This window comes from Limimaricola cinnabarinus (assembly GCF_047631075.1).
GTDB classification, from domain to species: Bacteria; Pseudomonadota; Alphaproteobacteria; order Rhodobacterales; family Rhodobacteraceae; genus Limimaricola; species Limimaricola cinnabarinus.
This window is the reverse complement of record NZ_JBLHYX010000007.1, coordinates 1-109,050: the sequence shown is the minus strand read 5'-3', so window position 1 is coordinate 109,050 and position 109,050 is coordinate 1. Positions and strand designations below refer to the sequence as shown.

The 109,050-nt window shown below is 69.0% G+C and carries 109 protein-coding genes, 2 pseudogenes and 1 riboswitch; of the genes and pseudogenes, 46 read left to right on the top strand and 65 right to left on the bottom strand.

The genetic code is table 11. The annotated features are described in order from the left end of the window. Positions 1–227 precede the first annotated feature (227 nt). From scpB to ACJASC_RS07775, 7 genes are all read right to left on the bottom strand, one after another. On the bottom strand, positions 228–854 hold the full coding sequence (gene scpB / locus ACJASC_RS07805) for an SMC-Scp complex subunit ScpB (RefSeq protein WP_415144956.1): 627 nt from the start codon (positions 852–854) through the stop codon (positions 228–230). After that, complete coding sequence (locus ACJASC_RS07800; RefSeq protein WP_415144954.1) at positions 851–1,642, bottom strand: segregation and condensation protein A; 792 nt, start codon at positions 1,640–1,642, stop codon at positions 851–853. Before ACJASC_RS07800 ends, scpB begins: the two co-directional genes overlap by 4 nt. Next, positions 1,642–2,637: a glycoside hydrolase family 3 N-terminal domain-containing protein gene (locus tag ACJASC_RS07795; RefSeq protein ID WP_415144952.1), complete on the bottom strand. Its 996-nt coding sequence runs from the start codon at positions 2,635–2,637 to the stop codon at positions 1,642–1,644. Before ACJASC_RS07795 ends, ACJASC_RS07800 begins: the two co-directional genes overlap by 1 nt. Then, complete coding sequence (locus tag ACJASC_RS07790) at positions 2,634–3,581, bottom strand: SPOR domain-containing protein (protein WP_415144950.1); 948 nt, start codon at positions 3,579–3,581, stop codon at positions 2,634–2,636. The genes ACJASC_RS07795 and ACJASC_RS07790 overlap by 4 nt, the downstream gene beginning before the upstream one ends. A 73-nt stretch (positions 3,582–3,654) precedes the next feature. After that, a complete protein-coding gene (gene argS, locus ACJASC_RS07785) occupies positions 3,655–5,397 on the bottom strand; it encodes an arginine--tRNA ligase (protein ID WP_415144948.1) in 1,743 nt (580 codons plus the stop codon). Between the two features lie 109 nt (positions 5,398–5,506). Next, the gene (locus ACJASC_RS07780; protein WP_415144943.1) at positions 5,507–7,513 is read right to left on the bottom strand and encodes a cation:proton antiporter; all 2,007 of its coding nucleotides are present in this window, start codon (positions 7,511–7,513) and stop codon (positions 5,507–5,509) included. A 1-nt stretch (position 7,514) separates the two neighbouring features. Next, complete coding sequence (locus ACJASC_RS07775; RefSeq protein WP_415145067.1) at positions 7,515–8,699, bottom strand: deoxyguanosinetriphosphate triphosphohydrolase; 1,185 nt, start codon at positions 8,697–8,699, stop codon at positions 7,515–7,517. A gap of 130 nt (positions 8,700–8,829) precedes the next feature. Here ACJASC_RS07775 and ACJASC_RS07770 point away from each other — a divergent pair, with 130 nt between their 5' ends. The 4 genes from ACJASC_RS07770 to ACJASC_RS07755 all read left to right on the top strand — a co-directional run bounded on the left by ACJASC_RS07770 (position 8,830) and on the right by ACJASC_RS07755 (position 13,282). Further along, positions 8,830–9,153, top strand: a complete 324-nt coding sequence (locus tag ACJASC_RS07770; RefSeq protein ID WP_045319720.1) for a HesB/IscA family protein — start codon at positions 8,830–8,832, stop codon at positions 9,151–9,153. 103 nt (positions 9,154–9,256) lie between these two features. Next, positions 9,257–11,662 (top strand): PBP1A family penicillin-binding protein, encoded by a 2,406-nt coding sequence (locus ACJASC_RS07765; RefSeq protein WP_415144941.1) that lies wholly within the window; start codon positions 9,257–9,259, stop codon positions 11,660–11,662. A 64-nt stretch (positions 11,663–11,726) separates the two neighbouring features. Next, positions 11,727–12,509 (top strand): exodeoxyribonuclease III, encoded by a 783-nt coding sequence (gene xth, locus ACJASC_RS07760; protein ID WP_021693018.1) that lies wholly within the window; start codon positions 11,727–11,729, stop codon positions 12,507–12,509. 440 nt (positions 12,510–12,949) lie between these two features. Continuing rightward, positions 12,950–13,282, top strand: coding sequence for a DUF7282 domain-containing protein (locus ACJASC_RS07755; RefSeq protein WP_145973710.1), 333 nt, complete (start codon positions 12,950–12,952; stop codon positions 13,280–13,282). Positions 13,283–13,310: 28 nt separating this feature from the next. On the opposite strand, the gene ACJASC_RS07750 is transcribed toward ACJASC_RS07755, so the two are convergent. Beyond that, the gene (locus ACJASC_RS07750; RefSeq protein ID WP_415144939.1) at positions 13,311–14,510 is read right to left on the bottom strand and encodes an FAD-dependent monooxygenase; all 1,200 of its coding nucleotides are present in this window, start codon (positions 14,508–14,510) and stop codon (positions 13,311–13,313) included. A 7-nt stretch (positions 14,511–14,517) separates the two neighbouring features. Further along, positions 14,518–14,940 (bottom strand): RNA polymerase-binding protein DksA, encoded by a 423-nt coding sequence (gene dksA / locus ACJASC_RS07745; protein WP_021693021.1) that lies wholly within the window; start codon positions 14,938–14,940, stop codon positions 14,518–14,520. 353 nt (positions 14,941–15,293) lie between these two features. Here dksA and ACJASC_RS07740 point away from each other — a divergent pair, with 353 nt between their 5' ends. Continuing rightward, positions 15,294–15,464, top strand: coding sequence for a hypothetical protein (locus ACJASC_RS07740; RefSeq protein ID WP_021693022.1), 171 nt, complete (start codon positions 15,294–15,296; stop codon positions 15,462–15,464). Between the two features lie 34 nt (positions 15,465–15,498). On the opposite strand, the gene ACJASC_RS07735 is transcribed toward ACJASC_RS07740, so the two are convergent. Beyond that, positions 15,499–15,657, bottom strand: coding sequence for a hypothetical protein (locus ACJASC_RS07735; RefSeq protein ID WP_415144936.1), 159 nt, complete (start codon positions 15,655–15,657; stop codon positions 15,499–15,501). A gap of 170 nt (positions 15,658–15,827) precedes the next feature. On the opposite strand from ACJASC_RS07735, the gene ACJASC_RS07730 reads away from it, so the two are divergent. Then, on the top strand, positions 15,828–16,511 hold the full coding sequence (locus ACJASC_RS07730) for a M48 family metallopeptidase (protein WP_045319722.1): 684 nt from the start codon (positions 15,828–15,830) through the stop codon (positions 16,509–16,511). On the opposite strand, the gene ACJASC_RS07725 is transcribed toward ACJASC_RS07730, so the two are convergent. Both ACJASC_RS07725 and ACJASC_RS07720 read right to left on the bottom strand, forming a co-directional pair. Beyond that, positions 16,508–17,056, bottom strand: coding sequence for an RSP_2648 family PIN domain-containing protein (locus ACJASC_RS07725; RefSeq protein ID WP_415144934.1), 549 nt, complete (start codon positions 17,054–17,056; stop codon positions 16,508–16,510). The two genes, ACJASC_RS07730 and ACJASC_RS07725, sit on opposite strands and share 4 nt — an antisense overlap. Continuing rightward, positions 17,053–18,261 (bottom strand): RSP_2647 family RNA methyltransferase, encoded by a 1,209-nt coding sequence (locus ACJASC_RS07720; RefSeq protein WP_415144932.1) that lies wholly within the window; start codon positions 18,259–18,261, stop codon positions 17,053–17,055. Before ACJASC_RS07720 ends, ACJASC_RS07725 begins: the two co-directional genes overlap by 4 nt. Positions 18,262–18,441: 180 nt before the next feature. Here ACJASC_RS07720 and edd point away from each other — a divergent pair, with 180 nt between their 5' ends. Then, entirely contained in the window at positions 18,442–20,244 is a 1,803-nt protein-coding gene (gene edd / locus ACJASC_RS07715; protein ID WP_021695005.1) for a phosphogluconate dehydratase, read from the top strand. On the opposite strand, the gene ACJASC_RS07710 is transcribed toward edd, so the two are convergent. After that, complete coding sequence (locus ACJASC_RS07710) at positions 20,245–20,769, bottom strand: hypothetical protein (RefSeq protein ID WP_415144930.1); 525 nt, start codon at positions 20,767–20,769, stop codon at positions 20,245–20,247. A 182-nt stretch (positions 20,770–20,951) separates the two neighbouring features. Between ACJASC_RS07710 and eda the strand changes: the two genes are divergently transcribed. Continuing rightward, positions 20,952–21,593: a bifunctional 4-hydroxy-2-oxoglutarate aldolase/2-dehydro-3-deoxy-phosphogluconate aldolase gene (gene eda / locus ACJASC_RS07705; RefSeq protein WP_415144928.1), complete on the top strand. Its 642-nt coding sequence runs from the start codon at positions 20,952–20,954 to the stop codon at positions 21,591–21,593. Positions 21,594–21,615: 22 nt separating this feature from the next. Here eda and ACJASC_RS07700 read toward each other — a convergent pair whose 3' ends face one another. Then, a complete protein-coding gene (locus ACJASC_RS07700; RefSeq protein ID WP_415144926.1) occupies positions 21,616–21,882 on the bottom strand; it encodes a hypothetical protein in 267 nt (88 codons plus the stop codon). Next, on the bottom strand, positions 21,879–24,665 hold the full coding sequence (locus ACJASC_RS07695; protein ID WP_415144924.1) for a [protein-PII] uridylyltransferase family protein: 2,787 nt from the start codon (positions 24,663–24,665) through the stop codon (positions 21,879–21,881). The genes ACJASC_RS07700 and ACJASC_RS07695 overlap by 4 nt, the downstream gene beginning before the upstream one ends. 189 nt (positions 24,666–24,854) lie before the next feature. Between ACJASC_RS07695 and ACJASC_RS07690 the strand changes: the two genes are divergently transcribed. From ACJASC_RS07690 to ACJASC_RS07680, 3 genes are all read left to right on the top strand, one after another. Continuing rightward, the gene (locus tag ACJASC_RS07690; protein WP_021695009.1) at positions 24,855–25,328 is read left to right on the top strand and encodes a DUF2852 domain-containing protein; all 474 of its coding nucleotides are present in this window, start codon (positions 24,855–24,857) and stop codon (positions 25,326–25,328) included. Between the two features lie 91 nt (positions 25,329–25,419). Next, a complete protein-coding gene (locus tag ACJASC_RS07685; protein WP_415144922.1) occupies positions 25,420–25,881 on the top strand; it encodes an RDD family protein in 462 nt (153 codons plus the stop codon). A gap of 106 nt (positions 25,882–25,987) precedes the next feature. Continuing rightward, on the top strand, positions 25,988–26,827 hold the full coding sequence (locus ACJASC_RS07680) for an arginyltransferase (RefSeq protein ID WP_415144920.1): 840 nt from the start codon (positions 25,988–25,990) through the stop codon (positions 26,825–26,827). Positions 26,828–26,837: 10 nt separating this feature from the next. On the opposite strand, the gene ACJASC_RS07675 is transcribed toward ACJASC_RS07680, so the two are convergent. Both ACJASC_RS07675 and ACJASC_RS07670 read right to left on the bottom strand, forming a co-directional pair. Next, positions 26,838–28,487, bottom strand: a complete 1,650-nt coding sequence (locus tag ACJASC_RS07675; protein ID WP_415144918.1) for an alpha-amylase family protein — start codon at positions 28,485–28,487, stop codon at positions 26,838–26,840. 114 nt (positions 28,488–28,601) lie between these two features. After that, positions 28,602–30,479, bottom strand: a complete 1,878-nt coding sequence (locus ACJASC_RS07670; RefSeq protein ID WP_415144916.1) for a PhoX family protein — start codon at positions 30,477–30,479, stop codon at positions 28,602–28,604. A gap of 179 nt (positions 30,480–30,658) precedes the next feature. Between ACJASC_RS07670 and ACJASC_RS07665 the strand changes: the two genes are divergently transcribed. The 6 genes from ACJASC_RS07665 (at position 30,659) to ACJASC_RS07640 (ending at position 38,017) form a co-directional block, all read left to right on the top strand. Continuing rightward, complete coding sequence (locus ACJASC_RS07665; protein WP_021695014.1) at positions 30,659–31,606, top strand: YihY/virulence factor BrkB family protein; 948 nt, start codon at positions 30,659–30,661, stop codon at positions 31,604–31,606. A 295-nt stretch (positions 31,607–31,901) separates the two neighbouring features. Next, positions 31,902–33,680 carry an acetolactate synthase 3 large subunit gene (locus ACJASC_RS07660; RefSeq protein ID WP_415144913.1) on the top strand — a complete coding sequence of 593 codons (1,779 nt, stop codon included), beginning with the start codon at positions 31,902–31,904 and terminating at the stop codon, positions 33,678–33,680. Positions 33,681–33,753: 73 nt separating this feature from the next. Continuing rightward, positions 33,754–34,320: an acetolactate synthase small subunit gene (gene ilvN / locus ACJASC_RS07655; protein ID WP_021695016.1), complete on the top strand. Its 567-nt coding sequence runs from the start codon at positions 33,754–33,756 to the stop codon at positions 34,318–34,320. A gap of 98 nt (positions 34,321–34,418) precedes the next feature. Further along, complete coding sequence (locus tag ACJASC_RS07650) at positions 34,419–35,351, top strand: nucleoside hydrolase (RefSeq protein ID WP_415144911.1); 933 nt, start codon at positions 34,419–34,421, stop codon at positions 35,349–35,351. A gap of 99 nt (positions 35,352–35,450) precedes the next feature. Further along, on the top strand, positions 35,451–36,854 hold the full coding sequence (locus ACJASC_RS07645) for a protein adenylyltransferase SelO (RefSeq protein ID WP_415144909.1): 1,404 nt from the start codon (positions 35,451–35,453) through the stop codon (positions 36,852–36,854). A 65-nt stretch (positions 36,855–36,919) separates the two neighbouring features. After that, positions 36,920–38,017, top strand: coding sequence for a sensor histidine kinase (locus ACJASC_RS07640; RefSeq protein WP_021695019.1), 1,098 nt, complete (start codon positions 36,920–36,922; stop codon positions 38,015–38,017). 57 nt (positions 38,018–38,074) lie between these two features. On the opposite strand, the gene ACJASC_RS07635 is transcribed toward ACJASC_RS07640, so the two are convergent. Next, the gene (locus ACJASC_RS07635) at positions 38,075–38,620 is read right to left on the bottom strand and encodes a peptidylprolyl isomerase (RefSeq protein WP_415144907.1); all 546 of its coding nucleotides are present in this window, start codon (positions 38,618–38,620) and stop codon (positions 38,075–38,077) included. Further along, a complete protein-coding gene (locus tag ACJASC_RS07630) occupies positions 38,613–39,119 on the bottom strand; it encodes a peptidylprolyl isomerase (protein ID WP_045320229.1) in 507 nt (168 codons plus the stop codon). The genes ACJASC_RS07635 and ACJASC_RS07630 overlap by 8 nt, the downstream gene beginning before the upstream one ends. Positions 39,120–39,238: 119 nt before the next feature. Between ACJASC_RS07630 and ACJASC_RS07625 the strand changes: the two genes are divergently transcribed. The 7 genes from ACJASC_RS07625 to ACJASC_RS07595 all read left to right on the top strand — a co-directional run bounded on the left by ACJASC_RS07625 (position 39,239) and on the right by ACJASC_RS07595 (position 46,786). After that, positions 39,239–40,429, top strand: a complete 1,191-nt coding sequence (locus ACJASC_RS07625; RefSeq protein WP_415144904.1) for a phosphoglycerate kinase — start codon at positions 39,239–39,241, stop codon at positions 40,427–40,429. Further along, positions 40,426–41,253: an SDR family NAD(P)-dependent oxidoreductase gene (locus ACJASC_RS07620; RefSeq protein ID WP_415144902.1), complete on the top strand. Its 828-nt coding sequence runs from the start codon at positions 40,426–40,428 to the stop codon at positions 41,251–41,253. The genes ACJASC_RS07625 and ACJASC_RS07620 overlap by 4 nt, the downstream gene beginning before the upstream one ends. Before the next feature lie 126 nt (positions 41,254–41,379). Then, entirely contained in the window at positions 41,380–42,309 is a 930-nt protein-coding gene (locus tag ACJASC_RS07615; protein WP_415144900.1) for a class I fructose-bisphosphate aldolase, read from the top strand. Positions 42,310–42,469: 160 nt separating this feature from the next. Beyond that, complete coding sequence (locus ACJASC_RS07610; RefSeq protein ID WP_021695024.1) at positions 42,470–42,763, top strand: FtsB family cell division protein; 294 nt, start codon at positions 42,470–42,472, stop codon at positions 42,761–42,763. 164 nt (positions 42,764–42,927) lie between these two features. Beyond that, complete coding sequence (gene pdhA, locus ACJASC_RS07605; RefSeq protein WP_415144898.1) at positions 42,928–43,974, top strand: pyruvate dehydrogenase (acetyl-transferring) E1 component subunit alpha; 1,047 nt, start codon at positions 42,928–42,930, stop codon at positions 43,972–43,974. 3 nt (positions 43,975–43,977) lie between these two features. Further along, positions 43,978–45,384, top strand: a complete 1,407-nt coding sequence (locus ACJASC_RS07600; RefSeq protein ID WP_415144896.1) for a pyruvate dehydrogenase complex E1 component subunit beta — start codon at positions 43,978–43,980, stop codon at positions 45,382–45,384. A gap of 13 nt (positions 45,385–45,397) precedes the next feature. Further along, positions 45,398–46,786 carry a pyruvate dehydrogenase complex dihydrolipoamide acetyltransferase gene (locus tag ACJASC_RS07595; RefSeq protein ID WP_415144894.1) on the top strand — a complete coding sequence of 463 codons (1,389 nt, stop codon included), beginning with the start codon at positions 45,398–45,400 and terminating at the stop codon, positions 46,784–46,786. Between the two features lie 98 nt (positions 46,787–46,884). On the opposite strand, the gene ACJASC_RS07590 is transcribed toward ACJASC_RS07595, so the two are convergent. From ACJASC_RS07590 to fabF, 22 genes are all read right to left on the bottom strand, one after another. Continuing rightward, positions 46,885–47,316 carry a carboxymuconolactone decarboxylase family protein gene (locus ACJASC_RS07590; protein WP_045320333.1) on the bottom strand — a complete coding sequence of 144 codons (432 nt, stop codon included), beginning with the start codon at positions 47,314–47,316 and terminating at the stop codon, positions 46,885–46,887. A 573-nt stretch (positions 47,317–47,889) separates the two neighbouring features. Then, complete coding sequence (gene cysE, locus ACJASC_RS07585; RefSeq protein ID WP_415144892.1) at positions 47,890–48,696, bottom strand: serine O-acetyltransferase; 807 nt, start codon at positions 48,694–48,696, stop codon at positions 47,890–47,892. A 58-nt stretch (positions 48,697–48,754) separates the two neighbouring features. Next, positions 48,755–49,039 carry a DUF7742 family protein gene (locus tag ACJASC_RS07580; RefSeq protein ID WP_415144890.1) on the bottom strand — a complete coding sequence of 95 codons (285 nt, stop codon included), beginning with the start codon at positions 49,037–49,039 and terminating at the stop codon, positions 48,755–48,757. After that, positions 49,036–52,950: a baseplate multidomain protein megatron gene (locus ACJASC_RS07575; protein ID WP_415144888.1), complete on the bottom strand. Its 3,915-nt coding sequence runs from the start codon at positions 52,948–52,950 to the stop codon at positions 49,036–49,038. Before ACJASC_RS07575 ends, ACJASC_RS07580 begins: the two co-directional genes overlap by 4 nt. Then, positions 52,950–53,387 carry an NlpC/P60 family protein gene (locus ACJASC_RS07570; protein ID WP_415144886.1) on the bottom strand — a complete coding sequence of 146 codons (438 nt, stop codon included), beginning with the start codon at positions 53,385–53,387 and terminating at the stop codon, positions 52,950–52,952. Before ACJASC_RS07570 ends, ACJASC_RS07575 begins: the two co-directional genes overlap by 1 nt. Next, positions 53,384–54,235: a DUF2163 domain-containing protein gene (locus tag ACJASC_RS07565; protein ID WP_415144884.1), complete on the bottom strand. Its 852-nt coding sequence runs from the start codon at positions 54,233–54,235 to the stop codon at positions 53,384–53,386. The genes ACJASC_RS07570 and ACJASC_RS07565 overlap by 4 nt, the downstream gene beginning before the upstream one ends. Next, entirely contained in the window at positions 54,232–54,864 is a 633-nt protein-coding gene (locus ACJASC_RS07560; protein ID WP_415144882.1) for a phage distal tail protein, Rcc01695 family, read from the bottom strand. The genes ACJASC_RS07565 and ACJASC_RS07560 overlap by 4 nt, the downstream gene beginning before the upstream one ends. 10 nt (positions 54,865–54,874) lie before the next feature. Further along, positions 54,875–55,510 (bottom strand): phage tail tape measure protein, encoded by a 636-nt coding sequence (locus tag ACJASC_RS07555; protein WP_415144880.1) that lies wholly within the window; start codon positions 55,508–55,510, stop codon positions 54,875–54,877. Beyond that, positions 55,507–55,695, bottom strand: coding sequence for a rcc01693 family protein (locus tag ACJASC_RS07550; protein WP_021695262.1), 189 nt, complete (start codon positions 55,693–55,695; stop codon positions 55,507–55,509). The genes ACJASC_RS07555 and ACJASC_RS07550 overlap by 4 nt, the downstream gene beginning before the upstream one ends. Then, positions 55,692–56,006 carry a gene transfer agent family protein gene (locus ACJASC_RS07545; protein WP_415144878.1) on the bottom strand — a complete coding sequence of 105 codons (315 nt, stop codon included), beginning with the start codon at positions 56,004–56,006 and terminating at the stop codon, positions 55,692–55,694. The genes ACJASC_RS07550 and ACJASC_RS07545 overlap by 4 nt, the downstream gene beginning before the upstream one ends. After that, positions 56,006–56,419 (bottom strand): phage major tail protein, TP901-1 family, encoded by a 414-nt coding sequence (locus ACJASC_RS07540; protein WP_021695264.1) that lies wholly within the window; start codon positions 56,417–56,419, stop codon positions 56,006–56,008. The genes ACJASC_RS07545 and ACJASC_RS07540 overlap by 1 nt, the downstream gene beginning before the upstream one ends. Before the next feature lie 23 nt (positions 56,420–56,442). Next, entirely contained in the window at positions 56,443–56,853 is a 411-nt protein-coding gene (locus ACJASC_RS07535) for a DUF3168 domain-containing protein (RefSeq protein WP_415144875.1), read from the bottom strand. Beyond that, on the bottom strand, positions 56,850–57,188 hold the full coding sequence (locus tag ACJASC_RS07530) for a head-tail adaptor protein (RefSeq protein ID WP_415144873.1): 339 nt from the start codon (positions 57,186–57,188) through the stop codon (positions 56,850–56,852). The genes ACJASC_RS07535 and ACJASC_RS07530 overlap by 4 nt, the downstream gene beginning before the upstream one ends. Next, entirely contained in the window at positions 57,185–57,784 is a 600-nt protein-coding gene (locus tag ACJASC_RS07525; RefSeq protein ID WP_021695267.1) for a head-tail connector protein, read from the bottom strand. The genes ACJASC_RS07530 and ACJASC_RS07525 overlap by 4 nt, the downstream gene beginning before the upstream one ends. A gap of 64 nt (positions 57,785–57,848) precedes the next feature. Next, positions 57,849–59,000 (bottom strand): phage major capsid protein, encoded by a 1,152-nt coding sequence (locus tag ACJASC_RS07520; RefSeq protein ID WP_415144870.1) that lies wholly within the window; start codon positions 58,998–59,000, stop codon positions 57,849–57,851. After that, entirely contained in the window at positions 58,993–59,541 is a 549-nt protein-coding gene (locus tag ACJASC_RS07515; RefSeq protein WP_415144868.1) for an HK97 family phage prohead protease, read from the bottom strand. Before ACJASC_RS07515 ends, ACJASC_RS07520 begins: the two co-directional genes overlap by 8 nt. An 11-nt stretch (positions 59,542–59,552) precedes the next feature. After that, on the bottom strand, positions 59,553–59,768 hold the full coding sequence (locus ACJASC_RS07510; protein ID WP_021693782.1) for a GTA head formation protein, RCAP_rcc01685 family: 216 nt from the start codon (positions 59,766–59,768) through the stop codon (positions 59,553–59,555). Then, positions 59,761–60,933: a phage portal protein gene (locus ACJASC_RS07505; protein WP_415144866.1), complete on the bottom strand. Its 1,173-nt coding sequence runs from the start codon at positions 60,931–60,933 to the stop codon at positions 59,761–59,763. Before ACJASC_RS07505 ends, ACJASC_RS07510 begins: the two co-directional genes overlap by 8 nt. Before the next feature lie 177 nt (positions 60,934–61,110). Then, complete coding sequence (locus ACJASC_RS07500; protein ID WP_415144864.1) at positions 61,111–62,496, bottom strand: DNA-packaging protein; 1,386 nt, start codon at positions 62,494–62,496, stop codon at positions 61,111–61,113. After that, positions 62,399–62,731 carry a hypothetical protein gene (locus tag ACJASC_RS07495; RefSeq protein ID WP_415144862.1) on the bottom strand — a complete coding sequence of 111 codons (333 nt, stop codon included), beginning with the start codon at positions 62,729–62,731 and terminating at the stop codon, positions 62,399–62,401. Before ACJASC_RS07495 ends, ACJASC_RS07500 begins: the two co-directional genes overlap by 98 nt. Before the next feature lie 183 nt (positions 62,732–62,914). Then, positions 62,915–64,081: an endolytic transglycosylase MltG gene (gene mltG, locus ACJASC_RS07490; protein WP_415144860.1), complete on the bottom strand. Its 1,167-nt coding sequence runs from the start codon at positions 64,079–64,081 to the stop codon at positions 62,915–62,917. Further along, a complete protein-coding gene (gene fabF, locus ACJASC_RS07485; protein WP_415144858.1) occupies positions 64,081–65,349 on the bottom strand; it encodes a beta-ketoacyl-ACP synthase II in 1,269 nt (422 codons plus the stop codon). The genes mltG and fabF overlap by 1 nt, the downstream gene beginning before the upstream one ends. Before the next feature lie 160 nt (positions 65,350–65,509). Between fabF and ACJASC_RS07480 the strand changes: the two genes are divergently transcribed. Further along, positions 65,510–66,304, top strand: a complete 795-nt coding sequence (locus ACJASC_RS07480; RefSeq protein WP_415144856.1) for a PilZ domain-containing protein — start codon at positions 65,510–65,512, stop codon at positions 66,302–66,304. 118 nt (positions 66,305–66,422) lie between these two features. Here ACJASC_RS07480 and ACJASC_RS07475 read toward each other — a convergent pair whose 3' ends face one another. The 4 genes from ACJASC_RS07475 to ACJASC_RS07460 form a co-directional block, all read right to left on the bottom strand. Beyond that, a complete protein-coding gene (locus ACJASC_RS07475) occupies positions 66,423–66,656 on the bottom strand; it encodes an acyl carrier protein (protein WP_017929475.1) in 234 nt (77 codons plus the stop codon). Between the two features lie 192 nt (positions 66,657–66,848). After that, positions 66,849–67,586 (bottom strand): 3-oxoacyl-[acyl-carrier-protein] reductase, encoded by a 738-nt coding sequence (fabG, locus tag ACJASC_RS07470; protein ID WP_415144854.1) that lies wholly within the window; start codon positions 67,584–67,586, stop codon positions 66,849–66,851. Between the two features lie 123 nt (positions 67,587–67,709). Further along, a complete protein-coding gene (gene fabD, locus ACJASC_RS07465; RefSeq protein ID WP_415144852.1) occupies positions 67,710–68,636 on the bottom strand; it encodes an ACP S-malonyltransferase in 927 nt (308 codons plus the stop codon). Positions 68,637–68,754: 118 nt separating this feature from the next. Beyond that, positions 68,755–69,312 (bottom strand): hypothetical protein, encoded by a 558-nt coding sequence (locus ACJASC_RS07460; protein WP_415144850.1) that lies wholly within the window; start codon positions 69,310–69,312, stop codon positions 68,755–68,757. A 253-nt stretch (positions 69,313–69,565) separates the two neighbouring features. Between ACJASC_RS07460 and rpsF the strand changes: the two genes are divergently transcribed. From rpsF to rplI, 3 genes are read left to right on the top strand one after another with little or no spacing between them, the layout of a single operon-like run. Further along, positions 69,566–69,928, top strand: a complete 363-nt coding sequence (rpsF, locus tag ACJASC_RS07455; protein WP_021693791.1) for a 30S ribosomal protein S6 — start codon at positions 69,566–69,568, stop codon at positions 69,926–69,928. Between the two features lie 24 nt (positions 69,929–69,952). Further along, positions 69,953–70,180 (top strand): 30S ribosomal protein S18, encoded by a 228-nt coding sequence (rpsR, locus tag ACJASC_RS07450; protein ID WP_017929480.1) that lies wholly within the window; start codon positions 69,953–69,955, stop codon positions 70,178–70,180. Between the two features lie 11 nt (positions 70,181–70,191). After that, entirely contained in the window at positions 70,192–70,776 is a 585-nt protein-coding gene (gene rplI, locus ACJASC_RS07445; protein WP_415144847.1) for a 50S ribosomal protein L9, read from the top strand. 156 nt (positions 70,777–70,932) lie between these two features. Here the strand turns inward: rplI and ACJASC_RS07440 are convergent, their stop codons facing one another. Beyond that, positions 70,933–71,838 (bottom strand): LysR family transcriptional regulator, encoded by a 906-nt coding sequence (locus tag ACJASC_RS07440; protein WP_415144845.1) that lies wholly within the window; start codon positions 71,836–71,838, stop codon positions 70,933–70,935. 163 nt (positions 71,839–72,001) lie between these two features. After that, positions 72,002–73,078, bottom strand: coding sequence for an alcohol dehydrogenase family protein (locus ACJASC_RS07435; RefSeq protein WP_415144843.1), 1,077 nt, complete (start codon positions 73,076–73,078; stop codon positions 72,002–72,004). Between the two features lie 83 nt (positions 73,079–73,161). On the opposite strand from ACJASC_RS07435, the gene ACJASC_RS07430 reads away from it, so the two are divergent. Further along, positions 73,162–73,671 carry a TetR/AcrR family transcriptional regulator gene (locus ACJASC_RS07430; protein ID WP_415144841.1) on the top strand — a complete coding sequence of 170 codons (510 nt, stop codon included), beginning with the start codon at positions 73,162–73,164 and terminating at the stop codon, positions 73,669–73,671. Between the two features lie 59 nt (positions 73,672–73,730). Here ACJASC_RS07430 and ACJASC_RS07425 read toward each other — a convergent pair whose 3' ends face one another. Then, on the bottom strand, positions 73,731–74,297 hold the full coding sequence (locus tag ACJASC_RS07425) for a sugar O-acetyltransferase (protein WP_415144839.1): 567 nt from the start codon (positions 74,295–74,297) through the stop codon (positions 73,731–73,733). A 169-nt stretch (positions 74,298–74,466) separates the two neighbouring features. On the opposite strand from ACJASC_RS07425, the gene ACJASC_RS07420 reads away from it, so the two are divergent. Continuing rightward, positions 74,467–76,422, top strand: a complete 1,956-nt coding sequence (locus ACJASC_RS07420) for a bifunctional 2',3'-cyclic-nucleotide 2'-phosphodiesterase/3'-nucleotidase (protein ID WP_415144837.1) — start codon at positions 74,467–74,469, stop codon at positions 76,420–76,422. Between the two features lie 42 nt (positions 76,423–76,464). Here the strand turns inward: ACJASC_RS07420 and ACJASC_RS07415 are convergent, their stop codons facing one another. Further along, entirely contained in the window at positions 76,465–77,070 is a 606-nt protein-coding gene (locus tag ACJASC_RS07415) for a Hint domain-containing protein (RefSeq protein WP_415144835.1), read from the bottom strand. Between the two features lie 592 nt (positions 77,071–77,662). Then, a riboswitch (guanidine-I (ykkC/yxkD leader) is annotated at positions 77,663–77,766 on the top strand. Positions 77,767–77,853: 87 nt separating this feature from the next. Here ACJASC_RS07415 and ACJASC_RS07410 point away from each other — a divergent pair. Genes ACJASC_RS07410 through ACJASC_RS07385 form a run of 6 tightly spaced genes read left to right on the top strand, consistent with a single transcriptional unit; the run spans position 77,854 to position 82,357 of the window. Next, positions 77,854–78,915, top strand: coding sequence for a putative urea ABC transporter substrate-binding protein (locus ACJASC_RS07410; RefSeq protein WP_415144833.1), 1,062 nt, complete (start codon positions 77,854–77,856; stop codon positions 78,913–78,915). A 4-nt stretch (positions 78,916–78,919) separates the two neighbouring features. Further along, a complete protein-coding gene (locus ACJASC_RS07405; RefSeq protein ID WP_415144831.1) occupies positions 78,920–79,732 on the top strand; it encodes an ABC transporter permease in 813 nt (270 codons plus the stop codon). Then, positions 79,729–80,496: an ATP-binding cassette domain-containing protein gene (locus ACJASC_RS07400; RefSeq protein WP_415144829.1), complete on the top strand. Its 768-nt coding sequence runs from the start codon at positions 79,729–79,731 to the stop codon at positions 80,494–80,496. Before ACJASC_RS07405 ends, ACJASC_RS07400 begins: the two co-directional genes overlap by 4 nt. Next, the gene (locus ACJASC_RS07395) at positions 80,477–81,721 is read left to right on the top strand and encodes an agmatinase family protein (protein WP_021693804.1); all 1,245 of its coding nucleotides are present in this window, start codon (positions 80,477–80,479) and stop codon (positions 81,719–81,721) included. The genes ACJASC_RS07400 and ACJASC_RS07395 overlap by 20 nt, the downstream gene beginning before the upstream one ends. Further along, positions 81,711–82,184 (top strand): hypothetical protein, encoded by a 474-nt coding sequence (locus ACJASC_RS07390; RefSeq protein ID WP_415144827.1) that lies wholly within the window; start codon positions 81,711–81,713, stop codon positions 82,182–82,184. Before ACJASC_RS07395 ends, ACJASC_RS07390 begins: the two co-directional genes overlap by 11 nt. Continuing rightward, positions 82,181–82,357, top strand: a complete 177-nt coding sequence (locus ACJASC_RS07385; RefSeq protein ID WP_415144825.1) for a hypothetical protein — start codon at positions 82,181–82,183, stop codon at positions 82,355–82,357. The genes ACJASC_RS07390 and ACJASC_RS07385 overlap by 4 nt, the downstream gene beginning before the upstream one ends. A 69-nt stretch (positions 82,358–82,426) precedes the next feature. On the opposite strand, the gene ACJASC_RS07380 is transcribed toward ACJASC_RS07385, so the two are convergent. The 7 genes from ACJASC_RS07380 to ACJASC_RS07350 all read right to left on the bottom strand — a co-directional run bounded on the left by ACJASC_RS07380 (position 82,427) and on the right by ACJASC_RS07350 (position 91,242). Further along, a complete protein-coding gene (locus ACJASC_RS07380) occupies positions 82,427–83,485 on the bottom strand; it encodes an ABC transporter ATP-binding protein (protein ID WP_415144823.1) in 1,059 nt (352 codons plus the stop codon). Further along, on the bottom strand, positions 83,485–84,759 hold the full coding sequence (locus tag ACJASC_RS07375) for an MGH1-like glycoside hydrolase domain-containing protein (protein ID WP_021693808.1): 1,275 nt from the start codon (positions 84,757–84,759) through the stop codon (positions 83,485–83,487). The genes ACJASC_RS07380 and ACJASC_RS07375 overlap by 1 nt, the downstream gene beginning before the upstream one ends. A gap of 5 nt (positions 84,760–84,764) precedes the next feature. Then, positions 84,765–85,973, bottom strand: coding sequence for a carbohydrate ABC transporter permease (locus ACJASC_RS07370; RefSeq protein ID WP_415144820.1), 1,209 nt, complete (start codon positions 85,971–85,973; stop codon positions 84,765–84,767). Continuing rightward, positions 85,970–87,274 carry a carbohydrate ABC transporter permease gene (locus ACJASC_RS07365; protein WP_415144818.1) on the bottom strand — a complete coding sequence of 435 codons (1,305 nt, stop codon included), beginning with the start codon at positions 87,272–87,274 and terminating at the stop codon, positions 85,970–85,972. Before ACJASC_RS07365 ends, ACJASC_RS07370 begins: the two co-directional genes overlap by 4 nt. Before the next feature lie 88 nt (positions 87,275–87,362). Further along, complete coding sequence (locus ACJASC_RS07360; RefSeq protein ID WP_415144816.1) at positions 87,363–88,715, bottom strand: ABC transporter substrate-binding protein; 1,353 nt, start codon at positions 88,713–88,715, stop codon at positions 87,363–87,365. Positions 88,716–88,738: 23 nt separating this feature from the next. Beyond that, positions 88,739–89,845, bottom strand: a complete 1,107-nt coding sequence (locus ACJASC_RS07355) for a LacI family DNA-binding transcriptional regulator (RefSeq protein ID WP_415144814.1) — start codon at positions 89,843–89,845, stop codon at positions 88,739–88,741. 119 nt (positions 89,846–89,964) lie between these two features. Continuing rightward, positions 89,965–91,242 (bottom strand): glycerate kinase type-2 family protein, encoded by a 1,278-nt coding sequence (locus ACJASC_RS07350; protein ID WP_415144812.1) that lies wholly within the window; start codon positions 91,240–91,242, stop codon positions 89,965–89,967. 122 nt (positions 91,243–91,364) lie between these two features. Between ACJASC_RS07350 and ACJASC_RS07345 the strand changes: the two genes are divergently transcribed. Beyond that, positions 91,365–92,399, top strand: a complete 1,035-nt coding sequence (locus ACJASC_RS07345; RefSeq protein ID WP_415144810.1) for a LacI family DNA-binding transcriptional regulator — start codon at positions 91,365–91,367, stop codon at positions 92,397–92,399. After that, positions 92,396–93,634 (top strand): AGE family epimerase/isomerase, encoded by a 1,239-nt coding sequence (locus ACJASC_RS07340; protein ID WP_415144808.1) that lies wholly within the window; start codon positions 92,396–92,398, stop codon positions 93,632–93,634. The genes ACJASC_RS07345 and ACJASC_RS07340 overlap by 4 nt, the downstream gene beginning before the upstream one ends. 300 nt (positions 93,635–93,934) lie before the next feature. On the opposite strand, the gene ACJASC_RS07335 is transcribed toward ACJASC_RS07340, so the two are convergent. Continuing rightward, entirely contained in the window at positions 93,935–94,381 is a 447-nt protein-coding gene (locus tag ACJASC_RS07335; protein ID WP_415144806.1) for a prepilin peptidase, read from the bottom strand. A gap of 300 nt (positions 94,382–94,681) precedes the next feature. On the opposite strand from ACJASC_RS07335, the pseudogene ACJASC_RS07330 reads away from it, so the two are divergent. Both ACJASC_RS07330 and ACJASC_RS07325 read left to right on the top strand, forming a co-directional pair. Continuing rightward, positions 94,682–96,217, top strand: a pseudogene (locus ACJASC_RS07330) (DUF4331 domain-containing protein); the annotation flags it as partial. A gap of 21 nt (positions 96,218–96,238) precedes the next feature. Continuing rightward, positions 96,239–96,442 (top strand): hypothetical protein, encoded by a 204-nt coding sequence (locus ACJASC_RS07325; protein ID WP_021693819.1) that lies wholly within the window; start codon positions 96,239–96,241, stop codon positions 96,440–96,442. A 95-nt stretch (positions 96,443–96,537) separates the two neighbouring features. Here ACJASC_RS07325 and ACJASC_RS07320 read toward each other — a convergent pair whose 3' ends face one another. From ACJASC_RS07320 to ACJASC_RS07310, 3 genes are read right to left on the bottom strand one after another with little or no spacing between them, the layout of a single operon-like run. After that, positions 96,538–97,395 (bottom strand): type II secretion system minor pseudopilin, encoded by an 858-nt coding sequence (locus ACJASC_RS07320; protein ID WP_415144804.1) that lies wholly within the window; start codon positions 97,393–97,395, stop codon positions 96,538–96,540. Beyond that, positions 97,392–97,979 carry a type II secretion system protein GspJ gene (locus ACJASC_RS07315; RefSeq protein ID WP_415144802.1) on the bottom strand — a complete coding sequence of 196 codons (588 nt, stop codon included), beginning with the start codon at positions 97,977–97,979 and terminating at the stop codon, positions 97,392–97,394. The genes ACJASC_RS07320 and ACJASC_RS07315 overlap by 4 nt, the downstream gene beginning before the upstream one ends. Before the next feature lie 34 nt (positions 97,980–98,013). After that, positions 98,014–99,156: a penicillin-binding protein activator gene (locus ACJASC_RS07310; protein ID WP_415144800.1), complete on the bottom strand. Its 1,143-nt coding sequence runs from the start codon at positions 99,154–99,156 to the stop codon at positions 98,014–98,016. A gap of 41 nt (positions 99,157–99,197) precedes the next feature. Between ACJASC_RS07310 and gspN the strand changes: the two genes are divergently transcribed. Then, on the top strand, positions 99,198–99,812 hold the full coding sequence (gspN, locus tag ACJASC_RS07305) for a type II secretion system protein N (protein ID WP_415144798.1): 615 nt from the start codon (positions 99,198–99,200) through the stop codon (positions 99,810–99,812). A gap of 25 nt (positions 99,813–99,837) precedes the next feature. Here the strand turns inward: gspN and ACJASC_RS07300 are convergent, their stop codons facing one another. Genes ACJASC_RS07300 through gspL form a run of 4 tightly spaced genes read right to left on the bottom strand, consistent with a single transcriptional unit; the run spans position 99,838 to position 104,111 of the window. Beyond that, positions 99,838–101,055: a type II secretion system F family protein gene (locus ACJASC_RS07300; RefSeq protein ID WP_415144795.1), complete on the bottom strand. Its 1,218-nt coding sequence runs from the start codon at positions 101,053–101,055 to the stop codon at positions 99,838–99,840. Between the two features lies 1 nt (position 101,056). Continuing rightward, entirely contained in the window at positions 101,057–102,610 is a 1,554-nt protein-coding gene (locus tag ACJASC_RS07295; RefSeq protein WP_415144793.1) for a GspE/PulE family protein, read from the bottom strand. After that, complete coding sequence (gspM, locus tag ACJASC_RS07290) at positions 102,607–103,068, bottom strand: type II secretion system protein GspM (protein WP_415144791.1); 462 nt, start codon at positions 103,066–103,068, stop codon at positions 102,607–102,609. Before gspM ends, ACJASC_RS07295 begins: the two co-directional genes overlap by 4 nt. Beyond that, positions 103,065–104,111 (bottom strand): type II secretion system protein GspL, encoded by a 1,047-nt coding sequence (gspL, locus tag ACJASC_RS07285; RefSeq protein ID WP_021693827.1) that lies wholly within the window; start codon positions 104,109–104,111, stop codon positions 103,065–103,067. Before gspL ends, gspM begins: the two co-directional genes overlap by 4 nt. Positions 104,112–104,331: 220 nt before the next feature. Between gspL and gspG the strand changes: the two genes are divergently transcribed. Genes gspG through gspD form a run of 5 tightly spaced genes read left to right on the top strand, consistent with a single transcriptional unit; the run spans position 104,332 to position 108,537 of the window. Next, positions 104,332–104,841 carry a type II secretion system major pseudopilin GspG gene (gspG, locus tag ACJASC_RS07280; RefSeq protein ID WP_415144788.1) on the top strand — a complete coding sequence of 170 codons (510 nt, stop codon included), beginning with the start codon at positions 104,332–104,334 and terminating at the stop codon, positions 104,839–104,841. Further along, positions 104,838–105,317 (top strand): prepilin-type N-terminal cleavage/methylation domain-containing protein, encoded by a 480-nt coding sequence (locus ACJASC_RS07275; RefSeq protein ID WP_415144786.1) that lies wholly within the window; start codon positions 104,838–104,840, stop codon positions 105,315–105,317. Before gspG ends, ACJASC_RS07275 begins: the two co-directional genes overlap by 4 nt. Beyond that, on the top strand, positions 105,314–105,694 hold the full coding sequence (gspI, locus tag ACJASC_RS07270) for a type II secretion system minor pseudopilin GspI (RefSeq protein ID WP_021693831.1): 381 nt from the start codon (positions 105,314–105,316) through the stop codon (positions 105,692–105,694). Before ACJASC_RS07275 ends, gspI begins: the two co-directional genes overlap by 4 nt. A 9-nt stretch (positions 105,695–105,703) precedes the next feature. Beyond that, positions 105,704–106,603, top strand: a complete 900-nt coding sequence (locus ACJASC_RS07265; protein WP_415144784.1) for a type II secretion system protein N — start codon at positions 105,704–105,706, stop codon at positions 106,601–106,603. Beyond that, entirely contained in the window at positions 106,600–108,537 is a 1,938-nt protein-coding gene (gene gspD, locus ACJASC_RS07260; RefSeq protein WP_415144782.1) for a type II secretion system secretin GspD, read from the top strand. The genes ACJASC_RS07265 and gspD overlap by 4 nt, the downstream gene beginning before the upstream one ends. A 173-nt stretch (positions 108,538–108,710) precedes the next feature. On the opposite strand, the pseudogene ACJASC_RS07255 reads toward gspD, so the two are convergent. Next, a pseudogene (locus ACJASC_RS07255) lies at positions 108,711–108,925 on the bottom strand (IS5/IS1182 family transposase); the annotation flags it as partial. Positions 108,926–109,050 lie beyond the last annotated feature (125 nt).

Here is a 109,050-nt window from a genome sequence, read left to right as displayed (position 1 = left end):
CAACCGCTCGAACCGGCGGATGATACGAATCGCGCTCCGGACCTCGCCGAAATTGCGCGCCGAAAGCTGTCGGGCCGTATCGATGGTCATGGTCATGGTCCCGCTCTGGTCGCCGACGCATTGCGGAACGCAACGTTCATCGGTCTCAGGACAAGATGGGCCAATCTACTTAAAGCATCATTGACGAAGTCTCCGACCGGGGTCGGCCCTGCGCCGTCGGCATGAGATCAGTCTCCGAAAAGACTGTCCTGCGCCTCGCCCTCATCTTCCTGCCCCCCCGCCTGTGGCGGCGGACGATTCTCGAGCAGGCCCGCCGCGCGCAATTCGCGCAACCCCGGCAGGTCGCGGGCGCTCGACAGGCCGAAATGGTCGAGAAAGGCTTCGGTCACGACGAAAGTCACCGGCCGTCCCGGCGTCATCTTGCGCCGGCCGAGCCGGACCCAGCCCATCTCGACGAGCTGGTCGATGGTGCCGCGGCTCACCGATACGCCGCGGATCTCCTCGATCTCGGCGCGGGTGCAGGGCTGATGATAGGCGATGATGGCGAGGGTCTCGGTCGCGGCCCGGCTGAGCTTGCGGGTCTCGACCGTGTGCCGTTCGAGCAGATGCCCCAGATCCGGCGCGGTGCGAAAGGCCCAAGCCTCGCCCACACGGCACAGCTCGATGCCGCGCCCTTGATACAGCGCGCGCAGATCCTCGATCGCGCCGGCCAGATCCGTGCCCTCCGGCAGGCGGCGCGCCATCTCGGCCGTTCCCAGCGGCTCGGCGCTGGCGAACAGCATCGCCTCGATCATCCGGGCGGCCTCGGCGCGCGGCGGCGCGTCGAACTGGGCGGGCTCGGGGCTTTGGGTCATGCGCGGTCCTTCCGGCGGATCTCGATGCGGGAGAAGCTCTCGTTCTGACGGATCTCGATGCGGCCTTCCTTGGCCAGTTCGAGCGAGGCCGCGAAGGTCGCGGCGGTGGCCGAGCGGCGGCGCTTGGGCGCCACGTGCCAGTCCTCGGGCAGATAGGCCGAGATGTCGGCCCAGTCGGCTGCGTCGCCCACGAGGCTGCGCAGCCGGTCGAGCGCCTGCTCCATCGTCATCAGGTCGCGCCGGTCCATCACGAAGGGGCGAAACTCGTCGCGGGTCTTCACGCGGGCATAGGCCTGCATGAGGTCGAGCAGGCTGGCGTGATGCACGGCCGAGCGATGCACGGTCACGGCCTCGGCCGCGCCCCGCGCAAAGACGTCCCGCCCGAGCCGGGGCCGCGCCATCAGCGCCGTGGCCGCCTCGCGCATCGCCTGCAGGCGTTCGAGCTGGAACGCGAGATGGGCGGCGAGGTCCTCGCCCGACGGCTCGTCGCCTTTGGGATCTGGCGGCAGCAGCAGGCGCGACTTGAGAAAGGCCAGCCAGGCCGCCATCACGAGATAATCTGCAGCCAGCTCGATCCGCAGCAGCCGCGCGCGTTCGACGAAGACGAGGTACTGCTCGGCCAGAGCGAGGATCGAGACCTGCCGCAGGTCGACCTTCTGGCTGCGCGACAGCACCAGGAGCAGGTCGAGCGGCCCCTCGAAGCCCTCAACGTCGACGATCAGCGCCTCGGCGTTGCGGCGCTCCTCGACCGTGGCGCGTGCGGCCTCGATGTCCCGCCCGCCATCCATCAGGTGTCCTCGCCGGTGAGCGCGCCCAACTCGTCGCGCAGCGCCTCGATATCGGCAAGCTCTGGCATTCGGCGCTGCGCCAGCGCCGCCTCGGCGCGCCGTGCCGCATCCGGCCCCATCGCGCCGCAGGCCGCGACCACGGCCTCCATCTCGTCGCGCTCGCCGTTGCAGTGCAGCACCACGTCGCAGCCCGCCGCGATGCTGGCGGCCGCGCGCGCGTCGATGTCGCCCGAAAGCGCCTCCATCGACAGATCGTCGGTCATCAAGAGCCCGTCGAAGCCGATCTCCTCGCGGATCATCCGCATCGCGCGCGCCGAGGTGGTCGCGGGCCGGTCGGGATCGACGGCGTCGAGCACGATATGAGCAGTCATGCCCATCGCCATGTCATTGAGCGCCGCGAAGGGCGCGAAATCGCGGTCGCGCAGATCGTCGAGCGGCACCGAGACGCGGGGCAGCGCCTTGTGGCTGTCGACGCTGGCGCGGCCATAGCCGGGGATGTGCTTGAGCACCGGCAGCACGCCGCCCGCCAAAAGCCCCTCGGCGGCGGTGCGGGCCGCCGCGACGACGCCCTCCACCGTGTCGCCATAAAGACGGTTGCGCAGGATGTGATGGGTCTGCGGCTCCACCAGATCGGCCAGCGGCGCGCAGTTCACGTCGATGCCGACCTCGTGCAGATCCGCCGCGATGAGCCTGTGGCGCAGCCATTGCGCACGCAGCGGGTCGGAGGCGCGCCGCATCTGGTCGAGCGCGGGCAGATAGGCGTGCCAGTGCGGCGGCCGCATCCGCTGCACCCGCCCCCCCTCCTGATCGATCAGGATCGGCGCGTCGCGGCCCACCGCGTCCCGCAGATCGCCCGTCAGGCGGCGCAGCTGGTCCGGCGTATCGATGTTGCGCGCGAACAGGATATAGCCCCAAGGGTCGGCGTCGCGGAAGAACGCGGCCTCGTCCGGACCGAGCCGCAGCCCTTCGGGCCCGAGGATCGCGGCGGCGGTCATCGCACCACCACGGGAATGCAGGCGGCGTCCTCGGCGACCAGCGCCGAGCAGAAGCGCCGCGCCTCGGCCAGATCGGCAAAACCGGTGGCGCGCAGCCGGAAGAAGGTGCGTCCGCCGCTCACCGCCTCCTGCACCAGCCGGTCGTGGCCCGACATCAGCTCGCCGAAGCGGCCCGCGAGGCGCGCCCATTCCTGCCCGGCCACCTCGGGGCTCTCGAAGGCGCCGAGTTGCACGAGGCTGGTGCCGGGCGCGATGTCCCCGGTGCTGACCGCCACGGGGGCGATCTGCGGCTCGGGCGCGGGGGCTGCGGCGGCGGCCATGGCGGTGGCGGGGCGCAGCGCGTTGGGGCGCAGCGCCGGGCGCGCGGGCGCGCCTGACCCAGAGGGGGCCAGCGCCGGGTCGGCGGCGGCGATCACAGAAGGGTCGGGTCCGGCGATGGTGCCCGGCGCGGGCGGCTCCACCGCGCCCAGCGGCGCGGCCCCCGCCGCGAGGCTGTCGGCCAGCGCCGCCACGTCGTCGACCGACATCGGCTTGGTCGGGTCGAACGCTGGCGGCACCTGCGCGAGATCCTGGCCCGCGCGCAGCTCGTCCGCCTCGGCGGTGGGCTGCACCAGCAGGTCGTCCTCGGTGAGGCCCGGCGGCTGCGGCGCCAGAACCAGCCGCTCCTCGGGGCCCGCCGCCTCGCCCATCGCGGCGATGTCGTTCACCGCGAGCCCCTTGTGCAGCGCGATCTCGCCGCCCGGCTCTTTGGGGGCGGCGCGCATCGGGCCCTGCATGGCACGCACCACCGGGATGCCCGTGACGTCACGCATCCACAGCTTGTAGCCCCAGACACCGATGCCCAACACGAGGGCCAGCGACACGATGGCCCCCGCATAGCGGAACATCAGCGCCATCCCGGCCGCCAGTCGGCCGGGGCCCTGTGGATCGCTCGGTTGTGCCATTCCCAGCCTCTCTGCCGCCCCTTGTCGCGGGGCCACCTGCCCCGTCATGCCCGCCATGCTTCGAAAGACGCGCTCAGCGCATCTCCTCGACCGGGGTGACGCCAAGGATACCAAGCCCTTCCCCGATCACAACGCCGACCGCGCGGGCGAGCGAAATCTTGCCCTGCGTCGTGGCCGCGTCGCCCTCCTGCACGAAGCGCAGGCCCGGCTCGTCATTGCCGCGGTTCCACAGCGCGTGCAGCGCCGAGGCGAGGTCGTAGAGATAGAAGGCGACGCGGTGCGGCTCGTGGCCCTTGGCGGCGATCTCCACCAGACGCGGCCATTCGGCGAGGGCGCGCATCAGCGAAAGCTCCGCCTCGTGATCGAGCTTCGAAAGATCGGCCTCGGCCAGCGTCGCGTCGTCGACTGCGATGCCCATGGCGTCGGCCTTGCGCAGCACCGAGTTGATGCGCGCATTGGCGTATTGCACGTAGAAGACGGGGTTCTCGCGGCTCTGCTCCAACACCTTGTCGAAGTCGAAATCGAGCGGCGCGTCGTTCTTGCGGGTCAGCATGTGGAACCGCACCGCGTCCGCGCCGACCTGATCGACCAGATCGCGCAGCGTCACGAAGTTGCCGGCGCGCTTCGACATCTTGAACGGCTCGCCGTTCTTCCACAGCTTCACCAGCTGGATCAGCTTGACGTCGAGCGGCACCTTTCCTTCCGAAAGCGCTGAGACGGCGGCCTTCATCCGCTTGACGTAGCCGCCGTGGTCGGCGCCGAACACGTCGATGAGCTGGGTGAAGCCGCGGCTCACCTTGTCGTGGTGATAGGCGATGTCGGGCGCGAAATAGGTCCACGCGCCATCCGACTTCATGATCGGCCGGTCGACGTCGTCGCCATGCGCGGTGGAGCGGAACAGCGTCTGCTCGCGCGGCTCCCAATCCTCGGGCGTCTTGCCCTTGGGCGGCTCAAGCGTGCCGCGATAGATCAGGCCCTTGTCGTCGAGCGTCTTGATCGCGTCCTCGATCCGGCCGGTGCCGTAAAGCGCCTTTTCCGAAAAGAACACGTCCATGGTGACGCCCAGCGCCGCGAGGTCGGTGCGGATCATCTCCATCATCGCCTCGGTGGCGATTTCACGCGCCTCCTCGAGCCAATCTTCCTCGGGGCTGTTGAGCTTGCCCTCGCCCCAGATCTCCTTGAGCTTCTCGCCCACCGGCACGAGGTAGTCGCCCGGATAGAGCCCCTCGCCGATCTCGGGCGTCATGCCGCAGGCTTCGCGGTAACGCTCGAAGGAGGAGCGCGCCAGCACGTCGACCTGCGCGCCGCCGTCATTGACATAGTATTCCTTGGTCACGTCGTGGCCCGCGTAATCCAGCAGCCGCGCCAGCGCGTCGCCGAACACCGCGCCGCGGGCATGGCCCACATGCATCGGCCCCGTGGGGTTGGCCGAGACGTATTCGACATTGACCTTCTCGCCCTGCCCCATGGTCGAGCGGCCGAAGCCCTCCTGGGTCAGCGCGGCCCGCACGATGCCCTGCCACAGCGACGGCGCGAGGCGGAGGTTGATGAAGCCTGGCCCCGCCACCTCGGCGCTCTCGATGCGGTCGTCGGCACCGAGCCGCTCGGCCAGATCCTCGGCGATGTCGCGCGGCTTCTTGCCCGCGGGCTTGGCCAGCACCATCGCGGCGTTGGTCGCCATGTCCCCATGCGCCGCGTCGCGCGGCGGCTCCACCGTCACGGCGCCGGTCTGCATCCCTTGGGGGATCGCACCATCGCGCGCCATCGCATCCAGCGTGTCGAGCACAAGGGCCCGGATATCGGTAAAGAGGTTCATGCGCAGTCCTTTCGGCCAGTCGTGCCGCGAGATCGGCCCGCGACCCTTTACCATGGCGGTGCCGCGCGTCAACGCGCGGCACCGCCCGGACCGGTTCGAATGCGCCCGATCAGGCGGCGCGGGGCGGCTCGCCCTTGGGCTTCTTGCCACCCGTCGACTTCGTGCCGGGCTTCGGCCCCCAAGCCTTTACGCCAAGGGCCTTGACCCCGGCCATGCTGCCGCTCTTGCCGGTGGGGCGACCGCTGCCCTTGCCACCGTTGTTCTTGGCAGCTTGCCTGGCGATCTCGTGGCCCGCGCCGGGATCGGTGCCCTTTTCCTCGCCCGGCGGCAGCATCGAGATGATGCGCACGCCCGGCGCCGCGCGAATGTCGTCATCCTCGCGGATGAACTCGGTCGTGCCCTGCGGGCCGACGCGGGCGACGACCTTGGCATGGGGCCGTTTCTCGCGCCATTCCTCAAGACTGTATTCCTCGGTCAGCCGGGTCACGCGAAAGGTCCAGCCCTCGCGCATCAGCTGCTCGAGCCCGTCATGCGTCTCCTCGGGGCCGAATTCGCGGCCCGTCAGGCTGTTGGAGAGCGCGTGCCGCGCGCTTTCCATCTTCTGCCGGGCGATCTGATAGACGTTGTCGCGCCCGAATTCGGGGCCGAGATCGGTAGCGACCAGCGTGTTGTAGGCATCGTTCTCGGTCGCCGCGACCACCACGTCGTAGCTCACCAGTTCGAGCCAGTGCTCGGCCGATTCCGACAGGATGTCGCCGGAATAGGTCGGGATGCCTTCCGAGCGCGCGGCGCGCAGGTTGTTGTGGTTCGGGTCCGCGATCAGCACCGGCACCTCGACCTTCTTGAGCGCTTCGGCCAACCCACGGGTCCAGCGCGAGCCGCCGATCAGCAGCACGCCCGGCACGCTGGCGCCCGAGAGGCCGAGAAACCGCGCGAAAGGGGCCAGCGTGAAGCCGTGGATCACCACCGTGAAGGCGACCAGCACGAAGGCCAGCGGCGCGATGTCGGCGCCGTCAGGCACCCCCAGCTCGGCCAGCCTTTCGCCGAACAGACCCGCCACCGCGACGAGCACCACGCCGCGCGGGCCGGTCAGCGCCACGAGAAGCTGTTCGCGCCATGGCACACCCGAGCCGAGCAGAGACAGCACCACGGTGAGCGGGCGCACCAGCATCACCACGGCAAAGACGAAGAGCACCGCGCGCCAGTTCAGCGCCGTGAGCGTGTCGAACTCGATCGCTGCGGCGAGCAGGATGAACACGCCCGAGACCAGAAGGATCGTCGCGTGTTCCTTGAAGCGGCGCAGCTCGGCATAGGAGGCGAGATCGGCATTGGCGATGCCGATGCCCATCACCGTGACGGCGAGCAGGCCGCTTTCGTGCAGGATGGTGTCGGACACCGCAAAGACCGCGAGCAGCAGCGAGAACAGCACCGGCACCTTCATGTATTCCGGCACGCGCCCCTTGCGAAAACCCCACGCCACGATCAGCGCGCCGGCGATCCCCAGCAGCAGCGCCACCACGACGCCGAGCACCAGCTCCCACACCGCATGGCCCACCGTGGTCGCGGTGCGCAGCACAAGCACCACCTCGAAGGCGAGAACGGCGGCGAGCGCGCCCAAGGGGTCGTTGACGATGGCCTCCCATTGCAGGAGCGCCGCCGGGCGTCGCGACAGCCGCGCGGTGCGCAGCAACGGCGCGATCACGGTCGGGCCGGTGACGATCATGATGCCGCCGAAGACGGCCGAGCTTTCCCAAGTCATCCCCGCGCCGTAGCGCAGCGCCAGCGTCGAGAAGAGCCAGCCCAGTGGCGCGCCGATGAAGACGAGGCGGCTCACCCCCTGCGCCACGTCGCGCAAGGACCGCACGTTGAGCGTCAGCCCGCCCTCGAACAGGATGATCGCCACCGCGATGGAGATCATCGGGGCCAGCAGTACGCCGATATCGCGCTCCGGATTGAAAATGCCGAAGACCGGCCCGATCAGGAGGCCCGCCACCAGCATCAGCACGATGGCGGGCATGCGCAGCCGCCACGCGATCCATTGCGAACCGACGCCGATGGCCCCCACCAGCGCAAAGGCCATGATCGGGGTCAGCCCGGCGGCGTGTTCTGCCGTCATCTCAATTTCCACTCCAGGCTCCCGCCACGTTCGTTGTCTCAAGTATGTCCGAGCCGGTCAGCCGCGCGTGCTCTTGCAGCGCGAAGCGATCGGTCATCCCGGCAATGTAGTCCGCGACGATCCGTGCCAAGGCGGTTTCGCCCTTTGCCTCCGCAACGTCCTTTCGCCACTGCTTGGGTAAATTCTCGGGATGCGCCATGAAAAGCGGGAACAGGTCGTGGATCACGCCGGTCACCCGTTCGCGCATCACCACCACCTCGGGCGCGCGGTACATGCGGTGAAACAGGAAATGCCGCAACACCTTCAGATCGGCCCAGAGCCCGGGGGTGAAGCGCACCATCATCCGCCCTGCCTCGCGCACCTCCTGCGCCGATTTCGGATCGGCCTCGGCAAGGTTGGCGCGCGCCACGCCGATCACGTCCTCGACGAGCACGCCGAAGAACCGGCGCAGCGCCTCGTGGCGGCGGCGGTAGTAGTTCAGGCCGGGATATTTGCGGTCCACCTCGGCGAAGCAGGCGTCGAGGATCGGCAACTCGGCCAGCTCGTCTGTCGAAAACAGCTCGGCGCGCAGCCCGTCATGCAGGTCGTGATGGCTGTAGGCGATGTCGTCGGCCAATGCGGCCACCTGCGCCTCGGCGCTGGCATGGGTGTGCAGCTCCAGATCGTGGCGCGCGTTGTAATCGGCCAGTGCGTGGGGAATGTCGCCGGTGACGGGGCCGTTATGTTTGGCGATGCCTTCGAGCGTTTCCCAAGTCAGGTTCAACCCGTCGAAATCGGCGTAGTGCCGCTCCAGCGAGGTGACGATGCGGATCGCCTGCGCGTTGTGATCAAAGCCGCCGTAAGGCGCCATCAGCGCGTCGAGCGCGTCCTCGCCGGTATGGCCGAAGGGCGGGTGTCCGAGATCATGCGCCAGCGCCACCGCCTCGGTCAGTTCGGTGTTGAGCCCGAGCACCCCTGAGATGGTGCGCGCGACCTGCGCCACCTCGATCGAATGGGTCAGACGCGTGCGGAAGTAATCGCCCTCATGCTCGATGAAGACCTGCGTCTTGTGCTTGAGGCGGCGAAACGCGCTCGCATGGATGATGCGGTCGCGGTCGCGCTGAAAGGGGGAGCGGAAGGCGCTCTCTTCCTCGGGGTAAAGCCTGCCGCGCGTGTCGCGCGGGTCTGAGGCATAGGGAGCCATCATCATGTCCGCCAGCTTGTCGTCACTATTCACCTTACCTATATGGATCGAGAGGCCGCCCGCACAGGACATTCGCCCGAATGACCGTGTCGGAGCCGGTCAATGACCCTGCCCATGGATAGGTTCCGACATGCTGACGCTGCCCCCCACTGTTACCCCCCGCGCCTGGGACCGCCTTTCGGAAATCGGCGCGACGGCGCAGGGCAAGGCGCTGCGCGTCGCGGTCGAGGGAGGCGGATGCTCGGGCTTCCAGTACGAGATCGCGCTCGACGAGCCCAAGGAGGACGATCTCGTGCTCGAAGGTTCGGGCGAAAAGGTGGTGGTCGACAGCGTGTCGCTGCCGTTCCTCGCCAACGCGGTGATCGATTTCTCCGACGAGCTGATCGGCGCGCGCTTCGTGATCGAGAATCCCAACGCCACAAGCTCCTGCGGCTGCGGCACCAGCTTCTCGATCTGAAGCGCTGCGGCACCAGCTTCTCGATCTGAAGCGCTGCGGCGGCTTGACGCGGCCCTGCGAACCCCTACCCTCCGAGGGCTGACAGGACCGGAATTCCCAGACCATGACCGACGACAAGACGCCCGACCGTCCCGATGAACTTGCAGACGGGGCCGGACGGGATCCTGCCGCCACGCCGTCGCCGCAGGACGGCGATCTCGCGCAAGCGGCGCGCGCCTTCTGGGCGGCTTTGCTGCGGGCGCTGGGGCGTGGCGGGCGCGGTCTGGGACAGGCGGGCACCCGCGCGTTCGGCCAGGGCCGCGTCGCGGCGCAAAGCCTGACGGCGCGGGCCGCGCGCGGCACAAGCGCGGGCCTCGCCGCCGCGCAGGACAGGCTTCGCGCGCACCGCGTCGAAACCGAATCCGATCCCGACATCGCGCAGGCCGAACCGCGCCCGCCCATCACGCAGCGCGCGGTGCAGGGCTGGCGCGACGCCTCGGCCCGCCGCCGCGCCCGGCTCGACGCGCGCAAGCTGCGTCCCGCCGCCACGGTGCGGGCCTCGCGCTGGATCTGGCGCACGGTGTTCGGCCTCGCCTTCCTCCTGCTCCTTGGCATCGTGCTCGCGGGCGGCATTCTCGTCTGGGCGGTGCGCGACCTGCCGCTGGCCGAGATGCTGCCACCGATCGAGGAGCCGACCCTCACCGTGCAGGACGAGGATGGCGACACGCTGTTCACCCGCGGCGCCTACCGCGCGGGCTACGTCGCCATCGACGAGATGCCCGGTTACCTGCCGCAGGCGGTCTCCGCGATCGAGGATCGCCGCTTCTGGGATCACCCCGGCGTCGACATCGAAGGCATCGGGCGCGCGATGTGGCGCAACCTCTCCTCGGGCGGCGTCGTCGAGGGTGGCTCGACCATCACCCAGCAGCTGGTGAAGGTGCTCTATCTCGACCCCGATCGCACCTATAAACGCAAGCTGCAGGAAATGGTCCTCGCGCTGGGGCTGGAGCGTCAGCTCGGCAAGGACCGGATCATGGAGCTCTATCTCAACTCCACCTATCTCGGCTCGGGCGCATGGGGCATGCCCGCCGCGGCGCAGCTCTATTTCGACGTGCCGGTGCAGGAGCTGAGCCTCGCGCAGGCCGCGATCCTCGCCGCGACGATCCGCGCGCCTTCGGTCATCAACCCCGAGGCCGATCTGGAGCGCGCCCGCGAACGCGGGCTGGTGGTGCTGTCGGTGATGCGCGATCTCGAACGGATCGACGAGGCCGCCTACGTGGCCGCGCGGACCGAGATGGCGAGCCTCGAACCCTCGCCGCCCCCGGCTCGCGCGGGCAGTTATTTCGCCGATTGGGTGCTGGGCGAGGCGCAGGAACTGGCGGGAGCGGTCGACGGCCCGCTCACGGTCTCGGCGACGCTCGACATCGCCCTGCAGGCCCGCGCCGAGGAGATCCTCGCATCCGCCATCGCGGGCCGGGGCGCGGAGGCGGGCGCGAGCCAAGGCGCCATCGTCGTCATGACCCCCGACGGGCGGGTGCGCGCTATGGTCGGCGGCACCGATTACGGCACGAGCCAGTTCAACCGCGCCACCGACGCGCTGCGCCAGCCCGGCTCGACCTTCAAACTGCCGGTGTTCCTCGCCGCTCTGGTGATGGGGGCCGACCCCGACACCCGCCTGCCCGACGAGCCGATCGACATCGACGGCTACAAACCCGAGAACTTCAACGGCCAATATGCCGGTGTGGTGACCCTCCGCGAGGCCTTCACCCGCTCGCTCAACGCCGCCACGGTGCGGCTGGCGCAGGAGGTGGGCATCGATCAGGTGATCGAGGTGTCGCGCCAGCTCGGCATCGAGGGCGACCTGACGCCGACGCCCAGTCTCGCGCTGGGCACCTCCGAGGTGTCGCTTCTCGACATGACCGAGGCCTATGCCGCGATCCTCGCGGGGCGCGCGCCGATCAACGCTACCGGCATCGCCAGCCTCAGGCTCGGCGACACCGGCGTGGCGCTGTCGGTCTCGGACGCCGATCCCAACGCCGTCGAGCTCAACCGCACCCGCGACCCGATGGTCTCGATGCTGCGCTCGGTCGTCACCGACGGCACCGGCAAGCGCGCGGCTGTAGACGGCTTTGCCGCCGGCAAGACCGGCACCAGCCAGAACAGCCGCGACGCTTGGTTCATCGGCTTCACTGACAAGCTGGTGGTCGGCGTCTGGGTCGGCAATGACGACAACTCGCCGATGGATGCGGTCACCGGCGGCAGCCTGCCCGCCGAGATCTGGCGTGATGTGGTGCTGGCGGCGGGCGGCTCCGGTGCGCAGCAGGCCCCTTCGGCCGAGAGCCAGACGCCCGTGCGGGTGCGGCGTGGCACCCAAGTGAGCACGACCAATGGCGACCGGCTGCGTCAGGCCGCGGCCCCGGACCAGTCCTCTTGCAACGTGCGCGCCTGCTCGCGCGCCTATCGCTCGTTCCGCGCCTCGGATTGCAGCTTCCAGCCCTATTCCGGCCCGCGCAAGCTGTGCACCCGCTAGGCGGCTTGTCCGCCCGCCCCCGGCTGTTACAAGCCGGGGGCAAGGATGGCCCAGGGAGGCGCGCATGAAACTCGCCACGTTCAACATCAACGGCATCAAGGCGCGGATCGGCGCGCTGTCGGACTGGCTGCAGGACACGCAGCCCGACGTGGCGCTGCTGCAGGAGATCAAGTCCGTCGACGAGGCGTTCCCGCGCCAGCATTTCGAGGACATGGGGTATATCGTCGAGACCCATGGGCAAAAGGGCTTCAACGGCGTCGCGATCCTGTCGCGCCTGCCGCTCGAGGACATCACGCGCGGCCTGCCCGGCGATGATGACGACGAGCAGGCCCGCTATATCGAGGCCACGGTGATCGGCGACACCCGGCCGGTGCGCGTGGGCTGCCTCTATCTGCCCAACGGCAACCCGGTGCCGGGGCCGAAATACGACTACAAGCTTGCCTGGATGGCACGGCTGCGCGACCGGGCGCAGGCGCTTTTGGCGCTTGAGGAGCCCGCGCTGCTCGCCGGCGACTGGAATGTGATCCCGCAGGCCGAGGATGCGGCGCGTCCCGAGGCGTGGCGCGAGGACGCGCTGTTCCTGCCCGAGACCCGCGCCGCGTTCCGCCGGATCGAGACGCTCGGCTTCACCGACGCCTTCCGCGCGCGGGTGCGCGGGCCGGGGCATTATTCCTTCTGGGACTATCAGGCCAATTCATGGGATCGCAACAACGGCATCCGCATCGATCACCTGCTGCTCGCGCCGCAGGCGGCCGACCTTTTGCGCGACGCCTGGATCGACCGCGAGGTACGCGGCCGCGAAAAACCCTCCGACCACGTGCCGGTCTGGATCGACATCGACGCCTGACAGCCACGACATTCATTGGATTTCGGGCGCGCGGTGCAGGCCGCGCGCCCTTTTCATGCGAACCGCAAGGCTGCGTATCCTGGGGTTCCGGGCGACAATCCACCTCGCCGCACAGGTTAGACCGCGCTCACGCACATACTGAACTGTTCAGTTTACAGATGGGACACCCTATCTCCCTCTCATCGCAACGAGACAGACCGGATCACCCAATGCCCTTCACCACGCAGCTTTCTCCGACCGGCCTTCGGGGCCGCGACCCGCAAAGTTGTAGCGAAGTGTAACGGGTCGGGGCACTGCGACGGATCGCGACAATGCCGCGATGGCCGTGCCCCGCCTCCCCGTCCATATGTTTCTTGCAAGACGCGCCGAGCTTGATCGGCCGCCACGATGAACTCCAAGACGCCCCACCTCCCCGGGGCAACATGAACAAGGAAAAGACCATGAAAAACATCATCCTCGCCGCTCTGATCGCCGCCACTGCCGTTCCCGCCGTGGCCGCCACCGACAACCTCGGCGCCCAGCAGGCCGTTGCCAATTCCGGCCATGTCGAGCTCGACCGTGTGATGAGCACCACCGGCGGCTATGTCGAGATCCTCGACGGTTCCAGCATCGAGACCGGCGTTCTGCTCGGCACCGAAGACGTGCGTGCCGGCCTCGAAACCGACGTTCGCGTGCAGCTGAGCCACCGCCCCTACCGCGACAACGTGTTCGCCGTGCTCTACGACGCCGATGGTCAGATCACCGCCACGCGTGAGCTGCGCGTCCAGAACTAAGCGACCCTAGGGGATATTTCCCCCTTCTCTACTCCAGAGAAGAATGGCCCGTCATCCTTGCGATGGCGGGCCAATTTCGTGTCACGTCATGCCCATGGAGCCAGTCCATGCGCGCCGTGAAACGCCTCGGCGCCACGCGGTCGATCGCGCCGAGCGCCAGATGCGCGATGCGGCGCGATACGCCCGAAAAATGATAGTTGCGGGCGTTGGCCTGCGCCGCCGCGATGGCGCGCCTGACCCGCGGGCCGCGCCGCTGCGCATAGAGACCCAGCGCCACATCGAGATCGGGTGCCGCCTCGAGCGCCCGCGCCAGCACCCAGCCATCCTCGATCGCGAGATTGGCACCCTGTGCCAGAAACGGCAGCGTCGGATGCGCGGCGTCGCCCAGCAACGCCAGCCGCCCGACATGCCACCGCTCGGGCACCTCGTGGCGGAACAGGCCCCAAAGCCGCGTCGCCTCGATACGGTCGAACAGGGCGCGCAGTTCGGGCGCGGCGTCGGCGAATACCGCGCGCAGCCGGGCCGGGTCCTCGGCGTGATCCCATCCCTCGGGTGCCCAGCCCGACTGTTCGCGCACCGCCACGAGATTGAGCCGCCCGCCAGGCAGCGGATAGGTCACCACATGCCGTCCCGGCAGCATCCAGATCCGGGCCTCCGGCGCGGCCTCGACCCCGTTCAGGACGGCGCGCCACGCCACTTGGCCCGTGAACCACGCAGCCTCGTCTGTGATCAGCGGACGCAGGACGGAGCGAAGCCCGTCGGCGGCAAGGATCAGCTCGTGGCGCGTCGGCTCGCCGGTCTCGAAAATAAGATCACCGGTCTCGGGCCGTGCCGCCCTCACCGCCTGCCCGGTGACGATCCGCGCGCCCGCGTCCCGCGCCGCGTCGGCCAAAAGCTCGATCAAGGCGGCGCGATGCAGAAATCTGTAAGGGTATGGCCCCCCATCGAGGGCAAATCGCGCGATGCCGCGCCCGGACCACCCGTCGGTCGGTCGCACGGCACGCGCGCGGATCGCCACCTTGTCGAGCGCGGGCCCCAGCCCGAGACGCTCTAACACGGCGGCCCCGTTCGGGGTGATCTGCAGGCCCGCGCCGATTTCGCGCAGCGCGGGCGCGCGCTCGAAGATCTCGACCCGGTGGCCGGCCCGTGCGAGGCACAGCCCAGCGCTCAGGCCGCCGATTCCCGCGCCGGCGATGGCGATCGCCAGCCGGGACGTCGCGGAGGCCACGCCCGGATCAGTCGTCGCGGTGAACGCGCTCGCGGCGCTCGTGACGCTCCTGCGCCTCGAGGCTCATCGTGGCGATGGGGCGCGCATCCAGGCGGCGCAGCGAAATCGGCTCGCCGGTGATCTCGCAATAGCCGTATTCACCCTCGTCGATGCGACGCAGCGCGGCGTCGATCTTGGAAACCAGCTTGCGCTGACGATCCCGCGTGCGAAGCTCGATCGAGCGATCGGTTTCCTCGCTGGCGCGGTCTGCGATGTCGGGAATGTTGCGCGTGGCGTCCTTCATGCCCTCGATGGTGTCGCGGCTGTCGGACAGAAGCTCGTTTTTCCAGGCCAGCAGCTTGCGGCGGAAATATTCGAGCTGACGATCATTCATGAACGGCTCGGTCTCGGCGGGCCGGTAGTCGTCGTTAAGAAATGACTCGGCTTTCATGTGTGCTCCCGGTTAAGGGCCAGCGCCGGGTCCCCAAATCCACCCCGCGGCCGGCGTACCCTCATATGCCGCCCTCCTACTCCCTGCGTCACCTCATGTCACCTTGTTTCTGCGCCGCCGTGTCGCTGCGGCAACGCGGGGGCGACGGCTTTGAAAACAGGCGTTTCGCAACATGCGGCACACGCTAGGATAGTGGGGCCACCCTAGCACGGTTCGCGCGGAAAGTGCACCCACCCTGATGCTCCAGCTGCGCGACGCCGCGCCGCGGCGTCCATCGCTGGACACCTGCCCCCCCTTAACGCTAGTCACGGCCCTGCGGTCGCGCCGATCGCGGCACGCTCGGAGAACACGCGATGATCCTGCCAATTGCCGGTCTCTTCATCGGAGCCATCCTCGGCGCCTATCGCGCCCGTCGTCATGGCGGCGGTGCGGCCGACATGGCGCAATGGGGCGCGGCGCATGCGCTGGCCCTCGGGATCGTTGGATTGTTCGTGCTGTTGCTGCTCAGCCGGATCGCGGGCTGATCTCGCCCGCGCGGCGGGCCGACGAGGGGCGGGCTCAGCCCGCCCTCTCGCCGCCGCGTCGATCGTTGTCGGACCCACGGGACGCCAGCTGTTCGAGCAGCTGGCGCAGCCTGTCGGGCGTCTCCCGTTCGACGGGGAAGGCCCTTTGCAGTGCGGCGTCGCGCACCTGCTTGTCGAATTGATCGAAGTTCATGGTTGCCTCATTCAGTAGGACAACCCCCCTGACACTGTGACAATAGACATACCCCAGATTTGGTTCCCGTCCGGTAAATCACTCTTGACCCAAGCTGTGGCATAGGAGCCGCATGTGACACCCAAGAAACTGTGGTTGTGCGGATATGACCGGGCCACCATATTGCCATGATGCTCAAGCTCTCACCGCTCATTCTCGCCCTGCTCTACGGATTCGCCGTCTATCAGGTGTCGGTCTGGCGCACGCGCCGCGCGCTCGACCGCAAATCGACCGAGCTGGCCGAGCCGCGCCTGCGCGCGGTCTGCGACAAGCTGGCCCGCGCGCTGGAACTGCCGCGCATCAAGGTGCATGTCTACGAGATCGCCCCCGTCAACGGCCTTGCCGCACCGGATGGGCGGATCTTCCTGACGCGCGGCTTTCTGGAACGCTATGCCTCGGGGGCGGTGACCGCCGAGGAGATCGCCAGCGTCGTGGCGCATGAGCTGGGCCACGTGGCGCTGGGGCATTCGCGTCGCCGCATGGTGGATTTCTCGGCGCAGAACGCGCTGCGCACGGCGCTCGCGGCGGTGCTGTCACGGATCATCCCGGGCTTTGGCGGCATGATCGCGGCCGGTCTGGCGCGGCTGGTGGCCGCCCGGATCAGCCGGGTCGACGAATACGAGGCCGACGCCTATGCCTCGGCGCTTATGATCAAGGCGGGCCTTGGCACCGCGCCGCAGAAATCGCTGCTCTCCAAGCTCGACAATCTGGCGGGCGTCGGCGGTGCGACCCCGGCCTGGCTCATGAGCCATCCCAAGACCGAAGCGCGCCTCAAAGCGATCGAGGCCAACGAAGCCAAGTGGCTCAAGGCCTAGCCGCCCGCCTCCACCGCCTTTCCGAACCGGTTCAGCCGCGCTTTGCGCAAGAGCTTGCGCGGGGTCCACGCCTCGCCCGAAAGCCGCGTCGCCTCGGCCACCACCGATGCCACGACCTCGCCCACCGGGCCGGGGCTGGCCTCGTAGAGGCCAAGCAGGAAGTTATCGGGATCGGCGCGTGACAGTCCTTCTTCGGCGAGAAGGTCGCGGGGAAAATCCTTGGCGTTCATTGTGACGATGACGTCGCAATGCCCCGCCACCGCGCTGGCCAGCACGTGGATGTCGTTCGCGTCGGGAAGCCAGAGGCGGCGCTCCAGATCCGGGGCAGCCGCGACCTCCGCGCGCGGGAAGCGCGAGGCCAACACTGCGATCTCGCCGCGCGCGATCGCCTCGCCCTCCGGCCCCAGCCGCGCCGCCGCCCGCGCCCATTCCTCCGAGATCCGCGCGCTCCAGCGCGGCTCGTAAAGACCTTTGGCGGCGCAGCCCAAGAGCAGTTCGCGCATCACCGTCGGGTAAAGGACGCAGGCGTCGAGCAGGACCCTCACAGGCGGAACACGAGCGCCTTGAGATAGCCGCCCTCGGCCAGCTGCGGCAGCACCGGGTGATCGGCACCGGCAAAGCCGGTGTAGCAGATCGCGCCGCGGCGCCCCGCCTTGCCGATGCCGCGCGCGCAGGCGGCCCGGAACTTGGTCAGGTCGGCGGCATGGCTGCACGAGCAGAGCACCAGATAACCGCCCTCCTCGACCAGAGACGCCGCCAGCCGCGCGATCCGCTCATAGGCGCGCAACCCCGGCTCGAGCGCGGATTTCGACGGCGCGAAGGCGGGCGGGTCGCAGACCACCACCTCGAAGCGGCGGCCTTCCTTTTCGAGCGCGGTCAGCGTGTCGAAGGCGTCGCCCTGCCGCGTCTCGAACCGCTCGGAGAGCCCCGAGGCCTCGGCCCCCGCCCGCGCCAGATCGAGCGCCGGGGCCGAGCCGTCGACCGCGAGAGCCGAGGCCGCGCCCTGCGCCAGCGCCGCGAGGCCGAAGCCGCCGACATGGCTGAACACGTCGAGCACGCGGGCGTCCTTCGACAGCGAGGCGGCAAAGGCGTGGTTCGGGCGCTGGTCGTAGAACAGCCCCGTCTTCTGACCGCCCATCAGGTCGGCCATGTAGGTGGCACCGTTCATCGGCACCGGCAGCGGCCCCTCGGGCGCGTCGCCGCGCAGCATCCGCAGCTCCTCGCCAAGCCCCTCCAGCCCCCGCGCCCGGCCCGAGCCGTTGAACACGACGCGGCGGATGCCGGTCGCGGCCAGAAGCGCGTCGGCGATGGTCTCGGCCCCGGCATCGGCCCAAGCGGCGTTGGGCTGCAGCACGGCGATGTCGCCAAAGCGGTCGATCACCACCCCGGGCAGCCCGTCGGCCTCGGCATGCACCAGCCGGTAGAACGGCTGATCATAAAGCGCCTCGCGGTGGCGCAGCGCAGCGGCGAGCCTCATGGCAATCCAGTCGCCGTCGATCACGGCCTCCGGGTCGCGGTCGAGCACGCGCGCCGCGATCTTGGAGCCGGGGTTGACCGTGATGACGGCCATGGGCCGCCGCTCGGCATCCTCGAGGATCGCGAGGGCGCCGGGAGCGAGCGCCTTGGTGCGGCGGTCGAGGACCATCTCGTTGGCGAAGACCCAAGGAAAGCCGTGGCGGATCGCGCGGGCATCGGCCTTGGGCATCAGCCGGACGGTGGGATAGGGCGGGAGGTGCGGGAACGGTGTCATGCGCCCTCCTACCCTGCCCCGCGCGCCACGAAAAGCCGCGACGCACGAAACCCTGCCCCGGATCGGCGGGTTCTGACGCAGGGGCGCGTTTTGCGGCCCCGCCCCCGGCGTGGTGGTTGTTAGCGCTAACGATCCATGGTAACGCCGGGCCGACCCCGATCTTTCGACAGGAGCTGCCAGATGGCCCTCAACCGCACGCTCGAAGCCGTCACCGACCGCATCCGCGCCCGCAGCGAGGGCCCGCGTCGGATTTATCTCGACCGCATGAACGCCGCCGCCGCCGAAGGCCCGCGCCGCGCGCATCTGACCTGCGGCAACCAGGCCCATGCCTATGCCGCGACCGGCGAAGACAAGGACGCGCTCGCCACCGGCCGCGCCCCCAATATCGGCATCATCACCGCCTATAACGATATGCTCTCGGCGCATCAGCCGTTCGAGACCTATCCCGCGCTGATCCGCGAGGCGGCGCGCGCCGCGGGCGCCACGGCGCAGGTCGCGGGAGGGGTTCCGGCGATGTGCGACGGCGTCACCCAAGGCCAGACCGGAATGGAGCTGTCGCTGTTCTCGCGCGACGTGATCGCGCTCTCGGCCGCCGTTGGCCTGTCGCACAACGTGTTCGACGCCTCGGTCTATCTGGGCGTCTGCGACAAGATCGTGCCGGGCCTCGTGATGGCCGCCGCGACCTTCGGCTATATCCCGGCGGTGTTCCTGCCCGCGGGCCCGATGACCTCCGGCCTGCCCAATGACGAAAAGGCCCGCGTGCGCCAGCAATTCGCCAGCGGCGAGGTCGGCCGCGACGCGCTGATGGCCGCCGAGATGGCCTCCTATCACGGGCCGGGCACCTGCACCTTCTACGGCACCGCCAACTCCAACCAGATGCTGATGGAGTTCATGGGTTTGCATCTGCCGGGGGCGAGCTTCGTCAACCCGAACACGCCGCTGCGCGATGCACTCACGGTGGCCGGCACCGAACGCGCCGCACAGATCACAGCTCTCGGCAACGAATTCACCCCCACCTCCGACGTGCTCGACGAGCGCGCCTTCGTGAACGGCATGGTCGGCCTGATGGCGACGGGCGGCTCGACCAACCTTGTGCTGCACCTGCCCGCCATGGCGCGCGCGGCGGGGGTGATCCTCGACCTCGAGGATTTCGCGGAGCTGTCGGCGGTCACGCCGCTGATGGCCAAGGTCTATCCCAACGGTCTGGCCGACGTGAACCACTTCCACGCCGCCGGCGGCCTCGGCTACATGATCGGCGAGCTTCTGAACGCCGGGCTGCTGCATCCCGACACCCGCACCGTCGCGGGCGAAGGTCTCGAGCTTTATACCCAGGAGCCGAAGCTGGCCGAGGGCCGCGTCACCTATGCGCCCGGCACGCGCGAGACGCTCAACGACAAGATCCTGCGCCCGGCCTCGGACCCGTTCCAGAAGACCGGCGGTCTGCGCCAGCTTTCGGGCAATATCGGCCGTGCCGTGATCAAGACTTCGGCCGTAGCGCCCGAGCGCCACGTGATCGAGGCCAAGGCGCGGGTGTTCCACGATCAGGAATCGGTCAAGACCGCGTTCCGCAACGACGAGTTCAAGGACGACACCATCGTCATCGTCCGCTACCAGGGGCCGAAATCGAACGGCATGCCCGAGCTGCACAACCTGACGCCGACGCTCGCGGTGCTGCAGGACCGGGGCCTCAAGGTCGCGCTGGTCACCGATGGCCGCATGTCGGGCGCCTCGGGCAAGGTGCCGGCGGCGATCCACGTCACGCCCGAGGCCGCCGATGGCGGCACCATCGCGCTGGTGCAGGACGGCGATCTGGTGCGGCTCGACGCGACCGCGGGCACGCTCGAGGTGCTGACCAGCTTGGAGGGCCGCGAGCCTGCTCCCGCCGATCTGTCGGGCAACGGCAACGGCGTGGGCCGCGAACTGTTCGAGGTGTTCCGCCAGAATGTCGGCGGCGGGGCCTACGGCGCGGCCGTGGTCGTCTGATCACTCGGCGGTCGCGTGGAACTGCCCCGCCAGGACATGCGGCTGATCGGTGAAGGGCGCGGTGAGGATCGTGCCCGTCACCGGCCCGGCCAGCGCCCGGCCCCCGGCGCCGCGCAGCGGGCTGTCGATGGCGATGTCGAGGCGACGGGTCTCGCCCGCGAGCGGCAGCTCCGCGCCGAAGCCCGCCTCGACGGCGCCGCCACGTCGGCCGCCATCCTGCGTCAGGACCAAGCGGCCATTGCCAGGCACCAGCGGCAGCGCGTCGATGGCGACCGCCGCGCCCAGGAACTCCCCGGTGATGTCGTGAAGCCGCCCCTCGACGGGCTGCGTCGTGCTGCCGGGGGCAAAGTCGAGACCGAGCGTCAGCCCGCCCTCGATCCGCCCGGTGGGCGTCACGTCCGCCTGCCGGATATCGGCGACAAAGCCACCTTCGTAGCTGGCGCTGCCGCTTTGCGGCACGCTGCTGGAGGCAGGGCGCGCGGTGAGTACCCCGAAGGCCGCGCGGTCGAAATACGTCGGCGGCAAGGCCGCCTCCTGCCCGCCGCCGCCGCATCCGGCAAGACCGATGGCACAGGCAAGGACCCTTGAACCGCCATGCGCCATTGCCTTCCTCCTCCAGCCCCCTCAGGTTGGGCCAGAAGTCTTAACCACACGTTAACGGCGACTGATCCGTTACGTTTTCTTCTCAAAGTCGACAGGATCTCAACATGACCCCCGAACACGCCTCCGAACTGACCGCCAAGGTCTGCGCCCTCGCCCCCGTCATTCCGGTGCTGGTGGTCGAGGATGCGGCCCATGCCGCGGATCTCGCGCGCGCGCTGGTCAAGGGCGGGCTGCCCGCGCTCGAAGTGACGCTGCGCACCCCCTCGGCGCTCGACGTCATCCGCGAGATGGCGCGCGTCGAGGGCGGCGTCGTCGGCGCCGGCACGCTGCTCACCCCCAAGGATGTCGAGGCCGCCAAGGAGGCGGGCGCCACCTTCGGCGTCTGCCCCGGCGCCACCGACCGCATCCTCGACGCGTGCGAGGCCAACGACCTGCCGCTGCTGCCCGCCGCGGCGACCACCTCCGAGGTGCTGCGCCTGTATGAGCGCGGCTATACCGTGCAGAAGTTCTTTCCGGCCGAGGTCAATGGCGGCGTGCCCGCGCTCAAGGCGATCGGCGCGCCGATCCCGCAGGTGAAGTTCTGCCCCACCGGCGGCGTCAGCCTTCAGAACGCGCCCGACTACCTCGCGCTGCCCAACACGCTGTGCGTGGGCGGCAGCTGGGTCGCGCCGGGCGCGATGGTCAAGTCGGGCGATTGGGACGGGATCACCCGCCTCGCCGCCGAAGCCGCGCGTCTCACGCGCTGAGGCCGCCCGCGCGTGGCGGGTCTCAGCCCGCCACGCGCCCCGCGCGCCCGCCGCGCCGCCGCGCCGCCATGCCCGTCTTCAGACCCTCGGTCAGCACCTGCGTCATCGGATGCCCCTCGGGCATCGTGGCGTGCCGCTCCAGAAGCCGCCGGATCGCCTTGGCGCTCTGGGTGCCGTCGGGCAGCGACAGCGCCCAGTCGAGAAAGATCGAGCGGCATTCGCCGAGGCTGATGCCGTCGATCCTATAGGCCTCTCGCACCAGACCCTTGGGGTCGATCTCGTCGCTCATCGCGCCTCTCCCGGCTCCACGCCCCGCAGGGCCTTCGCGATCACCCCCTCTGCCCGTGCCGCCGCCGCGTCAAGGGCCCGCCGCAGATCGTCGAGGGTCTCGCAACCGCCCTCGCGCAGCAGGAGCCGCGCGCCGCCCTCGGCCGGCGTCTCGGGCAGCGGCCCGCCCCCCGTCAGGAGCCGCGCCACGCATTGCACCCGGCGCATCAGGTCCGCCGTCTCGCTCAGCACCGCTGCGCCCTCCTCGTCGATCAGCCCCGCCGCCTGCCCGCCCGCGATCTGCGCGGGCACCTCGCGGGTAGGCGATCCCGCGCGCAGCGCGAGGCTCTGGGCGAACAGTTCGACATCCTGCAACCGCCCCGGCCCGTCGCGCAGGTTCCAGCCGCCCGAGGCGGGCCGCGCCTCGGACAATCGCGCGCGCATCGCCGCGAGATCGGCGGGCACCGTGTCGCCCGCCGCCTTCTGCGCGATCAACGCGCGCCGGAACGCCTCGATCTCCTCGCCCAGACCGGGCTCACCGGCGATCGCCCGCGCCCGGGTGAGCGCGAGATGCTCCCATGTCCACGCCTCGTCCTGCTGATAGGCGCGAAAGGCGGGCAGCGCGGTCGCCACCGGCCCCTGCCGCCCCGAGGGGCGCAGCCGCATGTCGACCTCGTAGAGCCGCCCGTCGGGCATCGGTGCCGTGAGCGCGGTGATCAGCCCTTGGGTAAAGCGCGCGTACCATGTGCGCGCGGGCAAGGGGCGACGCCCGTCCGAGGCCTCGACCCCGTCCGCGTCGTAGATCACGATGAGGTCGAGATCCGAGGAGGAGCTCAGCCGTCCCGCGCCGAGCGAGCCCATCGCCAGCACCGACAGCCCGCGACCGGGGGGCGGGCCGTGGCGGCGCGCCATGTCGTCGATCACCACCGGCACCAGCGCCGCGACCACGGCCTCGGCCAGCTCGGCGTATTCCTGACCCGCCTTCCCGGCGTCGATCAGCCCGCGCAGGTGATGCACGCCGATCCTGAAATGGATTTCCTTGGCCCAGACCCGCGCCGCCCCGAGCCGCGCCTCGTGGTCGGGCTGGCGCGCCAGACGGTCGGAGAGGTCCGAGCGCAGCGCCTCGACGCCGGGCCAGTCGGCGAAGAAGCCGCCGCCGATCACCGCGTCGAGCACGCCCGAATTGCGCGACAGGTACTGCGCGAGACCCGGCGCGATGGCGCAGATATCCACCAGAAGCCGGGTGAGCTGCGGGTTGGCCTCGAACAGCGAGAACAGCTGAACCCCCGCCGGAAGCCCCGCGAGAAACGCGTCGAACTGCGCCAGCGCCTCTTCGGGGCGCGCGGCCTCGGACAGGGTCTTGAGGATTTCGGGGCGCAGCCTGTCGAAGATCTCGACCGCCCGGTCCGAGCGCAGCGCCGGATAGCCGGGCCAGCGCGCCGTCACCTCCCGGCCGAAATCGGGGGCGTCGGTCGCGGCATGTCCGGGGGCGAAGAAATCCTCGGTGAGCGCGTGGACCTGCTCCAGCCGCTCGGTCAGATCGGACTTCAGATCATCGAGATCGCGATCCATGAAGGCCGCGAGCCGCACGAAGCCTTCCTCCGACGAGGGCAGCATATGCGTCTGCTGGTCGCCGATCATCTGCACCCGGTGCTCGACCTCGCGATGCGCGCGGTAATGACGGGTCAGCTCCCCGGCCACATCCGTCTCGATCCAGCCCGCCTGCGCCAGCCGGTCGAGCCCCTCGACGGTGCCGCGCACCCGCAGGCTCGCGTCGCGACCGCCGGAGATGAGCTGACGGGTCTGGGTGAAGAACTCGATCTCGCGGATGCCGCCACGGCCGAGCTTCATGTCGTGGCCCGGCAGGCTCAGCGCGCCGCCAAGCCCCTTGTGATCGCGGATCTTGAGCCGCATGTCATGCGCGTCGCGGATCGCGTGGAAATCGAGATGCCGGCGCCAGACGAAGGGGCGCAGCGTCTCGACAAAGCCCGCCCCGGCGGCGAGATCGCCCGCGCAGGGCCGCGCCTTGATCCAGGCCGCGCGCTCCCATGTGCGCCCGACGCTCTCGTAATACTGCTCGGCCGCGGCCATCGACAGGCAGACCGGCGTGACGGCGGCGTCGGGGCGCAGCCGCAGATCGGTGCGAAACACATAGCCCTCGCCGGTGATGTCGCCGATCAGCCCGGCGAGCTTGCGGGTGACCCGCACGAGAACGGCGCGCGCCTCGTGCTGGTCGATGCCCTCGTAGCGGCTTTCGTCATAGAGACAGATGAGGTCGATATCGGACGAATAGTTCAGCTCGAACGCGCCCATCTTGCCCATCGCGAAGAGCACCATGCCCGCGCCGCTCTCGATGTCGGCCTCGCCCATGCCCGGCAGCTTGCCACGCGCGATCTCGGGTGCGATCAGCGTCTCGAGCCCGGCCTGCAGCGCGGCGTCGGCAAGCCGGGTGAGGCTGCCCGTCACCTCCTCGAGCGGCCAGGCCCCGCCCAGATCGGCCAGCGCCGCGATCAGCGCCACGCGCCGCTTGGCCTGCCGCAGCCGCGGGCCGAGCGCCGCGATGTCGTGGCCCCTGAGATCCGCAAGCTCGGCCGCGACGGCCGCTTCGGGATCGGCGCAGGCCCCTTCGAGCCAATCGCGCTCGCGGCCGATGAGACCGGCGAGATAGGGGCTGCACCCGGCGGTGCCGCCGATCAGTTCGGCGGTCGCGGGATCGGCCCAGCCGCAGAAGTCGCGGGCTTCGGCGGCCTTGTCGGCATCGAGGGGGCGCGGGGTGCGGCGCAGGCGCGAGGCGATATCGGTCATGACCGAACCGTGGCGCGGCGCGCGAGGAGCGTCAATCGCCGCCGGACGGGCTTTGGCCGGAAAAATGTTAAACCCGTTCACATGACCCCTTGAAGCCGCGCCCCGGCTTTCCCATCTGCTGTAATGTGAAAGGCATTCACATAACCCACCGGCCCGACAGACGGGCCCCTTCCGCGAAGGAGTTCCTCGATGTCCACGACCGATATGTCCCTGTCCCACCGTTTCGAGCGGTCGGGGATCAAGGAGTGGTTCGGCCGCGCCGAAGCATGGCTCGACGCGCGCGGCCGCCCGGCCTGGATCGCCGCGATGGTGCTAGGCTTCATCTTCGTCTGGCCGCTCGGCCTCGCCATTCTCGCCTACATGATCTGGAGCAAACGCATGTTCAGCAAATCCTGCCGCAACCGATCCGCCCGCGTCTCGCCCTTCGCGACGATGCGCTCCTCGGGCAACACCGCCTTCGACGCCTACAAGACCGAGACCCTGCGTCGGCTCGAAGACGAACAGCGCGCCTTCGAGAGCTTCCTCGAGCGGCTGCGCGAGGCCAAGGACAAGGCCGAGTTCGACCAGTTCATGGATGACCGCGCCGCCAAGGCCCGCGCGACCGGCGCCACGGACGACGACAACGGCAGCGATGGCGCCAATGGCGACAAGGACGCGGCCTGATCCCGTCCGACACCGCACGCATCACCTGCGCGGCCCCCGGCGGGGGCCGTCACGCTTGCGCCCCACCCGCCCTGCATGAGAGGATCGCGACATGACCGCCGCTCCGACATTCGCCGCCCGCCTGCGCGGCCTGCCAGACCCCGAGACCAGCCCCGCCTGCTATGAGGGGGTCGCGTTCAAGCGCGCCGTCGCGTGGCTCGTCGATGTCACCGTGATCGCGGTGATCTGCGCGCTTCTGGTGCCGCTGACCGCCTTCGTGGGGCTGTTCTTCTTTCCGGTGATGATGATGGTGGTTGGGTTCTTCTACCGCGTCGCCACCATCGCCTCGGGCTCGGCCACGTGGGGCATGCGCCTCATGGCGATCGAGCTGCGCGACGGCGACGACCGACCGCTCGACACCACGCAGGCCTTCCTGCACACCGCCGGCTACGCGGTTTCGATGATGATGTTTCCGCTGCAACTCGTCTCCATGGCGATGATGCTGCTGACCCCGCACGGGCAGGGCCTGACCGACAGCGTCCTCGCCACCACGGCGCTGCGCCGCCGCCGCTGAGGGTCTCGGTCCGGGCGGTTGCTACGCCACGACCTTTCGCAGGGGTCTTGGCAGCCGCCCGGTCGAGCGCTAGCTTTCCTCGGATCACGAGCCCGAGTGGACAGCCATGCGCCATACACTGCCCTTCGCGCCGCAATTCTATGTGACGGCCCCCCAGCCCTGCCCGTATCTCGCGGACAGGATGGAACGGAAATTATTCACCGCCCTGCAGGGCGATCAGGCCGAGCGGCTCAACGACTCGCTTTCCAAGCAGGGATTCCGGCGCAGCCAGAACGTGCTCTACCGCCCTTCCTGCGCCGAATGCACCGCCTGCCTCTCGGCCCGGATCGACGTGAACCGCTTTGCCCCCTCGCGCAGCCAGAGCCGCGTGCTGAAACGCAACCGCGACCTCGCGCGGCGCGCCACCTCGCCTTGGGCGACCGAGGAGCAGTACGCGCTGTTTCGCGACTACCTCGACAGCCGCCACGCGGCGGGCGGCATGGCCGACATGGACATGTTCGAATTCGCCGCCATGGTCGAGGAGACGCCGGTGCGCTCGCGCCTCGTCGAATACACCGACCCGAACGAGACGCATGACGCGCGCCACGGCCTGCGCGCGGTCTGCCTGACCGACATCCTCGATGACGGGCTGTCGATGGTCTATTCCTTCTTCGACCCGGCCGAGGACCGCCGCTCGCTCGGCACCCACGTGATCCTCGACCATGTGCGCATCGCCCAGGAGATGGGCCTGCCTTACGTCTACTTGGGCTACTGGGTCCCCGGCAGCCCCAAGATGGATTACAAGGCGCGCTTCGCGGCGCTGGAGCTCTATCGTGCCGGCCGCTGGCAGCCGATGGGCGACCGCGACGATTACGCCGCCGAGACGCATCCGCTCTCAGTCGCGCCGATCTCCGAGCAGGTGGCGCGCATCAGCCTGCCCGATACGCGCCCCGTCAGCACCGGTTGACTGCGAGGCGTCAGGCCCGCTCCCCGTCGATCCGGAACCAGCGGTAGCCATAGCCCGGCAACACGATCTCGTCGCCCGGCGCGAGAGGCTTGGCCGTCGCCTGATCGGGCCCGCCGAGAAGCGCCACCAGATGGCTCGCCCCCTCGACATCGGGCGCGCAGGTCACCTCGTCATCCGACAGGTTGTGCAGCGTCAGCACCCGCGCGCCGCGCCATGACGACACCAGCCCCAGCACCGCCTCGGGCAGGCCCTCGATCACCTGTGTCTCGCCCCAGCCGATCTCGGGACAGGCGCGGCGGCAGCGGACAAGCTGCTGCACGCGGGTGAGCAGGCTGTCCGGGCGGCCGCGCTGCGCCGCGACGCTGGTTTCGTGAAACCCGAGCGGACCGTCCTCGACCACCGGGCGCACCGGCTCCGCCTTGCCGCGCGTGAATCCCCCCTGCGGCTCGTCGGCCCATTGCATCGGCGTGCGCACGGCATTGCGCTCCGAAAGCGACAGATCCTCGCCTTGCCCGATCTCGTCGCCATACCACATCACCGGCGTGCCGGGCAGCGCGAACAAAAGCGACTGCGCCAGCGCCACCCGGTCGGTGTCGCCCAGCATCGGCGCGAGACGGCGGCGCAGCCCCCGGTCGTAAAGCTGCATGTCCTTGTCGGGGCCGAAGGCGTCGAACACCTCCCCTCGCTCGTCATCCGACAGCTTGTCGAGCGACAGCTCGTCATGGTTGCGCAGGAAGGTCGCCCATTGCGCCTGATCGGGCGCGTCGTCGGGCCGCGAGGCCAGCGCTTGGGCGATCGGCGCCGCCTGCGACCGGGCCAGCGCGAGAAACAGCGCTTGGTTCAGCGGGAAGTCGAGGATCAGGTGCATCCGTTCGTCGGCGCCGAACTCGCGACCGCCGAAATAGTCGGGCGCCTTCTCGCGCGGGATGTTGGCCTCGGCCAGCATGATGGCCCCTGCGCGCCGCCATGACAGGAAATCGCGCATCTCCGACAGCAGCAGCAGCGGGTCGCGGTCGGGCTCCTCGTCGAGGCCCTTGTACTCGATCAGGAACGGCACCGCGTCGATCCGGAACCCCCAGACCCCCAGTTCGAGCCAGTAGCCCATGATCTTGAGGATCTCCTCGCGCACCGCCGGATTGGCGATGTTGAAATCGGCCTGATGCGCATAGAAGCGGTGCATGTACCACGCGCCCGCCTGCTCGTCCCAGGTCCAGACTGCCTCCTGCACGCCGGGAAAGATGATGCCCTCGGTGATGTCCTCGGGCTTGTCCTTCGACCAGACGAACCAGTCGCGATAGGGGCTGTCGGGGTCGGATCGGGCCGATTGGAACCAAGGGTGATCGATCGAGCAGTGGTTCACCACCAGATCGACGATCACCTTGAGCCCGCGATCGGCGGCAGCGCGCGCAAAGCTCACGAAGTCGCCCGCATTGCCCGATCGCGGATCGATGCCGTAGAAATCGGTGATGTCATAGCCGTTGTCGCGGTTCGGCGTCGGATAAAACGGGTTGAGCCAGACCGCCGTGGCGCCCAACCCCTCGATATGATCGAGCCGGTCGGTCAGCCCCCTGAAATCGCCGACGCCATCGCCATTGGCATCCATGAAGGTCTCGACGTCGAGACAGTAGATCACGGCGTTCTTGTACCACAGGTCAATCATCGCGGGCTCCCTTTCCACGCCAGTTAGGCCGCGCGTCCGGCATGGCGAGACCGCGCGCCAAAAGGGCGGCCCGGATCGCTCCGGGCCGCCCCTTCAGGCCGATCGGCGGATCGATCAGCCGATCACGGCGCCGTCGGTGCGGCGGATCGCGACGATCGAGGAGCGCGGCAGCGCCTCCGGATCGGGGAAGTTCATCGGGTGCTGGATGCCCACGAACATGGTCTTCTTGTCCGACGAGAAGGTCGCGCCGGTGACCTCCGAGCCGCCCGGCCCGGTCATGAAGCGCGCGATCTCGCCGGTCTCGGGGTCGCCCACCAGCATCTGGTTGTTGCCCATGCCGGCAAAGTCGCCCTCGTTGCTGTCATCGCCGTCGGTCTGGATCCAGAGCATGCCCTGGCTGTCGAATTTCATCCCGTCGGGCGAGTTGAACATGTTGCCCGGCGTGACGTTGTCCGAGCCCGCATAGGCGCCGTCCTGCACCTCCGGGTTGCCCGCCATCACATAGAGATCCCAAGCGAAGCCTTCGGCGGCGTGATCCTCGCCTTCCGGCCGCCAGCGCACGATCTGGCCGTAATTGTTCTCGGGGCGCGGGTTCGGGCCGGTGGCCGGGGTCTCGTCGCCGCCCGCATTGGCCTTCACCGCGCGGTTCTTGTTGTTGGTGAGCGCGCAGTAGGCTTCGACCCGGAGCGGGTTCACCGCGACCCATTCGGGGCGGTCCATGGTGGTGGCCCCCACCGCCGAGGCGGCCTGACGGGTGTGGATGTGGATCATCGCGCGGTCCATGCCGGTGGCCTCGGGCGTCAGCGCCAGCCATTCGCCGCTGCCGTCCTCGTTGAACTTCGCCACATAGAGCTGACCCGCATCGAGCAGACCCGAGGTGTCGCCGCCCTCGACATAGGCGTCGTCCGAGACATAGCGGTAGAGGAACTCGCCACGCTCATCATCGCCCAGATAGACCACGACGCGGTTGTCGGCGGCGAGGGTGACTTCGGCGTTCTCGTGCTTGAAGCGGCCCAGCGCGGTGCGCTTCACCGGGGTCGAGGACGCGTCGGAGGGGTCGATCTCGACCACGTAGCCCGCGCGGTTCGGCTCGTTCGGGGTTTTCGAGATATCGAAGCGCGGGTCGAACTTCTCGTAATCATAGCCCGATTCCAGCTCGATCCCGTAGCGGTCGAAGCCCTCGGGGCGTTTGAGCGCGGCATCGGTCGAGCCGAAGTAGCCGTTGAAGTTCTCTTCGCAGGTCAGGTAGGTGCCCCACGGCGTGCGACCGGCGCCGCAATTGTTGAAGGTGCCCAGAGCCTCGGTGCCCGAGGGATCGGCCTCGGTCTTCAGCAGGTCGTGACCGGCGGCGGGCCCGGTAAGGCGCATCGGCGTGTTGTGGGTGATGCGGCGGTTATAGGGGCTGTCGACCACGATCTCCCAGCCATTCTCGCCTTCGGCCACCTCGAACACGGCCACGCCCTGCGCGTCTTGAATCTTGCGCACATCGGCCTCGGAAACCGGCGCGCCCTCGTCGTTCTGCGGCAGGTTGATGTCGAGATTGGCGTATTCGTGGTTCACCGCGATCACCTCGCGGCCGTCGATCGAAAACAGCTCCATGCCGTCGGTGTTCTCGCCGAAGGCGCGGGCCTGCCCCTCGACCGTGGTGCCGGTCTGCGGGTCGAAGGCGGGCGCGTCGGAGAACAGCGGATCGCCCCAACTCGCCACGGTCTTCCACTCATAGCCTTCGGGGACGTGGACGCTGAAATCGGTCTGCGCGGCTATCGGGGTGAAGGCGAAGCGCGAGGCGTCCTGGGCCAGCGCGGTGGAGCCCTTGAGCATGCCCGAGCCCATCACGGCGGCACCCGAGCCGAAAGCCACGAGACCCGACAAAAAGCCACGACGCGACACGGCGGCCTCGACCACGCGGTCGAAATCGGTGGTCTCGGGGGTCGGGCGGCGCAGCTCGTCGAGTTCGTCCCAGCTGATCTTGTTGATGTTGAAACGCTTCATGGCTTGTCCCTTTCCTCGGGGCGTCCCGGCCCCCTTCGCGGCCCTGCTAGACCGCCCGCGTGAATGCGACGCGACGGTTTTGTAAGAGTTTTGTCACAGCTGCCGATCGACGGGGTTCCGGGGGAACGAGGGCCGCGTTTTCACGTTGACGTGTCCAAGGACATCAGCGGAGGCCCCCGATGGCGCATGCGAAACCCTCAAACGCCCATCCCGGCGACATCAACAAGCCCGGCTGGTTCGCCACGCTCAAACGCGTCTATTCCGAGATCGGCGACGATCATGTCAGCCTGATCGCGGCGGGCGTGGCCTTCTACGGGCTGCTGGCGATCTTTCCGGGCATCGTCGCGGCCATGGCCATCGCGGGGCTGTTCTTCGACCCTTCGGCGGTGGTCGATCAACTGCAATCGCTCTCGGCCTTCCTGCCGCAGGATGCCGCCGACATCGTGCTGGGTCAGGCCAAGGAGGTCGCGGGCTCCGAGGAGGGCGGGCTCGGCCTTGCCGCGATCTTCGGCGTCCTCGTCGCGATCTACTCGGCCTCCAAGGGCGTGCAATCGCTGGTCGAAGGGCTCAACGTCGCCTTCGAGGCCGAGGAAAGCCGCGGCCTCGTCTCCTATTACCTGCAGGTGCTCGCGCTGACGCTGGGCATGATCGCGGGCTTTTTGCTGATCGTCGCCGTCGCCGCCGGACTGCCGCTGGTGCTCGGCGTGCTTCCGCTTGGCAACTCGACCGAGATGCTGATCAACCTCGTGCGCTGGCCCGTGCTCCTCATCCTCGTGGCGCTGGGCCTCGCCATCCTCTACCGCTATGGCCCCGACCGGGCCGAGCGTAAGTGGCGCTGGATCACGCCGGGCGCCGGTCTGGCCTGCCTCTTGTGGCTCGTGGGCTCGCTCGGCTTTGCGTACTACGTGCGCACCTTCGGCGGCTACAACGAGACCTTCGGCGCGCTGGGCGGCGTGATCGTGCTGCTGATGTGGCTGTGGCTTTCGGCCTTCATCGTGCTCATGGGGGCCGAGTTCGACAGCGAGATGGAGCGTCAGGCCAAGCATGATCCGCAGCCCGAGGACGCCAAGAACGACCCTTTGATGGACGACGCCAAGGCCGAGGCCGGCGGTCCGCCCGCCAGCTAGGCTTTGCGTATCGACCGCGCCGCGCCCCGTTGGTGATAATAAAGTTACCCGGAACGACAAAGGTGCGACATTTTCTCCGCCGAATGCGGTTGACGCCCCCGCCCGCCCGTGCATATCTGCGCGGGCGGAATGCAAAGGACCGGGGAAGATGGATCTCCTTCTTGTAAACGGTGGAGTGGGGCGCGTGGGCCGGTAACGGCAAGGACCATGACGGTCGACCATGCGCCCCCGGATCACCGGGGGCTTTTTTGTGCGCGCGGCGCGACAGATAGACAGACAGACAGGATACGGCACGATGACAGGGCAGACGCAAACGCCGCCGACCGGCGGGCAGATGACGGGCGCGAAGATGGTCGTGCAGGCGCTCAGGGATCAGGGCGTCGACACGGTGTTCGGCTATCCCGGCGGCGCGGTGCTGCCGATCTATGACGAGCTGTTCCAGCAAAACGACATCCGCCACGTGCTGGTGCGCCACGAACAGGGCGCGATCCACGCCGCCGAAGGCTATGCCCGCTCCACCGGCAAGCCCGGCGTCGCCATCGTCACCTCCGGCCCCGGCGCCACCAACGCCGTCACCGGCCTGACCGACGCGCTGCTCGACTCGATCCCGATCGTCGTGCTGTCGGGTCAGGTCCCGACCTTCATGATCGGCTCGGACGCGTTCCAAGAGGCCGACACCGTCGGCATCACCCGCCCCTGCACCAAGCACAACTGGCTGGTGAAGGAGACCGACGCGCTCGGACAGACCCTGCACGAGGCGTTCCACGTCGCCACCGCAGGCCGCCCCGGCCCGGTGCTCGTCGACATCCCCAAGGACGTGCAGTTCGCCACCGGTGCCTATGGCGGCAAGGAAACCCGCTCGACCCGCTACAACCCGCCCGTGAAGGGCGATGCGGCGGCGATCGCGGCGCTGGCGCAGGCGATGGAGACCGCCAAGCGCCCGGTGTTCTACACCGGCGGCGGCGTCATCAACTCCGGCCCCGAGGCCTCGAAGCTGCTGCGCGATCTGGTCGCGGCGACCGGCTTTCCGATCACCTCGACGCTGATGGGCCTCGGCGCCTACCCCGCCTCCGGCGAGCAGTGGCTCGGCATGCTCGGGATGCACGGCCTTTATGAAGCCAACATGGCGATGCATGGCTGCGACCTGATGATCTGCATCGGCGCGCGCTTCGACGACCGGATCACCGGCCGCATCGACGCCTTCTCCCCGAACTCGATCCGCGCCCATATCGACATCGACCCCTCCTCGCTCAACAAGGTGATCCGCACCGACATCCCGATCATCGGCGATGTGGCGAGCGTCCTGGGCGACCTGATGGAGGCGTGGTCGGCGCGGGGCCGCAAGACCGACCGCGAGGCGCTGTCGCAATGGCAGGCGCAGATCGGCGAATGGCGGGCCAAGGACTGCCTGTCGTTCCGCAACTCGGAGACGGTCATCAAGCCGCAATACGCACTGCAGCGGCTCGAGGCGCTGACCAAGGATCGCGACCGCTACATCACCACCGAGGTGGGCCAGCACCAGATGTGGGCGGCGCAGTATCTCGGCTTCGAGGCCCCGAACCGCTGGATGACCTCCGGGGGCTTGGGCACCATGGGCTACGGCTTTCCCGCCTCGATCGGCGTGCAGATGGCGCATCCGGGCAGCCTCGTGATCAACGTCGCGGGTGAGGCGTCTTGGCTGATGAACATGCAGGAGATGGGCACCGCGGCGCAGTACCGCCTGCCGGTCAAGCAGTTCATCCTCAACAACGAGCGTCTGGGCATGGTGCGCCAGTGGCAGGAGCTGCTGCATGGCGAGCGCTATTCGCAGAGCTGGTCCGAGGCCCTGCCCGATTTCGTCAAGCTGGCCGAAGCCTTCGGCGCCAAGGGCATCCGCTGCTCGGACCCCGCACAGCTCGACGACGCGATCATGGAGATGCTGGATTACGACGGCCCGGTGATCTTCGACTGCCTCGTGGAAAAGCACGAGAACTGCTTCCCGATGATCCCGAGCGGCAAGGCGCATAACGAGATGCTGATGGGCGAGGTCTCGACCGCCCACGCGATCGAGGCCGGCGGCGCGGTGCTGGTGTGACCGGATCGCACAGCAGAGATCCGCAGGACATTTCGACATGTCTCGACCCCCGGCCCGAAGAAAGGACGACCCGATGCTGAACATCAAGGAAGGCTCGACCAGCCACTCCGCCTACAACCTGCGCTCCACCTTCTCCGACGTGGAGGAGCGCCACACGCTGGCGGTGATCGTCGAGAACGAGCCCGGCGTTCTGGCCCGCGTGATCGGTCTCTTTTCGGGACGCGGCTACAACATCGAAAGTCTCACCGTGGCCGAGATCGACCACACCGGGCACATGTCGCGCATCACCCTCGTCACCTCCGGCACGCCGCAGGTGATCGAGCAGATCAAGGCGCAGCTGGGCCGCATCATCCCCGTGCACGAGGTCCACGACCTCACCGTCGAAGGCCCGACGGTCGAGCGCGAACTGGCCCTCTTCAAGGTGCGCGGCGAGGGCGACGCGCGGGTCGAGGCGCTGCGGCTCGCGGACATCTTCCGCGCCAACGTGGTCGACTCGACGCTCGAAAGCTTCGTCTTCGAGATCACCGGCACCCCGGACAAGATCGACGCCTTCGCCGAGCTGATGCGCCCGCTGGGCCTGACCGAGCTTGCGCGCACCGGCGTCGCCGCCCTGTCGCGCGGCCCCGAAGCGCGGATCTGACACCGGCTAGGAGACGCTGACGACAGGCTGACGCCGCGCGAGGCTTGCCCCCGCGCGGCGTTCCTGCCTTCCTGTGCCCCTGACAAGGAGGGCCGGACATGGGCGCGCAGAAGATCATCATCGACACCGATCCCGGTCAGGACGACGCCGTCGCCATCCTCTTGGCGCTGGCCTCGCCCGAACTCGAGGTGCTGGGCCTCACCGCCGTCGCCGGCAACGTGCCGCTCGACCTCACGCAGCGCAACGCGCGCCAGGTGGTCGAGCTTGCGGGCCGCGATACGCCGGTCTTCGCGGGCTGCGACCGGCCTTTGAAGCGCCCCCTCGTCACCGCCGAGCATGTGCATGGCAAGACCGGTCTCGACGGCATCGCCCTGCCCGAGCCTGCCCTGCCGCTGCAGGAGGGCCACGGCGTCGATTTCATCATCGACACGCTGCGCCGCGAGCCCGAGAACACCGTCACGCTTTGCCCGCTCGGCCCGCTCACCAACATCGCCACGGCGTTCGAACGCGCACCCGACATCGTGGACCGGGTGCAGCGCATCGTGCTGATGGGCGGCGGCTTCTTCGAGGGCGGCAACATCACGCCTGCGGCCGAGTTCAACATCTATGTCGATCCCGAGGCCGCGAAGATCGTCTTCGATTGCGGGCGGCCGATCACCGTGCTGCCGCTCGACGCGACGCACAAGGCGCTCACCTCGAAGGGCTGGATCGCCGAGATGCGCGCCATGGGTCGGATCGGCGAGGTGGTGGCGAGCTGGACCGATTTCTTCGAGCGCTTCGACACCGAGAAATACGGCTCCGAAGGCGCGCCGCTGCACGATCCTTGCGTCATCGCGTGGCTGCTGCGCCCCGACCTGTTCTCGGGTCGCGAGATCAACGTCGAGATCGAAACCGGCTCCGAGCTGACGCTCGGCATGACCGTGGCCGACTGGTGGGGCGTCACCGACCGTCCCGCCAACGCGCTCTTCCTCGGGGATGTCGACCGTGACGGGTTCTTTTCGCTGCTGAGCGAGCGGATCGGACGGCTCTGACCGGCGGGCAGCGCGTATTTTCGGAACGAAGTGGCCGAGGGGACGCAATATCGTTAACCGGCCGCTTGGCTTGAACGCGCGATGGCATAGATGCAGGGCATGACCCTGCAGATCCCCTTCGACAACTCCTATGCCCGCCTGCCTGAGCGTCTGTTCACCCGGCAGGCGCCCGTCCCCGTCGCGGCCCCCGGCTGGATCGCCTTCAACGCGGGCCTCGCGCGCGAGATGGGCCTCGACCCCGATGCCTTGCAGACCGACGAGGGCCTGCAGGTCTTTGCGGGCAACGCGCTGCCGGAAGGCTCCACGCCGATCGCGCAGCTCTATGCCGGGCACCAGTTCGGCGGCTGGAACCCGCAGCTCGGCGACGGGCGGCAGGTGCTTCTGGGCGAGGTGGTGGATCCGCAGGGGATGCGGCACGACGTCGCGCTCAAGGGGTCGGGCCGTACGCCCTACTCGCGCATGGGTGATGGCCGGGCCTGGCTCGGCCCGGTGATCCGCGAATACATCATGAGCGAGGCGATGCATGCCCTTGGCGTGCCGACGACCCGCGCGCTTGCCGCCGTCAGCACCGGTGAGGAGGTGATCCGCGAGACCGCCCTGCCCGGTGCCATCCTGACCCGTGTGGCACAAAGCCATATCCGCGTCGGCACCTTTCAGGTTCTGGCCGCGCGCGGCGATCAAGACGGGCTGCGCGCGCTGGCCGATCACACGATGGCGCGGCATTATCCCACCGCCGGGTCGGTGCCCGAACTGCTGGCGCAGATGGTGGCGCGTCAGGCCGAACTGATCGCGCAATGGATGAGCATCGGCTTCATCCACGGCGTGATGAACACCGACAACTGCTCGGTCGCGGGCGAGACCATCGATTACGGCCCCTGCGCCTTCATGGACAACTACCACCCGGGCCGCGTGTTTTCCTCGATCGACGCGCATGGGCGCTATGCCTACGGCGCGCAGCCGCAGGTCGCGCTTTGGAACATCGCGCAGTTCGCCACCGCCCTCGTGCCGCTGATGCCCGATCAGCAGCGCGCGGTCGACGACTTCACCGCGATCATCAACCGCTTTGCCGATCTCTACCAATCGGCGTGGCTGACCCGGTTCGGGGCCAAGCTCGGCTTTGCCGATCCGCGCCCCGAGGATCGCGGCCTGATCGAGGCGCTGCTCACGGCCATGACCGAAGGCGGGGTGGATTTCACCAACGGGTTCCGGGCCTTGGCCGAGGACACGCCGGAGCGTGGCGGCGCAGGTCCCGACTGGATCGCCGCGTGGCGCGCGCGCGGCCCGGACCTTGAGATTGCGGCGGCGGCAAACCCCGTGGTGGTGCCCCGGCTGCACCGCATCGAGGCGGCGATCGCCGCCGCCGTGGCGGGCAATTTCGCGCCGATGCACGAGATGTTCGCCGTCGTCACCCGGCCGTACGATCCCGAACCTAGCCTAATGGACGGGTACATCATGCCGCCGGAAGGTCACGAAAAAGTCGACAAAACCTTCTGCGGCACTTAGAAACGTCAGAACCGTTCGACCTTCCCCACAAGAGCGGCCCGCCGGGCCGAGTTGAGAGTGTGCCTGTGAGAGATGTCATCGACGACACGACCGAAGGTCGGTCCGAAGCGATCCGCTCGCTCGGCATCATGGACAGCGAGGACGAGGCGGATTTCGACGAGATCACCGCCTATGCCGCCGAAATCTGCGATGCGCCGATCTCTTTGGTCACGCTGGTCAACACCGACCGCCAATGGGCGAAATCGGCCTTCGGCACCGAGCAGCGCGATTACAGCATGGATCAGTCGATCTGCGCGCATGGGTTGTCGGGGCCCGATTTCCTCGAGATCGAGGACACGGCCCTCGACCCGCGCACCCGCGACAACCCGCTGGTCACCGGCCCCGACGCGATCCGCTATTACGGCGGCGCGATCCTCAAGCTCGGCGACGCCCTGCCGATCGGGGCGCTGTGCATCCTCGACCGCAAACCACGCCGCCTGCCGGACGGGACCAAGCGCCTCCTGATGATCCTCGCGCGGCAGGTGGTGCGGCGCATGGAATTGCGCCGTGCGCTCATCGCGCAGGAAACGCTGGCCAACGAGGTCGATCACCGGGTCAAGAATTCGCTGCAGATGGTCACCGCCCTCGTGCGGATTCAAAAATCGCAGGCGCGCAGCGAGGAGACGCGCGAGGCGCTCTCCGAAACCATCGCGCGCCTCTCGGCGATCGCCCTGCTGCATGCCGAATTGCACAAGGTTTCGGCCCGCAACGAAATCGCGCTGCACCAGTTCCTGCCCGATGTGATCCGCCATCTCGACGTGACCCTGCCGGCCAACGTGGTGATCTCGCACCGCATGATCCCGATGCTGGTGCGCTCCGAGGTCGCGACCTCGCTGGCGCTTCTGGTGAACGAGGCGATCACCAACGCCGCCAAGCATGCCTTTCCGGACGGTCGCGCGGGCCGGATCACGGTGGCGCTGGGGCTGAGCGGAACCGAAGGGCGGCTCTCGGTCGTCGATGACGGCGTCGGCAGTGACAGGCTCACCGCCGACCGCGCCGATGGCAGCGGTCTCGGACGGCAGATCATCGACGCCTCTGTCGCGCGCATCAATGGCGAGATCCACCGCAACAGCGGCCCCGACGGCACCACGATCGAGGTGCAGTTCCCCGCGCCACGGCTCTAGCCCGGCGCGGCAGGGACGGGCCCCGGCCCGGGGACACCCGGGCCGGGACGCGGCGCGTCACTCGGTGACGCGCACCTCGCTCATCACGTCGGGCGCGCCGACCACGGCGCCGTTGGGCCCCTCGCCGCGCTTGATCGCGTCGAGCACGTCGAGACCTTCGGTCACCTGCCCCACGACCGTGTACTGGCCATTGAGGAAGTCGCCCGGCGCGAACATGATGAAGAACTGGCTGTTGGCCGAATTCGGATCCTGGCTGCGCGCCATGCCGACGGTGCCGCGCTCGAACGGAATGTCCGAGAACTCCGCGTCGAGATCGTCGCGCTCCGAGCCGCCCATGCCGGCCATCGAGACGTCGCCGCCCTCGCGGCCGAACTCCACGTCGCCCGTCTGCGCCATGAAGCCGTCGATCACGCGGTGGAACACCACGCCGTCATAGGCCCCCTCGCGCGCCAGCGCGGTGATCTGCTCGACATGGCCGGGCGCCACATCCTCGAGAAGGTCGATCCGGATCGTGCCGCTGGACTGGCCCGCGACGTCGATCTCGAGGCCGGCGGCGGCGGCGGGGCTGGCGACGAACGCCAGCAGAGCTGCAAGCTTATGCATCTGCGGCCACCTTGACGCTGATCATCCGGTCGGGGTTTGCCGGCGGCTCGCCCTTGGTGATGGCGTCGACATGCTCCATCCCCTCGATCACGCGGCCATAGACGGTGTATTGGCCGTTGAGGAAATGGTTGTCCTTGAAGTTGATGAAGAACTGGCTGTTGGCCGAGTTCGGGTTGGCCGACCGCGCGGCGCCCAGCGTGCCGCGGTCATGCGGCAGCTTCGAGAACTCGGCCGGAAGGTCGGGCTTGTCCGAGCCGCCGGTGCCGGCGCGGCGCGGGTTGTAGTCCTTTTCCATGTTGGCGTGCTCCACATCGCCGGTCTGCGCCATGAAGCCGTCGATCACGCGGTGGAAGGCCACGTTGTCATAGGCGCCGGCGCGGGCCAGCTCCTTCATGCGCTCGGCGTGCTTGGGCGCCACGTCGGCCAGAAGCTCGATCACCACCGCGCCGTCCTTCAGCTCGATGATGATGGTGTTCTCGGGGTCCTTGATCTCGGCCATTGCCGATCCTCCTTCTGCTTTGTTCCCGACATAAGGCCAGCTTGCGCGTAAGCCAATGGCTTGAGCGCCGCGTCCCCGGGCGCTACCTATCTGCCAACTCGAAACGGAAAGGACGGCTCATGGGCTGGAAGACGATCGACGAGATGGATCTCGCGGGCAAGCGGGTCCTGGTGCGGGTGGACGTGAACGTGCCTATCGAAGCGGGCCGCGTCACCGACGCGACCCGCATCGAGCGCATCGTGCCCACCGTCGATGACATCGCGAACAAGGGCGGGCGGGTGATCCTGCTGGCGCATTTCGACCGGCCCAAGGGCAAGGTCGTCCCGGAAATGTCGCTCAAGCAGATCGTGCCGGCGCTCGAAGAGAAGCTCGGCCGCAAGGTCGCCTTCGCCGAGGATTGCGTGGGCGACACGGCGCAGGCCGCCGTCGACGCGCTGGGCGATGGTGAGGTGCTGCTCCTCGAGAACACCCGCTTCCACGCGGGCGAGGAAAAGAACGACCCCGATTTCGCCCAGAGCCTCGCGCATCTGGGTGACGCCTATGTGAACGACGCCTTCTCGGCGGCGCACCGCGCGCATGCCTCGACCGAGGCGCTGGCCCGGCTCCTGCCCGCCTGCGCCGGTCGGCTGATGGCCGAGGAGCTGTCGGCGCTCAACAAGGCGCTGGGCAACCCCGAGCGGCCCGTCGTCGCCGTGGTCGGCGGCGCCAAGGTCTCGACCAAGCTCGACCTGTTGTCGAACCTCGTCGAAAAGGTCGACACGCTGGTGATCGGCGGCGGCATGGCCAACACCTTCCTCGCGGCCCAAGGGCTCGATGTCGGCAAATCGCTATGCGAACACGACCTCGCCGACACCGCGCGCGAGATCGCCCAGAAGGCCGCCGACAAGGGCTGCACCATCCTGCTGCCGCGCGACGTCGTCGTGGCGCGCGAATTCAAGGCCGGCGCCGAGAGCGAGATCGTGATGGCCGAGAACACGCCCTCGGACGCGATGATCCTCGATGCCGGTCCCGACAGCGTGGCCCATGTCGAGATGGCGCTCGAAAACGCCAGGACGCTGGTCTGGAACGGCCCTCTCGGCGCCTTCGAGATCGAGCCGTTCGACCGCGGCACCATGACGGCGGCGAAAAAGGCCGCCGAGCTGACGCGGGCGGGCAAGCTCGTCTCGGTCGCGGGCGGTGGCGACACCGTGGCCGCGCTCAACGCCGCCGGGGTGTCGGGCGACTTCACCTATGTCTCGACGGCGGGCGGGGCGTTTTTGGAATGGATGGAAGGCAAGGTGCTTCCGGGCGTGAAGGCGCTGGGCGCATGAGCGGCAACACGCAGATCCGCAAGGGCCATGGCGACCTCGTCCCGCAAAGCCGCGGCTGGACCCTGATCACCGGGGCCTCCTCCGGGCTTGGCGCGGAGTTCGCCCGCATCGCCGCGCGCGGCGGCCGCCGCCTGATCCTCTCGGCGCGCTCCGAGGACAAGCTCGAGGCGCTCGCCGCCGAGCTGAGCGGGCGCGTCGAGGTCGTCGTGATCCCCGCCGATCTCTCCCGCCCCGGCGCGGCCGAACGGCTGTGGCGCGAGGCGTCCGAGGGCCGCCGCATCGAGATCCTCGTCAACAATGCGGGCCTCGGGCTGCAGCGCCGCTTCGGCGATGGCGGCACCGATGAGGTCGAGACCCTCGTCGCGGTCAACGTCTCGGCGGCGACGATCCTGATGCAGGCGGCCGTGGCGCATATGCGCCGCGAGGGTGCGGGCCACATCATGAACGTGGCCTCGGTCGCGGCCTTCATCCCCGGTCCCGGCATGGCAGTCTATCACGCGACCAAGGCCTATCTGCTGTCGCTGTCGGACGCGGTGTCGAGCGAGCTTTCGGCAGAAGAGAGCGACGTCACCGTCACGGCGCTGTGCCCCGGGCCGGTCGATACCGGCTTCTTCGAGGCCGCTGGCATGGAGGCGAGCGGCCCCTCGGGCCCGATGCGCCCGGCCCGCGCCCGTGACGTGGCGCAGGCCGGCTGGGAGGCGATGCTGGCGGGCCGCAAGACCGTGGTGCCCGGCGGCATGACCCGGATCGCAGCCCTCGCCGGGCGGGTTCTGCCGCGCGGTCTGACCGCGCGGATCGCGGGCCGGGCCTACGGCCGGGCCTGATCCCAAATCCCCGAACGAACACGGGGGCTTGGTGGCGCTAACAGTGCCGCCCGGTGGCGCTAACAGGATTGTGAGCCACCGGGCGGCGGCCTAACGTTTGCCGCAACCGCAAACGAAAGGCTTCCCATGCAGACCACCGACACCATCCGCGACATCCTTCGCAACTACGAGGGCGAGACCCCCGGCGTGAAGGCGAACCTCGCCCGGATGCTGATGGCGGGCCGTCTGGGCGGCACCGGCAAGATGATCATCCTGCCCGTGGACCAGGGCTTCGAGCACGGCCCCGCCCGCAGCTTCGCGCCCAACCCCGAAGGCTACGACCCGCATTACCACTACCAGCTTGCCATCGACGCGGGCCTCAACGCCTATGCCGCGCCCTTGGGGATGATCGAGGCGGGCGCCGACACCTTCGCGGGCCAGATCCCGACCATCCTGAAATGCAACAGCGCCAACTCGCTGATGTCGGGCACCGCCGGCAAGAACCAGGCCGTGACGGCCTCGGTGGACGACGCGCTGCGGCTGGGCTGCTCGGCCATCGGTTTCACCATCTACCCCGCCTCGGACTGCGCGATCGACATGTTCGAAGAGATCGTCGAGATGCGCAAGGAAGCCGCCGCCAAGGGCGTGGCGACCGTGATCTGGTCCTACCCGCGTGGCGAGGCGCTCGACAAGGACGGCGAGACGGCGATCGACATCGCGGCCTATGCGGCGCAGATCGCGGCGCTGATCGGCGCGCATGTCATCAAGATCAAGCTTTCGACCGACCACCTGTCGCTGCCCGAGGCCAAGAAGGTCTACGAGGCCGAAGGCATCGACGTCTCGACTCAGGCCGCACGCGTGAAGCACTGCGTGCAGTCGGCCTTTGCCGGACGCCGGATCATGGTGTTTTCGGGCGGCGCCAAGAAAGGCGCGGATTCGGTCTATGACGACGCCCGCGCGATCCGCGACGGCGGCGGCAACGGCTCGATCATCGGTCGCAACTCGTTCCAGCGCCCGCGCGAAGAGGCGCTCGAGATGCTTGGCAAGCTGCAGGACATCTATCTCGGCAAGGGTTGATCGCGAAAAGGCGCGGCGGGATCGCCCAAAGCGGCATTCGGGCCACGCCGATCGGCAATAAGTCGCAGGGGCGGTGAAAACACGGTGTTTTCACCGCCCCTTTCGTGTCATTCTATCCACAGCCGCCCGGTTCAAGAGGTGGCATACGAGGCACGGCAGAATGAAACGCACCCCTTCTTTGGGCCCCGCCCTCTATCTGATCGGCATGCTGCTGATCGGTCTCTACTTCACCTTTGCCGCCGTTCAGGGCGATTACGGCGTGTTCCGCCGTGCAGAGGTCGAAGCCGAGGCGCGGGGCCTGGAGAAGGAACTCGCCTCCCTGCGCACCGACGTGGCGCGGATGGAGAATCTCACCCGTCGCCTGTCGGACAAATATCTCGATCTCGACCTGCTCGATGCCCGCGCGCGCGAAGTGCTCGGCATGATCCGCGCGGACGAAATCGTCATCCGCTGACCTTGGGTCAGCCTCACCCGCCTTGTTTTGCTGCGCCGCGCCGATTTTTCGTGCGCGGCGCTCGTCATTTCGCCCATCGGCAGATTGCCCTGTTGCATCCCGCGCAAGTTCTGTAAGTGATAGTTCAAGGCTAAACTATCCGTCACAGCGCGAAGGGAGACGCCATGGCGACCCGGAAGACCTCCGACACAGGCCCCGCCAAGGGTTCCAATCCTGCCCCCAAGGGCTCCAACATTCCAGCGGACGAGCTCAAGCATTACTACCGCGAGATGCTGCTGATCCGGCGTTTCGAGGAGAAGGCCGGCCAGCTCTACGGCATGGGCCTGATCGGTGGTTTCTGCCACCTCTATATCGGCCAGGAGGCCGTGGTGGTCGGGCTCGAAGCGGCGGCGGAAGAGGGCGACAAGCGCGTCACCTCCTACCGCGACCACGGCCACATGCTGGCCTGCGGCATGGACCCCAAGGGCGTGATGGCCGAGCTCACGGGCCGCGAGGGCGGCTACTCCAAGGGCAAGGGCGGGAGCATGCACATGTTCTCGAAGGAAAAGCATTTCTACGGCGGCCACGGCATCGTCGGCGCGCAGGTGCCGATCGGCGCCGGTCTCGCCTTCGCGGACAAGTATCTCGACAACAAGCGCGTGACCTTCGCCTATTTCGGCGACGGCGCGGCGAACCAGGGCCAGGTCTACGAGACCTACAACATGGCGCAGCTGTGGGAGCTTCCGGTCGTCTTCGTGATCGAGAACAACCAGTACGCGATGGGCACCAGCGTGCAGCGCTCGACCAAGTCGCCGTCGCTGTGGGAGCGCGGCGCCGCCTACGGCATCAAGGGCGAGGAAGTCGACGGCATGGACGTGCTGGCGGTCAAGGAGGCCGGTGAGCGCGCCGTGGCGCACTGCCGCGAGGGCAAGGGCCCCTACATCCTCGAGATCAAGACCTACCGCTACCGCGGCCACTCGATGTCCGACCCCGCGAAGTACCGCTCGCGCGAGGAGGTGCAGAAGATGCGCGAGGAGCGCGACCCGATCGAGCAGATCCGGCAGGTGCTCTTGAGCGGCCAGCACGCGACCGAGGACGACCTCAAGGCGATCGACAAGGAGATCAAGGAGATCGTCAACGAGTCCGCCGAGTTCTCCAAGGAGAGCCCCGAGCCCGCGCTCGAGGAACTCTGGACCGACATCTACGCTGACGAAGCCCCGCAGGAGGCCTGATCCATGGCGACCGAAATTCTGATGCCCGCCCTCTCCCCGACCATGGAGGAAGGCACGCTCGCCAAGTGGCTCGTGAAGGAGGGTGACACCGTCTCCTCCGGCGACATCCTGGCCGAGATCGAGACCGACAAGGCCACGATGGAGTTCGAGGCCGTCGACGAAGGCACCATCGGCAAGATCCTGATCGCCGAAGGCACCGAGGGCGTGAAGGTGAACACCCCGATCGCCGTACTGCTCGAAGAGGGCGAGGACGCCTCCGCCGCCGAGAGCGCCGGCGGCAACACCGGCTCCGAGGCCAAGACCGAGGTCAAGGAAGAGACCAAGGCCGACGCCAAGGACATCGTCCCCGCCGACACCCCCGCCGCCGCCTCGCCTGCCGCCGCGGCACCGAAACCGCCGCGCACGCCTGATTGGCCCGAGGGCACCGAGACCAAGACCACCACGGTCCGCGAAGCGCTGCGCGACGCGATGGCCGAGGAAATGCGCCGCGAAGCCAACGTCTTCCTGATGGGCGAGGAAGTCGGCGAGTATCAGGGCGCCTACAAGATCTCCCAAGGTCTCCTTGACGAGTTCGGCCCCAAGCGCGTCGTCGACACGCCGATCACCGAGCACGGCTTTGCCGGCATCGCGGTCGGCGCGGCCTTTGGCGGCCTGCGCCCGATCGTCGAGTTCATGACCTTCAACTTCGCCATGCAGGCGATGGACCAGATCATCAACTCGGCGGCCAAGACGCTCTACATGTCGGGCGGCCAGATGGGCGCCCCGATGGTGTTCCGCGGCCCCAACGGTGCTGCCGCCCGCGTCGGCGCGCAGCACAGCCAGGACTACGCCGCGTGGTTCATGCAGGTGCCCGGCCTCAAGGTCGTCATGCCCTACTCCGCCGCCGACGCGAAGGGCCTGATGAAATCCGCGATCCGCGACCCGAACCCGGTGATCTTCCTCGAGAACGAGATCCTCTATGGCCGCTCCTTCGAGGTGCCGGTGCTGGAGGACTTCACCATCCCGCTGGGCAAGGCCAAGATCGCCCGCGAGGGCACGGACGTGACCATCGTGTCGTTCGGCATCGGCATGACCTATGCGCTCGCGGCGGCCGAAAAGCTGGCCGAGGACGGCATCGAGGCCGAGGTGATCGACCTGCGCACGATCCGGCCCATGGACACCGACGCGATTCTCGAGAGCGTGAAGAAGACCAACCGCTGCGTCACCGTCGAGGAAGGCTGGCCGCAGGGCTCGGTCGGCAACTACATCTCCTCGGTGATCATGCAGGAGGCGTTCGACCATCTCGACGCGCCGGTCATCAACTGCACGGGCAAGGACGTGCCGATGCCCTACGCGGCGAACCTCGAAAAGCACGCGCTGCTGACGACCGACGAGGTCGTCGAGGCGGTGCGCAAAGTGACCTACAAGTAACGGAGCGCGAGACATGCCAACGGAAATCCTGATGCCCGCGCTGTCGCCGACCATGGAGGAAGGCACGCTCGCGAAATGGCTGGTCAAGGAGGGTGACACCGTCTCCTCCGGCGACCTTCTGGCCGAGATCGAGACCGACAAGGCGACGATGGAGTTCGAGGCCGTCGACGAGGGCGTCGTGGGCAAGATCCTGATCGCCGAGGGCACGGAAGGGGTGAAGGTCAACACCCCCATCGCCGTGCTGCTCGAGGATGGCGAGAGCGCCGACGACATCGACGCCTCGACCGAACCCAAGCAGGGCGATGCCGACAGCCATGCCGAACCCGCCACACCCAAGGCCGAAACCTCGCCCGCCAAGGGCTATGGCGACGATGCCGGTGCCGCGCAGCAGGCCAAGGGCGGCGACGCCGCTCCGGCCTCCTCGGGCGGCTCCGGTGCCTCCGGCGACCGCGTCTTCGCCTCGCCGCTGGCGCGGCGGATCGCGGCCGACAAGGGCCTTGACCTGAGCCAGATCCAGGGCTCCGGCCCCAACGGCCGGATCGTCAAGGCCGATGTCGAGAGCGCCAAGCCCGGCCAGAAGCCCGCCGCTGCCGCCTCGTCCACCGAGAAGGCCGCGCAGGAGCCGAAAGCCGAGACCGGCAAATCCCCGATCGCCGAGCCCGCCGCCCCCGGCGCGCAGGCCGAACAGATCCGCAAGATGTATGCCGATCGCGACTACGAGGAGGTCAAGCTCGACGGGATGCGCCGCACCATCGCGGCCCGTCTCACCGAGGCCAAGCAGACCATCCCGCATTTCTACCTGCGCCGCGACATCAAGCTCGACGCGCTGCTGAAATTCCGCTCCCAGCTGAACAAGCAGCTCGAAGCCCGCGGCGTGAAGCTTTCGGTCAACGACTTCATCATCAAGGCCTCGGCCTTGGCGCTGCAGGCGGTGCCCGACGCCAACGCCGTCTGGGCCGGTGACCGGGTCTTGAAGCTCAAGCCATCGGACGTGGCCGTCGCCGTCGCCATCGAGGGTGGTCTCTTCACGCCCGTACTGCGCGACGCCGAAAGCCGCTCGCTGTCCTCGCTCTCGGCCCAGATGAAGGATCTGGCCAAGCGCGCGCGCGACAAGAAGCTGGCCCCGCACGAGTATCAGGGCGGCAGCTTCGCGATCTCCAACTTGGGCATGTTCGGCATCGACAATTTCGATGCCGTCATCAACCCGCCGCATGGCGCGATCCTCGCGGTCGGTGCCGGCGTGAAAAAGCCGGTGGTGAATGCCGAAGGCGAGGTCGAGGTGGCCACGGTGATGTCGGTGACGCTCTCGGTCGACCACCGGGTGATCGACGGCGCGATGGGCGCCGAGCTGCTCAAGCAGATCGCCGACGCGCTCGAAAACCCGATGGTGATGCTGGCCTGACGGCCCCATCCCAATGCCATCGACAAAGGGCCGCGCTCCATGAGCGCGGCCCTTTTCGTCGCGTGTAAGAGACAGCCTCAAGCCTGCCCCGGTCTGCCCTAGTTGGTCGGCGGCATGATCTCGTCATGCTCGGCCTTGAACGCCGCGAGGTCGTAATCCATGCCATTGAGCATGGTGCTCCACATGCGGACATTGGCGGCGATCGCCACCGCCTCGCGCAGTTCGCCCTCCGTCGCACCTGCGCTCATTGCGTTCTTCTTGTGAGCATAGACGCAGTAATCGCAGGGGATCTGCGCGGCGACCGCGAGCGCAACCAGTTCGCGCGTCTTGGGATCGAGCGCCGCCTCCTCGCTTTGCAGCGCGCCATAGAGCGCCATTGCCTCGTCGAAGGCGTGTTCGGGATAGATGCTGCTGAAGAACTCCGGCGGCCCCTGGTCACCCGCCGTCTCCGCCATCTCGTTTCCGGTTTCCTGCGCCGAAGCCATCCCTCCGGCACATGCGATCGCGACAGCCATCATCATGCGTGTCATGGATCTTCTCCCATGAGGATCAAGATACGTGGAATTGAGCCAGTCGCCGCGAAACTTCCCGGCGAAAGCCGAAAATTTGCCGTGTCTCGGAGTTCGACGATATCACGAAACCGGAGCCGTTTCACTCGAAACCGTCGCGGCGCGCCTTGCCGGGGTAAGCGCAGCCCTGTTCCTGACCCTGCAAATCGGCGATAGCGCGCAACCATGACGCGTGTCAGGATGCATCAAAGCCACCTCGCAGCCATGGAGCCGTCATGGGGAATTGGTTAATTGCTCTACTGCGCGGCATCGCGGCAGTCGTCATGCTGATTGTCATCCAACGGCTCGAAGAAGACAGCGAATGGGGATGGCCCGCATTGTATATAGGCATACCCGTCGCCTTTACTTTGGCCGAGTTCCTGCTGAGACGTCTTTTCCGCTACTGGAAATCACATCGGTCGTGACCGATGCGCCCGGCCCTTCATAGGCTCCGCATGTTTGACTAGAGCGGGGCGCGGCGATCGCGCCAGCCCCGAAGGCAATCGCCTTCAGGTTGCCAAGCGTCCCCACGATCCATACCACCGCCCCGGCGTGTCACTCGCCCCGAAACGTCTGGTCCATCGACACCGAGGGCTGCGCGCAGCCCGCCTCGCCGACGATGCGCGCGGGCACCCCCGCCACGGTCTTGCAGGCCGGAATGTCCATCAGCACGACCGATCCCGCCGCGATGCGGGTGCAGTCGCCGATACGGATGTTGCCGAGCACCTTCGCCCCTGCCCCGATCAGCACGCCGTTGCCGATCTTGGGATGGCGGTCCTGCTCTTCCTTGCCGGTGCCGCCAAGCGTCACGGAATGCAGCATCGACACGTTGTCGCCCACCACCGCCGTCTCGCCGATCACCACGGAATGCGCGTGGTCGATCATCACGCCGCGGCCGATCTTGGCCGCCGGATGGATGTCGACGCCAAAGGTCTCGGACACGCGCATCTGCACGAAATAGGCCAGATCGAGCCGACCCTGCATCCAGAGCCAATGACCGAGCCGGTAGGCCTGAATCGCCTGATAGCCCTTGAAGTAGAACAGCGGCTGCAGGAACCGGTGGCAGGCCGGGTCGCGCTCATAGGTGGCGACGAGGTCGGCGCGGGCCGAGACGACGAGCTCGGGCTCGGCGCCATAGGCCCCGTCGACGATCTCGCGCAGGATCTGCGCGGGCATCTCGTCCGAGGCGAGTTTGAGCGACAGCCGGTAGGCCAGCGCGCAGGCGAAACTCTTGTGATGCAGCACGCCCGAATGGATCAGCCCGCCCATCAGCGGCTCGGCGGCGACAGCCTCCTCGGCTTCGCTGCGAATACGGCTCCAGACCGGGTCGATCTCGGCCAGCTGCGCTTGTGGTATCGCCATCGCCATGGCCTCCTGATGCCGCGTCCTGTCTAGCCCAGATAGGGCCCCGTCGCCAAGATCAAAGCCCCCGGCCTGCGTCAAGGGCATCGAGCACCTGCCGCAGCGCCGCGCGCGCCTCGCGGCCCAGCGATGGCGGCAGCGGCCGCGCGGGGTGGCGCAGCGCCGCCGACATCAGCGATCCGTCGCCCCAGAGCGGATGCGCCCGGCCCCGCCGCTTGCGCCACGCATCGGCGGCGCGGGCCTCGGTGACGATGGCGGCGGCAAGGCGCGGCCGCGCAGCGGGCGGCACCGCGAGCAGCGCGGCCACGGCCCGGTCGAGACAGCCCGGCAGGATCGGCCTCATGGCTGCACGGTGAGCGAGGCGAAGGGCCCCGGCCCGAAGGCGTCCGAGATCTGCGCCACCTGCACCACCAGCGGCCCCGTCGCCCCGTCGGCGCCCCGCGCGGCGGCGGTGTAGCGGTAGGACGGCGCGCCGAGCTCCACCTCGCGCAGCACCGTGCCGCCGTCGAGAACGCGTAGCAGGTAGGCCTCTCGCGCCTCATCGAGCGGCACATCCCGCCCGGCCCAGGCATCGGCGCCGCTGCGCGCCCGCCGCACCCACGAGATCTCCAGATCGCCCCCCGTTTCGCCCCCCGTCTCACGCGCCGCGAGATGCGCGGGCGCATAGGGTCTCAACCCGATCCCCGCAAAGGCGCGGGCCTCGTGCCGCCAGCTCGGATCGCCCACCTGCCGCCGCGCCGGGCCATAGCGGTAATGCCGCTCCAGCCCGCGCGCCGCCTGCGGCAGGCCGATCTGCCGCGGCACCCCGTCGAGCAGTACCAGCCGGCTGCCCACCGGCCAGGCGTCGGGCATCACCGCATCGGTCCCCGCCTGCCCCCTGAGACGGCCCGTCAGGTCATACACCCCCGGCGCCACCGGCTCGGCCCGCAGGAATTGCAGCACCTCCCAATGATCGCTTGTCCCGTCGCCGATCGCCACGAGGTTGGCCCCCGACAGCACCGCCGCCTCGCCCGCGCTCGTCAGCCGCCCCTGCACCAGCCGCACCCGAAGCGCCGGGCCGTGATCCCACAGGCCGGACGGCGCGGCAGCGAGCGGGGTCAGCGTCGTGCCGATGGTCGCGGCGAGGGGCTGCACGTGGTCGAGCCGGTGATCGGCATCCTCGACGCCGCGCACCAGCGCCACCGCGCCGGGCCATGGATCGGCGGTGGCGGCGAAATGCGGCGCGTGCGGGATCTCGTCGCCCGCGAGCAGCGGCAGGTCGAGAAACACCCCCTCGACCGGCACCGGCGGCACGTAAGCCCCCGGCAGATGCGGCTCGTCCTCGGCGGGCTGCGGCAGATAGAGGTCCGGCGTGCAGCGCACCGCCTCCACTTGCGCATGGGTGGTGCGCTCGATGCGGTCGATGCGCCAGCCGCCGCAGCCTTCGCCCGCGATCTCGACCACGTCGCCCGCGCCCAAGGGATGCGCCGAAGGCGGCAGCGCGAAGGCGGCGCTCTCGCGCGACAGCCGCATTTCGGCGAGCCAGCGCGCCGCGATCCCCTGCGCCTCGGCACGGGTGAGCGCCATCGGCAGTTCGGACGCCTCGACATGGCGCGCGTCGCCCCCCGGCACCGCCGCCTCGACGCTGGCCACGGCCCCCGTGCCCGCCGCATCGACATAGCCGAGCCGCACCCGGCCCGGCAGCGCCGCGTCCCCCTCGCGCGCGACCTCGAAGGCGGGCGTGTCGGCGCGGTCGCGCACCAGCCCGCCGGGGTTGATCACCGCATCCGTGCGCCCGTCGCGCGTGCGAAACACCAATGACCCGTCGCGCTCCACCGCGTCGAAGCCATGCGCCAGCATCAAGGGTTGCAGCAGCGCCCGCGCGCTTTGCGTACCGTTGGCGACATAGCCCCGCACGAGGCCCCAGAGCCGCGAGGTGTCGATCTCGGTCACGCCCGCCCCGGCGCAGATCTCGGCCACCACCGAGGCGAGGTCGCGATGCGCGGTGCGCCCGGTGATCCAGTGCCCCCGCGCCCAGTTCGCGCCATCGCTCCAGACCTCGGACAGGCCCGGAAACCACGGATAGGGCCTGAGGTCCCACGCCCAGACCAGCATCCGATCCGTGTCGAGCATCGGCGCCCCGTAGACCTCCGAGACCGGGTTGGCCTGCGGATCGGCAAAGTGGCGGTGCATGGCCCGCAGATACTGCATCTGGATCAGCTCGTCGCGATGCCCGCGCGAATGATGGGGCAGCGAGGATTCCGAGGATTTCGGATCGAGGAACTTGTTGGGCTGGTTGGTGCCGCGATCGACGGCGGCGCAGCCCAGCTCGGTAAAGCGGATCGGCTTCGACCCCGGCTGCCACGCGGTGGGCGCGTCCTGCCGCACCCCGTCGATCCGCTCGTGATGCGCATTGCCCCACCAGCCTCTGAGATCCTTGTAGCGCCAAACCCAGGGCTCTCCGTCGCCATCGGTGATCGGCGTGCGGATCTGCGCCGCGCGCGCCTCGGGCGAATGGTAGAACCAGTCATACCCCTCGCCGCCCGCGACATTGCCGGTGAGGTAATCGAGATCGTAGATCGAGCGGTGGTCGGCGGCGTCGAGATGGTCCCAGCCGTCGCGCCAGTCCGAGAGCGGCATGTAATTGTCGATGCCGATGAAATCGATCTCAGGGTCGGCCCAGAGCGGATCGAGGTGAAACCGCTTGGTCGCCCCGCCCGGCTGGTGGCCGTGATACTCGGTCCAGTCGGCGGCGTAGGAGAGCTTCACATCCGGCCCGAGGATGCCCCGCACCTCCGACGCCAGATCGCGCAGCGCCGCCACGGCGGGATAGCTGTCGTTCGCGCCGCGGATCGTGGTGAGGCCGACAAGTTCCGAGCCGATGCAGAACGCCTCGACCCCGCCCGCCATCGCGCAGAGATGCGCCTGATGCAGCACGAAGCGGCGCAGGCCCCAATCCTCGGGGCCGCCGTAAACCGGGCCGTCGGGCGTGATGGTGAACTGATCCGCCCGCGCCGCGCCGAAGAAGGCCGCGACCTCGGCCTCGGCGGCCGCCATGCGGTCGGTGGTGCCGGGCCGGTCCGGGGCCAGCGCGGTGGTGATCCGCCCGCGCCACGGCAAAGGCGCCTGCTCGGCCCCGCCCCACGGGTCGGGCAGGCCGTTGCCGCCAAGCTGATCCATCAGGATGAACGGGTAATAGGTCACCTCCAGCCCGCGCGCCGCCATCGCGCGGATCGCCTCGATCACCGCGCGGTCCGAGGGCGTTCCGCCATAGACCGGGCGGCCTTCGACGCGCGGCACCGGCAGCGCGCTGTCGCGGGTCAGCCCCGAGACGCGCCACGCCATCTCCTCGCCCTCGGCCTCGTCCTGTTCGACCTTGGGGCGGATGCGGCACTGCCCGGCCCGAAGGTCGTCACCGAACCACGACACCACGAGAGAGGCGGCGCCACAGCGGGGCAGCTCCTCGACCAGATCGTCGAGGGCGGCGTCGGCGTCGCTCGGCCCGCTCGGCCCGTGCAGATTGGCGGGCAGGCGTTCGCCGAACCCCGCCCCGACATGCACCGGCGTCGTCGCCAGAGCGTATTCCCCGGTGCCGGGGATCACCGCCACGCCGCGCACCAGCTGCGCGATGTCCTCGGCCCGCGCGGGGTCGGCGACATCCGAAGGGCGCAGCACCTCGAAGGAGAACTGCGGCACCCGGTTGCCGAAGCGCGAAAGATCGAGATCCTCGATCACCACATAGGCCAACCCGCGATAGGCGGGGGCCAGACCGATCCCGAGGGCGGCCTCGATCGCGGGGTCGGGTAGCTGGTCCTCGCGCCCCTCATAGAACCGCCAGGTGATCTCGTCGCGGCCAAGCTCGACCCCGTCGGCCCAGATCCGTGCCACCCGCGTCACCGGCCCCTCGCACAGCCCGACGGCGAGGCTCACCGCGTAGGAGAACTCGACCACTTCGGGTTTCGGCGCGCCCTTGCCGCCGCCGGTGCCGGCGCGCCGCTCCTCGAACTCGGAGGCCCAGATCACCTGCCCGCCGATCCGCATCCGGCCCCAGAGCCGGGCGATCGGCTCGCCCTCGCCCGCCCCGGTGAGGCGAAACCGCTCGACCCGGCCGGTTTCGACCGGGTCGGCCCCGCCGCCCAGAAGCCGCGCGTCGATGCCGCGGCCCAGCGCCGCCCCCGCGGCCCGGCCCAGCACCGCGCCAGAGAGGCCCAGCACGCTGCCCCCGATTGAGCCGCCAATCGCCATCCCGGCGGCTCCGAACACGATGGTCGCCATCAGCCGATCCTTTCCGTCAGTGCGAAACACGCGGCGATGCGCCGCCGCCACGGGGGGGTGAGGCGGCTTTCGACCACCCCGTGCCCCTCATAGGCATGGATGAAGCTCGGGCCGCCCGTGCCATCCGCGCCATCGGCCAGAAGCCCCAGATGCCGCGCCGGACGCCCCGCGCGCAGCCGAAACAGCAACAGATCGCCGGGCCGCGCTTCGGCGCAGGCGATCTCGTGCAGGTGCCGCGCCGCCGCGTCGCGCAGGATCTCGTCACCGCGCGCCTCCATGCGCGGATAGGCGGGCACCGGCTCCGGCTCGTCCCCTTCGAGCGCCGCCCAGACGCCCCGCACGAGGCCGAGGCAGTCGCAGCCTGCGCCGCGCCGCGCCGCCCCGTGCAGATAGGGCGTGCCGATCCAGCCGCGCGCCACCTCGACGATGCGGCTCATGCGCCCCCCGATCGCGGCACCGCCATCAGCCAGTCGGTCCCCGGCAGATGCGCAAACCCGCGAAAGTTCAGGAAGTTGTCGAATTTGAGCCGGCAGGTCTCGGCCCGCTTGTCGCAGCCCGCGACGAGCCGCAGCATCGTGCCGGGGGGCAGGTCGGCGCAGATCGGCTGCCACAGCTCGACGAGGCGCGCGCCATCCGCGAGCCGGTCCTCGCGGATCGGCGCCGAGAGCCCCGCGCCGGGGCCGTCGATCACCTCGGCCCGGCCTTGCGCGAACCAGCCCGCCTCGGGGCCCTCGGGCCAGTCGAAGCGCAGCGTCCCGCCCTCGGCCCGCGCCAGAGGCCAAGTTTCGGCAAAGCCCGGCCGCGACGTGTCGAAGCCGCAGCGCGCATCGCCGAAGGCCGCGTCGCAGCGTTTTTGATAGACCCGACCACCGGGTCGGTTGAGCAGGTCCGACAGGCCCCGCATCTCGGCCCGGAACAGCGTGCCGTCGCGGCGGATCTCGCCCAAGCGGCCCCGGAATTCGAGCGCGCGCCGGGCGGGATCGGCCCAGTTCACCCGCCAGATCCGCAGCTCCGCCCCGTCGAGGCGGCCTTGGGCGATCTCGGCCTCGGTGATGCCCGCATCCGAGATCGCGCCCAGCGCCTCGGAGGTGTCGGCGGCGAGCCCCGCGCCCTGCACCAGCGCGCTGGCGCTCATCCCGGTTTCGGGGCGGAAATCGATGCCGTCGAAGGACAGCGCCCGGTCGTGATCGGTAAAGCCGCGCAGGAGCCCATCGGCGCGCCGCAGGGCCCAGGCGCGGCACAGCGTGGTGACGCCGCCCGCGAGGTGATCGTCAAAGCCGCTCATGCCCGGATCTCCACCACCGGGATCTCGGGCAGCGTGCCCGCCTCGAAGCTCGCCACCGAGCCGATCAGCGTTTCGGTGTCGAAGCGCGCGGGCACGTCGAATTCAAACCCCGCCGTGACGATCGCGCCGATGGGCGGCGCCACGCCGAGCCGCACGAGGCCGGTGGCGTGGTCGATCTCGACGCCCGCGCCCTCGAGCACCGGGTCGCCGTCCACCGCGACCCGAACGCTGCCCGCGACGGGCCGGGTGATCGGGCGCAGATAGGCCGCCGCGCCGGTGCCATAGCGCTTGACGAGGCGGAACGCCGTGGTGGCGTCGTCGCCGGTGCCGATCTGCTGGTCGAGCTCCTCGATGGGGCGCGAGGCCGGGGCCGAGCGCCAGTCGAGCCAGTCCTTCCAGCGAAACCCGTGAAGCGGGCCGCGCCGCGCCTCGAAGAAGGCCAGCACCGCCTCGATGTCATCGAGCCCGCGCAGGCCCAGACCTGCGTCATAGCGCCGCCGCGCGTCGGCCCAGGGGCTGTTGCGCTCCTCGAAGCCATTGGCGAGGGTGACGATCTCGCAGCGCCGCTCCGGCCCGCCGGAGGCGCCGAAGCTCAGCGCCACGGGAAATCTCACGTCGTGGAATGCCATGATGTCCTCCTCACCTGTCGCGGCGGCCACGGTCGACGGCGCGCGCGATCTGCGCCGCCACCTGCCCGCGCGACCGCCGGAACCCTTCGACGTCCGGGGTGGTGATGTTGACCGTCACCCGCGCCCCGCCACCGCCGCCCGCCGCGACGCCGAGCCGCCCGTCGGCCCCGCGCTGCAACGGCAGGATCGCCTCGGGCCCCGCCTCGCCCATCAGCCCCGCGCCGCCGCGCATCGGAAAGGCCACCGGCCCCGAGACCACGCCGCCGCGCGCGAACGGCGTCACCCGCCCGCCCGAGAACGCCCCGCCCTGCGCGAAGGGCATCAGCCCCGAGACGAGACCGGTCACACCTTGGGCCAGCGCGCCGCCGATCCCGTCGGCCACCGGGCGCATCGCGTTGTCGTAGACCGTGCCCGACATCGCCCCCGCCAGCCCCTTGAGCGCGCCGCCCACGGATTTGCCGTCGAACAGCACGCCGTCGATGGCGCGGCGCACACCGCTGGAAAAGCCGCGCTCGAGCCTGCCCAGATCGCGGGTCGTCTCGCTCAGCCCCGCGCGCATCCGGTCCAGCTCCTGCGAGAAGGCCGCGGCCACGCCACCCGCCTCCTCCATCGCGCGTTCCAGCGCCTCGAACTCGTCCTCGGTCATGATCTCTCCTCGTCAGGATATCGGCGGCACAGCTCGATCAGCCGGTCGCGCCGCATCGGCTCGGGCCCCGCGGGCCCCAGCATCAGCCGCAGCTCGGCGGGGGTCAGCGCCCAGAACTCGGCCGGTCGCAGCCCCAGCCCGCAGATGCCCGCGCGCATCATCGCCGCGAAGTCGAGCCGTCTCATGCCGCCTCACCGAAGGCGCGCGCCACCAAAAGCGCGGCGAGACGCGCCGCCTCGACCGGTCCGCCCTCGATCTCGGCGGCCACGAGATCGGCGGCCCGGCCCGGCCAGCCGCCACCCCGAAGCCCCGCGACGATCAGCGCCAGCACGTCGCGCGCCGAGACGCGGCCCCCTTCGAGCCGGGCCAGAAGCGCCTCGATGCTGTCGCAGCCCAAAGCCTCCTCCAGTTCGGCCAGCGCGCCGAGCGTCAGTTTCATGACCCGCCGCCTCTCGTCGAGGATCACCGCCACCTCGCCGGCGCGCGGATTGGCCATCAGAGCGCCGCCTCGAAGCGCACCGGCCCCGCCGAGACCAGCGCGATCTCGAAGCTCGCCTCGCCGTCATGGCTCCCTGCGTAATCGATCGAGGCGATCTGGAACGCGCCGGTCATGGTGCCGAAATCGGGGATCACCACCTGAAACTCGGGCGTCTCGCCGTCGAAGAAGATCTGCCGCGCGCGGGCGTCGGTGGTCGCGTCGCGAAACACGCCCGAGCCCGAGATGGCGGCGGTGCGCACGCCCGCACCCCCCAGCACCTCGCGCCAGCCATCGCTGCCCAGATGGGTCACGTCGACGCTCTGGGCATTGAGCGTGAGCCGCGTCGCGCGCAGCCCCGCCATGGTCTCGAACAGCCCGTCGCCGGTCATGTCGATCTTGAGCAGGAGATCCCTGCCGTTCTGAGCCGCCATTGCCTGGCCCTCCTCTGGTTGTGTCAGCCGTCTTCGCTGCGCGCGCGAAAGACCATGTCGATCCGCCTCGCGTCGCCGCTTCCGGTGCGGCGCGCCCGCGCCCGCAGGAACCACAGCCCCACGAGCCGACCGCGCGCGAGCGGCGGCATCGGCCCCGCCAGCGCGTCGGACACCGCCGCCGCCGCCTCCTTGGCGGCGCGGAACCCCGCCGCGTCGCTCACCACGCTCACGGTGAGGTCGTGCTCGGCCGCCGCCATCGTCTTGTCGGAGCGGTCGCGCACCTTCTCGGCCCCGAGTGTGGCATAGAGCGGTGGCAGCGGACCCGCGGGCAGCGCGTCGTAGATCGCCTCTCCCACGAGGTCGGTCAGAGGGGCATGCGCGACGAGGCGGGCGAAGATCGCCGCCTGAAGCGCCGCAGACGTCGCATAGCTCATCGCGCCACCTCCTCCTCGGCCTCGCAGACGAGGTACCGCCCCCCGGGGTCGAGTTCGCGCACGGCGCGGATCGCATAGACCCGCGCGCCCTCGCGAAAGCGCTGTTCCGGCGCGGGCCGCATCGTCGATCCCGGCGGCGCCGCGCGCAGGGTGATGCGCAGGCGCACAAGGCTCAGCGCCGCGCCCATGCCGTCGAGATCGCGCCCCGAGCGGGCCTCGATGCGCGCCCAGAGCGTGCCCAGCACACTCCAGCCGCGCAGGTAGCCGCCCGCGCCGTCGGGGGCGCGCGACGGCGCCTCGAGTTGCAGCGCGCGGTTCAGACGCACCGGCTTCATGCGCCGCGCCCCGCGCCGAGCCGGAGCGGCCGGAACCGTTCGGTCAGCGCCGTGACGCCGAATGGCATGCAGCCCGGCCCGAGGCCGGTGTCGTGGCGGTATTCGTGGTAATGGGCGGCCAGCATCAGCACCGCCTGCGCCAGATCGGCGGGAATGTCGGACCAGCCCGGCCCGAACCCCGCCTCGAAGCCGATCCGCGCTACACCGCCCGAAGGGATCTCGGGGAACGCCACCGACAGAGGCTCCAGATAGGGTCTCTGGTCGTCCGTCACCGCGCGCCAGCCGCCCCGCGCCTGCGGCGTCACCACGCCCTGCGCGTCCTCCATGTCGAAGCCCGTGACGGCGCGCAGAGGCGCGACCGGCAGCGGCTGGCGGCACGCGTCGCGCCAGCGGGTCAGCTCGAGCGCGAAGCCGCGCGCGAGCAGCACCTTGCCGGTGCGGGCCTCGATCGCCGCGATGGCGGCGCGCAGGAACCCGGCGAGGCCCGTGTCCTGCAGCCCGGTCTCGGCAAAGCCGGTGCCCAGCCGCAGATGCGCGCGAAGCCCCTCGACCGGCAGCGATGTCTCGGGCACGACGCCCGTTTCGATCAGTCTCATCACCCGTCCTTTCGACGTCACGGCAACAGCGCCGGGCCACCCGGCAGGGCGGCCCGGCCCGGCATCAGGCGATGCCGAACTTCAGAAGCTTGATCGCCGCGAAGTCGCTCACCGCGCCGCCGACACGCTTGGTCGCGTAGAAAAGGACATGCGGCTTGGCCGAGAAGGGATCGCGCAGCACCCGCAGGTCGGGACGCTCGGCGATGGTGTAGCCCGCCTCGAAATTGCCGAAGGCCAGCGCGCAGGCGTCGCTTGCGATGTCGGGCATGTCCTCGGCGATCAGCACCGGGTAACCCAGGAGCCGCGCCGGTTCGCCCGCCGAGAGGCCGTCGGACCACAAGAACCGGCCATCGGCGTCCTTGAGCTTGCGCAGGGCGCCCGCGGTGCGCGAGTTCATCACGAAGCTCGCCCCCGCGCGGTAGGGCGCGCCGAGACGGTAGACCAGATCGATCACCGCGTCGGCGGGATTGGTCGCATCGAAACCGCCATCGGTGCCGGTCGCGACATAGCCCAGGCTGCCCCAGCTCCAGCTGTCATCATCCGCCCGCGGGTAGCTCAGGATGCCGGCCGGTTTGTCGATGCCGTCGCCCGACACGAAGGCCGCGGCCTCCGAGCGCGCGAAGGTGTCGGCGATGCGCCCCGCGAGCCAGCCCTCGATGTCGAAGGCGCTGTCGTCCAGGAGCCGCTGGCTCGCCTTGGGCAGCGCCGACAACTCGTGCAGCGGGATGCTGATCCGGTCGATCTGCGGCGTGCCGGTCTCGGTCCGGGACGCCGTCTCGCCCGACCAGCCGGCGCCGGGCTCGCCATGGTCGATCAGCACGTCGTAGGAGCCCGCATCGACCGCCACCACGGAGGCGATGGCGCGCAGCGAGGCGGTCGCGCCCAGCACGCCGCGCACGCGCTCGGCGGTCTGCGGATCGACGAGATAGCCGCCATCGGCAGCGACGGTCGTGCTCATCGCCTTGCCTTCGAGGTCGAGGCCGCGCAGCCCGTCATCCTCGCCCGTGCGCAGATAGGCGCCGAAGGCGGTGCGGTGCGGCTGGCTTTCGGCCTTGGCTTCGAGAGCGGGGCGCGCGGCGAGCGCGGTCTTGCGGTCCAGTCTGGTCATCCGGTCGTCCTGTGCCTTGAGTTTCGTGCGGATCTCGGCCGAAAAGCGGCCAAGCTCGTCCATCAGCCCGCCGATCTCGCGGCCAAGCTCGTTGTCGTCGTCACGCATCGCGTTCTCCCCCTTCGCCCCTGAGCAGGCAGCGCGCCGCCCGCACCTTTGCCGCCAGCGCGTCCTCGTGCTTGGCGCTCACCCGCGCCTCGCGCAGCATCGGGAAGGTCACCAGCGACACCTCCCAAAGCTCCAGCTCGTCGAGCCTGCGGCCCGCGCCGTCCTTCCTCGCGCGTCGGGTGCGGTAGCCGATCGACAGCCCGTCGATCGCTCCGGCGGCGACCAGCGCCGCCGCCTCGCGGCCCTGCGCCACCTCCGTGAGGATGCGGCCCTTGACCCAGAGGCCGGTGCCGTCCTCGCGCACCTCGTCCCAGACGCCGATGGGCCGTGCGGGATCGTGCTGCCACAGCATCCGCACCCGCCCGCCCGCGCCCATCAGACGCTTGAGCGAGGCGGCGTAGGCCCCGGGCTCCACCACGTCGCCGCCCTGATCGGGCCTGCCGAAGAGCGAGGCGTAGCCCGAGATCACCGCGCCCTCCCCGATCTCCAATGGCCCGGCGCCCTCTGTGCCGCCCGCGCAGAACTTGCGTTCCAGCTCCATCATCCTCTCCCTCACAGCCCCACGATCTGTTGCGCCGCCTGCGCGCCGATGGCCGCCACGACGCCGTAGACGGCGAGCCAGAGCCTGCGCTCCAGCCGCTCCATCACCGCTTCGATCCGCTCCAGCGTCGCGGCCACCTGCGCGAATTGCAGCGCCACCAGCCGCTCATGCGCCTCGATCCTGAGGCCCGGCGCGCAGGCGAAGCGGTGCTCGCGCAGATCATCCATCGGAGCCGACCTCGTGCGCCGGAAGGCCCAGCAGCGCGCGCTTTTCCGCATCGGTCAGGAACAGCGCCTCGGAGACGCGCCGCCACTGCCCGTCGCGCTCGGCGGCCAAGGCGGGCACCTGATCGAGATCGACGCGAAGCTCGAACCGCGCGTCGGAGACATCCGACAGCCATTCGGCCAGCGCACCTGCGATCCGCGACATCAAGGGCAGCACGGTCAGGCGGTAGAAGGCGCGGTTCGCCTCCTGGTAATTGGCGTAGGTGGCGTCGCCCGGTATCCCGAGGATCATCGGCGGCACCCCGAAGGCCACCGCGATCTCGCGCGCCGCCGCCTCCTTGGTCTTCTGGAACTCCATGTCCGAGGGCGAAAAGCCCATCGGCTTCCAGTCGAGCCCGCCTTCGAGCAGCATCGGGCGTCCGGCGTTGCGTGCGCCCTGATGCTGGCTCTCCATCTCCTCGACCAGCCGGTCGTATTGATCGGGCGTCAGCCCCGCCTGCCCGTCGGCGCCGCGATAGACGATCGCGCCCGAGGGACGCGCGGCGTTGTCGAGAAGCGCCTTGGACCAGGCCGAGGCGGCGTTGTGCACGTCGATCGCCGTGGCGGCGGCCGAAAGCGCCGAGAGGCCGTAATGGTCGTCCTGCGGGTGAAAGCTCTTGATATGGCAGATCGGGGAGACGGCCTCGCCCACGGCAAAACGGTGCTTGCGGCCGCCCACGGCATAGTCATAGGCCACCGGCCAGCCATCGGGCCCCGGCACCAGCGACACCCGGTCCGAGCGCAGCACATGAAGCTCGAACGGCAAGCCGCCGTCGCCCACCGCCTCGACATAGCCATTGCCGGTCAGAAGGATCTGACCCACCAGCGCCTCGATCAGCTCGGCCCGGCCCTGTCCGGGGTTGGGCCGCGCCAGAAGCGCCAATGCGGGGTGTTCGTCATAGCGGCGTCCGCGATCCTGCAGCATCAGAGGCAGCGCCGCCGCCGCCTCTGAGATGAGCCGCACCGCGCGGAACCCCACCGGGTTGCCGACAAAGCCCGCGCGGGTGAGCGAGACCGTGTCCCGCGCGCTCCACGCCGGTCGTCCCGCGCCGGGCCAGGCGAGGCAGCGCCCCGCCGCCGAGGCCTTGGCCTCGGGTGCCCCCTTGTCGCGCTTGAAGAACTCGAACATCGCCGCCCCCCGCTGGTCGTCACTGCGTCTTGGCGAGGAGAATGACAGCGCCGGGTTGGGAAACCGGGAACGGGGCGCGCGGTGGTCGGGGGGCTGCGCAACACCCCGGCGTCGGAGGGGGCCGCCGCCCCCGCCGCTGCGCGGCCCCCCGCGAGTATTTGCAGAGTGAAGTGCGGCCTAGAGCGTCCTGAACCGGGGCCTGCGCCACGCCTGCGCGGGCGCGATCAACAGCTCGTGCAGGGCCCAGACGAGGGCGTCCGCGCGGTCGGGCGAGCCCGAGCCCAGAAAACCGCGCGCCGTCATCTGCGCCATCTGATCCTCGAGCGCGCCGAGGCCGCGCAAATGGTGCACGCGCCCCTGCTCGTAGAGGGCTGCCACCGGCTCGGCCCGAAGCCCCTTGGACCGCCCGGCATGCAGCGCCTTGAACGGCACCATGGGATCGACCTGCCGCACCACCGTTTCGACCAGCGCGCCGCCCTGGTTCACCTCGGCGACCATGCGCTCGGCCCCGTGCCGGACCATCGCGGCGCAGGCCGCCCGCGCCCAGTCGAGCGGCGAGGCCGCCTCGACCGTCGCGTCCTCGATCACATAGGCCCGCCAGTCCTGCGGCGGGCCCGTCATCACCGCCCCCGCCACCACGATGCCGCAGGCGTCCGAGGCGGCGTGGCCGCTCACCGACGGGTCGACCGCGACGACGATCCGGTCGAGATCGGGCGCGCTGTCGGTCAGGCAGGCCGCGAGCATTTCGGCGGTCCAGAGCGCGCCTTCGGCATCGGCCAGCAGCACGCCCTCGAGCTCCTGGCGCCCCTGCCGCGTGCCGGCGTAGCGGCGCTGCATCTCGTCGAGGAACCCGCGCGCGAGATTGGCGGCATTGGCCTGCGTGGCCGCGTGGGTGACCACCGTGCTGTCGGCGGCCAGCAGGTCGCGCAGCACCGGCGCGTTGCGCGGCGTCGTCGTCACGCAGGCGCGCGGATCGCCCAGGCGCAGCCCGAATTGCAGCATGTCCCACGCCTCGGCCCCGCGCTTCCACTTGGCCAGCTCGTCGGCCCATGCCGCGTCGAATTGCGGCCCGCGCAGCGCCTCGTAATCATGCGCCGAGAAGATCTGCGCCACGGCGCCGTTGGACCATGTCAGCATCCGCCGCGTCGCGCTCCAGACCGGTCTGCGGTCGGGCGGCGAACAGGCCATGATGCCGCTTTCGCCGAACACCATGACCTCGCGCGCCTGATCGAGCGTCTCGCCCACCAAGGCCACCCGCCGCGCCCGGCCCGTGTCACCGGGGCGCGCGCCCTCGACCTGCGCGCGCACCCATTCGGCCCCGGCGCGGGTCTTGCCCGCGCCGCGCCCGCCGAGGATCACCCATGTGCGCCAGTCGCCCTCGGGCGCGAGCTGATGCGGCAGCGCCCAGAGGTCGAAGAGCCATGGCAGCGCCGCCAGCTCCGCCGCGTCCAGACCATCGAGGAACTCAGCCCTCGCGGCAGCAGGCGCGCAGGCGATCCAGCCGGCAACCGATCCGCCGCCGCGCGTCGTCGATGTCGATCTCTCCGGCCACGAGACCGCCATCCTGTCGCTTGAGCCAGTCATTGAACTTCCTCTCCACTTCGAACGCCCCCTTAAGTGCGCTCTCCAGGTCGTTGATCTTCTTTTGCAATTCCTTCGGCTCCGCGGCCTCATCGCGGACATCTTCCAGAAGATCCGCCAAGGTGGAGCGCACCGAAGACAACAGCCCCCAAGCGTCCCGCCATTCCTTGCGCCGCGCCGCATCGTCCGGCGCCGAGGCGCTGGTCGTTTCATCCATGCTCATGCCTGCCTGTTGTTGTCGCAGCCGGAGAGCGGACACGAAAAAGGCGGCCCCGGATTGCTCCGGTGCCGCCTTGCCAAACTCTCTCAGCCTGCCTTTGACTTTACGTCAGACCGTCCCGAAAGTCAATGATGCAGATCTTAGGAATACCGCGCAAGCGCCCGTTCCGTTTACAAAAAATCAATTCTGGGCCGCTGCGCGCTCGGCCTCGATCTTGCGCCATACGGCGACGTTGCTGTTATGCTCGGCCAGTGTCTCGGCAAAGGCATGGCCGCCCGTGCCGTCGGCCACGAAGAACACGTAGTCAGTCGTCGCCGGGTTCAGCGCCGCCTCGATCGCCGCGCGGCCGGGGTTGGCGATGGGTGTCGGCGGCAGGCCGTTGATGACATAGGTGTTCCATGGCGTCTCGGCGCGCAGCTCGCTCTGGCGCAGACCGCGGCCCAGCACGCCCTCGCCCTCGGTAATGCCATAGATCACCGTCGGGTCGGTCTGAAGTCGCATGCCTTGGCGCAGGCGGTTGACGAAGACGCTCGCCACCTGTGGGCGCTCGGCGCCGACACCGGTTTCCTTCTCGACGATAGAGGCGAGGATCAGCGCCTCCTCGGGAGTCTCGAGCGGGAGATCGCCGGCCCGGTTCTCCCAAGCCTCGGCGAGGATCGCGGCCTGCGCCGCGGCCATCCGGTCGAGCACCGCCCCGACCTGCGTGCCCGGCGCGATCTCGTAACTGTCGGGCGCAAGGCTGCCCTCGGCCGGGATCTCCTCGACATCGCCCTCGAGCGTGTCGAGCGCGTTGAGCGCGTTGACCACCTGCCACGAGGTCACGCCCTCGGCCATGGAGATACGATAGCGCGTGTCGGCGCGCTCGCGCATGGACTGGTATTCGGCCGGGATCTCGACGCCCTCGGCGGTGGGGTCGAACTCGGCCAGCTCGGTATAGTTCGAGGTGGCGGGATCAAGCTCGCGCACCTCGGCCAGCACCGCGTTGACGCCGATCTTGTAGAGGATCTCGGTGCCGCAGGTCGAAGCGCCGCCGCGCGTCACGATGTCGACGATGCGCGACATCGAGGACCGCTCGGGGATCAGGTGGCTGCCGGCCTTGAGCTGCCCGGCCTTCTCGGAATATTCGGCCCCGATGCGGAACACCGAAGCCGAGCCGATCGCGCCCTGTTCTTCGAGCCGGGCGCTGACGCTGCGCATGTTGGTGCCCGGCTCGACCCGCAGGCAGATCGCCGCCTCGAGCGGCCCCTCGTCCGAATACGCGTTGACCCCCCAGGCGATGACGCCCGCCGCCCCCGCGAGGCCGACGATCAGGAAGGTGATGGTGTTCGAGGCGAGGTGACGCCACATCAGGAGGCGACCTTTCCGAAGAGCACGCTCGCATTGGTGCCGCCAAAGCCGAAGCTGTTGGACAGCGCGATGTCGATCTTGCGCTCGCGCTTGGCGTTGGGGGCGAGATCGACGGTGGTTTCGACCGCGAGATCGTCGAGGTTGATCGTCGGCGGCGCGACCTGATCGCGGATCGCGAGGATGCAGAAGATCGCCTCGATCGCGCCCGCCGCCCCGAGGAGGTGGCCGGTCATCGACTTGGTCGAGGACATGGTGACGTTCGACACCGCCTCGCCCATCAGCCGCTCCACCGCGCCGAGCTCGATCGTGTCGGCCATGGTCGAGGTGCCATGCGCGTTGATGTAGTCGATCCGGGCGGGATCGATGCCCGCATCCTTGATCGCCATGCGCATCGCCCGCTCGCCGCCTTCGCCGCCCTCGGCGGGGGCGGTGATGTGGTAGGCGTCGCCCGACAGGCCGTAGCCCAGCACCTCGGCATAGATCTTGGCGCCGCGGGCCTTGGCGTGCTCGTACTCCTCGAGCACGACGATGCCCGCGCCCTCGCCCATGACGAAGCCGTCGCGGTCGGCGTCATAGGGGCGACTCGCCGCCTGCGGGTTGTCGCGCCGCTTGGTCGAGAGCGCCTTGCAGGCGTTGAAGCCCGCGATGCCGATTTCGGAGATCGCAGCCTCGGCGCCGCCCGCGACCATCACGTCGGCCGAGCCGTATTTGATGAGACGCGCCGCGTCGCCGATGGCGTGCGCGCCGGTCGAGCAGGCAGTGACGACCGAATGGTTCGGCCCCTTGAAGCCGTAGCGGATCGAGACCTGACCCGAGATGAGGTTGATCAGCGCGCCGGGAATGAAGAAGGGCGAGACGCGGCGCGGGCCCTTGTCGCGGATGAGCAGCGCCGTCTCGGCGATCGAGTTCAGACCGCCGATGCCCGAACCGATCATCACGCCGGTGCGCTCGCGCTCGTCCTCGGTCTGCGGGGTCCAGCCGCTGTCCTCGACCGCCTGCTGCGCCGCCGCGATGCCGAACAGGATGAAGTCGTCGACCTTCCGCTGGTCCTTGGGCTCCATGTATTCATCGGGATCGAAGCGGATCGCCGGATCGACGCCCTCGCCCTGCGGCACCTCGCAGGCATAATTCGTGGCAAGGTGGGTCGCGTCGAAGCGGGTGATGGTGCCTGCCCCGGATTTTCCGGCCAGGATCGCGTCCCAGCTCGGCTCGACCTTGTCGGCCAGCGGCGTCACAAGCCCCAGCCCCGTCACGACAACTCGCCGCATCTGACCATCCTCTTCGCAATAACTCGCGCCCTGATACCGCAGGGCTTCGCGCGGGAGCAAGAGCACGGGGGCCCCGAATCGCCGGTTGGTGCCATACCGGGCGAGTTAACGCGGATTTCAGCTTCGTCGGAGCATAGCTGGAGAGGTAAGGAGATCCGCCATGCGCCTGTGGTTTGTGCCGATGTTGATCGTGATGACCGGGCCGCTGCGGGCCGATCCGGCCTGCGAAGCGGTGGAGACGCTCGGGCGTCTCGCGACCTCGGTCATGGCGGCCGATATCGGCGGGGCTGAGCGCGAGTTGCGCCGCATCAAGAGCGACGGCGTGATGTGGGACCTGTCGGGCCATCCGCTTGCCATCCATCGTCGCGACATCGGGGCGTCCCTCTCGCTTGCCACCAGGGCGGTGGAGACGGCGCGGATGCGGGGCCGCGCCGGGGCGGCGGCCGTGCTTTCGACCGAGGACGCGCGCGCGACCACGGGACGGTTGGCCACGCTGGTGGCGCGGCATGCCTGCGGGCCGGTCGTGACGTCCGGGGCGCGTGGCGATGTCCGGATGGGGGCACTGGCCGGGATCAGCCTGTCCCGGATCGCCGGGGTCGGGGCCGGTGTGATGGGGGCCTGCACGGTGCTGATGCTGGCCGCGCATGTCATCGGCGTCAGGCGGGGCCGGAACCGGCGACGCGTGCCGCGTCACGCGGTGGACCTGCCCGCCCGGCTTCGCAGCGGCACCGCCGAGACCGGGACGCGCCTCATCGACATCAGCCGCCATGGCGCGAAGCTACGCCTCGGGCCCGAGTTCGAGCCCGCGGGTCTCAAGGGGGTGACGATCGTGCTGGGCGACCGGCGCATCGGCGCCACGGTGCAATGGCGCGACCGGCATCATGTCGGGGTGCAATTCCTGAAATCGCTGCCCGACGAGGTCGTGACGCCGATCCTGACCATGTCCGAGACCTGAGCGAGGCGCGGCCCCCTCCGGCTGTGGCGGTTCACGGCGCGAGAATGGGGCCCAAACGAAAACGGCACCCCGAAGGGTGCCGTCTCCTGCCAGGGCCCGAGGGCCGAGGCGATGTCGGTTACTGCGCTTCCTTGATGAAGCGGACCGCGTCGCCGAAAGTCTGGATGGTCTCGGCGGCGTCGTCGGGAATCTCGATCCCGAACTCTTCCTCGAAGGCCATGACCAGCTCGACGGTGTCGAGGCTGTCGGCACCCAGATCGTCGATGAACGAGGCGTTCTCGACGACCTTGTCCTCTTCGACACCCAGATGCTCAACAACGATCTTGCGCACGCGGTCGGCGACGTCGCTCATAACAATTCCTCACGTCTTTCCGGCCCCTTCGGGCCTTTTTGTCTTGCCCCTAGGGGCATTCTCATGCCCGAGCGGGCCGCTCACCGACAGGGGCCGAAACGGGCCTCCGCCGGAAAATCTCGTCGTCCTTTAGCAGAGTTTCGAGGCCGCGCAAACGCTTTGTGGCACGGCGCGGGCCCTTGAAATTCCGGCTCAGAGCATCGCCATGCCGCCATTGACGTGCAGCGTGGCGCCGGTGACATAGCCCGCCTCGGGGCTTGCCAGATAGAGAACCGCCGCGGCGATCTCGTCGGCCTCGCCCATGCGACCGGCGGGGATCTGGTTCAGGATGCCCGACTTCTGATCGTCGTTGAGCTTGTCGGTCATCGCCGTGGCGATGAAGCCCGGCGCCACGCAGTTCACGGTGATGCCGCGGCTCGCCACTTCGTAGGCGATGGATTTCGACATGCCGACCATGCCTGCCTTGGCAGCGGCGTAGTTGGCCTGACCGGGGTTGCCGGTCGAGCCGACGATCGAGGAGATGTTGATGATCCGGCCCCAGCGCGCCTTCATCATCGGGCGCACCACGCCCTTGCACAGCCGCATCGTCGAGGTGAGGTTCACCTCGAGCACCTGCGCCCAATCCTCTTCGGACATGCGCATGAACAGGTTGTCGCGGGTGATCCCGGCGTTGTTGACGAGAATATCGAGCCCGCCCATCGCCTCGATCGCCTGTTTGGGCAGGGCGTTGACGGCCTCGGCATCGCCGAGGTTGCATGGCAGCACATGGGCGCGGTCGCCCAAGGCAGTCGCCAGATCCTCGAGCGGCGCGGTGCGCGTGCCCGACAGGCCCACCGTGGCCCCCGCGCCATGCAGGGCGGTGGCGATGGCGCCGCCGATGCCGCCAGAGGCCCCGGTCACGAGGGCGCATTTTCCGGTCAGATCGAACATGTGTGGTCTCCTGAGACTTCGCTTTGTCACGGGTCTAGCAGCAAGGCCGGACCCGGACCACATCCCGCGCGCCAGGGATCGGGCGCGGGGTATCCGTATTTGAGAGTGAAGCGACCCCGGCGCTCAGCCCTTGGCCGCCGCCACGTCCTCCGGCGTGCCGATGGCACGGGTCTCGGCCCCCTTGGCGATGCGGCGGATCATGCCCGACAGCGCCTTGCCCGCGCCGATCTCCCAAAATTCGGTCACGCCCTCGCGGGCCATGAACTCCACGCTTTCGCGCCAGCGCACCGCGCCGGTCACCTGATCGACCAGCAGCGAGCGGATCAGCGCCGGGTCGCAGACCGCCTCGGCGCGCACATTGGCGACCAGCGGCACGGCGGGCTCGCGGATATCGACGCCTTCCAGCGCCTCGGCCATCGCACGGGCGGCGGGCGCCATCAGGGCGCAGTGAAACGGTGCGCTGACCGGCAGCAGGATCGCGCGCTTGGCGCCCTTGGCCTTGGCGATGTCGAGTGCACGCTCGACCGCGGCGCGGCTGCCCGAGATCACCACTTGGGAGGGATCGTTGTCGTTGGCGGCCTGACAGGTTTCGCCCTGCGCGGCCTCTTCGGCCACCTCGCGCGCCGCGGCGAGGTCGAGACCCAGAAGGGCCGCCATCGCGCCCTCGCCCACCGGAACGGCGGCCTGCATCGCCTCGCCGCGCAAGCGCAGGAGCCGCGCGGTGTCGTCGAGCCGCAGCGTGCCCGCGGCGCAGAGCGCCGAGTATTCGCCCAAGGAATGGCCCGCGACGAAGCCCGCGTCCGAGACGGTGATGCCTTCGGATTTCAGCGCCGCCATCGCGGCGATCGAGGTCGCCATAAGGGCGGGCTGCGCGTTGCGGGTGAGGGTCAGGGTCTCGATGTTGCCCTCGAAGATCAGCGCGCTGAGCTTCTCGTTCAAGGCCGCGTCGACCTCGCCGAACACCTCGCGCGCCGATGGATAGGCCTCGGCCAGCGCGCGGCCCATGCCGATGGTCTGCGACCCCTGCCCCGGAAAAACGAATGCGCGCATGGCCCTGCTCCCTTGTGATGCGGTGCGTCGGCCCCTCGCATAACGGCTCGGCCCGGGCACGACAAGAAAGCGTCGGATCTCGCGGGCGGGCGTGCCGACGGGCGGGCGCTCAGATGCGTCAGGCGCAGGCCCGGCGGCGGAACAGCGGCACGCCGGGACGGGCCGGCAGGCCCAGATCGCATTCGATGCGCCGCGCCAGCGCCGACATCGCGTGCAGTTCGCCCTGCGCCACCCGCACCGACAGGTTCTCGCCCGACAGGCGCAGCTCGGCCCGCAGCCGCATCCGCCGCGCGTCGCAATGGTCGCGGATCTCGGTGGCGCGGAATTCGTCGAAGCGCCAGGTCGCGACCTGTTCGATCCGCCCGTTCGGACGGCGCAGCACCTGTCGCAGCAACCGGTCCTCGGTGTCGAAATGCAGCTCGCTGCGGCTGCCGCGCCCGGCATAGCAGATCAGCCCGCCGCCGAGGATCACCGCCATGACCAGCCGCGCCAAAAGCGAGCCGTCGAGCGGCGCGCCCAAGGGCGAAAGCCAGATCGCCCCCGCCGCCGCGGTGGCGCCGAGCGCGAAGGCCCAGACCGCAAAGAGCGCCGTCACCGCGAGCCTGCGGCAGCGGCGGCCGCATCCCAGCACCAGGGGGGCGGCATCGAGACGGGGGTTCGGGGCGGTTGCGCTCACGAAAGGCTCTCCGGACCTATGCTATCGGACAGGTCGATCCTTGGGTGCGATCGGGGCGCGAATATGTCGCGATGCGGGCGCGGGCGGGTCGATGTCGCGGTTTTCGCAGCCCCGCTTGCGCCGACCCGCATGATCTGTATAAGGCCGCATCCTTCCGCGCTTTCGCATGAACCGCGCAGACTCTCGTGAACGGGGAGCGGAAGGTCACGGCCCCGTTCTATGAAATGCGCTCGGAAACCGAACTGGAGTTCACATGCCGCTTTACGAGCATGTCTTCATCGCGCGTCAGGACCTGTCCAACGCGCAGGCCGAAAGCCTTGTCGAGCACTTCTCGACCGTCCTCGCCGACAATGGCGGCAAGGTGCTCGAGAACGAGTACTGGGGCGTCAAGACGATGGCCTACAAGATCAACAAGAACCGCAAGGGCCACTATGCCTTCCTGCGCTCGGACGCCCCGTCGCCCGCCGTGCAGGAAATGGAGCGCCTGATGCGCCTGCATGACGACGTGATGCGCGTCCTGACCATCAAGGTCGACGCCCACGAAGAGGGCCCCTCGGTCCAGATGCAGAAGCGCGAAGAGCGCAGCGAGCGTGGCGAACGCCGCGAGCGTCGCTGATCGCCCTCAGGAAAGGATAGCATAATGGCCACCAAACCGTTTTTCCGCCGCCGCAAGACCGACCCGTTCGAGGGCGAGAACGCGCCGAAGATCGACTACAAGGACACGCGTCTGCTGCAGCGCTACATTTCCGAGCGCGGCAAGATCGTACCCTCGCGCATCACCGCCGTCGGCTCCAAGAACCAGCGCAAGCTCGCCCAGGCGATCAAGCGCGCGCGGTTCCTGGCGCTGCTGCCCTACGCCGTGAAATAAGGAGACCGGACATGGACGTGATCCTCCTGCAACGTGTGGCCAAGCTTGGCCAGATGGGCGAAATCGTGAAGGTCAAGGACGGCTACGCCCGTAACTTCCTTCTGCCCCAGGGCAAGGCGCTCCGCGCGAACGAGGCCAACAAGGCCCGTTTCGAGGACCAGAAGGCCCAGCTCGAGACCCAGAACCTCGAGTCCAAGAAAGAAGCCGAAGCGATGGCCGGGAAGCTCGACGGACAGCAGTTCGTCGTGATCCGCTCGGCCTCGGACGGCGGCGCGCTCTACGGCTCGGTCACCACCCGTGACATCGCCGAATCCGCCACCGCCGAAGGCTTCACCGTCGACCGCAAGCAGGTCGTGCTGCGCGGCCCGATCAAGGATCTCGGCATCCACGACGTCTCCGTCGTGCTGCACCCCGAGGTCGAGGCGACGATCGAGATCAACGTCGCCCGTTCGAACGAGGAAGCCGAGCTTCAGGCGTCGGGCAAGTCGATCCAGGACCTCGCCGCGGAAGAAGAAGCCGCAGCCGAGTTCGAGATCCAGGGCCTGTTCGACGACATCGGCGGCGCCGCCAATGACGAGGACGGCGACGACAACTGAGCCTCGGGCTCGACTGTCATGCCTGATCAGGGCCGCGTCCCCGGATGCGGCCCTTTTTCGTGGCTGTCAGCTGTATTCTCATCGATGCGAGCTTCGGACGGCTTTGCCGGGTGAGGGAGGCCCCGCCCGACACGCCGGGCGGGCAAGCCCGGAGGCCTACCCCCTCCAGCCCGTGCGATCGGCCAAATGACGGATCAGGAAATCCATGAAGATCCGCGTCTTGGGGGTCAGCACGTTGGTTCGCGGATAGACCAGCCAGAGCACCGAGCGGTCGTTCATCTTCCACTCCGGCAGAACCCGGACCAGCCGACCCCCCGCGATTTCGTGCGCGACGTTCCAAAGGGAGTTCATCGACACTCCGGCGCCTGCGAGGGTCGCCTCGCGCTGCGCGTCGCCATCATCGACGATGGTGCGGCAGATCATACGCGCGGGGTCCAGTCGCGCCGTATCTCCTGCGGCGTTCACCAGCTCGCGCGGCTCGAGGTTGCTCCACGCGATGAGCCGGTGGCCATCAAGCTCGGATGGGCTGCCCGGGGTGCCCTGCGCGTCGAGATAGGCCGGTGACGCGCACAGGACGCGGGCATCATCGGCGAGCTTGCGCCCCTTCAGGCTGCTGTCGCTCAGCGGTCCGCTGCGCAAAGCGAGATCGAAGCTCCCCTCGATCGCGTCGAAGCGCGTGTCCGACAGGCGCAGGTCGAGGGTCAGGTCGGGATAGGCCTCATAGAACAGCGGCAGCAGCGGCATGATGTGCAGCTGCGCGAAGCTGCTCGGTGCGGCGAAGCGCAGCGTGCCCTTTGGCCCCGCCTCGGTCCCCCCGAGCGCCGCCCGGCCCGCATCGGCCTGTGCGAGGATCTCGCGCGCGTAGGGCAGGAAATCCGAGCCCTCCAGCGACAGCGACACCTTGCGGGTGGTGCGGCGCAGAAGCTCGACGCCAAGCTCCTGCTCCAGCTTGGCGAGGCGCGCGCTTGCCACGGCGGGGGCGAGGCCCAACTCGCGCCCCGCGGCGGAGATGTTGAGCCGTTCGGCCGCCATCACGAAGAGACGCAGGTTGTCGGTGTCCATGAGCACGCTTGGTTGCGAAAGGTGAGCGCGCATTGCGAGAGGTTTTCGAGGGGTTTGCAAGGGATATGTCCGGCTCTCGCGACGGAAGACGCCGCCGGGCATTTCGGTGCCGGACGGCGTCGGGATCGCCGGGGCCGCCCTTGAAGGCGGGGCCCCTAGAGTCTCAGGCTCCGTCGGAAATCTCGATCCCGATCTTGCCCATGTGCGATTTGCCCAAGAACGCCTCCTGCGCCGCGCGCAGCTCGTGCAGCGGGTGGGTCTGCGAGACCACGGGCCGGATTTCGCCCGCCTCGATGTAGCGCACGAGATCGGCGAAGACGCGCGGGTCCTGCCGCGTACTGCCGATCAGCGTCAGGTCCTTGAGATAGAGGGTCCGCAGATCGAGCTCGACGATCGGCCCGGCGATGGCCCCCGAGGTCACGTAGCGGCCCCCGATCGCCAGCGCGTCGAGCAGCCCCGGCCAGCGCGGACCGCCCACCAGATCGAGCACCACGTCGAAGGCGCTTTCGGGAAACGCGTCGTCGCGGCCGAGCGTGGCATCGGCCCCGAGCGCCGTCAGCGCGTCCCTCTTGGCCGGGCTGGTCATCGCCGTGACATGCGCGCCGCGCCGCTTGGCAAGCTGCACCGCCGCCGAGCCGACGCCGCCCGAGGCCCCGGTGATCAGCACCCGCTCCGCGCCGAGGCCCGCGCGCTGGATCATTCCCTCGGCCGTCGAGAAGGCGCAGGGAAAGGTGGCAAGCTCCACATCCGAAAGCGGGCTGTCGATCCGCACCGCGTTCTCGGCGCCGATGGTGGTGTATTCCGCGAAACCGCCATCACGCTCCGAGCCGAAGGTCACGAGCGCGTCCGCGTCGCCGCCCTCGGGCCGGTACATCGGGCGCACCAGAACCCGCTCGCCCTCGCGCGTGGGGTCCACCCCCTCGCCCGTCGCCACGATCCTGCCGCAGCAATCGGCGCCCTGAATGCGCGGAAAGCTCAGCGCGCCGGACCACGCGCCATCGGCGTCAGAGGCCCCGTCATAGCCCTCGGCCGCGGCCGACCCCGTGTCGCCGCGCACCGACTTGGAATACCAGCCCGTGCGGGTGTTGACGTCGGTGTTGTTCACCGCCGCGGCGCCGACCCGGATCAGCACCTCTCCCGCGCCCGGTCGGGGCACCGGCACATCCTCTCGCCATTCTAGCCTGTCGAGCGCGCCATGGCCCGTCAGGACGACCGCCTTCATCGTGTCGGGGAGTTTCATCGCCGATTTCCTCGCATGTAGAATGGTTGCTCTACTTGCGTAGGTAGAGGGATCGCTCTACATCGTCAAGCATGACGGAGATGATGACCAAGATCGCCGAAGGGCTCGAATGCGCCTTCGCCAGCCGCGGCTTTGCCGAGCCGAGCGTCGAGGACCTTCGCGACGCCGCCGGGGTGAGCTTGCGCACGCTCTACAAATACGCGCCCTCGCGCGCCGACATGGTGCTGGCCGCGCTCGAACATCGGCACAGGCGATACCTTGCCCATGTCTTCGACGATCTGCCGCAGGAGTCCGGGGCGTCGCTCGATGCCATCGTGACCCGCGTGGGGAGATGGATGGAGACCGAGGCGGCGCATGGCTGCCTGTTCCACGCCGCCGTCGCGGCCGAACCGGGCAGCGCGCGGCTGCGCGCACTGCTTGAGCGTCACAAGGCCGAAGTCGCGGCCCGCGCCGGTGCGGCGACCGGGCTTCGCGGATCCGAGACCGCGCTTCTGGTGATCCTCGAAGGGCTGACGCAGACATGGTCGCTGCGCGGCGACGACGCGGTCAAGGCGGCGAGGCGTCTGGCCCATGCGCTACGGGCCACGTCCTAGCCGGGAGAGGTGCTGGCGGTGGTGCCGGTCTGCCGCGCGCCGATCAGCGACAGCTCCACTCAAGCGTCGTCCGCGGATCGTTTCAACACCCGCGCGGGGTTGCCGCCGACCGTCGTTCCCGCCGCCACGTCGCGCGTCACCACCGCGCCCGCGCCGATGATCGCGTCATCGCCCACCGTGACGCCCGGCATCAACAGCGCCCCGCCGCCGATCCAGACATTCGCACCGATGCGGATGGGCTGCCCGAACTCCAGCCCGTCGCGCCGCGCCTCGGCCCCCCTCGGGTGGTCCGGCGTCAGGATCTGCACCCCCGGACCGATCTGCGTGAGATCGCCGATCGCGATCTCGACCACGTCCAGCAGCACGCAGTTGAAGTTCACGAACACGCCCGCCCCGAGCCGGATGTTCATGCCGTAGTCGCAATGGAACGGCGGCCGGATCACCGCGCCCTCGCCCACCTCGGCCATGATCTCGGCGAGCTTGACGTGCCGCTCGGCCGTCGGCGCCACCGACATGGCGTTGTACTCGGCCATCCAGCGCTTGGCCCGCCACGCCAGCGCCTGAAGCTCCGGATCGCCCGCGCGGTAAAGCTCGCCCGCGAGCATCTTGTCCTTTTCGGATCGCATCCCGTCCTCCCCGTTGCGCGGCCAGAACAGCACCCTGTCCCGCGCGCGTCCAGCGGCTTTCCGTCGCGGCAGGGGGCGAAAAGTCATTCCACCGTGACACGAAGCGGCTAACCTCGCGGCCATGCGACAAGGGGGGCGTCCGATCCCCGACATCTTCAGGGAGACGATCATGACATTGATCCTGAACCGCCGCGGTTTTCTTGCCGGAGGCTCGGCCATGCTGGCACTGCACCCGTTTTCCGTGAGAGCCCAAGGCGGACAGGCGCATCTGCGCATCATGGAAACCACGGACATCCACGTCCACGTCTATCCGTACGACTATTACGCCGACAAGGAGATCGACACCGTCGGCCTCGCCCGCACCGCCTCGCTGATCGAGGACATCCGCGCCGAGGCCACCAATTCGGTGCTGTTCGACAATGGCGATTTCCTGCAGGGCAACCCGATGGGCGATTACATCGCCTATGAGCGCGGCATGCCCGAAGGCGCGATGCACCCGGTGATCGAGGCGATGAACACGCTTGGCTTCGATGCCTCGACGCTGGGCAATCACGAGTTCAACTACGGGCTGGAGTTCCTGATGAACTCGGTCTCGGGCGCGGCCTTCCCAATCGTCTCGGCCAACGTGGTGACGAAGATGGGCGCCACCCCGGCCGAGGACGAGACCCTCGTGCCGCCCTATGTGATCCTCGACCGCGAGGTCACCGACGGCGCGGGCGAGACGCATGCCATCCGCATCGGCGTCATCGGTTTCGTGCCGCCGCAGATCATGAACTGGGATCGCAAGCATCTCGAAGGCAAGGTCGAGGCGCGCGACATCGTGCGCGCGGCGCAGGCCCATGTGCCCCGGATCCGCGAGGAAGGCGCCGACATCGTGATCGCGCTGTCGCATAGCGGCATTGGCGCGGTAGAGCACGAGGAAGGCATGGAGAACGCCGCCATCCCGCTCGCGGGGGTCGAGGGGATCGACGTGATCCTGACCGGGCACAGCCACCTCGTCTTTCCGGGCCCCGATTACGAGGGGCGCGAGGGCGTCGATGTCGCGGCGGGCACCATCAACGGCAAGCCCGGCGTCATGGCGGGCTTCTGGGGCAGCCATATGGGGCTGATCGACCTGATGCTCGAGCGCGACGGCGATGGCTGGCGCGTCGGCGAGGCGCAGGTCGAGGCGCGCCCGATCTACGAGCGCGGCGAGGACCGCGCGATCACCGCACTGGTCGAGAGCGAAGAGGCGGTGCTGGAGTCGGTCGCGCAGGAGCATCAGGAGACGCTCGACTACGTGCGCCGCGCCGTGGGCAAGACCGACGCGCCGCTGCACAGCTACTTCGCGCTGGTGGCCGACGACCCCTCGGTGCAGATCGTCTCGAACGCCCAGACATGGTATATCGAGCAGATGCTCGCGGGGACCGAGCATGAGGGGCTGCCGATCCTCTCTGCGGCGGCGCCCTTCAAGGCGGGCGGCCGCGGCGGGCCGGAATACTATACCGACGTGCCGACCGGCGACGTGGCGATCAAGAACGTAGCCGACCTCTATCTCTATCCCAACACGGTGCGCGCGGTGCGCGTGACCGGGGCGCAGGTCAAGGACTGGCTCGAGCGTTCGGCGGGGATGTTCAACCGGATCGAACCCGGCCGCGAGGATCAGGTCCTTCTGAACGACGAATTCCCCTCCTACAATTTCGACGTGATCGACGGGGTGAGCTACCGCATCGACCTCGGCATGCCCGCCAGGTTCGACCGCGACGGCAACGTCGTCTCGGACGGGGGCCGGATCAAGGATCTGACCTTCGAGGGCCAGCCGATCGACCCCGAACAGGAGTTCATCATCGCCACCAACAACTACCGCGCCACCGGCGGCGGGTCGTTCCCCGGTGCCGACGGCTCCACGGTGGTGTTCGAGGGGCCCGATACCAACCGCGACGTAATCGTGCGCTATATCGTCGAGCAGGGCACGATCAGCCCCTCGGCGGACGCCAATTGGAGCTTCGTGCCGATGGACGGGACCACGGTGCTGTTCGACACCGGCCCGCGCGCGGCGGAGTATCTCAACGACGTGAAGGGCGTACAGGTCGCGCCCGCGGGCGACGGGCCCGACGGCTTCGCCCGCTTCGTGATCCGGCTCTGAAAAGAACGGCGCGGCGCGGGATCGCCCGCGCCGCGTCCCCGATCAGGCGAAGAGCGCCCGCGCCTCGTGTTCGCGCAGCGTCGGGCGGGCCGCGGGGCCCCAGCTGTCGGGCATGCTCCGCAGCCCCGGACAGGCGTCGAGCAGCCGGGCGCGCGACGGCCCGTCGAGGCCGATGATGCCGCGCAGACCGGGCAGGAAGCTTTCGGTCTCGGCGCCTTCGGCGGTGACGATCTCGTGGGCGTCGAAAAGCAGGTGCACATAGGTGACCTCGCCGCCCTCCTCGATCGTCACGTCGCGCCCGTCGACGAGGTGGCGCGCGGCGACCAGCACTTCGTTTTCGCCGAACAGGAGTTGGGCGCGGTAACCCTCGAACAGCACCCGGTGCCGCGGCGAGACCAGCAGGTCGCGCTCAAGTCCGTGCAGCACGCCGGGACGCAGCCGGATCGGGGCGCAGGCGCCCGTGGCCGCGGTGCGGCGGCTGCCCGTCCAGCGCAATGGTTGCGGTCCGTGATCGCGCGTCAGCACCAGGTCGCCCAAGACCAGATCCTCCACCCGGCGCGGCCCGAAAGGTGTGGCGATGCGGGTGCCGGCGACAAAACAGATCACCTGCTCGGTCTGGCTGAAGCGCGCGCCCGTGACGTTGTCCATCGACGCAGATGCCGGTTTCCCACCTGCCCCATCGGTCGTGCCGGATGCCTCGGGCCCGGCGGTCGACCGATCCTGCATGCCGTCGCCCGCGCCCCCGGACGAGGCGCTGTCGCTGCGCGCGCCCTTCATGGTGTCGCTCTCTCGCGGTCGCGGCGAAACCGGCGAGGATGTTGCCCCTGCCGATGATCGACGCGGCCATGGTATCGCTCTTGCAGGCCGGAAAAGAGAAAGCTCGACATATGCGCCCCCGCCGCGGATCTCGGAGAGACAAGACCGCGACATTGCGGGCTTGATGTGACCAAATCGGGCCAAAGAAGAGCCCGGTGCATCCACCGCATGGTGTCGCATGGTGTTACCCGGCGATCCGGGTCCATTTCGCGCCACGAGAGTGGACCATCCGGACCAGACCCCCGCGACACGTGGCATCGGCATCCGGATCGCCGGGCATCGTTCTCACCCCGGTCGCACAACCGGTGCCTTATTCGACGGCGATGGCGGCCCTTTAGCGATGAAATAGGGGGCAGATGCCGGTTTTGCGCGCGGGCGTGCTGCCGCCGCGTTGCGCGGCGCGCACCGACGCGGCAGCCTGATCCTGCAGGGTGCTTAGGGTTCCGCCTCACGGAGGGTCTGGTCCGAGAAGCGCCGCCGCGGTGGCAAATTCCACCCGGTACACGGCGGGACAAAATCCCGGGAGACTACTGCACAGGTCCGCCCGTGCCGTCTCTTCCGTCCCGCCAGCGGCCGACCTGTTTCTTGCCTCCGGGGACGCAGCAGGAGACCGACATGTTCAAGGCCACCGTTTTCGCGACCCTCGTCGCCAGCACGGCCCTCGCCACGCAGGCGACGGCGCAGCAGAAGGATACGTTCCGCGTCGCGTGGTCGATCTATGTCGGCTGGATGCCATGGGGCTATCTCGAAGAGAGCGGCATCATGGACGAATGGGCCGAAAAATACGGCATCGACGTCGAGATCGTGCAGATCAACGACTATGTCGAGAGCATCAACCAATACACCGCCGGCGCCTTCGACGGGGTCAGCGTCACCAACATGGACGCGCTGTCGATCCCGGCGGGCGGCGGCGTCGACACCACCGCCCTGATCGTTGGCGATTACTCGAACGGCAACGATGCGCTGATCGTGAAGGGCGATCTGGGCATCGCCGATCTGGCGGACAAGCCGGTGAACCTCGTCGAGCTGTCGGTCTCGCATTACCTCTTGGCGCGCGCGCTCGACGGCGCGGGGCTGTCGGAGGCCGATCTGAGCGGTGTGGTCAACACCTCCGACGCCGACATGATCGCGGCCTTCTCGGCGCCCGAGGTCGAGGCGGTGGTGACGTGGAACCCGCTGGTCTCGTCGATCCTCGAGGACCCGCAGGCGAAGGCCGTCTTCACCAGCGCCGACATCCCCGGCGAGATCATCGACCTGATGGTCGTGAACACCGACACGCTGGCGGCGAACCCCGATTTCGGCAAGGCGCTCGTCGGGGCGTGGTACGAGGTCATGGCGCTCATCGCCGACAAAGGCCCCGAGGGTGTGGCCGCGCGCGAGGCGATGGCCGAGGCGTCGGGCACCGATCTGGCGGGCTTCGAGGCACAGCTCGCCTCGACCGAGATGTTCACCGATCCCGCCGCCGCCGTGGCCTTCGCCTCTGACCCCGCCCTGCCGGACACCATGACCGGCGTGGCCGAGTTCCTCTACGACAAGGGCATCCTCGGCACCGGCGCGCCCAGCGCGGATTTCGTGGGCATCGAGTACCCCTCGGGCGATGTGGTCGGAAACCCGGACAACGTGACGCTGCGCTTCGACGCCAGCTACATGGCGATGGCCGCCGAGGGCGCGCTTTGATCCGATGCGGGTGATCAATCGACATCCCGGACCGGCGCTGCGGCTGGCGCTGGCGCTGGCGCCCTTCGCGCTGGTGCTCGCGGCCTATGCCGTGGCCTCGGACCTGCGGCTCGCGGCCAACCCTGCCGACAAGCTGCTGCCAGCGCCGTCCACGATCCTCGACACGGCGGCGGGGCTCTTTACCGAAGGCGACCGCCGCACCGGGCGCATCCTGCTGTGGCACGACACGTGGTCGAGCCTGCTGCGGCTCATCTCCGGCGTCGGCATCGCCACCGCCATCGGTCTTGCCACGGGCCTTTGCATCGGCCTCGTGCCGCATCTGCGGGCGGGGCTCGCGGGCTTCGTCGGCGTCGCCTCGATGGTGCCGCCGCTGGCGCTCCTGCCGATCCTGTTCATCGTCTTCGGTCTGGGAGAGCTGTCGAAGGTCATGCTGATCGTGATCGGCATCACCCCGGTGCTGATCCGCGACCTGAGCCAGCGCGTGCTCGACATCCCGCGCGAACAGATCGTCAAGGCGCAGACGCTCGGCGCCTCGTCCATGGTGATCGCGCTGCGGGTGGCGCTGCCGCAGATCCTGCCGCGCGTGATCGGTGCCGTGCGCCTCGGCCTCGGCCCGGCATGGCTGTTTCTCATCGCCGCCGAGGCGATCGCCGCCGATCAGGGCCTCGGCTACCGGATCTTTCTGGTGCGGCGCTATCTCGCGATGGACGTGATCCTGACCTATGTCGCGTGGATCACGCTGCTGGCTTTCGTGATGGATTGGGGCCTGCGCGCACTGTCGCGCCGCGCTTTCCCGTGGATGGAGGCCGGGCTATGAGCTTTGTCACCGCGCATGACATCTTCCACGCCTACGGACACCGCCCGATCCTCGAACGGGTCAACCTGTCGGTGGCGGAGGGCGAGTTCATCTCGATCGTCGGCGCCTCGGGCTGCGGCAAGTCGACCTTCCTGCGGCTGCTCCTGGCCGAGGAGCGGCCCGACCGGGGCGTCATCTCGATCGACGGCGCGCCCCCCGCGCGCGAGCCGGACCGGGCGCGCGGCGTGGTGTTCCAGCGCTACTCCGTGTTCCCGCATCTGACGCTGGAGGGCAATCTCGTCGCCGCCCAGGGGCTCGGCACCCGCTGGGGCCGGCTGCACGGCGCGGCGCGGCGCGCGGCGCGCGAGCGGGCCCGCGCGACGCTGGAGCGGATCGGTCTGGTGCATGCGGCTGCGGCCTACCCCTCGACGCTGTCGGGCGGCATGCAGCAGCGCCTTGCCATCGCGCAGGCGCTCACCGCGCGGCCGCGCATCCTGCTGCTCGACGAGCCCTTCGGCGCGCTCGATCCCGGCACCCGGGTCGCGATGCACGACTTCCTGCAGGAGATGCGCGCCGAGACTGGCATGACCGTCTTCATGGTCACCCACGACATCCAGGAGGGCTTCAAGCTCGGCGACCGGGTCGTCGTCTTCGACAAGCCCCGCTGGGACCCGCAGTTCCCCGACGCCTACGGGGCGACCATCACCTACGACTTCGATGCCCGCCATGGCGGCATCCCGTTCCAGACCCTCAAGGAGGATACACGTGTTCTGCAATCCGCATGACCTGTCCCGGTCGCACCACCCCGCCGACCGGTCCCTGCCGAAGGCGCGCGGCCATCACCCGGACCTGACCCGGCTTCAGGGCTGGCAGGCGATGCGCGGCGAGGCCAAGCTGCCCAACCGCCGCGCCGAGGAAGAGCGCGCCTGGGCGCTGCGCATGGGTCTCACCGGGGCCGACAGCATCGAGGACAAGTCGATCCCGACCTTCGCGCGCGGGGAGCTGCCGCATTACGCGGGCATCAACACCTTCCTCAAGGCGCCCTACACCGAGGACGTGCTGGAGGTCGGCAATTACGACGCCACCGTGCTTGGCATTCCCTTCGACGGCGGCACCACCTACCGCGCCGGCACCCGCTTCGGACCGCAGGGCGTGCGCAAGATCTCGGCGCTCTACACGCCCTACAACTACGAACTCGCCGTCGACCTGCGCGAGCAGATGACGCTGTGCGACGCGGGCGACGTGTTCACCATCCCCGCCAACATCGAGAAGAGCTTCGACCAGATCAGCCGCGCGGTGAGCCATGTGGCTTCCTCGGGGAGCCTGCCGATCATGATCGGCGGCGACCATTCGATCGGCTTTCCCTGTCTGCGCGGCATTGCGCAATGCACCTCCAAGAAGATCGGCATCATCCATTTCGACCGCCACGCCGACATCCAGGAAAAGGATCTCGACGAGCGGATGCACACCACGCCGTGGTTCCACGCCACCAACATGCCCAACGTCTCGGCCAAGAACCTCGTGCAGATCGGCATCGGCGGCTGGCAGGTCCCGCGCGAGGCGGTGCAGGTCGCGCGCGAGCGCGAGACCAACATCATCACCATGTCCGATTTCGAGCGGATGGGCGTCGACAAGACCGTAGAGATGGCGCTGGAGCTGGCCTGGGACGGGGTGGACATGGTGTACCTCTCCTTCGACATCGACAGCATCGATTGCGGCTTCGTGCCGGGCACCGGCTGGCCCGAGCCGGGCGGCTTCCTGCCGCGCGAGGCGCTGGCGCTGGTCTCCAAGGTCGCCGCGGCGGGGATCTGCGGCATGGAGCTGGTCGAGGTCTCGCCACCCTACGACACTTCGGACATCACCGCATTGATGGGCACGCGGGTAATTGTCGACGTGCTGGGCTCGATGGTGTCGGCGGGCACACTGGGCGCGCACAAGCGGCACATGGACAAGCCGGTGCAGATCCCGCATGGCGAGTTCAGCGGCAAGAGGTGGTCCAATGCCTCATGATCACGCGCATGATCATGCCCATGGGCATGATCACCACCACCACGATCACCCGCATCCCGGCCCCGGCCACAACCATGCCCATGGCGGCGAGGCGTTCCACAGCCATCTCGCGCCCGAGGACACGGCAGCGGATCTGCAGGTGCTGGCGACCCAGTTCATCGACGGCTTCGTGCAGGCCCGCGACAAGGCCGCTTACCTGCGGCTCGCGGGCGTGCCCTTCGAGCGTCCGGGCGCGGGCGGCAGCACCGCTCTCAAGCTCGTGGACGTGGAGCTCAGGACCGAATGGCAGGTCGGCACCGCCGCGCCCTCCTTCGGCAGCGCCGAGCTGAGTTACCTGCCCTTTCCCGGCCCCATGGTGACCGAACGCACCAACATGTCGCTGGTCTATGTGTCGATGCGCGAAAAGAGCCTGCTCGACATCCGCGACTTTCTTTCCGATCGCAAACAGGAGTTCGACCGATGAAATACCTGATCCCCGCAGGCGCGCTGGCCGCTCTGGTCGCGGCACTGCCCGCGCAGGCCCATACCGGCGGGGCCGCGCCGCATCTGAACCCCCACGGGTTCGAGACCGTGCTGGCGGCCATGGCGCTCTGCGCGCTGGCGGCCGTCATGGCGTTTCGCCGCAAGGGCGCCTGAGACAGACGACATCGGCCACCGCCCCGGAGGCGGTGGCCGATCGTGCAACGGACCCGCCGGAAGGCGGCGTCAGCCGGCCCCGACGCTCTGTTCGTCGCGGTCGAAGAAGTGCATCCGCGACGGCTCGAAGCCGAGGCCGACACGGTCGCCCGGCTGAAGATCGGTGCCGCCGATGACCCGCACCGTCACCTTGCCCAAGGCACCGCCGCAATCGACGATCACGTTGGTATCGGCGCCGAGATATTCGAGAAGGTCCACGGTGCCGTCGCAGGCGCCCTGCCCCTCGGGCAGCATCTCGATATGCTCGGGCCGGATGCCGAGAGTGACCGCCTCGTCCGCGCCTGCGAAGACGCCGCCGCGCCCGCCTTCGAGCTGCCATTCGCCGCGCCCGGTGCGGCAGGGCAGCACGTTCATCTTGGGGCTGCCGATGAACTGCGCCACGAAGAGGTTGGCGGGATGCTCGTAGAGCTCCTTGGGCGTGCCCACCTGCGCGATCTTCCCGGCCGAGAGGACGACGATCCGGTCGGCCAGCGTCATCGCCTCGATCTGGTCGTGGGTGACGTAGATCATGGTCGATTTCAGCGTCTGGTGCAGCTTGGCGATCTCGTAGCGCATCTCGACGCGCAGCGAGGCGTCGAGGTTCGACAGCGGTTCGTCGAAGAGAAACGCCGTCGGCTCACGCACGATCGAGCGGCCGATGGCGACGCGCTGGCGCTGCCCGCCCGACAGGTCGCGCGGCCTGCGGTCGAGATATTCCTCGAGCCTGAGCGCGCGGGCGGCTTCGGCCACCTGACGCTGCCGCTCGGCAGGCTTGACCCCGGCGGCCTTGAGCGAAAAGCCCATGTTCTCGGCCACCGACATATGCGGGTAGAGCGCGTAGGACTGGAACACCATGGCGAGGCCGCGCTTGGAGGGCGGCTCGGCGGTGGCGTCACGGTCGCCGACCATGATTTGCCCGCGCGAAGTGCCCTCGAGGCCCGCGATCATCCGCAAAAGCGTGGACTTGCCGCAGCCCGAGGGGCCGACGAAGATCACGAACTCGCCCTCCTCGATGGCGAGATCCACCCCCTTGATGACCTGCACCTCGCCGAACCACTTCTCGACGCCCTTGAGCTCGATGGATGCCATCACGCACCTCCCTTCGCATCGCCGGCCGCGCCCGCCCAAGTGAGCCAGATCGCCGCCGTCCAGGTAAAGGCATCGCCGCCGCAGGGCGTGCCGTCGATCGGATCGAAATACTCGAAGAAGCCATGCGCCTCGATCAGCTCCGCCGTCTCGCGGCGCAGACGTTCGGCTGCGGCATGGCGGCCCCGGTCGGTGAGGCCGATCGCCATCAGCGCGTTGACCACGGGCCATGACGGGCCACGCCAGTAGCGGCGCGGGTCGAACTCCTCCGAGGCCGGGTCGGCCGAGGGAAAGCCGTAGCGCACCGCGTCCCACAGCTCGGTCATCCGCGCGTCGAGCTCCGGGCTCTCGACATTCGCCAGATAGGCGAGGAAGGCGGCCGAGCCGATCCGGCCCGAAAAGCGCCCCGTCTTGAGGTCGCGCGCATCAAAGCCGCGGGTCTCGGCGTTCCAGATCGAGGGCACGGCGGCGCGCAGATCGGCGGCCCAGCCCTCGACCTCGCTCACGTCGTGGCCCAGCGCGCGGCCCAATGCTGCGAGGTCGTCATGCGCGCGCAGCAGGATGAAGGTGATGCCCGGATCGGCCATCAGGAAAGGGCCGTTCGCGACGATCTCGGACTGGTCCCAGCCGCAGTCGCGGCCGAACTGCACCATGGCGATGTAGCGGTCGTAATCCGCCTTGCCGGGGCGCATCGAAGCATCGACATGGCCGGTGTCGCGGCGGGTGTATTCGCCGACATTCGAGCCATCCACATTGGCCATGCCGATGTCCCAGTCGGGGCAGTTGTCGCGCCCCGATTCCCACGGGTGGGTGATCGCCACCACCCCCGAGCCGCAGCGTTGGTCGCGCCACCAGCGGTGCCAGGCGAGCATCCGAGGATATAGCGCCGCAAGGCGGTCGCGGCCCGCCTCCGCATCCATCTCGAAGATGAGGCGCGCCATGGTGGCGGCGACGGGCGGCTGGCTGATGCCGGAGGTTTCGGGCGACTGGCCCGTGCCCCAGACGTCGGGACCGGGGAAGTAGCCCGGATCGGGCTTGTGAAAGATGATGTGCGGCACCATGCCGTCCGCCCACTGGGCCGAGAACAGCGTGTCGAGTTCGGTCCACGCCCGATCGAGGTCGAAGGTGGCAAAGCCCCATGCGGCGAAGGCGCTGTCCCAGTTCCACTGGTAGGGGTAGAGCCCGTCGGTCGGCACCGTGTAGCCGCCGCGGTCGTTGCCCGTGAGGATCGCGCGGGCCTGTTCGTCCAGCGCGGGCGAAATGCGGGGATTGGTCATGGAAGTCATCCTTTGACGGAGCCTGCGGTGAGGCCTTTGGTCATGAAGCGTTCGAGCCCGAGGAACAGCGCCATGATCGGCACGGTGGCGATCACGGAGCCCGCCATCAGGTGCTGGCGCGGGATCTCGGAGGAGTTGAGCGCGGCGATGCCGCGGGTGAGCGTGAACTTCGACGGGTCGTCGAGCAGCATGAAGGCCAGCAGGAACTCGTTCCACGCGATCATGAAGACGTAGAGCGACACGCTCGCCAGCGCCGGCATCGAGAGCGGCAGGGTGATCTGCCAGATCACCTTGAGACGGCTCAGACCGTCCATCAGCCCGGCCTCCTCGATCTCGGCCGGAAGCCCGCGGAAATAGCCCTGCAGCATGTAGAGCGCGACCGGGATCGTGGTGACCGGGTAGATCATGACGATGCCGAAGATCGAGTTCCGCAAGCCCAGCATCGAGAAGGCGATGTAGATCGGCAGCGCCAGCACGATCATCGGCACCATGTAGATGAGCAGGATCGAGCGCGAGATCGCGGCGCGGCCCGCAAAGCGCAGCCGCGCCACCGCATAGGCGCCCGGCACCGCGAACAGCAGCGTGATGAACACGGTCAGCACCGAGACCAGGAAGGAGGTCCAGAGATAGCTGCCGAAGTTGAACTGGCCGAACAGCTCGGAATAGCTGCGAAACAGGTCCCAGCCCTTGGATAGGTCGATCGAGAAATCGAGCGGGTTCTGGATCAGCTCGGACTGGTTCTTCAGCGACGTCATCACCATCACGTAGAAGGGAATGGCGACGATCGCGGTGAAGAAGATGTAGCCGAAACCGGTGAGAAAGCGGATCACCGAAGCCTCGAACTCGTGCCGGGTCAGCGCGCCGCTGTGGCAGCCCGCCATCATCGCCGCGATCGGCCAGCCGGTGGCGGCGCCCATGACGCCGCCCGCCAGAAGCGCGGTCGTGGCCGCGATGTCCGGCCCGGTGACGACCGGCGCGAGGGGGGTAAGCGACATCAGCGCCCCCAGACCGAGGCCCACCGGCCCCGCCAGACGCGGCCAGAGGACGGCGAGCGCGCCCAGGCCCGCACCCAGAAGCCCCGCGCCGATGCCGCCCGGGCGAAACGCGCCACCTGTGGCAAAGGAGAAGACGACGGCGGTGGTGGTGGCGATGACGAGCGCCCACAGAAGGCCCAAGATCGGCCCCGCGACGTATCCGTGACGAAAGATGCTCATAGCCCCTCCTCCTGGCTGATGAAGCGGAAGAACAGGAAGCTGAACACCAGAAGGCAGGCGAAGATCACCACGGCCACGGCCGCGCCAGCGCCGATGTTGGAGACGGCGAAGGCCTGTTCATAGACGTTGACGGTGAGGGTGCGGGTGCCGGCGTTGCCGCCGGTGAGCAGGAAGATGTCGTCGAACTTGTTGAAGGTCCAGATGAAGCGCAGCAAGAACAGCACCGACAGGATGCCCAGAAGCTGCGGCATCGAGAGATACCAGAACTGCTGGAACGGGCTCGCGCCATCCATGTCGGCGGCCTCGTACATGTCGGTGTCGATCGACTGCATCCGCGCCAGGATGAACAGGAACGACAGCGGGAAGTAGCGCCAGACCTCGAACAGGATCACCATGATAAGCGCGAGCGGCCTCTGTCCGAAGAAATTGATCGCCTCGTCGGTCACGCCCATCTGGATCAGCAGCGCGTTGGCCGAGCCCGAGAACGGGTCGAACAGGATGATCCACGTGAAGGCCACGGCGATGACGGGGGCCACATAGGGAAAGAGGTAAAGCCCGCGCAGCACGCCCTGCCCCCGGAACGACTTGTCCAGAAGCAGCGCGGCGAACAGCCCGAAGAGCAGCGCGCCGATCGTGCCGAAGACGGTATAGACCAGCGTCACCCAGAGCACGCCCCAGAACTCGGCCCCGTCGAAGATGCGGGCGAAGTTCTCGAAGGTGAAGCTGCCCGAGGTCAGCACGTTGGAGGCGCGGCCCGTCAGGCCCGGCGGGCTCTCGGGCAGCTCCATCCCGGCATCGGCGAAGGCCTGACCGATGATGACGGGGATCTCGATGGTCTCGCGGTGGCCGCCTTCGAAATCGCCGAGGTCGCAGGTCATCTCGCGGCCGTCGAGCACGCAGCGCGGGTCGAGATCGCCGATCTCCAGCCCTTCGGGCAGCGTGTCGGTCAGCAGCACGCCCGAGATCACCTGGTCCTGGCTCGAATTGCGCAGCCGGTAGCGCAGGGTGGCCGCGTCGCCCACGGCCTCCGGGCGGCCGCGCAGATCCTCGCTGACCACCGGCACCGGCGGGCGCAGATCGGCGAGGCCCACGGGCTTCACGCTGATCCAGAAGATCGCGAGCAGCGGCAGCACCACGACGAGCGTGACGGCGGTGACGGTCGGCAACAGCAGGCCCCAGGCCAGCCGCGCCTCGCGGCGCTCCAGTGGATTGCGGCCCTTGGGCGGTGTTGGCGCGGGTCGGCTCGTTTCGGCGCTCTGGCCGAGCGGTGCCGACCCACTTCGTGGGGTCTGGGCGGTCATGGTCCGGTCCTCGCGGATGGCGGATGAAAATGAAGGTATGGGGGGCGGCCCCTCGCGGGGAGGGACGCGAGAGGCCGCCCGGCCGCGATCACTGGATCGCGGCCAGCTCGTCGTTCATGGCCTGAACGGCGGCGGGGGCGTCGATCTGCCCGTCGATGTACTGGCGCACCACGCGGTTGATGGCCTGGCTGTTGATCATCTTGGAGGCCAGCGCGAGCTGTCCGTCCTCGACGCCCCAGCGCTGGGCCACGTCGAGCCCGCCGACGATCTCGTCGATCATCGCCTGATCGTAGAGCTCGGACATCGGTTTCTTGCGGTCCACGCCCATCGGCAGCTTGGCCCATTCCTCCGAAAACTCGGAGGGGTTCTCGGCGGTGCCGCGCCGCACCGGGAACTTGCCCTCGGGCGCGATCGACAGCGTCTTGGTGTAGCCCTCGTTCATCGAGAACTCGACGAACTCCATCGCCGCGTCGGTCGAGGCGTCGTTGGTGATCCCGAAATAGCGGATGTCGGCCCAGGCCGCGCCCTCGGGGTTGGACGGACCCGAGAAGTTGGTGACGATCCCGGTCTTGGAGGCCAGCTCGGGCGAGGTCGGATCGTCGTTGATGGTGGGCGGGTTGCTGTCGCGCAGGCCGGCGAGCTCGTCGAGGATGAAGGGCGACCAGATGATCATCGCCGCATCGCCCGAGAAGTAGAGCGAGCGCGACTGGTCCCAGTAGAGCTCACCCGGCGGCGAGGCTTCGGCGATCGCCTTGTAGAACTCCAGCACCTCGGTGGTCGCCGCCTCGTCAAGCGGCTGCGCGCCGTCGGGGCCGACCGGCGAGACGCCGTTGGCGAGGAAGACGTGCTCGAGCACCTGGCTCATGAAGTTCTCATCGACCTTGGTGGCGGCGACGAAGCCGTACATCTCGGGCGGGTTGTGCAGCGCATCGATCGCCGCGCGCACCGCGTCGAAGGAGGTCGGCGCCTCAAGCCCGGCCTCATCGAACAGGTCCTTGCGATAGATGATCATCTGGGTCCAGCCATCGACCGGCACGCTGGCATAGCCGCCGCCTTCGAGCTCGGCCATGGCGAGCGCGCCGGGGGCAAAGCTGTCCCCGCCGAGATTCTCGATCACGTCGGTCGCCGCATCGATGTCGAGAATGCCCGCATCGACCCAAGGCAGGGCGTATTGCAGCGTGTGGTAGATCACGTCGGGCAGATCACCCGCCGCGTAGGCGGCGGTGGCGCGGGTGCCCAGATCGCTCTCGGTGACGGGGATCACCTCGACCGTGTGGCCCGAGGCCGCCTCGAACTCGGCCGCCAGCTCCTGCTGCGCGGCAAGGCGCTCGGGCTGCTCCTCGGTGGTCCAGAAGCGCAGGCTTTCGGCTTGGGCACCTCCTGCGGTGAGCGCGATCAGCGCGGCACCGGTCAGCAGTCGGGTCTTGCGGGTCGTGGTCATGGTTTCTCCTCCCATGGTGAAAATCATGTCGTTTCTTGCCGGAGGCGCCGTGCCAGCGCCTCGGGTTCCAGCCGCGGCGGCCCGGCCGATCCGCGGTCGTCGAAGATCGCGGGCGCCGTTTCGCGCAGTTCTTCGGGCGCCGCTCCCCGGATGCGCGCAATCAGCATCTCGGCAAGCCGCTGGCCCGCCGCGCGGGTGTCGACCTTGAACGACGACAGCGGCGGATCGGCATAGGCCCCGTCGGGCACGCCGTCATAGCTGATGACCGACAGGTCGCGCCCCACCGCGAGGCCGAGATCGGCGCAGACCCGGTAGAGCCCGAGCGCCGCGTGATCGACCGCGAAGACCACCGCCGTCGGCGGCGCATCGAGCGCCAGCAGCGCCCGGGTCTCGCGCGCGCCATCCTCGGTGCGCAGCGCGTTGCCGCGGATCAGCGCGGGGTCTTCCTCGAGCCCGGCGGCGGCGAGCCCGGCGCGGTAGCCCGCGAGCCGCAGCCGGCTGTAATTGTAGCGCGCCCCGCCGTTCACGAAGGCGATCCGGCGATGACCGAGCCGCGCCAGATGCACGACCGCGTCGCGCATCGCGTCTTCGCCGAGAATGTCGAACCAGGCGCAGCCCTCGGGCTTGGCAGTGCGGCCGAACATCACGAAGGGGACGTCATGCGTCCGGAGCAGCGTCACGCGCGCGTCGTCGGACAAGGTGCGCGGCAGGATGAAGCCGTCGGCTTTCCGGTCCTCGACCAGTTGCGCCATGGTGCGGACGGTGCGCGCCTCGCTGTCGGCGGTCGCCACGGTGAGGGTCCAGCCCTCGGCGCTGGCCGCGACCGAGATCCCGGCGAGAAAATCGGCGAGAAACGGGCGTTGCGAGTCGTGATCGTCGATCTGCACCACCAGCCCGAGCGCGCGCACCCGCCCCGTGCGGATCGCCTGTGCGTGGCTCAGGGGCCGATAGCCCATCGTCTCGGCGCCTCGGCGCACCCTGAGCCGGGTGCTTTCGGAGATGTCGGGATAGCCATTCAGCGCCCGGCTGACCGTGCTCTTGCTCAGCCCGAGAGCCTCGGAAAGCTGGGTGATGGTCACCCGCCCCGAAAGCGTGTCGGCCGGTCCGCGATCTTGAACGGTCTGGATCACTTCGAATCTCCCTTGAGTCGAAGTTCAGTTCCGAAACCGGTTTCGGCAATTGGTATTTCGTTAACGCGACCGATATTCGTCGCTGCACCGCCGCATGAAGGGCGGCGGTGCGACGGCGATCAGACCGGCGGCAGCACCAGCAGCGCCCGGAAGTCGTTGACGTTGGTCAGGGTCGGGCCGGTCACGATCTGACCGCCGATCCGGCCGAAATAGCCATGCGCGTCGTTGTCGCGCAGCGCCTGCTCGGCCGTGTCGAGGGGCGTCGCGGGCCCGGCATAGGCGCCCGCTACCTCGTCCGCCCCGTCCACACCGTCGGTGTCGCAGGCCAGCAGGTGGATGCGCGGATCGCCCGCAAGCTCGATCGCCGCGGCAAGGACGAACTCGGCATTCGGGCCGCCGCGCCCCTGCCCGCGCCGGGTCACGGTACATTCGCCCCCTGACAACAGCAGCACCGGCGCCGCCTCCGGCGCGAGGCCCTCGGCAATCTCTCGCGCCGCCCGCGCCTGCGTCACCGCCAGATCGCGCGCCTCGCCTTCGAGCGCGTCGCCCAGCATCCGCACCTCGCAGCCCGCCGCGCGGGCGATCTCGGCGGCGGCCTCGAGCGACTGCGCCGGGGCGGCGACGATGCGGGTCTCGGAGCGGGCGAGGCGCGGATCGCCCGGGGCCACGCGGTCGGGCCCATGCTCTCCCTGTCGTTCCAGCGCGGCGCGCGCCGCCTCGGGCACGTCGATGGACCAACGCTCGATGATCTCGAGCGCCTGCTCGGGCGTGCTGGTATCGCCCACGGTCGGGCCGGAGGCGATCTCGGACGGGTCGTCGCCGGGCACGTCCGAGATGATGAGGTTTAAAAGCCGCGCCGGGGCGCAGGCCGCGCCGAGCCGTCCGCCCTTTACGCGGCTCAACTGCTTGCGCACCACGTTCATCGCCGAGATCGGCGCGCCGGAGGCCAAAAGGGCCGCGTTCACCGCCCTCTTGTCCTCGAGCGTCAGCCCCTCGATCGGCGCGCAGAGGAGCGCCGAGCCGCCCCCGGAGATCAGCGCCAGCACGTGATCCTCGGGCTTCAGCCCCGACAGCAGGTCAAGAAGCCGCGCCGTCGCCTCGAGCCCGGCCTGGTCGGGCACGGGGTGCGCCGCCTCGACGATCTCGATGCCCTGGCAGGGCCGCGCATAGCCATAGCGCGTCAGCACCAGCCCCTCGCAGAGGCCATAGACCGCCTCGACCGCCTCGGCCATGCGGGCGCTGGCCTTGCCTGCGCCTATCACCACGAGCCGCCCCTCCGGGCGCGGCGGCAGATACGCGGCGACGACCTGCATCGGGTCGGCGCGCGCCACGGCGGCGGCGAAGAGCGTTTCGAGAAAGCCGCGCGGGTCCTGCGACGGGGGGGAAACGGGCTGCATCGGGGGTCTCCTTGCAGGCAGATCGGGCCAAGGCAATGGCACGGTGAAGGGGCGTTGCGCCCCTCTGATATATCGTTATATTAAAGCCATTGAAAGACCGCATGGCAGGCTGATCGCGATCCGTGGCCCATAGACCCAAACTCAGCACCGTCGCCGCGGCGGCCGGCGTTTCGCCCGCGACGGTCAGTCAGGTGCTGCGTGGCACGGGCCGCATTTCGGAAGAGACCCGCGCCCGGGTTCTCGAAGCGGCGCGCGCGGTGAACTACCTGCCCGATGGCCGCGCGGCGGCGATGCGCTCGGGCGAGAACCGCGAGATCGGCCTCGTGCTGCACCACCTCGCCAACCCGTTCAACGCGGAGCTGGTCAGCGGCGTCAGTGACCGGCTTGAGCGCGACGGCTACCTCGTCTCGGTGCTGGATTCGCGCGATGACGCCGAACGGCAGGGCCGCAATCTGCGCGCCTTGATCGCCAACATGCGCGGCGGGCTGATCTGGGTCCCGGCCAGCGGCACCGATGCCGCGACGCTCGACCTTCTCGCGGCGCAGCGCCTGCCGGTCGTCACCTTCCTGCACCGGGTGTCACCGGATCTCGACCATGTCGAGCTGAACAACGCGCGGGCGCTGCGCGACGCGGTGGCGCATCTGGCCGATCTCGGCCATCGCCGCATCGCCTTTCTGGGGGGCACCGCGCCGCGCGCGCCGCGCACGGACCGGATCGCGGGCTATCTCGCGGCCGTGGCCGAACGCGGCCTCGGCGCGCCGCTGGTCTGGCCTTGCGAGGACAGCAGGCGCGGCGGGCGCGACGCGATCCTGTCGCTGCGCGCCGCGCATCCCGATATCGGCGCGGTGGTGTGCAATGGCGACATGGTGGCACTCGGCGCCTGTCTCGGCCTCGCGAGCCGCGGCGAGCGGGCGGGCCGCGAGGTGTCGATCATCGGCTTCGACGACGTGGCCGAGGCGGCGCTGGCGACACCGGCGCTGACCACGCTTTCGGTCATGCCCTACGATCTCGGGCGGCGCCTGGCCGAGCGCCTGCTCGCCCGCATGTCCGACCCCGCCGCCGCCCCGACGACGCTGCGCATCGACGCCACGCTGGTGCCGCGCGACACGACCGCCCCTCCCTCGCCCCGCCGACCCATCAGGAGCAGACGAACATGACCACCCGCTGGACCACCCTGCCCGACCATCGCCGCTGGCTCGCACGCGAGGCCGACGACCTGCTGCGCCTGTTCGAGGCCGAAAGCGTCGATCCGGAAGGCGGTTTCTTCGTTCTCGACGCCGGCGGGCACGCCTTGCGCGACGCGCCTTTGCGCGAGATCCACGCCACCGCGCGCATGGTGCATTGCTTTGCCATAGCGGCGCTCGGGGGCCGCCCCGGCGCGATGGCGATCGTCGATCACGGAATGCGCTTCCTGTGGGAGCGGCACCGCCAGCCCGGCGGCGGCTATGCCTGGGGCGTGACCGCCACCGACGTGCCCGATCCGCGGCTGACCGGCTATGGCCATGCCTTCGTTCTTCTCGCCGCCGCCAGCGCCGAGATGGCCGGTCACCCGCAGGCGCGGCGCATGATCGATGACGTGACGCCGCTGATCCGCGAGCGGTTCTGGGAAGAGGCGCATGGCGCGATCCGCGAGGGCTTCGACGCCGACTGGCGCGAGACCGAGGCCTATCGCGGCCAGAACTGCAACATGCACCTGACCGAGGCGTTGATGGCGGCCTTCGAGGCCACCGGCGACGAAACGCATCTGGCGATGGCCGAGCGCATCGCAGAGCTGATCGTCAACCGCCGCGCGCGCGAGAACGGCTGGCGTCTGGCCGAGCATTTCCATGCCGACTGGAGCGTCGATCGCGACTATGACGGCGACCCGATGTTCCGCCCCGCCGGGCTGACGCCCGGCCATTCTCTCGAATGGGCGCGGCTTCTGGTGCAGCTTTACGAGACCGGAAGCCGCAGGCTCGGCTGGGCCCCGGAGGCGGCACGCGCCCTGTTCGAGCGCGCCGTTTCCGACGGGTGGGACGCGCAGAAGGGCGGGCTCTATTACACCTTGGGTTGGGACGACCGTCCCGCCATCGCCGAGCGTTACTGGTGGCCGGTCTGCGAGGGGATCGGCGCGGCGCATGCGCTGTCGGAACTCGACGGCGATCCGCGTTTCGAGGCATGGTACCGCCGGTTCTGGGACTTTGCCGCACGGCACCTGATCGACCGCGATGCGGGTGGCTGGCACCCGCAGATCGACGCCGATGGCCGCCCGTCGTCGGACCCGTTTCACGGCAAGCCCGACATCTATCACGCGCTTCAGGCCTGCCTGATCCCACTGGGCCCGCTCAACGGAAGCCTTGCCGCATTGGCGCGCGACGCGCAGCACGCAGGCGCGGACCCGTCGCCCGGCTGACGCCGTCCGGGCACCACGTCATAGCGGTATCGCCGCACCGTGGATGGCCCCGGCGCGGCGATCCGCATTCTCCCCGAGGGATACCGGCAGAACGATTGCGATCCGGGGGCTTGGATGCGGGGCATCACCACGGCAGTGCCTGCATCACCGCCGACGCCGTGGTGCGGCTAAGGATTGCGCCGAAGGTATCGCGCTTCGTCAAGACCAATGGCGAAGGCCCCGGCATCTCGGCACGAGCGGGGCCCTGATGACCCCCCCCTCTCTTCTGCCATCAACCAAGCAGGATGGGGGCCGAGAGTTTCACCGCAGTCCCGATTGCCATAGCCAGTAAAGCCAGAAAGCGCCCGCCAGCCATGGACCGAACGCGATGCGCCGTCCGGCCACGGCACCTTGTCCAAGCTCCATCAGCAAGGCGCCGAAGGACGCGACAAGCACGACGGTCGGCAGCGCCGTCCAGCCGAGCCATGCCCCTGCCCCGGCAAGCAGCTTGGCATCGCCCTGCCCGAGACCTTCGATCCCCCTCCAGCGCCAGAACGCTTCGCCGATCACCCAGAAGACACCAAAGCCCAAGCAGGCGCCGACGATCCGCGCCGTAGGCCATCCGCCCAGTTCCAGCGCCCCTTGGATGAGCCCGGCTGCGATCAACGGGAGAGTGATCACATCCGGAAGCCGCCGCTGCCGGATATCGATCAGGCACAGCAGCAAAAGTCCGCCGCCAAGAGCCAAGGTGAGCCATATCTCGCTCATGCCGTCTCGATCATGGCTGTGTCGTTTTTATCGTTGAGAACCATAGAGGTTGGGAATGCAATGCAAAAAAGTTTTTGTGATGCCGAAACTTCTATCCCTCGGGCTAAGTGTCTGTGACGTCGGGTCGCAGATTGGAACAACGATTGCGAATACCGGCGGAAAACAGACCGTTCAACCGCGCGGTGGACGGGTCATGGGAGTGTATGAGCTATGCTGATTAAACCAACGACCGTCAAAACAGGGGCCATGACGGCGATCGCCCTTCTCGCGGCCTCGTCCGCCTAGGCGTCGTCCCACCGCGAAGCCCCCGCGATCACCGAGACGCCCAAGATCGACGGCACCGACTTCTACATGTTCCGCAGCTATGAGCCGGGCCGTGAGGACTACGTGACGCTGATCGCCAACTATCAGCCCATACAAGCCCCCTATGGCGGTCCGAACTACTTCACGATGGACCCCGACGCGATCTACGAGATCCATGTCGACAACGACGGCGATGCGATCGAGGACATTACCTTCCAGTTCGATTTCGACAACGATCTAACCAACGACGGCAAGGGCATCACCCTGGACATCGGTGGGCAGGACGTGGCGATCCCGCTGCGTCAGGCCGGACAGATCACCGCCAAGGACCCCTTCGGCGCACTCAACGAGAACGAACGCTATACTCTCAGGATGATCAAGGGCGATCGCCGCAGCGGCGAGCGATCGGATCTTAGCAACCCCCGCACCGGCAAGCGTTTTGTTAAGCCCGTCGACAATATCGGCAACAAGACTCTTCCCGACTACGAGAACTACGCCGATCGGTTCATCTACGACGATGTTGCCCTGCCCGGCTGCGAAGGCGATGCACGTGTCTTCGTAGGCCAGCGCGCCGAGGCCTTCGCCGTCAATCTCGGTGAGGTCTTCGACCTTGTGAACCTCGTGCCGGTCCAGGGCGCGCCGAGCGGTGACTGGCAGCAATACAACACCGCCAACCCCTTCCCCGGCGGAATTACTCAAGATCGTGCCAATGACGACCTGATCGGTCAGGCCAACGTCACCTCGATCGCCATCGAGGTGCCCATCTCCTGCCTCACCGAGGGCGACGACCCTGTGATCGGCGCTTGGACCACCGCCAGCCTGCCGCAGGGACAGGTCGAGGACCCCTCACCCAGCTACGAGCAGGACAGCAAGTTCGGCGGTGCTTGGGTGCAGCAGTCGCGTCTTTCGGCGCCGCTGGTGAACGAGGTCGTCATCGGTCTGCCCGACAAGAACCTGTTCAACGCCGCCGAGCCGACCCAGGACGGGGCGCTGGCCACCTACGTGACCAACCCGACCCTTCCCGCCCTGCTCGATCTGCTGTTCCGCGACGCCGTCGGTGCCGACGACAACATCGCGCCGTCGAACTTCCCGCGCAACGACCTCGTCGCGGCGTTCCTGACCGGTTTCCCGGGCTTCAACGCCTCGTCCAACCCCGACGCCGTGCCGTCCGAGATGATGCGACTGAACACCGCGGTGCCCGCCACCCCGATTCAGCAGCAGCACACCTTCGGCGTCGTGGCCGAGGATCTCGCCGGCTTCCCGAACGGTCGTCGTCCGGGTGACGACACCGTCGATATCGCGCTGCGGGTCGTCATGGGCGCGCTGTGCTACGACGTGCCGCTCGGCGCCGAACTCGGTGTCGATGGGGCCGAGGAAGACACCTCCAGCGATTTCGTGAATCTCGGTCTGTGCCAGCCCTCCGACGCACCGGTGGGCAATCAGCCCTTCACCGACGGCGCGCCGCTCAAGGCGACCGAATTCATGAACGCGTTCCCCTATCTGAACACGCCGCTCCCCGGCGCACGCTCCTAAGGGGCCGAAAGGAGATACGCCATGAAAACCAGACTGAGCCTCATCGGCCTGTCATCGCTGGTCCTGCTTGTCGCGGCCTGTGACGATTCCAACGGCACGCGCGGTATCGGATCGCTGGGACTGGGCTTCCTCGAGGTGTTCAACCAGGATCGCAATGCCGAGCCGATCGACATCACGGATCTCGAGCTTGCGATGACCCCGTCCATCGAGCCGTTCAATCCCTGATCGTTCGATAGAAAAATCAAGAGCAGGCGCGGCCCCGAAAGGGCCGCGCCTGTCGCATTTTCGAGGACTTGGGCGCCGGTTCCCGTTCGAAAGACCTAAGGGTCGGGCGTTGGGATCCCGCCGCTTTCCGGCCCGAACCGCCGGGAGATCACCACCACCTCGCGCGTGCCCATGCCGCGCCGCCGCTGAAGCCTGCTTTCGAGATGGACCTCCATGCCGTCGACCTCGGCCCTCACGGTGACGTCGAAGAGGTCCGACACCAGCCCCACCCCGGCTCCGATCAGCCCCAGGGCCGCGACGTCGCCGCTCTCCACCCACCCACCATTGCGCTCGCGCAGCGCCACGAGCCGGCGCGCCGCCGTCCGGCTCTGGAGCACCGCTCCGATCACCTGCGCGTCGGCGGTGTTTAGGTTGATCTTTCCCGGCACCGGCAGCACATCGGCCACGGGACGCAGACGCTCAATCGCCACGGCGTCGAGACCGGGGATCTGCTCAAGTGACGCCGCCGGGCCGCGGTCGCGCAGGAAGGTCAGGATGCGCGGCCCGGTTTCGGGCGGCAGCTCAAGTTCATCGATCAGCCGCGACAGGACCTGCACCTGCGCGATCCCCCCCGCCGCCAACCCGTTCAGGTCGAGCCGCGCATGCGCGTCGCGGATCTCGACCGAGAAGCGGCCCGTCTCAAGCTCCACCTCCTGCTGCGACGCCAGCGCCCATGCTTCGGCATAGTGGTCGGTCTCGGGGCCCGCCTCCATGTCGCGCCGCAGCGCCACCAGAACCGATGTCTCGGCCCCGAGCGCCAGCGCCTCGGCCTGCGCGGTGGCCGAGACCCGGCGCGCGCGGTCGAGCAGGCTGTCCTGCGAGGTCAGCATCAGGACGACGAGGGAGGAGGCGATGGCCAGCGTGACCAGCACGTTGACGAGGATCACGCCATCTTCGGTGTCGCGTGCCCTCATGGCTCGACCGGACGCACGGTTTCGGCAAGACGCCGCACGTTGAGCGTTTCGCGGCCCAACGGTCCGCCGGGGGCGATGTCGAAGCGCAGCTCCACCCCCCGTGGCAAGGCGGCACCATCCTCGGGGGGCCACGCCTCGTGCCACTGTCCCCCGCCGTCGAGAACACGAAGGACCACCCCGTCCACGGGCGACACCAGCGCCTGCGTCACCCGGACACCGCCATCGGGGCCCAGCGCGCGGCGACGCAGCACACCCGCCTCGCCCGTCCAGTCGAGCGCGCCGTGCTCCGGCCCGGTCAACATCAGACGCCCCTCTTCGAGGCGCAGGTCAGCGGCCCGGCCCTGCGCCACGTCGCGGCCAAACAGGATCAGGGTCCGGTCGATCTGCGCCACCGCCTCGAGCCGACCCTCGGTGCGCTCGCGCGTGCGGATCACCGTGTCGAGCACGGCGAAGGAGGCAAGCCCCACCAGCGCAAAGAGCGCCAGCGCCACCAGCATCTCGATCAGGGTGAACCCAGCCTGCCCGTCTCGCGCCTGCCCCTCCTGTACCTGCCCCTCCTGCGCCCGGCCGCAGAGGGGGGTCATTCCCGACGGGTCCGGCACCGGGACGCGGTGCGCCTCATACCGAGGGCGCACCGATCAACGTCGTGGCCCCATCGGCCACGTTGAGAACCGCGAGACCACGCTCGACAAGGCCCGAAGGCAGGATCTTGTAGGGTCCGAGCACGCCGCTGAAGCCCGCCGGGCGCTGGAGCCCCTCGGCGCTCTGCTGCCCGAGCCGCCCCAGCAGCCGGGCCATCTCGATCGCGTCGAAAGCCAGCCCGGCGACGATCCCGGCCTCGGTCTCGACCCGCTCTTCCAACGCGATGGCAAAGGCCTCGAAGCCGATCGGATCGGGGGCCGCGAACCACGCCCCCTGCAGCGCCGGAATCCGCTGCGGCGTGATCGCCGCCCATTGGTCGGAGCCGAGGATCTGCACCCCTGCCGCGCTGATCGCCGCCGCCTGCGCCTCGAACCCGCCGCGCACGCTTGGCAGGTAGACGGCGTCGGGCAGTTGCCCCCCCGACGCGGCGCTCAGCCGGGCGGCAAGGCCCTCGGCGCTGTCGGTGACGACCGGCTCGGACAGGGCGATGCCATATCCCTGCGCCGCCGCCTGCGCCGCCGCGACGGATCTGGTGCCGAACTCTCCCGGCGGGGCGACGACGGCGATGCGCCGCAGGCCGCGCGCCGCGGCGAAACCCATCACCGATTTGGCCGACTGCAACGGCGTGACACCATAGACGTAGAGATTGCCGCCGGCGATGGCGCTGTCGTTGGAAAAGGAGACCACTGGCACCTTGCGGCCCACCGCCTGCGCCACGGCCCGGCTCTGTCCCGAGAACAGAGGCCCCAGAATCATCGCGGCCCCGGCTTCGACCGCTTGGCGCGCCGCATCGACGGCGCTCTGCTCGGTGGTGCCGGCGTCGCGCAGGTCGATCTCGGCTCCGGGACCGCCGACCGCGCCGCCGAGGCTTGCGGCTTCGCGCATGATCTGGCCTATACTCGCCTGCGGGCCGGAGAGCGGCGCGAGCAGGGCCGCGCGCCCCACCGTCCCGGGCGGCGCCACTGTGGCTTCACCACCAGCCCCGCCAGCGCCGCAACCCGCCACACCCAAAAGGGCCGATGATGCAGCTAGACGCCCCAGAAACCCACGACGCGACAACCCCGAAGGACCGCGCCCGGCGCTGGCTGAAGGGGATTGGAACAGGGGTTGCCCTGGCATGTCTCACGGCCCTCGTATTTGGCGCGACACTGGTTATGACGATGCCCGCATCGGTCGTGCGGACCCTAGTTGTCCTGCCCTCCCAAGTCGAGACGCTATCGGGCAGCCTGAGCCGTGGCCGGGCCGGACTTCTGGGCGGATACACGCTTGATTGGACATGGTCTCCGGGCGATCTGCTCACCGGGCGGATCGCCGCCGGGGTCGAACTTCAGGGTCCCGATACGCGTCTCGAAGGCCGGATCGAGGCGACGCCTTTCGCGGTCTCCGCCCACGACCTGCGCGGGCGCGCGGGGGCCGGGTTGTTGGCGCTGTTTCCACGCCTCGCGGTCGAAAGCTGCAGCCCGCGCGCGGTGGTCGCCATCGACAGCCTCTCGGCCGGACGTCGCGCCTTTGCCGCGCAGGGCGCGATCGAGACGTCGCAGGGCGTCTGCCTCGACCGGAACGGCACGGAAATCCCGGTGCCCGCCATGGTCATGGGCCTTTCGACCCAAGGCGCGGACGCCAATGCGGTGCTGAGCGATGACACGGGCACCACGCTGGCCCGCCTTGCCGTCACCGGCGAGCGCATGCTGCGTGTGACCGTGGAGCCGCAGGGCGCCGCCCTCGTGCCCGGCATGCCGAGTTCGGCTCCGACCTCGCTTGCCATGCCGTTCTGAGAAGGCCGGCCGGGGTCGGGCCGCCTCAGCCCACGAGGCTGTTGAGATTGACGATCGGCAAGAGGATCGACAGCACCAGCAGCATCACGATCCCCCCCATGATCAGCAGGACCGCAGGCTCGACCAGCGCCACGAGGGCGGCGACCAGCGCGTTGAGATCGCGCGACTGGTCCTCGGCGGCGCGGGTCAGGGTCTGACCCAGCACGCCGCCTGCCTCTCCGCTGGCGACCATGGCGATCATCATGGGCGGAAACACCCCCGCCTCGGTCAGGGCGGCCGACAGCGCGACCCCCTCGCGGACCCGGGTGGAGACAATCTCCACCCGTTTGCGGACATACAGGTTGGGCACGGTTTGTGCCGCCGCCCCCAGCGCCTCGATCAGCGGCACCCGGCTTACCGTGAGGGTGGCCAGCGTGCCCGCGAACTGCGCCGCGTTGGATTTGAGCGCGAAGCGCCGGGTAACCGGCGCGGTGGCGAGCAGGCGATGCCAGCGCATCCGCACCGCGGGCCGCCGGAGCGCCAGCGCGGCCCCCGCCGCCATGCCCGCGATCGCGGCGCCCATGACGAGGCCCCAGTCATTGATGAGATCGCTTAGCCCGATCAGGGTCCGGGTAAGAAGCGGCAACTCTGCCCCGCGCGAGGTGAAGACGCGCACGATGTCGGGCACCACGAAGGTCAGAAGCGCCACGATCACCGCCAGAGAGACCAGCGCGAGGATCGCGGGATACAGCAGCGCGAGCTGTACCGTCTGGCGGTTCTTGGCGCGGGTTTCGACGAATCCCGACAGATGCTCCATCACCTGTCCCAGTTGGCCTGAACTTTCGCCCGCCGCAACCGAGGCGCGATAGAAATCCCCGAAGACCTGCGGGTAATCTCCCAGCGCGGCGGCAAAGCTGCGGCCATCGAGGACGGCGGCCCGCAGGTTCAGCAGCAGCGACGAGGCGCGCGTCGAGCCCGCCTGCGCCGCCACGGTGCGCAGCGCGTCCTCGACCCGGATGCCCGATCCGATGAGCGTGGCGAGCTGGCGCGTCACGAGGGTCAGCGTGCGCAGCCCGATGCCACCGCGCCCCTGCCGTGCGGCCCCCGCCCCCGGCGCCCGCCGCGCCGCCGTCGGCTCGACCGAGACCGGCAACAACTTTTGCGCGCGCAGCGCCTGCCGCGCGGCGGCCGAACTCGACGCCTCGACGATGCCCTTGGCGCTGCGGCCCTTCGCATCGACGGCACGGTAGGCGAAGGCCGCCATGTCAGGCGATCTCCGGCAGCGTCGTGTCCTCACGGACCGCCCGCGCGACCTCCTCGACCGTGGTCAGCCCGTCGCGCAGCTTTTCGACACCGTCCTGAAGCAGCCCCGGGCCGCGCTTGCGCGCCGCCGCCGTGAGCTGCGCCTCGGAGGCGCCTTCATGCACCAGCCGCTCGAGCGCGCCGTCGATCTCGATGATCTCGTAGATCGGCAGCCGCCCGCGATAGCCGCTGCCGTGACATTGTGAGCATCCCGTCCCGCGCGACACCGGTGCGCCCGCTGGCAAAAGTCCGTTGAGCAGCCCGCTCTCGGTGTCGGTCAGCGCGTGCGGCGTGGCGCAATCGGGACAGATCCGCCGCACCAGCCGCTGCGCTACCAGCCCGCGCAGCATCGGTGCCAGAAGAAACCGCTCGACCCCCATCTCGACGAGGCGCGACACCGCGCCGATGGCGGTGTTGGTGTGCAGCGTCGAGAGCACGAGATGGCCGGTCATCGCGGATTCCACCGCGATCTGCGCCGTCTCGCGGTCGCGGATCTCGCCGATCATGATGACGTCCGGGTCCTGTCGCAGGATCGCGCGAAGCCCGCGCGCAAAGCTCAGCTCGGTGCGGGCGTTGACCTGCATCTGCCCGACGCCGTCCATCGTGTATTCGATCGGGTCCTCGACCGTCATGATGTTGCGCTGCCGATCGTTGAGCAGATCGAGAGCGGCATAGAGCGAGGTCGTCTTGCCCGAACCGGTGGGCCCGGTGACAAGGACCAGCCCGTCGGGGCGGCCCAGCACCCTCTTGAACGTCTCGAGATCGCGCGGCGACAGACCGAGGTGATCGAGCCCGAGCAGCGTCTGGCCCCGGTCGAGAAGACGCAGCACGACCCTTTCGCCGAATTGCGAGGGAATGGTCGAGACCCGCACGTCGAGATCGTAGCCGCCGACCCGCAGCGAAACCCGCCCGTCCTGCGGCATCCGCTTTTCCGCGATGTCGAGCTTGCCCATCACCTTGATCCGGCTCACCAGAAGCGAGGCCAGCGCCCGCTTGGGAGAGATCACCTCGCGCAGCACACCGTCGATGCGGAACCGCACCACCAGGCGGCGCTCCTCGGTTTCGATATGCACATCCGACGCGCCCTCCTTCACCGCCTCGAGCAGCAGCGCGTTGATCAGCCGCACCACGGGGGCGTCGTCCTTCTGGTCGAGCAGGTCGTCCACCGAGGCGGCGCTGTCGGCCAGCAGGGCAAGGTCGCCATCGGCATCCGCTGCAACCTGCGCCGCCTCGGACGAGCTGTCGCGGTAGATGCGGCCAAGTTCCTCCTCGAAGGCCTTCGCGTCGATCTCCTCGAAGGCGACGAGACGGCCCGCCACGCGCTGCGCCTCGATCATCGCCTCAAGGTTCGCCTCGGGGCGGTGACGGCAGACCGGCCGTCCTTCGGCGTCGCGCATCAGGATCACACCGCCCGCATTGGCAAAGCCGTAGCTGAGCCGAGGCAGCGCGGCCTCCGCCGTGCCATCCGCCTTGCCGGTCGCGACCTCGGCGCCCGGTCCCGTCATCGCCTCGGTCATTTCATCTCCTCCAGCGTCAGGCGCAGTGACACCACGCCCGGTTCGATCCGCCGCTCGGCCTCGATCGCGGCGATGCCCACCGCCTCGTCGGTTTCGAGATCCGAAATCCACAGGAGCACCGTGTCGAAGGCCGCCTCGTCGATGGTGACCCGCAAGAGCCCGCCATCCGGTTCGAGCCGCCGCAGCAGCAGCCCCGCGGCCTCGGCGCTTCGGGTGACCCGCGCGGCAAGCGGTGCGCGGTCTTGCGACAATTCGGGGCGCTGGGTCCCGGGTCGGGCCGCGGCGGCCCGTGCGCTGGCCTCGACCAGCCGGTAATCAGCGATTCGCTCCGTGAGCGCGCGGCGATGGTCCTGCAAGGGCAGCCAGACATACCAGATCAGCGCCAGCACCGCCACGACCGGCAGGACCCCGAGCACCAGAAGCCGCTCTCGCGGGTTGAGCCTCGACAGAGCGCTCACTTCGCCGCCTCCCTTTGGATGCGCATCTCGACCTCGGCCATGCCGTCGCCCGCATTTGCGGCCCCGCTGGTCACGCCGAACCCGCCCGCCTGCAAAACCCGCTGCACACGTTGCAGATCCTCCAGCCCCGGCGCCTGCACCTGCACGATCAGCGCCCCGTCGGCCTTGCCCCATGACATCCGCCGGAACGACGCCGTCTCATCCGCCGCGTTCAAGGTCTCGGACACCTCCGACAAAAGCGGCAGCAGGTCGCCGCGCTCGGGCCGGGCGACGCTCGGGGCGAGCCGTGCGAGGATCGGTGCCGGATCGGCCGGGATGACGGCGCCGGGAAGAACCTGCTCCAGCGCGGTTTCGGCGGCCCGCCGTTCGGCCTGCGCGATCCGGCTCAGTGCCACGGCATCGGCCCCCGCCAGCCCGACTTGCAAGAATAGCCCCAGCGCCACGATGCCCGCGGCCACGACGCTCCGGCGGCGCAGGGCCTGTGCCGCCTCGCCGCGGGCACGATTCGAGAAGCTGAAGGCCAGATCGGCGGAGTCCGGCGGCGGCGGGGTCTGCGACAGGTCGGTCGCGGGCAGGCCCGAGGGCAGCGCCGCGCCGAGGCTGGTCAGAGACGGCTGGCCGCCGCGCCGCCAGACCAGCGCCAGCATCTCGGTCGCCACCGCGAAGCCGGTCCCGTCCGAGACCCGCACCACGCAGCGCGCGCCGTCGCGCCACACCGCCCAGCCCGGGCCGTCCGCCGCCGCATCGGGGCGCGGGATGGCCAGAAAGTCGGGCAGGATCGCCGCCCCCTCCGGTGCCGTCGCCTCGGCGGCGGCAAGGGTGGCGCGGTCGATCACCAACGCCAGCGCCTCGGCCTTGGGCGCGCCTGCCAACGGCCCTGGCAACACCACCAGCGCCTCGATCGGCGTGGCAAGCCGCTCCTCGACCGCGAAGGTGAGCAGGGCCCGGCGCTGCCGGGCCGGCGCGTCGGGAAGATCCACGCGCAGGGCGGTCACGGCTTCCGATCCGATCAGCACCGGAGCGGGCCGGCGCGCCTTGGCCATGGCCGCCGCGCAACGTTCGAACAGGGGAGCGGAAGGCGGGCCGGAGCGGGGAAACGGCGTCACGGGCGTCGAAAGGCCGTCGGACAACGCCTCGCGCCTCGGCTCAGGAGCCGCTTTTTCCTCTGGAACCACCTGATTTCTCACGAGCTTTTGCCTTTTCCAAGACCTCGCCGCTGGTGTAGTCTTACTATATGTACGTCCCCCAAGAGGCAAAGGTTTCATGATCCGCCAGCTCTTTATCGGAGCCAGGGCGCGCCGCGCGCGCCGCAGGCCCGAAACCCGGTCTCCCGCGACCCGATCACCTGACGCCGGTGTAACCCTCATCGAGATGATGGTGGTGCTGGTGATCATCGCCCTCGTCGCCGCGATGATCGTGCCCAACGTGATCGGCCGCCCCGACGAGGCGCGGGTTGCCGTGGCCCGGACCGACATCCGCGCCATCGGCTCGGCGCTCGAACTCTACCGGCTCGACAACCGCACCTATCCGACCAGCTCGCAGGGGCTCGACGCCCTTGTCAAAGAACCCGTCGCGCCGCCGCAGCCGCCCAACTGGGCCGCGGGCGGCTATCTCGGCGCGGTGCCGGTCGACCCTTGGGGCAACGCCTATACCTACCGCTCGCCCGGCGACACTGGCGGCTTCGATCTGATCTCGCTCGGGGCGGATGCGCAGCCCGGCGGCGACGGCGCGAATGCCGACATCATCCACGGACAGGCGATGGTCGAGAATTGACCGCTCCCGCCGTGTTCCGCGACGGCGCTGCCGGTCTGACGCTGGTCGAAGTGCTGGTGGTGCTGGTGCTGATCGCCACGGTTGCGGGCGCGGTCGGGCTCAACCTCGGGCCGGGGCGTGGCGAGGCAACGCTCGATTCGGAGCTGGCGCTGCTGCGCGCCCGGATGGAGCGCGCCTCGGACGAGGCGCTTCTGGCCGGGACGCCGGTGGCCTTTGCCTGGAGCGGGACCGGCTACCGGTTTCTGGGCTGGACCGCGGCGGGTTGGGCCCCCCACAGGGTCGAGATCCTCGGCACCCCTCACGAGCTTCCCGATGCGGTCCGGCTGCGCCAGGAGGACGCGCGCGAAGGCGTGTTCGTGGTCACGGCGCAGCTCCTGCCCGCCCAAGGGACGCCGCTGGTGCTGAGCGTCGGCGAAGGCGGGGCCGAGCGGTTGGTCTGGGACGGGGCTTCGGCGCGTCGCGAGCCTGCGCCATGAGCGGTCGCGACCCGCAGGCGGGGTTCTCGATGATCGAGGCGCTGATCGCGATGGCCGTGCTCGCGGTGGGGGCGGTATCGCTTCTCGGGGCGACCGAAGGGCACAGCGCCCGAATCGGCGACCTGACCGACCGCACCGTCGCGCGCTGGGTCGCCGAGGAGCGGCTGACAGCATGGCGGCTCGGCCTGCCCGAGATCGACGAGACCCATACCCGCGCAGAGGTCGAGATGTTCGGCCGGGCGTGGCGCGTGACGGTGGAGGCCACGCCCACGACGGATGCTGCGCTAGACCGGCTCGAGATCCGTGTCGCCCCGGCAGAGGCGGATGGCGCGAATGTGAGGCTGACGGGCTATATTGATACGGCGCGCGACGGATAGACTGACAGGATGGGCGTTTCTCTGACACATTTTCCATTGCCGGTGCGGTCGCTCGCGACGCTCGCGGTGCTGCTGGGGACCGCAGTGACCGCGCCGCCGGTGCTGTGGCATTTGGCGGGGTATTCCGAGGCCCTGCCCGCCCGCGCCGCCCCGACGGCACCTGCTCCGGACGCTTCTGAGATCGCTCCCGCCGATCTCGGCCCGATTCTCGCGCTTGGGCCGTTCGGCAACATCTCGGCGCCGCCACCCGAGCCCACCGGCCCTGTTGGCGAGACAACGCTCGATCTGGTGTTGCACGGCGTGGTGGTGCGTGACGATCCGGCCCGGTCGATCGCCTTCATCGGCACGAACGGCACCAATGAAGGTTACCGCCCGGGTGAAGACGTGGCCGGTGCCGCCACGCTGATCGAGGTCGCATCGAGCCATGTGGTGCTCGATGTCGGAGGCGAATTGCAGACGCTGTCCTTTCCCGGAACCGAGGGGCCCGCGGATGCGCCGCCCGAGCAGGATCTTGCGGGGCTCGGACGATTGCAGGCCCTCGTGGCGTCGCAGACCGCCGGGGCCGAAACGGCGGATGCCCCCGAGGACGATCAGGACAGCGGGCCCGAGACGCCTCAGGACTACATCGACATGTGGCGCGAACGCATCAGACAGAATCCCGCGGAGGTTCTCGACAGCATTGGGCTGATCCCGACCGACGAGGGCTATAGGATAGCGGATGACCACGACAGCGGCGTTGGCCGCGCGGGCCTGCTGGCAGGGGATCTAGTGACACGCGTGAATGGACAGACCGTCGGAGACGTCGACAGCGATCGACGCCTTTATGACGAGGTCGCGGCCTCGGGCCTCGCGCAGATCGAGATCGAGCGCGATGGACGTCTCATCAGCATGTCGTTCCCGCTTCGATGAGTATCTTTTCCTTGCGATCGTTTCTGAGTCTCGCCTTGTGTCTGCCGGTGGCGTTGCCGGCACAGGCGCAGGACACCTTCGTCATCAACCTGCGCGGCGCCGAGATCTCGGTGCTGGCCGAGCAGGTCTCCGAGATCACGGGACGGACGCTCGTGCTCGACCCGAACCTCTCCGGCGATGTCAGCGTCGTCTCGGCCGAGCCTCTCGACGAGGATGGCGTCTGGGCCCTGTTCCAGTCGATCCTGCAGGTGCGTGGCTTCGTCGCCGTGCAATCGGGTACGGCGTGGCAGGTGGTGCCCGAAGCGCGGGCGCGCACGATCAGCGGCTCGACCACCAACGCCGACGCGGGCAGCCAGGACTTCGTGACGACGATGCTGCGTCTCGACCGCCTGCCATCGGCCGAAGCGGTGCGCGTGCTGGCGCCGCTCGTGGCGGACTCCGGGTATATCGAGGCGATCGCGGATCCCAACGCCGTGCTAATCACCGACACCCGCGCCAATGTGGACCGCATCTCCGCCATTGCCCGCGCCTTCGACAGCGACGAGAACGTCCGCGCCGAGGTGATCCGTTTCGCCAATGCCGATGCGGTCGCCGTCGGCGCCGCGATCGTCGAAGTGCTGGGCGAGGCGGGCACCGGCGCGCGTTTGTCGGTCAACGCCTCGACCAACCAGCTTCTGGTGCGCGGCAGCCCCGATGACATCCAGGAGATCCGCGACCTCGCCCGCTCCATGGACGTGGCGCAGCGGCAAAGCCCGCAGGTGGCGATCTCGACCCAGGTGTTTCGCATGCAGTTCGGCGATGCCGCCGTGGTGGCCGAGATCCTTCGCGGCACCCTCGGCGACGCGGTCGAGTTGAGCAATCCCGTCGCTGCCGATCAGGGCGCGGCCGTCGCAGGCGAGGATGGAGAAGGCTTCGTGGCGCTCGACCGCGCCGCGCCCGCCGCCTCCATCTCGGTCGCGATCCAAGCCTCGATCGAGACCAATTCGGTCATTGTCCGCGGCACCGCGGCCCAACTGGCCGAGGCCGGCCGTCTGATCCATGCGCTCGACGTGCGCCGCCCGCAGGTGATGATCGAAGCCGCGATCGTCGAGGTTTCGGGTGATGTGGCGGAACGGCTCGGCGTGCAACTCGGCTTCGGCGACGCCGCGCCGCCGGGCCGCATCGCCGCCACCTCTTTCGGTAATGGCGGCGTATCGCTGCAAGGCGTGCTCGCCGCCCTCGGGGCCACCAGCTCGGTGGCGCTGTCCACCGGTCTGACCGTCGGGGCCGGAAACAATGATTTCGGCGCGCTGGTGCAGGCATTGGCGCAATCGAGCCGGGCCCGGCTTCTGTCCACCCCGAGCGTCACCACGCTCGACAATGAACCCGCGACCATCGTGGTCGCTCAGAACGTGCCGTTCCGCACCGGCAGCTTTGCCACCGACGGCAATACCGCCACCCCCTTCACCACGATCGAGCGCCGCGACGTGGGCATCACGATGAACGTCGTGCCGCGCATCACCGCCGGCAATGTGGTGCAGCTGATGATCGAACAGGAAGTGTCGAGCCTCATGAGCGCCAATGTCGAAGGGGCCGCCGACCTGATCACCAATCGCCGCGTGATCAACACCACGGTTCTCGCTGACGATCGCGGGACGGTGGTCCTAGGCGGGCTGATCACCGACGACCGCCAATCGCAGGACAACAAGGTACCGGGCTTGGGCGATGTTCCCGTGATCGGCAACCTGTTCAAATCGCGCAATGCGCAGAAGACCACGCGTACCTTGTTCGTGTTCCTACGCCCGACGATCCTCCGCGATCGCGGCGACATCCGCGAAGCGGCCGAGCAACGCTATGACAAACTGCAGGCCGCAGATGTCACGCCCCTGCCTCGACCCTTATTGACTCAACGTGAAGTGCGTCAATTGCCGCTCGAGATCGAAGGTCTGTATTGAGGGCGGAGATCGGCTGATCTGGGCTGCTGCCCCGGTCCCTCGACAAAATCTGGTGCTTTCTAAGCTACTCTCGGCTCCTGCTGAAGGGATTGAGTAATGGGGCCTCCTTGCCAGTAGACGGCGATGTTGCGCAAATCAGCCTCGGGCATGACTGCCCCCTTTCCCGCCTTTCTTCAGCGGACGGCCTTGATCTCGGCCCGCCCGAGGGCTGAGAAGCGGTTCATGATGGCGATGCGGATCTGGATTTCGGCGGTTTGGCGGTCCGGGTCTCGTGGCATGATCCTCTCGCCGAAGAGCTTCAAGCAGTTCATCCGGGCCTCGACCCGACTTCGGACGTGATAGCCGAACCATGTCTTCCAAAGCGTCCCCGGCCGAAGCGACGGGTGGCCGGTGACCTGCTCCCCGCCGGTCCCTCGGTCATAACGAGAGTTTGCGGGTTTGAGATTGGTAGTTGGACTGGTCGTTTCGGGCAAGCGCGCCTGGCGTGGAGCCTTCAAATTGCTCAAGCGCCCG

What these genes read in the sequence shown, in the direction of transcription:
- cysE (WP_415144892.1), bottom strand. Translation starts at nt 48,696, where the DNA reads ATGGCGATACCACAAGCGCAGCTGGCCGAGATCGACCCGGTCTGGAGC.
- ACJASC_RS07625 (WP_415144904.1), top strand. Translation starts at nt 39,239, where the DNA reads ATGGGCTGGAAGACGATCGACGAGATGGATCTCGCGGGCAAGCGGGTC.
- eda (WP_415144928.1), top strand. Translation starts at nt 20,952, where the DNA reads ATGACCCCCGAACACGCCTCCGAACTGACCGCCAAGGTCTGCGCCCTC.
- rplI (WP_415144847.1), top strand. Translation starts at nt 70,192, where the DNA reads ATGGACGTGATCCTCCTGCAACGTGTGGCCAAGCTTGGCCAGATGGGC.
- ACJASC_RS07615 (WP_415144900.1), top strand. Translation starts at nt 41,380, where the DNA reads ATGCAGACCACCGACACCATCCGCGACATCCTTCGCAACTACGAGGGC.
- ACJASC_RS07800 (WP_415144954.1), bottom strand. Translation starts at nt 1,642, where the DNA reads ATGGATGGCGGGCGGGACATCGAGGCCGCACGCGCCACGGTCGAGGAG.
- ACJASC_RS07365 (WP_415144818.1), bottom strand. Translation starts at nt 87,274, where the DNA reads ATGACCGCCCAGACCCCACGAAGTGGGTCGGCACCGCTCGGCCAGAGC.
- ACJASC_RS07410 (WP_415144833.1), top strand. Translation starts at nt 77,854, where the DNA reads ATGTTCAAGGCCACCGTTTTCGCGACCCTCGTCGCCAGCACGGCCCTC.
- ACJASC_RS07375 (WP_021693808.1), bottom strand. Translation starts at nt 84,759, where the DNA reads ATGACCAATCCCCGCATTTCGCCCGCGCTGGACGAACAGGCCCGCGCG.
- ACJASC_RS07350 (WP_415144812.1), bottom strand. Translation starts at nt 91,242, where the DNA reads ATGCAGCCCGTTTCCCCCCCGTCGCAGGACCCGCGCGGCTTTCTCGAA.
- ACJASC_RS07580 (WP_415144890.1), bottom strand. Translation starts at nt 49,039, where the DNA reads ATGAGGCCGATCCTGCCGGGCTGTCTCGACCGGGCCGTGGCCGCGCTG.
- ACJASC_RS07560 (WP_415144882.1), bottom strand. Translation starts at nt 54,864, where the DNA reads ATGGCATTCCACGACGTGAGATTTCCCGTGGCGCTGAGCTTCGGCGCC.
- ACJASC_RS07425 (WP_415144839.1), bottom strand. Translation starts at nt 74,297, where the DNA reads ATGCGATCCGAAAAGGACAAGATGCTCGCGGGCGAGCTTTACCGCGCG.
- ACJASC_RS07480 (WP_415144856.1), top strand. Translation starts at nt 65,510, where the DNA reads ATGCGCCTGTGGTTTGTGCCGATGTTGATCGTGATGACCGGGCCGCTG.
- ACJASC_RS07670 (WP_415144916.1), bottom strand. Translation starts at nt 30,479, where the DNA reads ATGAAGCGTTTCAACATCAACAAGATCAGCTGGGACGAACTCGACGAG.
- ACJASC_RS07535 (WP_415144875.1), bottom strand. Translation starts at nt 56,853, where the DNA reads ATGAGCTATGCGACGTCTGCGGCGCTTCAGGCGGCGATCTTCGCCCGC.
- ACJASC_RS07295 (WP_415144793.1), bottom strand. Translation starts at nt 102,610, where the DNA reads ATGACCGAGGCGATGACGGGACCGGGCGCCGAGGTCGCGACCGGCAAG.
- gspI (WP_021693831.1), top strand. Translation starts at nt 105,314, where the DNA reads ATGAGCGGTCGCGACCCGCAGGCGGGGTTCTCGATGATCGAGGCGCTG.
- ACJASC_RS07545 (WP_415144878.1), bottom strand. Translation starts at nt 56,006, where the DNA reads ATGGCCAATCCGCGCGCCGGCGAGGTGGCGGTGATCCTCGACGAGAGG.
- ACJASC_RS07555 (WP_415144880.1), bottom strand. Translation starts at nt 55,510, where the DNA reads ATGACCGAGGACGAGTTCGAGGCGCTGGAACGCGCGATGGAGGAGGCG.
- ACJASC_RS07565 (WP_415144884.1), bottom strand. Translation starts at nt 54,235, where the DNA reads ATGAGCGGCTTTGACGATCACCTCGCGGGCGGCGTCACCACGCTGTGC.
- ACJASC_RS07500 (WP_415144864.1), bottom strand. Translation starts at nt 62,496, where the DNA reads ATGGCGGTCTCGTGGCCGGAGAGATCGACATCGACGACGCGCGGCGGC.
- edd (WP_021695005.1), top strand. Translation starts at nt 18,442, where the DNA reads ATGGCCCTCAACCGCACGCTCGAAGCCGTCACCGACCGCATCCGCGCC.
- ACJASC_RS07420 (WP_415144837.1), top strand. Translation starts at nt 74,467, where the DNA reads ATGACATTGATCCTGAACCGCCGCGGTTTTCTTGCCGGAGGCTCGGCC.
- ACJASC_RS07520 (WP_415144870.1), bottom strand. Translation starts at nt 59,000, where the DNA reads ATGCGTGACGACGACAACGAGCTTGGCCGCGAGATCGGCGGGCTGATG.
- ACJASC_RS07415 (WP_415144835.1), bottom strand. Translation starts at nt 77,070, where the DNA reads ATGGACAACGTCACGGGCGCGCGCTTCAGCCAGACCGAGCAGGTGATC.
- ACJASC_RS07370 (WP_415144820.1), bottom strand. Translation starts at nt 85,973, where the DNA reads ATGAGCATCTTTCGTCACGGATACGTCGCGGGGCCGATCTTGGGCCTT.
- fabF (WP_415144858.1), bottom strand. Translation starts at nt 65,349, where the DNA reads ATGCGGCGAGTTGTCGTGACGGGGCTGGGGCTTGTGACGCCGCTGGCC.
- ACJASC_RS07540 (WP_021695264.1), bottom strand. Translation starts at nt 56,419, where the DNA reads ATGGCGGCTCAGAACGGCAGGGATCTCCTGCTCAAGATCGACATGACC.
- ACJASC_RS07360 (WP_415144816.1), bottom strand. Translation starts at nt 88,715, where the DNA reads ATGACCACGACCCGCAAGACCCGACTGCTGACCGGTGCCGCGCTGATC.
- ACJASC_RS07390 (WP_415144827.1), top strand. Translation starts at nt 81,711, where the DNA reads ATGCCTCATGATCACGCGCATGATCATGCCCATGGGCATGATCACCAC.
- ACJASC_RS07635 (WP_415144907.1), bottom strand. Translation starts at nt 38,620, where the DNA reads ATGCATAAGCTTGCAGCTCTGCTGGCGTTCGTCGCCAGCCCCGCCGCC.
- ACJASC_RS07325 (WP_021693819.1), top strand. Translation starts at nt 96,239, where the DNA reads ATGAAAACCAGACTGAGCCTCATCGGCCTGTCATCGCTGGTCCTGCTT.
- ACJASC_RS07680 (WP_415144920.1), top strand. Translation starts at nt 25,988, where the DNA reads ATGCGCCATACACTGCCCTTCGCGCCGCAATTCTATGTGACGGCCCCC.
- ACJASC_RS07730 (WP_045319722.1), top strand. Translation starts at nt 15,828, where the DNA reads ATGCTCAAGCTCTCACCGCTCATTCTCGCCCTGCTCTACGGATTCGCC.
- ACJASC_RS07505 (WP_415144866.1), bottom strand. Translation starts at nt 60,933, where the DNA reads ATGTTCGAGTTCTTCAAGCGCGACAAGGGGGCACCCGAGGCCAAGGCC.
- ACJASC_RS07335 (WP_415144806.1), bottom strand. Translation starts at nt 94,381, where the DNA reads ATGAGCGAGATATGGCTCACCTTGGCTCTTGGCGGCGGACTTTTGCTG.
- rpsF (WP_021693791.1), top strand. Translation starts at nt 69,566, where the DNA reads ATGCCGCTTTACGAGCATGTCTTCATCGCGCGTCAGGACCTGTCCAAC.
- fabG (WP_415144854.1), bottom strand. Translation starts at nt 67,586, where the DNA reads ATGTTCGATCTGACCGGAAAATGCGCCCTCGTGACCGGGGCCTCTGGC.
- ACJASC_RS07620 (WP_415144902.1), top strand. Translation starts at nt 40,426, where the DNA reads ATGAGCGGCAACACGCAGATCCGCAAGGGCCATGGCGACCTCGTCCCG.
- gspG (WP_415144788.1), top strand. Translation starts at nt 104,332, where the DNA reads ATGATCCGCCAGCTCTTTATCGGAGCCAGGGCGCGCCGCGCGCGCCGC.
- ACJASC_RS07525 (WP_021695267.1), bottom strand. Translation starts at nt 57,784, where the DNA reads ATGAGACTGATCGAAACGGGCGTCGTGCCCGAGACATCGCTGCCGGTC.
- mltG (WP_415144860.1), bottom strand. Translation starts at nt 64,081, where the DNA reads ATGTGGCGTCACCTCGCCTCGAACACCATCACCTTCCTGATCGTCGGC.
- pdhA (WP_415144898.1), top strand. Translation starts at nt 42,928, where the DNA reads ATGGCGACCCGGAAGACCTCCGACACAGGCCCCGCCAAGGGTTCCAAT.
- ACJASC_RS07765 (WP_415144941.1), top strand. Translation starts at nt 9,257, where the DNA reads ATGACCGACGACAAGACGCCCGACCGTCCCGATGAACTTGCAGACGGG.
- ACJASC_RS07600 (WP_415144896.1), top strand. Translation starts at nt 43,978, where the DNA reads ATGGCGACCGAAATTCTGATGCCCGCCCTCTCCCCGACCATGGAGGAA.
- ACJASC_RS07775 (WP_415145067.1), bottom strand. Translation starts at nt 8,699, where the DNA reads ATGATGGCTCCCTATGCCTCAGACCCGCGCGACACGCGCGGCAGGCTT.
- ACJASC_RS07405 (WP_415144831.1), top strand. Translation starts at nt 78,920, where the DNA reads ATGCGGGTGATCAATCGACATCCCGGACCGGCGCTGCGGCTGGCGCTG.
- scpB (WP_415144956.1), bottom strand. Translation starts at nt 854, where the DNA reads ATGACCCAAAGCCCCGAGCCCGCCCAGTTCGACGCGCCGCCGCGCGCC.
- ACJASC_RS07385 (WP_415144825.1), top strand. Translation starts at nt 82,181, where the DNA reads ATGAAATACCTGATCCCCGCAGGCGCGCTGGCCGCTCTGGTCGCGGCA.
- gspN (WP_415144798.1), top strand. Translation starts at nt 99,198, where the DNA reads ATGCCCGCATCGGTCGTGCGGACCCTAGTTGTCCTGCCCTCCCAAGTC.
- ACJASC_RS07440 (WP_415144845.1), bottom strand. Translation starts at nt 71,838, where the DNA reads ATGGACACCGACAACCTGCGTCTCTTCGTGATGGCGGCCGAACGGCTC.
- rpsR (WP_017929480.1), top strand. Translation starts at nt 69,953, where the DNA reads ATGGCCACCAAACCGTTTTTCCGCCGCCGCAAGACCGACCCGTTCGAG.
- ACJASC_RS07400 (WP_415144829.1), top strand. Translation starts at nt 79,729, where the DNA reads ATGAGCTTTGTCACCGCGCATGACATCTTCCACGCCTACGGACACCGC.
- ACJASC_RS07590 (WP_045320333.1), bottom strand. Translation starts at nt 47,316, where the DNA reads ATGACACGCATGATGATGGCTGTCGCGATCGCATGTGCCGGAGGGATG.
- ilvN (WP_021695016.1), top strand. Translation starts at nt 33,754, where the DNA reads ATGCTGAACATCAAGGAAGGCTCGACCAGCCACTCCGCCTACAACCTG.
- ACJASC_RS07510 (WP_021693782.1), bottom strand. Translation starts at nt 59,768, where the DNA reads ATGGATGATCTGCGCGAGCACCGCTTCGCCTGCGCGCCGGGCCTCAGG.
- gspD (WP_415144782.1), top strand. Translation starts at nt 106,600, where the DNA reads ATGAGTATCTTTTCCTTGCGATCGTTTCTGAGTCTCGCCTTGTGTCTG.
- ACJASC_RS07430 (WP_415144841.1), top strand. Translation starts at nt 73,162, where the DNA reads ATGACCAAGATCGCCGAAGGGCTCGAATGCGCCTTCGCCAGCCGCGGC.
- ACJASC_RS07300 (WP_415144795.1), bottom strand. Translation starts at nt 101,055, where the DNA reads ATGGCGGCCTTCGCCTACCGTGCCGTCGATGCGAAGGGCCGCAGCGCC.
- ACJASC_RS07435 (WP_415144843.1), bottom strand. Translation starts at nt 73,078, where the DNA reads ATGAAACTCCCCGACACGATGAAGGCGGTCGTCCTGACGGGCCATGGC.
- ACJASC_RS07735 (WP_415144936.1), bottom strand. Translation starts at nt 15,657, where the DNA reads ATGAACTTCGATCAATTCGACAAGCAGGTGCGCGACGCCGCACTGCAA.
- ACJASC_RS07795 (WP_415144952.1), bottom strand. Translation starts at nt 2,637, where the DNA reads ATGACCGCCGCCGCGATCCTCGGGCCCGAAGGGCTGCGGCTCGGTCCG.
- ACJASC_RS07690 (WP_021695009.1), top strand. Translation starts at nt 24,855, where the DNA reads ATGTCCACGACCGATATGTCCCTGTCCCACCGTTTCGAGCGGTCGGGG.
- ACJASC_RS07700 (WP_415144926.1), bottom strand. Translation starts at nt 21,882, where the DNA reads ATGAGCGACGAGATCGACCCCAAGGGTCTGGTGCGAGAGGCCTATAGG.
- ACJASC_RS07660 (WP_415144913.1), top strand. Translation starts at nt 31,902, where the DNA reads ATGACAGGGCAGACGCAAACGCCGCCGACCGGCGGGCAGATGACGGGC.
- ACJASC_RS07530 (WP_415144873.1), bottom strand. Translation starts at nt 57,188, where the DNA reads ATGAAGCCGGTGCGTCTGAACCGCGCGCTGCAACTCGAGGCGCCGTCG.
- ACJASC_RS07720 (WP_415144932.1), bottom strand. Translation starts at nt 18,261, where the DNA reads ATGACACCGTTCCCGCACCTCCCGCCCTATCCCACCGTCCGGCTGATG.
- ACJASC_RS07695 (WP_415144924.1), bottom strand. Translation starts at nt 24,665, where the DNA reads ATGACCGATATCGCCTCGCGCCTGCGCCGCACCCCGCGCCCCCTCGAT.
- ACJASC_RS07755 (WP_145973710.1), top strand. Translation starts at nt 12,950, where the DNA reads ATGAAAAACATCATCCTCGCCGCTCTGATCGCCGCCACTGCCGTTCCC.
- ACJASC_RS07685 (WP_415144922.1), top strand. Translation starts at nt 25,420, where the DNA reads ATGACCGCCGCTCCGACATTCGCCGCCCGCCTGCGCGGCCTGCCAGAC.
- ACJASC_RS07515 (WP_415144868.1), bottom strand. Translation starts at nt 59,541, where the DNA reads ATGGAGCTGGAACGCAAGTTCTGCGCGGGCGGCACAGAGGGCGCCGGG.
- ACJASC_RS07595 (WP_415144894.1), top strand. Translation starts at nt 45,398, where the DNA reads ATGCCAACGGAAATCCTGATGCCCGCGCTGTCGCCGACCATGGAGGAA.
- ACJASC_RS07610 (WP_021695024.1), top strand. Translation starts at nt 42,470, where the DNA reads ATGAAACGCACCCCTTCTTTGGGCCCCGCCCTCTATCTGATCGGCATG.
- ACJASC_RS07310 (WP_415144800.1), bottom strand. Translation starts at nt 99,156, where the DNA reads ATGCCAGGGCAACCCCTGTTCCAATCCCCTTCAGCCAGCGCCGGGCGC.
- ACJASC_RS07575 (WP_415144888.1), bottom strand. Translation starts at nt 52,950, where the DNA reads ATGGCGACCATCGTGTTCGGAGCCGCCGGGATGGCGATTGGCGGCTCA.
- dksA (WP_021693021.1), bottom strand. Translation starts at nt 14,940, where the DNA reads ATGAAAGCCGAGTCATTTCTTAACGACGACTACCGGCCCGCCGAGACC.
- ACJASC_RS07495 (WP_415144862.1), bottom strand. Translation starts at nt 62,731, where the DNA reads ATGGATGAAACGACCAGCGCCTCGGCGCCGGACGATGCGGCGCGGCGC.
- ACJASC_RS07475 (WP_017929475.1), bottom strand. Translation starts at nt 66,656, where the DNA reads ATGAGCGACGTCGCCGACCGCGTGCGCAAGATCGTTGTTGAGCATCTG.
- ACJASC_RS07665 (WP_021695014.1), top strand. Translation starts at nt 30,659, where the DNA reads ATGGCGCATGCGAAACCCTCAAACGCCCATCCCGGCGACATCAACAAG.
- fabD (WP_415144852.1), bottom strand. Translation starts at nt 68,636, where the DNA reads ATGCGCGCATTCGTTTTTCCGGGGCAGGGGTCGCAGACCATCGGCATG.
- ACJASC_RS07550 (WP_021695262.1), bottom strand. Translation starts at nt 55,695, where the DNA reads ATGAGACGGCTCGACTTCGCGGCGATGATGCGCGCGGGCATCTGCGGG.
- ACJASC_RS07570 (WP_415144886.1), bottom strand. Translation starts at nt 53,387, where the DNA reads ATGAGCCGCATCGTCGAGGTGGCGCGCGGCTGGATCGGCACGCCCTAT.
- ACJASC_RS07780 (WP_415144943.1), bottom strand. Translation starts at nt 7,513, where the DNA reads ATGACGGCAGAACACGCCGCCGGGCTGACCCCGATCATGGCCTTTGCG.
- ACJASC_RS07320 (WP_415144804.1), bottom strand. Translation starts at nt 97,395, where the DNA reads ATGAGGGCACGCGACACCGAAGATGGCGTGATCCTCGTCAACGTGCTG.
- ACJASC_RS07380 (WP_415144823.1), bottom strand. Translation starts at nt 83,485, where the DNA reads ATGGCATCCATCGAGCTCAAGGGCGTCGAGAAGTGGTTCGGCGAGGTG.
- ACJASC_RS07650 (WP_415144911.1), top strand. Translation starts at nt 34,419, where the DNA reads ATGGGCGCGCAGAAGATCATCATCGACACCGATCCCGGTCAGGACGAC.
- ACJASC_RS07340 (WP_415144808.1), top strand. Translation starts at nt 92,396, where the DNA reads ATGACCACCCGCTGGACCACCCTGCCCGACCATCGCCGCTGGCTCGCA.
- ACJASC_RS07265 (WP_415144784.1), top strand. Translation starts at nt 105,704, where the DNA reads ATGGGCGTTTCTCTGACACATTTTCCATTGCCGGTGCGGTCGCTCGCG.
- ACJASC_RS07315 (WP_415144802.1), bottom strand. Translation starts at nt 97,979, where the DNA reads ATGACCCCCCTCTGCGGCCGGGCGCAGGAGGGGCAGGTACAGGAGGGG.
- ACJASC_RS07675 (WP_415144918.1), bottom strand. Translation starts at nt 28,487, where the DNA reads ATGATTGACCTGTGGTACAAGAACGCCGTGATCTACTGTCTCGACGTC.
- ACJASC_RS07740 (WP_021693022.1), top strand. Translation starts at nt 15,294, where the DNA reads ATGATCCTGCCAATTGCCGGTCTCTTCATCGGAGCCATCCTCGGCGCC.
- argS (WP_415144948.1), bottom strand. Translation starts at nt 5,397, where the DNA reads ATGAACCTCTTTACCGATATCCGGGCCCTTGTGCTCGACACGCTGGAT.
- ACJASC_RS07630 (WP_045320229.1), bottom strand. Translation starts at nt 39,119, where the DNA reads ATGGCCGAGATCAAGGACCCCGAGAACACCATCATCATCGAGCTGAAG.
- xth (WP_021693018.1), top strand. Translation starts at nt 11,727, where the DNA reads ATGAAACTCGCCACGTTCAACATCAACGGCATCAAGGCGCGGATCGGC.
- ACJASC_RS07645 (WP_415144909.1), top strand. Translation starts at nt 35,451, where the DNA reads ATGACCCTGCAGATCCCCTTCGACAACTCCTATGCCCGCCTGCCTGAG.
- ACJASC_RS07790 (WP_415144950.1), bottom strand. Translation starts at nt 3,581, where the DNA reads ATGGCACAACCGAGCGATCCACAGGGCCCCGGCCGACTGGCGGCCGGG.
- gspL (WP_021693827.1), bottom strand. Translation starts at nt 104,111, where the DNA reads ATGGCCAAGGCGCGCCGGCCCGCTCCGGTGCTGATCGGATCGGAAGCC.